The organism is Cytophagales bacterium, assembly GCA_033344775.1.
GTDB lineage: Bacteria > Bacteroidota > Bacteroidia > Cytophagales > Cyclobacteriaceae > JAWPMT01.
Window position 1 is genome coordinate 461,371 of sequence record JAWPMT010000005.1, and the last position, 115,343, is coordinate 576,713.

The window sequence follows — 115,343 nt, forward strand, 5'->3', positions numbered from 1 at the left end:
ACCGGTATCCCTACAATGAGGTCAATCTGACCGGAATATTTTGAGAGCAGTAGATTGTATAAAGTAAAGATCAATACATGAAGCGTACATCCATTCTCTTTAGCCAGACCTCTGAGTCTTTCGTTGGTCTCTTCATCAAAGCTGAATTGAATTTTTCCTCCTTCACCACTAAAGACCACCGGACGCGGAAAATCAGTGGGGAGTTCCAATACTGGTAATACTTGTCCCAAATGATTCAACCAATAATCTTCCTGAATGCTCAATTTGTGAGGATCCAGTTTTTCCTTCTCCCAACCACAATAGTCCTGGAACTGGATAGAAAGTGATGGCAATATATCGCCATTATAAAGTTGGAAAAGCTCATTTACAAAGTTGTAAACAGAGATTCCATCAGATATAATGTGGTGAAAATCTAAAAACAGCGAACTAAGTCCATTTTCCATTTCGATCAGCGCTATTCTAAACAATGGCGTCTTTTCCAGATCGAATGGTTGTACTAAACTTTTAAGCACTTCATTTAGAAGCGCTGAGCTACTTTTTTTACAATTAAGTGTGAAATCAACAGTAGCCATCGGATTAACTCTCAATCGTGGCTCACTGGTCATTTCAAAAGACATCCTTAACGTGTCATGTCTTTTGATCAATTGATTTAAACAAGCTTCCAGTTTGCCAATAGCAATTTCTCCCTTAATTGAGAGGGCAATTGGCACATTATAAGCAACTGAGGATTTGTCCGATTTCCAGGCGAAGTATAGCCTTTTTTGAGCGGACGATAGCGGATATGTTTCAGATTCCGCAACTTTAGTAATCGGTCGGTATGCTTCTTTGTCAAGGGTTATTACCTCACTGGCCAATTCACGGATCGTTGCGTTTTCAAATAAAACCTGGGTAGGTAGTTCAACCTGCAACTCTTTTAGGATCATCATGCCCACTTCCGCTGCTTTCAAAGAATTACCACCTACTTCCAAAAACTTGTCAGTAACGCTTATGGTGTCAATGCCAAGGGCTTTTTTCCATATACCCACCAATTTCTGTTCTGTATCATTTTCAGGACGGACCATGGGCCTCAAGTTATGCTCTGATCCCTGAATCAACGCTTGCAGCTGCTGCTCAATTTCCCTAAAATCACCATTCTTAAAACGATCGGTAATTTTAAATCTTTGAATTTTCCCACTGGTTGTTTTTGGTATTTCATTAACCGGTATAATATGATCCAGTTCAATACCTGTCTGTGCATTGATGTGTGATTTGAGAGATAAAGCAATGGGAATGAATTTTTCCAGGCGCTCTCTAAAAAACACAAAGGCAATAGTCTCTTCCTTTTGAGTATCGTTATTGAAAAGACCACTTACAATTATTTTATTTAATTCGATGCCATCCACTGCCTCGGCTACCCGTTCAATATCGTGTGGATAGAAATTCTGTCCATTAACAAAAAAGATGTCTTTGGCTCGTCCTGTAATGTAGAGCCTTCCCTCTCTTATAAATCCCAGGTCACCTGTATTCAACCATCCATCTTGATCAATGCAGTTGCGTGTTTCAATTGTATTATTATAATAGCCAGATGTGACATTGATACCTTTTATCTGGATAGAACCGATCGTGTCGGTATCTAAAGGTTCATTGGAAGCGTCGGCAATTCTTAGCGAGCAATCATTAACTGGTACTCCAACATTTACAAACCCAACCGAATCATTTGTAACGTCTGAAATAGATATGGTATCCCCAAAGTTCAATTTGTTTCTGTCCACATGACATGACGTAACTTCAGCTTCCAGATTTGAAATAGTCACGGCCAGGGTAGCTTCAGCTAAACCATAAACCGGGCACATCGCTGTTCTTTTTAAACCAAACTTTGACATGCTGTCCAGAAAAAGATGGCATAAATTTTCTGATATGGGCTCAGCTCCATTATACAGCACCCTTACAGCGGATAAATCCCAATTGGATCCAGATAGATTACAAAACTTTAAGACATAATTATAGCCAAAGTTGGGCGAGCACAAAATGGTCACTCCATATTGGCTCGCTTTGTCCAACCAAAGTGCCGGTCTTCGGATAAATGTATTAGTCGGAATCAAGTACTGTTGTATCCCGCTGAAAAGAGGGTTTAAATGGAAACCTATCAATCCCATATCATGGGTCAATGGCATCCAGCTAAGCATAGAATCTTCCGAACAATACTTCGCAGCCGTACTGATGGCATTCATATTGGAAAGAAGGTTCTCATGGGTTAGCATCACACCCTTTGGACCACCTGTTGAACCGGAGGAGAATTGAATGAAAGCAATGTCATCTTTTCTAGCCTGGAAAATGTTTCCCTTGTGCTGAGAAACGTTCATCTCTTCCAGTATGATCGTACGATCCCTCATCTTAAGATAAGGATCATCTAAATTTTCACGATGAGCAAATTGCCCAACGCCATCCATACCCTTGCTATCAATGATAAGATATGGATGATTCAAAACTTGCCAGATGTTAAAAAGCTTGCGCTTATGGTCATTATTCTTACCAACACTCAACGGCACGGGAATGATACCTCCAAGAATGCAGGCCCAAAACATGACAATGAATGTTCTATTGTCATTAACTTGGAAAACCAATTCGTCTTTAGGCTTTAAGCCGCTATCCTGAAGAAAAGATAACGCATTCAAAGCCGCCTCATATAATTCCTTATAAGAGAGAAACTTCTCGTCATCACTCTTTTCGATAAAAGTGATACCGACTTTACTTAAGTCTTTTCTCTCTTCCAGAATCTGGATTAAGGTGCCTTTTGTTGGGTTGGGTTGCAAAATTTCCCGTATTAAATCACAATAAGTTTATGGTGTACCCTGCTTAACAATGGGTAACGGCTACTAGTATGAGGTAAGATGTAGGTCTCAACAGGCATTGTCCGATGGACCATTCCACGCTACCAGATGATTCATTCAACTTTCAGAAAGCGCATTAGCATTTTGATCAAAGACCTGAGCTGTTTTTGCGGTACGATGGATAAGATCCGATAATGATTCTACGGTAGGATGTGTAAAGACACTCTTAAGATCTATCCTGGTATTAAATTCCTTATGTATGCGAGATGTTAACTGTGTAGCCTTTAAAGAATGACCTCCCAATTCAAAGAAATTATCTTTCGCGCCTACAATATCTCTACCTAATATTTCCTGCCACAAGTTTGCCAATTTCCTTGCAGTTTCATTTTGCGGGGCTGTATATTCCTGAACAATACCCGATTCTCTATTGCCAATTTCAACCAGTGCCTTTCTATCCGTTTTACCGTTTAGGGTTTGTGGAAAGCTTTCTACAAAAACATAGCCGGAGGGCATCATATAATCCGGAAGTTCCTCCTTCAGATGGCTATGTAACAATGGTACCAATCTGCGATTAAGCTTGCTCTTTATTGGATCACTGCTATAAGCCTCCAACAGGCTATCAGAAAATTCTCTTTCTATTGCCTTAAAGTATATACGGCTCAAATCCGGAGCGTCATGATGTTCCGCCTTTTTCCTGAACAATAGGTCATAACCACCTTCGTGATTATTGTTTTCGCAAAAAACTTTTGTCTCATAAGAGAGCGCAGCAGCCAGGTCCAGAAGATCATCCAACTTCATAGCATCCTCTGAAAGATGATTTGTCGCCTTCAATTCAGTCACGGTCAACTGCGTTTCTTCATTTTGCAACAAGGTATAGACTTGCCTTTCGCGGAGCAGTCGATGATTCGGAATGCTCTTCAAACCAATTATCTCGGTCTCTCTTTCCATTAGCAAGGTCTCTAAAAAAGGAAGTGGCTCATTTTCTTTTTGCCAGTTTATCCAATTGACCTCTTCAGGAACTTCTATAGATGGTCCTACATGAATGATCACCTGATAACGGAATTTGGACAGCTCATTGTCGTGCTTACTCGTTTTCGGTAGTATTTCTACATGACTGATCTTAGGGTAGCGTTGTTTTAAATGAATGAAGAACCCAGGATCCAATAATAATTCACTTTCCTTAATGATATTTTCTTGAATTTTCTGGCTCAACTCTTGCCTGGTAGTTGTATCCTCCGCCTGATAAAGCTGCACAGAAGTCTGAAATAACGGGTATAAGGAAAAACTTCTTACATCGCCGACAAATATGATTCCACCCGGTTGAATCAAATCGATGGCTCTTCCTAATACTGTTTCCAGGTAATCGATGCCAGGAAAGTATTGAATAACGGAGTTGAGGATAATTGTATCAATGTTTTTATCCTCCAAAAATTCATATTCATTAGCAGCTCCTTGAAACAGTTCTACTTGTTTCCACTTATCCGAGTCTTTTTCAATTTGTTGCTTGATATAATCTATGGCAGACATTGAAATGTCAGAGCCAATAAATTGTGTGCAATGTGGCGCTATTTCAAATAGCATCAACCCTGTACCACAACCTATTTCAAATACATTCTTCGGGTTGTAAGACCGTACTAAGTCAACAGCTTCATTGATAAAACCTCTCATTTCATCTTCCGGGATTGCCCGTCCCGTATAGCTGCTGTTCCAGCCGGAAGTGTTAAAAAGCAGGTCATGATTGGCATGCGACCCTTTATAAGCATCGTCCCATACTTTACCCCATCCAGAAACTTGCTCCTGATCAATTTCCTTATGTATTTCAGTAATGTTGTTGTCAACAAAATTTGTTTCCGGAACTATGTAGGCTGTGAGATTTGTCTCTCCAGTATGGTCCTGCTGCTGAATGAGGACTACTTTCTGAACTAACTCATACCTGGATATAACAGATTCTATTTCTCCTAATTCTACCCGATGCCCCCTGATTTTGACCTGTTCATCATTACGGCCGATAAAGGCAATACTTCCATCTTCCAACCATTTTCCCAAATCACCCGTCTTATACAATCGCTTTCCCTCTTCAAATGGGTTGGTGATGAATCTTTCCTTTGTTAACTCATCTCTATTCAGATAGCCTTTAGCTAGCCCGTCTCCACCGATGTATATTTCCCCAACAACTTCCTGTGGAACTAATTTCTGAGTATCATCTAATATATAAACACTTGTATTTGCAATCGGCTTACCTATACATGACAGATCTGATTCACTAGCTATATACTTAACGGTCGACCAGATGGTAGTTTCAGTTGGACCGTACATATTCCATAGCGAACCGGAGCGATCTAGCAATTTCTTTCCAAGTGCCATAGGTAATCGTTCCCCACCGCATAAAATCTTTAAATTTTTATTGCCCAACCACCCATTTTCGATCAGCATGCTCCAAAAACTCGGAGTAGCTTGCATGATTGTTGGTGATGCTGATGCTATAAGCTGCTCCAATAATACCGGTTCCCTGACCTGGTCCTGGCTTGCAATTACCACACTAGCTCCTGTTACTAATGGTAAAAACAACTCCAACACCGATATATCAAAATTACAAGTTGTGATGGCCAGCAATTTGTCGTTCTTATCCATGCCCGGTTCCCTTGCCATGCTTGTCATGAAGTTTACCACGGATTTATGAACAACTTGAATCCCCTTTGGGCGGCCTGTAGAGCCTGAAGTATAAATTACATAGATCAAATCATGAGTGGTGTTAATTTTTGCAGGATTAGCGTCAGAATATTGCCCTAATGATCCACTGATCTGATCTATGTAGATGGTAGAAGTTGACAGTCGATCTACTTGTTCTTTCTGAGCCTTCTCAGAAAGAATAAGTTTTAATCCACTGTCTTCAATAATATAATTTAATCGCTTGGTTGGATACTCTGGGTCAAGCGGTACATATGCGGCACCCGCCTTTAGGACTCCCAGCAGATTTATTAGGAGTGTTGCTGACCGACCTAGCATTACTCCTACTAATGTATTTTGATTTATCTCTTTTTGATTTCTCAGGAAATGAGCTATTCGATTACTTTTTTCATTTACCTCCCTATAGGTGAATTGATCGTCTTGATAGACTAATGCGATACTTTCTGGTGCATGTTCAACCTGTGCCTCAAATAAGTCAACTATCGTCTTGTCCGAAGGATAAGGTAAAGTATCACCATTAAATTCTTTCAGGATTTCTTTAGTGTTCATTTCAGGTCATTACTGTCCAGGAAAAATGCGAGGTTTAACGAAACGACTTGCATCGGTTACAAATTCATTCGAGTAAACAAAGGGAGATTTCTCTCTAAAAGGAGTATACAAAAGCCTAATTAACTAGTAGGTAATGTTTACTGTGAGTGACTGTTCTAAAGCAAAAATGTAAGAACGGGGTAAAGGAACTTCCAGGCATTTTTCACGATCACTCTGGGTCTAAGTTTTTATTTTAATGGAAGTAAGACTTCTTCCAAATTATTCTGTGTCGAAACTTTTTCTCTTACTTGGATATGGTGTAAATGGAGTTCTACCTTCTTGTAAAATTATTTATCAGGGTAATTAACCAACATTCCTATAGAAGTAAGAATACAGCTTCGCCACTTGGCTACCATGGTTTTGGGGCCATCTTATTTTCTCATGTTGCTCTAACAAAAGCTGGAAATTCTTTCGCCGGCAGAGACAATCGAATCACAAGTCTATAAAAAAAACAATTATACCACTAAATAATTTTAAAAAAACTTAATCCGTTATTAACATTGGTAATTTCCAATATTATTTTCAATCAACTTTATCCGTTATTAACGTATTAATTTCAATTTGCGAATTTATAGATAGGTTAAAATCAGCGACAACTAAGTTTCACTCTTATACTGACCTATCTACACATTAGTTTTCCATAAGAATACTGAGTTTAGGGGTAATTGCATGTTTACCAGCTAATACATAACTCGCCCAGCATATATTGTATTTCATCAATGGTGACGAATTAATCAAGAATTGAATTAAAACTGTGTTTAAATGGTCTTCATTGTCAGAAGCAGAATCACAAGTCCATATATATATCACCCGCCTTCAGAAGTCAATGCTCACTATCGTCGTATTTTTTTCGATGGGCCCTTAGCTTGTAGGAGAGCCAGCTGAAAATAAAATATCCAACTGAAATGTATAGAAACAAAAAACCCACCCTGGAAAACCAGGATGGGAAAAATAATGTAGTCCGTAGGGGAATCGAACCCCTCCTCATTTAATTCTCAAAAACTACTTAAAAACAGCTATTTGAGCTATTTTTTGCAATCAACTAAACATCAAAACACACTAATTCACAAGTATTCACTTCACAAATACTTCACATTTTATGTCTTCAGTAACTATAAGCCCCTTCGCAAGAGAAACAAAAGATGGTAAAGTAACAGTCTACATTCGAATAATAATCGCTGGAGAAAAGATCGACCGATCCACGGGTATTAAGATCGATAAATCAAAGTGGGATACTAAAAACACAAAAGTCAAAGGTTCTGGAAGGCTTGCTGTCGAATACAACAATAGCATTGAAACGAAAGTGAGCCATTATCATAAAATAGCTCAGGACATCACACGAGATGAGATGATCCCCACGAAGGAAGAAATAAAGAGAAGAGAACAGCTATTAAAAACTAAAGCTCAGTCCAACTCTGAATTAGAAGTCAAAAAACCTTTAACAGATGTTTTCAAACATCTCTATGGGCTTGATGACCTATCAGATATCAAAACAAACAATACCAAGAAGAAAAGGCAATCGGAAATGGTAAAATTAGAGAAGTACCTTTCTTCCGAGTCCGGTAAAGAATATAAAAATGCCTCCGTGGAGGATTGGCGAAATAATGTAAGAATCCTTGAAGAGTTCGCTCAATTTCTCCATACAGAAATCGGAAATGGTCAATCAACTATAGCCAAGAGTTGTCAAATCGTGAAATCCGTCATAAGACAGGCAATCGAAAGACATCAAGAGGGTTACTTATCAGCGAAGGTTCCGACACAAGAAAGAAAAGACAAAGAGAACATTTACTGGTTATTTGATCATGAACTGGAAACACTTTACATGCATGATTTCCAGCTCAAATCCAGGCAAAATGCAGTAAATATGTTTCTTATCATGAGCAGTACCGCCATGAGAATTGGTGACTACAGGGAATTTGCTAAAGAGCCTCAAAAGTATTTGAATGATACGGAGGTGCTATGGAATGCAGGCAAGACCAAAAACAACCACATGATACAGCGAAACATGCTATACTTCGAAAAAGTATATCAACGATTAAATGGCCAACTCCCCTCCATGGCTGGGGCAAATATGAACAGCTATCTGAAGTTGGCACTAGAAGAAGCCAGAGTAGACAGAAAGGTGATAAACAAAGAAGGTGAGGTAGTGCCAATTCATTCACTAGTTCATAGTCACATGGCGAAATCAACGACTATCATGTACATGCTAGTCAATTTAGAACTTGACCTTGAAACTGTTTCCATCCTAACTAGTACCGATGTTCAGACAATCAAGAATCATTATAGTGCCTATGGAAAAATCGAGGCAAATGAGAAGTTGAGAAGGGCAATTATTGAAAAGAATGAAATCGAAATGAAGGTTTCAAAAAAAATACACTCTGCCTAGAATGTGGTTTTCGTAGAGAGCTATGGAAAAATCTGAAACGAAATTCTCAAACTTCTGCATAAATTACTCTAATAATTCGACACCTAATGATCTTGATTCTTCTCACCCTCTAACAACCTCTGTAGTTGTTCCTGATCGAAGGAAACTGTCCCTCCATTTTGCCTAATAGTGTTTATTGCCTGAGCTATCCGCTCTAATGCTTCAGCCTTGCTAATGAGCAATTCGTCTTCTGCCATTTTTTGCTCAATTTCCAATTTCCTTCTCTCCGCCTCCACTTCCGCATGTTTCTGAGCCGTAAGAGCAAACTTTTCTGCCGCTGTTGAAAGTTGTAGCTCAGCCTCAGCAGTCATCCTAATCGCTTTGGCTTCTGCCAATTTAACACCTGCTTCCTTAAGCCTTAGAATATCATCCTCTGTATACTCCTCAACAAGTCCAAGAAACTCCAAAATTCTCCTAAATACCTTTTTCCCTGTTTTTGGAACTCTGGCAACCCGGGCATTATTCATTTTCTGAGCGAATTCCTGCTCTTCGGATTCTGTCGGCTCTGACCCTATTGGAATTTTTACTAATCTTACCATAACCCCGAATTCATATATTAAGATACAGTTTCTTCTTGAGAAGAGGCTTCAATTCTTTCATGAAACTTCTTCCAAACATCTTCAGTTGATTTATTTGCTTAACACTCAGATCCTCTTGAACAGTAAAATCTTTAGTACTGTCTACGCCAATAATTGCCTTTATTTTACTACTGGTACTAATCACCGGAATCGTCATTGTAAATGGAAATTGAGATAATACTACACTTTGATATGAAGTTAAATTCTCCTCGAAAGCACCATATCCATTTTCCTCAATATTTACCACTTCATTGCCAATATCATTTGACGGGTTTTTAATACCAATACCACACTCGGAATAAGCCAAACCAACCATTCCTTGTCCCTTTTCTTGTGGATTAACAACAAAACTCAGTTCATCATCAATCAATTTCACACATAAGTTCTTGATTTCATGGTACTTAAAAGTTACGAGTTCCTTGTTTGACGGCTCTTGCCTTTTTTTGTTATTTACAAATCTGGCATACCAATCAGCTATTAGAAACCTAAAATAACCCCAGTTCTTCTCTGGGAGATATATTCTAAAGCTGACTTCACCGAATGCTTTCAGGTCAAAAATATCAGCTAAATAATTGCAGTTTGTCTCGTAAAAGTCTCTCAATTGCTGCTCCAAAACAGCATCTTTTTCTCTTCCCCGTAATCTATATTTCAACACCTCATTTTCAATCGGAAGATAAATAGCAGTAACAAAGAACCCGATTATAAAAAAGAATGTCTTGTTATACTCAATATTCGAAACCTTGGGAAAATTTTGGTAGTATTCGTCAAAGAATGAAAGCCTTGAACTCAATATCAAAAACGAGGCAGTTGCAAACAAAAGAATTCTAAGACAAGAGCGCCAAATCATCAATAAAATCTCAATCTTCTAAAATATCGAAGATAAACGATAAGAATTACTCTTTCCAAATTGATCTACAACTGAATAACGCATATAGTAGGGATACCAATTATTGATTCAAATCAATAAAGTAAATGAAATCAAGGGAAATTTTTCCACCCAAAAGTTTTTTTCTCGGTACCCTTCACCCCTACCTTTGTGACCTGATCGGTATAAGTGTATAACTAAAGGCGCTTATCAAATCAGTAACAGATCGTTCTTCTAAACCCAATACAATAATGGTAAAGAGACTTTACTATAAGGGCGAAGCTGTGCACAAAACAACCAGGGCCCTATCTAATTTATTATCAATTACTCAAGTATGTGAAGCTACGGGACTTAGCCGTAAGACCATTCACAATTATGCAACAGAGGGAATTTTGCAAAAGCATTATTATCCTAACTCTACACGAGTTTACTTCTTATCAGAGGAGGTAGAAGAAGCCATTCCTGGCTGCAAAATCTATTCAATTGTTTCTAATAATGAAGAAGACAAAGCAGCTTGATGAGCTTCACTTTTTTACCCGCAAACCTGGACCTTCAAGAGATCGTCCGGGCCTGCCCTCCTTCATTCGATGGGTTTGATATTGACAAGCTCACTTACTTGTTAGGTCTGATTGAATCGATTCCTCTTAAACCAAAAAATGAAAAGAAGGACGGCTATACCCTATTGAACGCTCAGCTTATGAAGAATGTGGTGAACAATTACAAATCGTACCTGAATTACGCCTGTAACGATGCCGAGATAATAGAAATATACACTCCATACCGACCGAAATACTTTAGCAAAGGATATCGCTTCAGAGAACCCTATACTGCCCCTATTAGAAAAGTCAATTACCAATCAATAAGTGGCCCAAAGAAATTAAAAGAGATCACGGAACAAAAATTGAAGACAGTAGCAAAACACTGGTATCTTTATGAAAGCCTCCAAAGCGAAGGTCTGGATTTCAACTATGACTTAGCTGTTCAAACAAATGAAATAAGTCATCAACTTAAATCAATACACTCACCTGATATCGATTACATAAAAACAGTAACAGAAAAAGAAATCAAACATAAAAGTCCAAAAAACCAGTACAATCAAGGTGTAATTAGTCTCGAAAAAATTAAAAACAGGGAATGGGACCTATTTCTTGACTCGGAAGGCAGTGGAAGGTTTTACCATACGCTATGTAGTCTACCGTCCAAATTCAGGCATCTTCTTAGTTACAAAGACAGAACCCTGGTCTCACTGGATTTAAAGAACTCTCAGCCGTATCTCTTCAGCAGATTATTACAACCTGATTTCTATTATATCGAAAGCACTATAGGTAAGAGTAACAGGGTCATAAACCCCCATAAATTCCCCTATAAGCCACTTAAATCTAACCAGGTAAATCACTATTTATCAGACAGTAAGTCATTATTTGAATTAAATGATTCATTATATAATGAACCTATATTTTCTACTTCTCTTACCGATTCTTATACTGATAATAGGATTAAACATTCTTCTTATGTAATTACTCCAATAATTACCTCTCAACCTCTAGTATCCCTCCTGTATTCTCAGCTCATGCTCCTTCTTCCCTTATGTTGCTAGAATCTCTAATACACAATGATATACAGGAAGTTAAGGAGTATAGTAAGTCAGTTAGTGAAGGGGTGTTTTACAATCAATTAACAGAAGATCTGACCAACCAATTAAGTGTTGATGAACAAATTAGAGATGTTGTTACATCAAGAGACTTAGCAAAGAACCTGATCATGATTATCTTCTTCTCTCCCAATAACTCCACTAAACACAAGCACGAGAAACAGTTGTTCAAAGAAGAATATCCAACCATATATAAATTGATAAAGCAACTTAAGTCTTTCGATGAATACCCCATTAAAGAACGCCATAAATACTTCCCCTTCTTGTTGCAGAGATTGGAAGCTTATCTATTCCTGGAAGTCATTGCAAAGAAGTTTAAAACCATGAATCCACTTGCTCCCCTCTTTTCAATTCATGATAGCTTAATCACTACTGTAGATTATGAAAACGATTTGAGGAGTCTTATGGACAAGGAGCTGACTTACCACATAGGTATTCCTCCAACCATCAAACCAGAGTATTGGACCAGGGAACGTTTCTTTGAGATTGCCTGGAAAGAATTTGCGGACAGAAATGTCCACAATGGTCTTGCCGCTTGACTCTCAATCTTAAATATGCTTTTAGAGGCTAAATAAAAGCCTCTAAAGCATTTTATTGGAATTTAGGTAGATGACATCCATTTTAATCCTAAAAGCCCTTAGAGTCGAATTATGTAGCCCTCCAGTAGAATCATCTATTACTCTTCAATTCCTTCATCAACCACTTTATCTTCGGTTGTCTTTGCATCTAGTTGTTCCACTTGGTTTCTAAGGGCAAATTCATCCAGTTCGTCCAGGAACTCAAAGAAGAATTTCATGTCCTCGATGAACCAATTAAAGTCAGGCATCAGCTCTTCGTATTCTTTCTGCAAATAGAAGAACAGAATATGCCGGAGATTTTTTCTAAATCGGGGAATTTCGATGAGTTCGAGAAAGTGTTCTAACGATTCACTGGAGTTACGCATAAATATTCAATAAAATATCTGAAAGGTCATAAATATGCCTTAAAAGCATATCAAAGATATTCATAATAACGAATTGAATACACTAAAGCATAAAAAAATGTCTTAGAAGGTTGACTGATTGTCCTTAATTTAGTCTTCCAAGAAATGGAGAAACAAGCTTTCAACCGGATAAAGGCAGTTCTAGCCGAGAAAAACAAAACCAATAATTGGTTAGCTGACAACTTAGAAATGAATCGAACCACCATCTCAAAGTGGTGTAGAAACGAGATGCAACCTAGAGTAGAGACGCTGTTTAAAATTGCGGCAATATTAGAGGTGGATGTACGAGAGCTGCTGGTTTCGACCAAACGCACTTAGAGTCATAAGTCAGTCATATATTTCAGGTTTCTAGCATCACCGTAAGGATACAAGTCTCCGGGATTAACATTAACAATCCTTTTCGGATCAACTTTTTGAAGAACCTCATCAATGTGCTTGTCCTGATAAGAATATCCGATGATTAGCAGGTCTGAATCATCTATTAATTCATTCCTGTATCTCGTTAATAGGTCGCTGTACATATAGTCGTTCTCGAGAAATGTTTGCTTTAAAGACCCGGTCAAGAATTGTGGAACAACAGAATGGTTAAAGTTTTGGATTATATCACCTGTGGAGAGGTCAATCCTGGCAGACCGATGAAGGTCATAATAATCATCAATCCGAAAATAGATTCTTTCACCTGTTAAGTAATTCATGTGGTCCTCCTTCTCGGCGATTTGATAAGCAAATTGATCCTTGCCTCCGTGCAGCTTCATGATCTTATACGGCGCTGAGTAATCCGACTTGAATACTGCAAGAGGTTGCTTCTGATTGCCAATAATCTCTGAATTCTCTCTGGTAAAACCATCACTATAGCGGATTGCGCGCTTCCTTAAAACCTCTTCCAAGAGAAGGTCGTGATTCAATGAGAAGAAATTGACTTGATTATATACTGAAATATATGCCAGGAACTTGTCATATGACTCAATTTCATCAATGGGTTTGAACTTATCCGTACGCAATAGGTCGGCGATGAGATAATTGATGATATCAAGGACAAGAGGCAAATCAATGTCATCATACTTACTCCAGTATTTTGAATTGGGCATTCTCCTCTGTCTTGAGATTCGAAGAGAACGTTCGGCTTCTTTTGCTTGGACAACTTGAGAACTGAACCAGTCCTTTCCTTTATCAATCAGATAGGTCATGAAGATTTCATAGGAAGAGAAACTACCTTTCTCCCTTTTCATAGAGTGAACCAAATGATTGAAAACGAATTCCACTATTTCGACTTCAACTGATAGCCTTCCGTTGTGTTTGTTAGCGTCATTCTGGAATTCCTTCCACCTCCATTGGCTGTCGGAGAAGAAGCATAACTTATCGAGAAAATCACGATCGAAGTAAGGATTGATGTCTTGGACGAGAGGGATGCCTGCGTCATAGGAAAAACCTGCACCGAGTAGTACGTTTACTTTAGTTTGTTTCATCGTTTTGTTGTTTATGCAAAGATAAACCAATCTCCGCTCAACTTCCAGCCAAAACCTCCGCCACCATAGCCTTCATGAGCTTCTCGGCTGTTTCATCGCGAATGAGGATGTGCGACTCCAGCGTATCACAGAGGGACATAAGGTGGTCTACCTGTTGTACAATTATTTCTTGTTCCTTGAAAGGAGGAATCGTCACTACTGTATCTCTAATAGTACCCATGGAAAGACTGGGTTGAGCCGTGGCTTTACTATGTTTAAATATTTCCAATTGACCAACTGGTGACATAAGAAAGTATAATAAATATCTAGGATCGAGCCCTGTGAATGGTTCAAGCTTTGCCACATTCGGGGCAAGGTGCCACCTCTCTTTCTTATCAAAAATTGCTACATCTCCTATTCCGGCACCGATGAAGGTCATCAACAAACAAGGTTTTATCAATGCACATCTCGACAGAACCTTTGATGTTTCGAAATCAATATATTTCAACTTTGACTCATCTATCCAACCCTTCTTCACATTCTGAGCTCTTATTACAGGTATATCACCATTATCTTCCAGCGAGATGTATTTGGTATATTCAAATCCCGCTAGCTTCGTCACGAAGCATAAATCAACAACTTTAGCTACTTTCCACTTATTTGGGTATTGATGATGTATTAGTTCTTCTCCTTCAATTAAGCCACTTTCTCTTGGCTTTTGAAATGCCTTCTCCGCGATCAGCTTTTGTTTTTCTTCTTTGATTCGTTGCAAGAGTTCCGAGGCCGGTTCTACATCCGGGTTTGCTTCGCGCCACTTGCGGGTCAGTTTGCCTTGTACTGCCAGTTGCAAAATCGTCTCCCGGAGTTTCTTGACATTATTAAGTTCGTCAATGGTGTCAGAGAAATGGTTGTGAAGTAATTCCCAATGCCGAGTGTCGGCCGACTCGGTTAGGTGATGCAATGATGAAATCACAAACTGATGTTTCTTATCCAAGCGAACTTTAGACAAGCGTTTCAGTTCTTCGATTTCTTCCTTCAGGTGATCAACGATCCTGACTATTTCTTTTTGTTCTTCGAGGGGCGGAAGAGCAAAAATTATATTATTCAATAGTGGTTTTCGAACTCCCGACTGTCCGGCTGTTCTTTCAGAGTCATCAACGACAATCTTCTGAATCCTAGGCTCTTGAAGCAGTAAAAACAAAAAATCTCTACACAGATTTTTTTCATAAATAGGAACCGCCTTCATCAAGGCTACATTGTAAGTACCACTTAACCCTCTTAGTATTTGAAAAACGGGCGGGCCATACCTCCCAATCATTATATCATCTTTAGTAAATGGTCTATTTGCGTATTCATTAGGAACATAAACTTTATGAAGATCACTTTTGAAATCCCGGATCTGAACTAATCTTGTATATCCTTCCTGATATTGATAAATGAATTTTCCCTTTGGTGGTTGATTGCCGCCAATGATATTTACTATTTCACCAATTCTACCCCACGCCCAGTTTTTAGGCAATTCATAAGGGTATTCCTCTGTCTTAATGGGTTTAATCTCTTCATTTCGAATTTTCTTATCCTTGATAAGATCTAACCTTTTTACTTTGATCTTTTCTAATGACTTGGAGGCATGTTCGATATTTCTATTTTCTCGCCTCCATTTCTTTGTTAGTTTTCCTTCCAAAGCCAACTGTATCATTAAATCCTGGACCTTTGAAGCATTTAATGGGTATTGGGTAAGTTCCGGGAATTGCTCTAACAACAGCATCAATTCAAAGCCTCATTAAGTACTGACTTGATTTGCTCTTGTACATTCATTAGGTCCATCCGAGCCGTCTGATATTGCCTCAGCAGATCATTGGGATCGCCCAGGCTGACTTCTTCACTGTGTGGGTTCTTGATGTCGAGGTTATAATCTCGGTCTTTGATGTCTTTGAAAGGTACATTCCAGGCCAATTCATTCTCTATACGATGATCCCACCAGGCTTTTTCCTGGTCAAATTCATTGATGTGTATGGGTTTAGTCTTATTGTAGCTTTTCGCGCCAGGCGGATACGGGTGCTCGTAGTACCAGGTTTCAGTGGTGGCTTTCCCTTTGGTAAAAAATAGGAGATTTGTTTTGATACTAGTATATGGGTTGAACACACCATTCGGAAGTCTTACAATCGTATGAAGGTCACACTTGGTCATCAGTTCTTCCTTGATACGGGTCTTAACCCCTTCGCCAAACAGCGTACCATCAGGTAATACGATCGCCGCCCGCCCACTATCTTTCAACAGCCGGATAATCAATGCCAGGAATAGGTCAGCAGTCTCTTTTGTTCGGAACTTCTGAGGGAAGTTTGTTTCTGTTCCATCCTCTTCAGTTCCCCCAAACGGTGGATTGGAGAGTACCACGTCTACACGATCTTTACTGCCCCAATCGGTAAAAGGACGGGTTAGGTAATTGTCACGCTTCACGACTGGCACATCCAGTCCGTGCAACATCAAATTAGTGGTGGCTAGCATGTGGGGCATGGGTTTCTTCTCCACACCCACGAACATGTCACGCATTTGAACCAGTTCTGATGGGCTCTTCACCTGTTTGCGAACGTGCTCAATGGCACAGGTAAGGAATCCAGCTGTTCCGCAAGCTGGGTCCAATACCTTCTCCCCAATTTGAGGATTGACCATATCGGTCATGAATTGAGTAACTGCTCTAGGGGTATAATACTCACCGGATGATCCGGCACTCTGCAACTCCTTCAGGATGGTCTCATAAATGTCATTGAAGAGGTGGCGTTCATTCTGATTGTTGAAGTCGATTTCATTCACCTTGTTGATCACCTGTCGAATCAGGGTCCCGGACTTCATATAGTTGTAAGAGTCTTCAAACACCGACTTAATGATCCATCCTTGCGGTGACGTCTTAGGAGTAACTTTTAGTTCCTTCAGTGTGGGGAATAGCTCATTGTCGACAAAGTTCTTGAGGTCATCACCTGTGATCCCTTCTTCATCGTTCGCCCACGATCCCCATTTTAGCTTTTCAGGGATAGGTGAATCATAATTCTCAAGGGTGATATCCCACTCTTCCTCCATGTCGGAAAATATCTTCAAGAAGATCATCCAGACCATTTGAGAGATACGCTGAGCGTCTCCGTCAACACCAGCATCCTGACGCATGATATCACGGATGGATTTGATGGTAGTGGTTATGTTTGATGACATTTAATTATCTGAACCTTTCGATTTTAATATTACACCAGAATATCTAGAATTCGAGAAATTGTATTTGTCGAGAAGGAAGTTTAGGACTTCCATCGTTTGCCCTGAACCATAAACATCGTCGTATATAAAAATCTTTTTGTTTTTATCTATTTCCTGGATTTGATCTTCATTTTGCAAAACAAATTCAGATAATTCAGAAGGGGAATCTGATTTATGATCGTCATACTCTTGGTCTTTTAAAAAGCAATTAGAGATGTCTATTGTATTGGGAAATGTTCTTTGAATCGCCTCTCTAATGGGTTCAATGAAATAAGTAATATTACTTGGAGGGTGTATAGTTAAGAAGCATTCATCTGTCATATCTACATGTTTCATAACATTTTTGAGAAAGGCATCTATGACTGGGCCTGAGTATCTATCCCAAATTTTTTGCCGCTCATTCTCAGCTATCTGCGGATTTCCGAGACGCATCATTCTGCGGTAATAGTCCGGGGTGAACATTGGATCACCTCCCTGTAAATAATTTTTCTCGCTCAGTTCTGCAAGATAGAAGTCGACACTCATGAATATTATGCTGTTTTGTAAATTTCATTTTCCAACTCCCTCAAGGCCAATTCAAAATCAATCTTCCGTCCAAAGGCCCGGACGATTTCTACAGGTGTTCCTAATTCTGTCAATGGGTACACTTTTATTACTTCCCCCGATTCAATTGTTGTAATACCCTCTACCTCGTATTTATCTAGTAACTTTTGTAATACGGCCTGTGCTTGTTCTGAATACTTGCTGAAATAATTGCTCCCCCGCACTATACTAGCGCGTTGCTTACGGGTCAAAGGAGGTTGGTCATACGCCACATGACAGATTAAATCAAATGGATCAAGGTCTTGTCCAACTTCTTCAGATAAAGCTTCCCACAATACGCCAATCTCCGCCATCTCGTTCATGATGATGGTCTTTTTCTCCTCTTGGGTCCACTTATCTAGAAAACCATCCAAACTTCCATAGGCTTCTTGTACATTTTTCCTTGTGTAGTCTTTAAGTGATTCGGTAATCAGTTTGCCGTCTGCACCATAATACTGTACCCGCTCATTTACAACAGAGACAGGTACGTCCATCACATAGTATTTTGGTCTTGTTTCACCTCCTGTCGGATCAAGCCCTTTGCCGCGATTGATGACAGTTTCCCTTGCATCGGGCTCCTGAATATCATATTCCTCATCAAACTCTGGTGGAACTGGAGAATCCTCCTCTGAGGGCTCATAAATCTGTACTGGGTCGCCATCGAAATCAGGGTCGGCAAACATGTTAGTGACCTTGCGGAAATCCATGATATTAAAGTAAACTTTACCTTCATCCTCCCGGATTCTAGTTCCCCGTCCAATAATTTGTTTGAACTCCGTCATTGACCCAATATTTGTATCCAATGCGATCACCTTAACCATCTTTGTATCTACACCGGTCGTTAACATTTTACTGGTTGTAGCAATTACCGGAAATCTCTCCTCCACATCCATGAAGGGGTCCAGCTCTACCTTTCCTTCTTCGCTATCCCCGGTGATCCGTACTACATAGTTGGAGTAATCAGCATATAAATCGGAATTGAGTTCGACTAAAGCACGCCGCATCGCTTCAGCATGTTCAATGTCTACGCAGAAGACAATGGTCTTTGCAAATCGGTCCGTTGATCTTAAGAATTCAGTGATTTTGGCCGCTACTTTTTTCGTTCTATCGTCAATGACTATATTCCTATTGAAGTCTTTAAGATTGTAGATACGATCTTCAATAACATTACCCCTATTATCCACCTTGCCCTTTTCGGGACGGTAACCTTCATCTACATCCATTGATACGCGGATGACTTTGTATGGTGCCAGGAATCCGTCATCAATGCCCTGTCTTAATGTGTAGGTGTAAACTGGATCACCAAAGTATGAGATATTGGAAATGTCTTTTGTCTCTTTTGGTGTAGCCGTCAGACCAATATGAATCGCGTTACTGAAGTAGGTCAAAATCTCATGCCACGCAGAGGCTTCACGCGCGCTACCCCGATGACACTCATCAATGATAATTAGATCAAAAAAGTCCGGTGAAAATTTCTTAAATACGTTTTTTACCTCCTCTTCGCCGGTGAGGGATTGGTAGAGAGCAAAATAGATTTGATAGGACTTGTCGATTTTGCTTCTTTGAATCTTCGTCATGATTTCACTCCCCAAAGGTTTGAAATCATTGTTCTTGGTCTGATCAACCAAGGCATTTCGATCTGCTAAGAACAAGACACGACTTACCCGTTTGGCTTTCCACAGGCGCCAGATGATTTGAAAAGCCGTGTAGGTTTTACCGGTTCCCGTGGCCATCACCAAAAGATTTCTATAATTGCCCTTGGCTATGTTTTCAATGGTTCGGTTGATGGCGTTTTGTTGGTAGTAGCGAGGAGATTTACCCGAATCGTCCTGGTAGTAATCTTGTTCCAGGAGTTTTTCAACTTCAGGATCGCTGATGCCCACATGACGTAGGTACTTGTTCCAAAGTGATGATGGAGTGGGGAATTCCTCCAGTGTGATTTCTTCTTCGGTGAATCCTTCAAGTCCGGTTTTATCATGATAGATAAAAGCATCACCATTGGAGGAAAACACGAAGGGTATTTGCAATATGTCAGCGTAACCAAGACCTTGTTGCATTCCAGCGCCGACACTGTGTTTGTTGTCCTTGGCCTCTATGATTGCTATAGGTATGTTAGGCTTGTAATAAAGAATATAATCCGCCCGCTTTTGCTTGCCACGTGTATGTGTTTTCCCTCTGACAATAATTCGTCCGTCAGTAAATGAAACCTCTCTGGCAATCTGAGTCCGTAAATCCCAGCCAGCAGCTAGTACTGCGGGAGTTATGTACTTATCACAAATATCGATTTCAGAGAGACCGGACTTTGACATGTAGTTGCGTGAAATTTAAATAAATATAGTCATGTCCGTATTCTCGCCTAAACATCCGATTAATTTTTCTTATTAATGATAGATGAAAAAACGCGTCAATTTACTTCACTCATACTTCACACTTTAGTCGAAAGGCATAAAAAAACCCCTCTCAGCGAACCGAGAGGGGAAAAATAATGTAGTCCGTAGGGGAATCGAACCCCTGTTACCAGGATGAAAACCTGGCGTCCTAACCCCTAGACGAACGGACCAGTTTATTTGGGAGGGCAAAAATAGAATTGAAGGTTACAATTACAAACAATTCTTGAAAATATTTTTTGATTTACTTCAACTTAGTTCGGCAAGTATCTGACTATCATTCAGATGTAATGAAATTTGTTTTCAAACAATTAAAAATCAACACACCATCCCTCCGTCTGGATCGAGATAGCAGGAATCCGCAGAAATAGATCGGCTCCAATTTAATTCCTTCTCAAGCGTCAATAAGAAGTCATTCATGGCTTCTTTCCCTTTGATCACTTTTCCGCTTTCTAATAGATAAGGAAGCGTAGTAGCCACATTAGCCAGCACTTCATAGGCCGCCACCATATTTTTCAGTTGCTCTTCTATTTCATCGGCCAAACGGCTTTCGACAGGCCTTACAAGTGTTAACATTTTGTTTCTTAGATATTAAAACATGAAAACGCAAAGTGTCACATTATGGTTCGACTATGCTGTGCAAACGTTAACTATTTAGAGGATGAAAACCCTAATCAAAAGTGAATTTGTTTAAGCAGTTTCTAGTTATACATTTGCACCTCAATTGATTACAGTTTAAACCTTAGAACTTATGTCTAAAACTAAAGTTGCCATTAATGGATTCGGAAGAATTGGCCGAATTACCTACCGAGTATTGCTTGAAAAGGACAATGTAGAAGTAGTAGCCATTAATGACCTTACTGACACCAAGACTTTAGCCCATCTATTGAAATACGATTCGGCACAGGGAAGATTTCCCGGAACTGTGGAAGCCGATGACGCTGGACTGATCATCAATGGAAAACATATCAAAGTTTCTGCGGAACGTGATCCTGCGAACCTTCCATGGGGAGACCTGGGCGTAGATATCGTACTGGAATCAACTGGTATTTTTACCGACCCTGATAGCGCTGGCAAACACCTCACTGCTGGTGCGAAAAAAGTGATCATTTCGGCTCCCGCAAAAGGTGACATCCCTTTTGTTGTTTTGGGAGTGAATGACGACCAATTGACTGGTGATGAAACCATCCTGTCAAATGCTTCATGTACAACCAACTGCCTTGCTCCTATGGTGAAGGTATTGGAAGACAATTGGGGCATCGAAAGCGGATACATGACTACTGTTCACGCTTACACTGCTGACCAAAGATTGCAAGATGCTCCTCACAAAGACTTGAGAAGAGCAAGAGCTGCAGCAGCGTCTATTGTACCTACTTCAACGGGTGCTGCAGGTGCTGTTGGAAAAGTAATCCCTTCTGTGAAAGGAAAACTGGATGGATTCGCCATGCGTGTACCTACCATCACTGGTTCTATTACTGATTTTACTGTTACTCTTTCAAAACCTGCTACCGCAGAAGAAATCAATGCTGCAATGAAAGCGGCTTCTGAAGCTGGCTTGAAAGGCATCATGGAGTATCAGGAAGACCCTATCGTCTCTGTTGACATCATTGGCAGCCCTTACTCTTGTATCTTCGATGCTGCGTTGACGAAAGCAACTGGCACGTTGGTAAAAGTAGTTGGATGGTATGACAATGAAGCCGGTTATTCGAACCGCGCTGCTGATTTGATCTCAAAATTGGCATAAGCCAAAAGAAATATCTCACAATCAAAAGAAGCTGCTCAATTGGGCAGCTTCTTCTGTTTATAATGTCTCCACTTAACTTTCTTCGTAAAAGTCGTAATGGTATTCTATGGTATATTCGGGCTCACCGAATGTATTGAATATTTCTGTCTTCTCCTTTAGTCCCTGTTCGTTGTAGAAGTACAAACGGTGGTTTCTCATCTTTCCTCGAAGATGAAACTCACTTCTTATCAGCCGATCTCCTTCATAGAAATATTTGTATTCTTTATCTCCTATTCTATGGATTGATAATCGCTCACCTTCGTACTCGAAATACTCCTGCTTGACACTGCGTTGGGGGTGTTTGATTTTCACTTGAGCTTCTTCACCTTCAACCGATCGAAAGAACTCGGTATTATATAGCGTCGTTGTTTCGAACAGCGTTACCTTGACCCCTTCAAATTCAAACTTCTCCTCATACCCTTTAAAGAAATTTTGAATCCTTCCTTCAGCATCAAAGCTTGCTTCCGTATTGATGGTAAGCGGAAGTCCTTGATCCCGTAAAGGGACCGTACTCTTAAATCTACCATAATTGGAATCACTGAAATCCCCATAACGAGGATGCCTCTTCTCTTCTGTGACATCCGCATACTTCCTGGGCCAATCATTCCCATAGAGGAAGTTCCAGTTTCCTCCCATGAACAAGCCATCCATGACATGTACCAGGGCATCTCCATTTGGCTCAGTCCAAAATACTACCTTAAAAGGTTCCGAGTAATCGTAAGGATAACTCAGGTGATTGGTCACATCGATCAAAGTACCATCCGGGTTAAAGGCTGCTACGGATACAATCTGATCGCGTTTTTGCTGTGTATCATTTTGATGGCTGATAAAAGTCGTGGCGACACTTCTCACGTGTCCCATTCCGATAGATCTGACAGGTTCCTGTTCGATTTGACAGCCGAATAAAATCGTCGATAAAAAAAATGAAAAGTAAAACCTCATGGACTTTCGTGTTTTGTATAGCAGTAAGATGCGAGATTTTATACCGTTAATCCAACATCAGATCACTTTGGCAACGTTTTTGCGTGTCAGTACAGCATGCAAAAACTCGCCATAACGCTTATTATCGTGTCGCTGGTACTCAGTAGCTGTACCAGCTTTCAATACCTCAATATCGACAGCTCTATTGCCGAAACAGACAATGGATTCATTCATGAGAATGACTCCATTCGACTGGCCTATTACTTCACTGAAACGGGGGCCATGGAAATTGAAGTCCACAATTTATCAAAACAATTAATCTATGTTGACTGGAATAAATCCGCATTGATCAAGGATGGTCAAAGCTTTTCGCTGGCCAATGATCAATCCGTAATCGAGGCAAGGACTAGTTCAATTGATCTGTTTGACACTGGAATTGAAGTCGGTGATGTAAATGGCACGATCACCTCTACATCTTCCATGAACTTTATTCCGGAAGGTAGTTTTATCCGATATCAGACAAGAAACATCAATTTCGAACATTACGACCTCAAGCAATCACAGGGTGTAGAAGTCAGGACGATAAGCAGCTATCGAATCAAAAACCTCAAAGTTGATCCACTTGAAGTTGAAAAATTCCAAACACTGTTATTTGTCGCTGACGAGGCCAATGAAAATCGCTCGATTTACAAACACGAGTTTTGGGTATCTGAAGTAAATGAAACCCAATACAACGACCAGGATTTGAACGGCAATCAGGTAAAACTCTCCAGAACCACAGGTGCAGGAAAAGTACTGGGTGTAGTTGGAGGCGCTGCCTTGCTCACGGTTTTGGTTGCTGCGGAATTGGAGGAGGAATGATTTAGTCTACAATAGACCTCAAAGCAGAATTACTTCGGCCATAACTAACAATCCGAACATCCAGAGGAAGGTGTTTGAATAGATCAAGCACCTTTTTCAGCGATTGGATAATCCAATAGGGCTCATTGCCAAAGGCCCCTCCACCTACCAATGTAAGAAAGACCAGGTTGTTGTCCGTTTTCTGGTAGTTTTCTAAGGCTGCTAAGAGTGTTGCTTCATAGCTTGCTTCCAAGATCAATCTCGCAAACCGATCCCAATAAATTGACTCGATATGAGCATAGGCTACTGGTAGAGCCGAACAGTAGATTTGAGTAACGATTTTGCCCGAATCACGAAAGGTTACTTCCGTATCTTTTTGAATACCAACTTTCAACTTCCCTTTTAACTCCTCATACGCTGCTTCATTAAGTTTTGCCAATTCTTTGTTGATATGCAGTAATCCACTTTGATTGAGCATGGCATAACCATTCTGCATCTCCCAAAGATGAAATAATTCGTTATTCAAATGTTTTCCGATATCGTCAAGGCAATCAATTTGGTGTTGATGAGTTTGACCAGTCTGGCCATTAATCTTCACAAAATAGTTTCTGAAAATGGTTCCAGCTCCGCAGGCGATTGCGCAAGCAGGTCCTTGGGTAAGGTCTGACTCATAACCATCTATTCCACTTTCCGGTGTTACAGATGGACTCACCATTTCCAAAAGGTTGAACTGAGAAGCAGCTTGAAAAACAGCTCCATTACTAATAGACAAAGTATGTAATTGTTGGACATCACCAATCCCTTCGCTCACTTTTAATTGAGACTTTGGAAGATCGGAAACATCCTTACAATTTCGAAGATCCCGTAAAGAAGGAATTTCCAATGTGCCCATTTGAAAGGCCCTGCCATTCACTTTTGAAATCAGCTGATCTCCATTAATCAAAAGGTTTTGACGTACCTGATCAGGACTTTTTTCTTGAAATCCAACTAACTTTTCAAACCACACGATCTACTAAACTAATGTCCGAATTTAAATTCATTGCATTAAAGTTGGGGAGTTCTATTCCTTGTTTGCCATCACAATCGAAAGGTCTAATACTTACTAACACCCTTGTAAGAAAAAGGAAATCTATAACACAAATTAACTTGCTACTTTCTACAAAAAACAACACTCTTTAAGCATGCATCTTCTGGCTAATAGTTATGATAATTGATTTACATTTGGTTATCATAATCACAATACTTTTTGTGGCAAAGGATCAAGTCATAATTTTTGGTGCAGGGGGACATGCAAAAAGTATTATCAGTATCATTCAATCAAAGTCTGAACTAGAAATATTTGGAATTCTCATCGATTCTGAATTTCAGAAAGAACAAGAAAAAGTTCTAGACCATTCGGTTTTAGGAGGAAGAGAAATGTTCTCAACCCTGGTAAAGAGTGGAATTTCCAATGCGGTTGTAGGAATAGGGGACAACAAAGTACGGGCGGACATTTCAATCGAGCTCCAGCATCATGGATTTACGATGGTTAGTCCCACACATCAACAATCATTGCTGATGTCAGGCGTAAGGATAGGATTGGGAACCATTGTCCACGCATTTGCTGTAGTGGGTACAGAATCTCTTATTGGAAATAACACAATTATTAGCGCCAATGCTGTGATTGGACATAATTGTGTGATCGGAAATCATTGCCAGATAACACCTGGCGTACTAATTGGTGGAGGCGTGAACATCGGTGATTATTCCTTTCTTGGTCTTGGGTCTGTAGTCCTACCAGGGGTAAACATTGGTAAAAACACCATAATTGGGGCAAATGCTGTAGTAAATAAAGATTTAGAAGATAATGCCGTTTTGGTAGGGAATCCCGGAAAAGTCATCAAATACCAAGATCCAATCGCATAAAAAAAGCCGCAACTCACATCACGGCTTTTCAAGTATATACACCTGTAGTTCTTAGTCTACATTATCGTGAAGGAACTTGTTGTTCCCTAATATCTGATTGTCGTCAGTCAAGTTGAATTTCGAGATGTTGCGCTCCGAAGAGTGCGGCACCTCTTTCAATTTCACTTTCTTACGTTCATAAGCTGGCACATCCCACTTCTCTTTGAAACTCTCTGCATTCATGTATTCCTGCATTTGCCGTGCTTTCTTAGCTTCTTCGATCTTCTCTTCACGTTGGCGTCGCTCTTCCATCAACTCAACCTTTCGGGAAATCGGAATGGCAGGCCCATCCAATAGCTCATCGAGTACCGGGTCTTCATCCTGAGACTCTGGTTCGATCTGATAATCCTTGCTTAATTCTACCAGGAAATCATTGTCCTCAACCTCATCTTCCTCTTCTTCTTCCTCCTCCATGTAATCACGAGGTTCAGGCTTCTCGAACTCAAAGGTGAACGATGGTCGTTCCGCGGGACGTTCTTCAGGTTCGTCCTCTATGTCGTCTACCTCAAAATCAAAATCATCAAATCCCGACTCTCTCACTGGAGGTCTTTCGAATGGACTGGTTCTTGAAACTGTAAATTCTTCCTCAGATTCGTTCTCATCCTGCACAGGCTTTCGAACTTGTGGACGATCAAATAGCGTAAACTGATTGATCTCCCGTGAAGATTCAAGGTCATACACCTTCTTCTGAACCTCATCGCGATCCTCAAGCTCTACCTCTTGCTGTATTTCAGCTTTCAACAGCTCCATGCTATCGATCTTTGGTTGCTTTCGCATCTTGAGCTGCATGTCCTCATCACTGGCAAAGCCAGTCGCGATGACAGTCACACTGATGTTTTCACCTAAAGAGCTGTCCACACCATGGCCGAAGATCACCTCTGCATCATCACCCGCAAAATCCTGCATGTAATCCGTGATGTCCGCCAACTCGTCCATTTGCAACTCAGCGTCTTCGCCAGACATGATCGAAAGCAGGATCTTTTCAGCACCCATGATGTTCTGATTGTTCAACAGTGGTGAATTTAACGCCATCTCTGCCGCTCTACGAGCACGACTCTCTCCGGATGCTCTCGCAGACCCCATAACGGCTGCACCCGCATCCTTCATGACCGTCTTCACATCTTCAAAGTCCACATTGACATGTCCTGGAACCGTAATGATCTCAGCAATGCCTTTTGCTGCAGTTGTCAACACATTATCTGCTTTACCAAATGCTTCACTGATGGCCAGGTTACCGAACATCTCTTTGATCTTGTCATTGAGCACGACCAGGACCGTATCACAATGCTGCTTGAGCAACCGGATACCTTCATTGGCCTGGTTCATTTTTTTACGTCCTTCAAAACCAAATGGCGCAGTAACGATACCTACGGTCAAGATATCCATCTCTTTCGCAACCTGAGCAATGACCGGAGCCGCCCCAGTTCCGGTACCTCCACCCATTCCTGCAGTCACGAAAACCATTTTAGTCTCCTCCGAGAGCATCTCGCGGATATCTTCTTTGCTTTCAATCGCCGCGTTCCTTCCTTTCTCAGGATTAGCTCCTGCTCCCAGTCCTTTGGTCAGGTCGATCCCAATCTGAAGTTTATTGGCGACCGGGCTACTCTGAAGCGCCTGGCTATCCGTATTGCAAACCACGAACTCCACATCTTTGATGCCCGAGTTGAACATGTGGTTTACGGCGTTGCTACCTCCGCCACCTACTCCGATTACCTTGATAATGGACTTGTGGTGTGAGGGCAGGTCGAATGCATATGTATTTTCACCCATGATCTAATATTGTTTATGGCCTGGTCTAAGCTCCAAGCCTATTAATATTCCATTTTATCGTCTATGTCATCAATCAGCAGACCCTTGGTCTTCTCCAGGATATTCTGGAAGAAGTTACCATCAGGACGCTCTCTGGTTCGACGCTGCTTGACGCCTTCTTCGCGCTCTTTGCGCTCCATGTACTGCATTTCTCTGAAGTCCAATGCTTTGAATCCAGATAACACCAAACCAACAGATGTAGCGTACATCGGACTCTTGACCGACTCTACTTTGCTCTTACCCAAATGCTCATTTGGATATCCAACTCTGGCATCAAGACCAGTCATGTACTCGAACAGCTGCTTGATACTGGTCAACTGTGAACCACCTCCCGTGATTACAATTCCCGCAGCTAGTTTCTTATGGTAGCCAGAAGTGATGATCTCGGTATGAACCATCTCTATGATCTCTTCCATTCTCGCCTCGATGATGTGCGCCAGGTTCTTCACAGAAATCTCCTTTGCCGGACGATTTCTCAATCCGGGGATGGCCACAATTTCATTGGCATTTGCCTCTTCGCCGATGGCTCTACCAAACTTGGTTTTCAATTGCTCGGCCTGGTGTTCCATCACCATACAGCCTTGCTTGATGTCCGCAGTAATGATGTTACCGCCAAAAGGGATGACCGCTGTATGGCGAATGATATTATCGTAGAAGACGGCAATATCCGTCGTACCACCTCCAATATCTACCAGACAAACGCCTGCTTCTTTTTCTTCCTCACTCAGTACCGCCAAGCTTGAAGCTAATGGCTCCAAAATCAAGTTTTCTACTTCAAGTCCAGCTCGCTTGATGCACCGATTGATGTTGTTAATTGCGTTTGTTTGTGCCGTGATGATATGGAAGTCCGCCTCGAGTTTCACGCCTGACATTCCTACAGGATCTTTAATGCCATCTTCGTAATCGACGATGTAGTCCTGAGGCATCACATGAATGATCTCACTACCCGGAGGAATCACAATGCGATACATGTCGTTTGTTAGTCGATTCACATCTTCTACCGTGATCTCATCATTGCTCTCACGTGTGATAGAACCATGATAAACCGCACTTTTGATGTGTTGGCCAGCAATTCCAACATTAACGACGCGGATATCAATATTGGCCATTTCACTGGCCTGCGCAACTGCCTTTTCAATCGCGTGAACCGTCTTATCAATATTGGTCACAATGCCACGGATCACACCATCGGAAACGGCTTTCCCCATACCCAGGATCTCCAGTTTTCCGAATTCGTTTTTGCGCCCGACGATGCAGCAGATCTTGGTGGTACCAATATCAAGACCTACTATGATTTTATCCTCTTCCATTTTCTTTATTATTCAGTCAGGTCGTCCGCAAATAGCGTCCTATTCGCAGACAATTTGATCTTTAAATTTTAAGTTAACCAGCGAGTAAGTGTTCCATCCCTTGTTGGGAAGTATTTCCTTGTAAAAAACCTCTAATTTCTTAAATTTTTTCGCGAGATCAGAGGGCTTTCCAAAGAGAATTTTTTGCTTCGTGATTTGGGGCAACATCGTAATCTCTCCGCTACCTTCAAATACCAAATGTGCGATCTGTGCTTTCCAAAATTCATCCGCATCTATAAAGCGCAGTAACTCAAAGAGATCAGCCCCTTCTTCGGTGGATGTGATGCCATTTTTCAGGTCAATTTTCTTCTCAATTTCGATCAAAGGCACTCTTGCCGTGTGCTTCCCATTGATTGGCAAAACCAGTCCTCGATCGTCGATGTATTTATCGGCTCCATAAGGATCGTAAATCCGTGCAATAGGTCGGGCCTGCTCGACATTCACCACGATATTCCCTTTCAGATCGTAGAAAATCTGCGCATCTGCCACAAAAGCATGAGCTTCCACCCTACTTTCCAGCAATTTCAAATCAATATCTCCGATCCGTGACCCAAGCACATAATCCGTGTTTTGAGCATTCATCAATCCTAACACTTCAGGTTGATCAATGAAATAATTCCCTTTTTCCTGTTCAATGTTGATCAACACATCGTGGATCACTCTCCGTGAATGCTTCACACTACTGAAGCTGATCAAACCCAGCAACAGGGTGCATGAAATACTTATGGTCAATATGGTTTTTAAACTAACGCTCAACAGTTTCTTTGTTTTCTAAATACCTTTTGATTTTTGGCACCAGTTGGTCAATATCACCTGCACCTACCGTCACCAATACTTCTAACTCTTCATTGGCCAATGCTTCAGGAAAATCAGCCTTCTTCATCATTCGCTTTCCTGTGGTGATCTGATCAAATATGATCTGTGAAGTAATGCCAGGTATAGGCTCCTCCCTCGCTGGATAGATCGGCAGCATGATCACTTCATCTGCAATTGACAGACTGGAGCTGAATCCTTTCTGAAAATCCCGGGTTCTAGTGAACAGATGAGGCTGAAAAATCGCCGTTATCTTTTTGCCTGGATACAAGAAACGTACAGAATTTAACAACGCTTCAATTTCCGTTGGGTGATGGGCATAGTCATCGATGTACACACCCGCTTCTCCACGGTAGATGTACTCAAACCTTCTCTTCACACCACGATAAGAAGACATCCTTTCTTTGACGGCTTCCGGTGACATGCCCAGGTCCAGTGCTACGGTAATCGCGGCAATCGCATTCGAAATATTATGGTAGCCCGGAAGTTGTAAGTGAATGTCCGTTATTTCCTGCTTGCCCCGGTAGTCAAATAAGTTATAGCCATCCTGGACTGAGAGGTTGGCAGCGGTAATGTCCGCTCCCTCCAGACCAAATGATTGATAATCAAGATCATCAAGTTCGCCATCCAACTGGCGAACCGTATCAATATGGAGTAAAATCTTTGCTTCATGGTTTAATGAGAGAAATTCTTTGTATGTCTGTAGCATGGTGGATTCGTCACCATAGATATCCAGGTGATCGGGATCCAATGAAGTCAGTATGGTATGGTTGGGATACAACCGCAGGAAGGAACGATCAAATTCGTCAGCCTCCGCCACTACCGGGGAATCAGGTCCACCCATGATCAAATTAGAGGCATAGTTGGTCATGATTCCGCCTACAAAGGCAGAAGTACCTTTCTCAGATCCTGCAAGCAGATGTGCCACCATAGAAGAAGTAGTCGTCTTCCCGTGGGTACCTCCTACCGCAACTGTGTAGTGATCCCTGGTAATGATGCCCAGTACCTCCGAACGCTTTTTCACCTGAAATTCGTTCGTGAGAAAATAAGATAGCTCTGAATGTCCTTCAGGTATAGCCGGTGTATACACGACCAGCGTGTTGCTATTATCTTGAAAGTCTTCGGTAATGAATTGGGTATTGTCCTCATAATGAACAGCTATCCCTTCTTCCACCAGCTTTCTAGTCAATGGCGTTTCTGCCCGGTCATAGCCAGCTACTTGAGCCCCACGTTCTTTGAACCACCTGGCTATAGCACTCATACCAATCCCTCCGATCCCTACAAAATAGACGCTATGGATATTCGCCAAATTCATACAGCCATTTTGATTACTTCGTTAGCGATATCATAAGCAGCCTTGGGTTTCGCCAGGGCACCTATTTGTGTTTTCAATGACGCCAATTTCGCCTCGTCCTGCAATGTTTTCAAGGCAGTCGGAATCAATTCATTTTCAGCTTCTGCATCTTTCACCATCACTGCAGCTTCCTTTTTCACCAATGCTTTTGCATTTAAAGTCTGGTGGTCTTCCGCCACATTGGGTGAAGGCACCAATATGGTCGCTTTTCCCATGATCATTAACTCCGCAATAGAAAGTGCCCCCGCTCTGGAGATGACCAGATCCGCCACATTGTACGCATATTGCATTTCACGAATGAAGTCATGAATTCTGATCCCTGGATAATCATCACGATCTAATTGTTCCACAATGTTCTGGTGATAAAATCCGCCTGTCTGCCAAACCACTTGCACATCGTTGGACTTAAGTGCATCCAGGTGTTTCAGGATGCTCTGATTGATGGTCCGAGCTCCTAAACTTCCTCCTAGTGCTAAAATGGTTTTCTTATTAGGATCTAAGTTGAAGTATCCAAACGCCGCATCTCTATTCTCTTGCTGGATATCTAGCCGGACCGGATTTCCAGTCAACACCAGTTTATCCTTTGGAAAGTATTTTTCAAGGCCATCGTAAGCCACACATATCTTATCGACTCGCTTGGAAAGCCATTTATTGGTCAAGCCTGCATATGAATTCTGCTCCTGGATCAAAGTGGGGATCTTTCTACGAGTCGCCGCATACAACAGGGGCCCACTGGCATAGCCTCCCACCCCAATCACTACATCCGGATTGAATTCCCGGATCAATCGGAAGGATTTTCTGATGCTCGCAATCACTTTGAAAGGAAGCGATAGATTGTCCACAGTGATCTTTCTTTGAATCCCACTGATCCAAAGGCCTTCTATCTTAAATCCAGCTTCCGGAACTTTCTTCATCTCCATTCTTCCTTCTGCGCCAACAAAAAGAATCTCGACATTGGCCAAGGTTGCCTTTAACGCCTGGGCAATGGAAATAGCAGGATAGATGTGCCCGCCGGTGCCGCCGCCACTGATCATAAAACGATATGTTCGCTTTTCTTCACTCATGACTTAGGCCGCTTCGGGCACCTCCTCTCTTATTGCGTTTTCCAGTTTATCATCTTCTGTATCGATTTTACCCCTGCTTACACTGATCACAATACCCAGTGCGAGTCCCATGAACAGCTGAGAGGTACCCCCCATACTGAGTAAGGGCAAAGGCAAACCTGTTACTGGTCCTAATCCCACGGCTACACCCATATTCACCATGGCTTGAAGCACCAGGGCAAACGTGAGTGCCGAAGACAGCAGCCCTCCGAAGGGTCGTTCACTATTAAAAGTGGCTTTCATCCCACGATACAGTAATGTGAGATAAAGCAACAGGACGAACAGTCCTCCCAACAAACCATACTCTTCCAAAATGATCGCATACACGAAATCTGAATATGGATGTGGCAGGTAATTTCTTTGGTCACTTTGTCCAGGACCTTTGCCGAAGATACCTCCGGTGGCAATTGCTACATAGGCTTGCTGTGACTGGAACGATTGCTCCTGATTCATGAATTTCTCTACCCGACTGATCACCGTCGGTCCACGCTGCCCGATGAAGATGGCAGCAGTTCCCGCCAATGCACCAATCATGACCAACAAGACCAAATATCTGATGGGTACCCTTCCCAGAAAGAGCAATAGCATACAGGTGAAAAACAGCAAAATTGCTGTTGAAAAATTGGTCATGGCAATCAAACCACAGATCAAACCAATCCAGACTAACATTGGAATGATGGCCTTTTTAAAATCATCAATGTCCGCCTGCTTTTTGGTCAACATACTGGCCAGCGTGATCAGTAAAGCCAGTTTGGCCAGATCGGAGGGCTGAAATGCCTGATTGATGATCGGGATCGTGATCCATCGGGAAGCTTCATTGATGTTCGTTCCAAACAACCAGGTGAAAAGCAATAGCGGAACCGAGATCCACAGCAAGAATCGCGAGATCTTTGCATAGTATCGATAGTCGACTTTATGCGCGAGCCATACGGCAAACAAACTGATTAGCACCAACGCAGAATGTTTGATTAAGTAATATTCTGTGTTGCCATCCATCATCTTGTACGCCAAACTTCCCGTAGCACTGTACACCACCACGATACTGAATAACGACAACAGGAAAACGACCAACCAAATGACCGGATCTCCTTTTAAGTTTCGATATGCCCAATCTTTTACCACGTTCATGCCTTCGTGTTTTCTTTTATTGCTAATGCGTTGACTGCTTTTTTGAAGCAATCTCCTCTGTGTTCATAATTCTTAAAGCGATCGAAACTTGCACAAGCTGGTGAAAGCAACACCACATCTCCTTCTTCGGCCAATTCGGACGCTAAGGCAATTGCTTTTTTCATGGAAGTGGTTTCTTCAATTTCCAGCTTCCTTTCAAAAGCATTAATCAATGGTGTATTATCCTCTCCGATACAAATCAGTTTTTTTGCTTTCTCAGAAGCAATGGAAACGATCGGATCATAATCGTTGCCTTTGTCGGTCCCACCTGCAATCCAAATGATCGGTTGATTAATCCCGTCCAAGGCATAGGAAACTGCATCGACATTGGTGGCTTTAGAATCATTGATATATCGGACTCCATTGACCTCCCGCACCACTTCCAGCCGATGGGGAGCATTCTTAAATGTCTTCAGCGCTTTCAGGATTTTATCAATGCTCACATCGAAGTGAAGACCCGAGAGTACTGCTGCCATCGTATTGATCATGTTATGACGTCCGATCAACGCTATTTCCGCCTGTGGAATGGCATGGTACTCGCCTGAATTGGCAAAATTCAAATCAAATCTTAAATGTTCCCGATCAATGTAAGCAGCCGAATTTTCCTGCTTAGAGGCAGAAACCGCAAACAAACACGCTTCTACTTTTCGTTTGGCCAGTTCTTCATTAACTGGCTCGCAATCTGAGCAATAGATCAGGCACTCGTCCTTGGTCAGGTTCTCCGTGATCCGGAATTTCGAATTGACGTACTTGTTAAAGTCGTGATCATATCGATCCAGGTGGTCTGGGGTTATGTTGAGCAATACCGCCACATCCGGCTTGAATGAAATGATCCCATCTAATTGGAAGCTACTCACCTCTACCACATAGTAATCATACCCTCCTTCCGCGACCAATTTGGCAAAGCTTACGCCTATATTACCCCCTAATGCCACTTTCAGACCTGCAGTCTTTAGCAAATGATAAGCCAACAAAGTCGTAGTGGTCTTTCCATTGGTCCCTGTGATGGCAATCACTTTTTCCTGCTCCAGAAATCGATAGGCAAACTCAATCTCTGAGATCACAGGCGTCCCTTCTTCAAGGAATTTTCTTACTACTGGCACTTTTTCGGGGATACCAGGGCTTTTTACCACCAATTCCGCATCCTCAATAGCTGAAGTATGTCCACCTTCTTCGAAAGCAATGGACTCCTCGTTGAAAAATGCTTTGATTTCCTCACTGATCATACCAAAATCAGAAACGAAAACATCGTACCCCTTCTGTTTGCCCAGAATGGCAGCTCCGATTCCGCTTTCTCCTGCTCCTAATATGACCAGCTTCATTGTCATCCTTTTACGTTTTGGCTCTTGATGAATTGATTCACCACCTGATCACTGCTAATCGAATACATGGATAGTAAATCATATCCCGATTTGATGAAAGTATCCACTGCACGAATCTTCATCACATTGTTCAGATCATGCAATCGGTCCAATTCGAAAACCAGATCATTCATTACCTCTTCCAAACTCTCCAAGGCTGACCAGAAGGTGCGCTCATTTTTAGCGTTGAGGAGTCGGACAAACAAGCGATGAATCTGCCCGGCACTCCTTTTGAGTAACGTCGCAAATTCCATCACATCAGCCTTGGGAATCAGCTCTGTGAGTCCCAATGCACGATCCTGAAATCGCTGGTTTTGTTTTTCAATTTGATCTAAAGTCATAATCCAGGCGTTTAAGTCTCTTTAAGCATTTATCTCAGTTTCAAAGTAGCCAGCGTGAAAATGGCCAGCAGGATCCCTACGATCCAAAACCTCGTCACAATCTTGGCTTCTGCTAATTTTTTCTTTTGATAATGGTGATGTAATGGCGACATCAAAAACACGCGCCTTCCTTCACCGTATTTCTTTTTGGTGTATTTGAACCACGACACCTGTACGATCACAGATACCAGTTCTACCAGGAAAATCCCGCATAGAATAGGGATTAACAATTCTTTTCGGATTACTAAAGCCAGTACAGCAATTATTCCACCCAATGACAAGCTCCCTGTATCTCCCATGAATACCTGCGCCGGATAAGCATTGTACCAGAGGAAACCGACACAAGCACCTACAAACGCGGTACAAAAGATTACCAGCTCACCCGAATTAGGGATGTACATGATATTGAGATAATCTGCGAAAATGGCGTTTCCAGAGAGGTAAGCGAAAATGGCTAGAGTTAAGCCAATGATGGCTGAAGTACCAGCCGCAAGGCCGTCTATTCCATCTGTAATATTGGCACCATTCGATACTGCTGTAACAATAAAAATGATCAGTCCGATGTACAATACCCAGGTATAATCCGCCAGAAATCCAGGCAGTAACCAATTGTATTGAAACTCATTATCCTTGAAAAAAGGAATGGTTGTCAACAATGCTTTTTTATCCTCGAAAGAACCATCAGCAATAAACTCACGTACCACAACATCGTCATGAAAGACCATGACCAGCCCTACTAATAATCCAAGGCCTACCTGGCCGACCACTTTGAATTTACCTCGCAGGCCTTCTTTGTTTTTGCGCTTGATCTTCAGATAATCATCCAGGAATCCAATGACCCCCATCCAAAGTGCCGCAATGATCAAAAGAATGATGTACACGTTTCCAATCCGGGCAAAAAGGATCGTGGGTAATACAATCGCAAGGATGATGATGATCCCGCCCATGGTAGGTGTCCCTTGCTTCTCCATCTGCCCCTCCAACCCCAGGTCACGAATGGACTCCCCAACCTGATAATTCTGAAGTTTCTTGATCAGGGTTTTCCCGAAGAAAATGGTAATCAGCAAAGAGACAATTGCCGCCATACCCGCACGGAAAGAGATATACTGAAACACCCCTGCCCCAATCAGATCAAATTTTTGCTCCAAAAAATCAAACAGGTAATAGAGCATTATTGGTCATTTAGTATTTGGTTCAAAATCTCTTTATCGTCAAAGGGCATTCGCTCCCCATTGATCTCCTGATAATTTTCATGGCCTTTGCCCGCCACCAGAATGATGTCCTGCTCTGTGGCCAGGTTACATGCCACCCGAATTGCTTCTTTGCGATCGGTCACTTTCATCGTCTTACGCTCCTCTGATTTGGGCACTCCCTGCATCATGTCCACAAGAATCAATTCCGGATCTTCCGTTCGTGGATTATCCGACGTAAGGATCACTTTATCACTAAACTTTGTAGCAATCCTTGCCATTTCAGGCCGCTTCTCTTTGTCTCTGTCTCCCCCACAGCCTACCACCGTGATCAACGTCTCATTTCGGGTTCGAACCCCTGTAATCGTGTTCAATACATTTTCCAGGGCATCTGGTGTATGTGCATAATCCACGATAGCTGTTACGCCTTGTCCGTTAGGCACTTGTTCGAATCGACCTCTGGCACTATCCAAACTAGAAAGCGCTGCCAAAATCGCATCCGCGTCCTCACCTAATTCTACAGCTACTGCATAAGCAACCAACAGGTTGTAGGCATTGAATTTCCCGATCAATCGACACCATACTTCTCTATCGTCAAGGTTGAGTTGCAGCCCTTGCAGCGAATCCGAAAGGATCTTCCCTTTATAATCGGCTACTGATTTAATGCCATAGGTATATTTGGAGGCCCTGGTATTCTGTAGCATGACCATGCCCCGCTTATCGTCCACATTGGTGAGTGCAAAAGCTCGCTTACTCAACCCATCAAACAACAGTTTTTTTGCAGCGATATAGTTATCGAAAGTCTTGTGGTAATCCAGGTGGTCGTGAGAGATGTTGGTAAATACACCTCCGGCAAAATCGATCGCTTCTACCCTTCCTTGAATCAAGGCATGCGAGCTTACTTCCATGAAGCAATGTGTTACCCCCTTTTCCACCATGTCATGCAGCAACTCATTGAGTTGTAGGGCGTCGGGGGTTGTGAAGCTTGAAGGCAAAACCAGTCCATCAATCTTGTTTTCCACGGTAGACAAAAGCCCTGCTTTATAGCCTAAATGCTGAAATAAATCATATAACAAAGTCGCTGTAGTGGTCTTCCCATTCGTCCCAGTGACACCTATCAGTTTCAACTTTGTAGAAGGATGATCGTAATAATTATCAGCTATTACCCCTAGGGCTTTACTACTATCATTGGACTGAACGTAGGTCACACCTTCCTTCATCTCTTGAGGTAGCTCCTCACAGACGATGGCAATGGCACCTGCAGCGATAGACTGATCAATGAAGTTGTGTCCATCAACAGTCAACCCTCTGATCGCAACGAATAGGAAGCCTTCTTTCACCTGACGTGAATCAAAAGCCAGACCTGAGATAACCATATCCCGGTTCCCTTCAATGGCCACGAGGCCCACACTGTACAATATGTCTTTCAGGTTAGCCAAGAGTCAATTTGATTTTGGTGCTTTCATTCACTTTGGTACCGGGAAGCAAGGATTGGGTACTCACGCGGCCACGGCCTTTGCTCTGTACCTGAATGCCCAGATTCTCTAACACAAACAACGCGTCTCGTAAGGTCATGCCGCGAACGTCTGGTACTTTTTGTCCTTGCACTTCATTGGGTGTCCAATAGACTGCCTGCCCAGAAACTTTGGTCTGAACCCAGTTTTCCACTGCAGCCTGCGAATGATTGGAGATTCCCAATTCATTGCACAGGTATTTAAGGTCATCGTGATTTCCTGATCGGATCACTGGAAAAACACCAGCAAATTCTTGTTGTGAAGGTGTCATGAAATCGTGCAGATCCACTTCCAGCGCTGCGATTTTATCAACAATGTCCTTGAACACGGGAGCAGCCACGTCACCTCCGTAAATGTTGTACCCCTTAGGATTGTCAATGACCACAATACAGCTGTAGCGTGGCTCCGCCGCCGGGAAATAACCGGCAAAAGATGTGTAGTACTGATTCACGTACTTTCCGTGCTTTACTTTCTTCGCCGTACCTGTCTTACCTGCGATCTGGTATTGGCTATCGAAAATATTCTTGGCTGTCCCTCGTGAAACAACACCTTCTAACATGGCACGCACCTTGGCTAGCGTACTTTTGGAACATATCTTATCATTCAGCACTTTGGTATCGAACTGCTCGATGATCTTGTCCGCCTTTCGTACTGATTTTACGATTATTGGCTGCACCATTTTTCCATCATTGGCTACCGCATTGAACAATGTGAGGGTTTGTAATGGCGTCATCTTCAATTCATAACCATGCGCCATCCACGGCAAGGTGGTCCCACTCCATGTAGAATCACTTGGCGTTTTAATGTAAGGCTTTCCTTCTCCAACCATTTGGAAACCAAGTGGTTGAGACAAACCCATTTGATTCAGATAGCTGATAAATTTCTGTGGATTACTATTAAAGTGGTGACTGATCAATTTGGCTGTCCCGATGTTGGAAGACTTCTCGAAAACTTCCTGCACTGTCAGCACGCCATAACCTCCAGGCTTATGATCCTTCATCACTTCATCGAAAAAGTGGTAGACACCATTTCCAGTATGCACGGTATCACTAAGCGCAATGTTCTTCTCCTCAAACAGCGCAATCATGCTGGCGAGCTTGAAGGTTGAACCTGGTTCCCTTGAACCATTACCTCCTACGGCATAGTTGTAGGTTTCAAAATAATTTCCACTGTTATTTCTTGACAGGTTGGACATGGCTTTGATCTCGCCAGTCGACACTTCCATCAGTACGGCCACACCATAATCCGCCTTATGCCTGGTCAATGCATTCAAAAGCGCGTCTTCTGTGATGTCCTGCAGGTTGACATTCAGTGTGGTTTCAATGTCCAGGCCATCTACGGGCGCTACTTCCGAACCATCAAATACGGGTCTTTGGCCACCACCGACCATCTTTTGATAAAGTGCTTTTCCGTCCCTTCCCGCTAGCTGTCGATTGAAACTGTACTCCAATCCTACGGTACCTCGATTATCGTCATTGACACGTCCTACTGTACGGTAGCCTAAACGCGAAAAAGGTAGCTTTCTCTTTTCTACCTTTTCAAAAATGATTCCTCCACGAAGCTGGCCTTTCCTGAAGATCGGCCAATCTTCCATCATCTTCTTTTCCTGGTAGCCGATCTCTCGCCGGTTTAGCACCAGATACTGCCGTTTCTGTTTCCTGGCATCCAGAATTTTCTTTTTGTACTGATACCTGGATTGGTCCTTGTAAAAGCGGGATAGTAAGATGGAAAGTGAATCAACTTTCTGATTCATCAATTCGTCTGTGGCCACCATCGGGTCCATGGCCACTTTATAATAAGGCAAGGAGGTGGCTAGCAAGCTCCCATTGTCGGAATAGATATTTCCTCGGGTTGCCGGGATTTTTTCCACACTCAGGCTCAATTGATCACCGAGTTTTCTCCATTTATCACCCTGCACAAATTGAACAGTTGCCAATCGATAGACAATCGCTAATGAAAATAGAAAAACCACCAAAAAGGAGATTCTTACGCGAATCAATATGGACTTCTTGATGCTCATTCTTCGATCTGTCTCACTTTAGTAGGTGCTTCTTTAGGAGCGACCAATCCAATTCTCTGGGCTTGTTTCGCTACTTCAGATTGTTTGCTGGCTAGCATAAACTCTGCCTTCAGCGAAATAAAATCCGCCTGAAGATCATTGACCTGTGTTTCCAGCTGTGTAATGTTTCTGATTTTCTTTTCAGAAAGGTGTCGGTTACCTATGTAGACCACACTGAGCAGTGTGATGAATAGGATTTGAGGCATGAACCGAACGTGGATCACCTCCGCCATCGTGGTATCGATGCGTAAAAACTTCTCCAACCATGAAAAAATCCCGGCAGGTTCGTTATTGGGTAATTTATAAGTGTTCGTTGCCATTTCTTTTTTCTGCTATTCTCAACTTCGCACTGCGCGATCGGTTATTTACATTTATCTCCTCCTCTGTCGGCACAATCGGCTTTCGGTTGACCGGATCGAGCGGCCTAAGCAGGTTCCCATAAAAATCTTTTTCCTGTTTCCCTTTGAAGTTGCCCGTGTTCACAAAATTTTTCACCAGCCTGTCTTCCAGGGAATGGTAACTGATCACCACTAAACGTCCTCCTGGCTTTAGCACTTCCTCGGATTGCTCCAACAATTCCTTCACCACTCCCATCTCATCATTCACCTCAATTCGGATGGCCTGATAGAGTTGTGCCAGGTATTTTACTTCCTTTCCTTTTGGTGCCACTTGTAAGGCCGCCTCTTTCAATTGCTCCGTGCGCTCCAGTTTGTTTTCCGTTCTTGCCTGGATGATCCTGGAGGCTAGTGTCCGGGCGTTTTTAATTTCACCGTAGGCACTCAATAAATGGATCAGATCAGCCTCACTACTTTCATTGATCACTTCAATGGCCGTTTTGCGTTGACGTTGATCCATCCGCATGTCTAGCATACTTTCGAAACGGGTAGAAAAACCACGCTCCGCCTGGTCAAACTGATGAAAAGAGACACCCAGGTCAGCCAAAATGCCGTCGACTTGCGTAACTCCGTGAAACCTCAGGTACTTTTTCAGGTGCCTGAAATTGGATTCGATAAATGTGAAAGAACGATCCCGCTTGTCCTCCAGCAGAGGCTTTGCGTTGGCCTTTGCATCAGCATCCTGATCAAAGACGAGTAATTTTCCGGTTGTGAGTTGGTCAAAAATGGCCTTAGAGTGGCCTCCTCCTCCGAAGGTCACATCTACATAAGTACCTTCCGGATCAATGTTTAGCCCGGTCATGCACTCTTCCAATAGCGCTGGAACATGATACTCCATTGCTTATTATTCGTCGAGGTATTTCTGAGCCAACTCGGACATATCTGCATCCGGAATGGACTCACTCTCAAGTACCTCCGGATTCCATATTTCAATATAGTTGCCCACGCCAATCAGTAACGCTTCTTTTTCGATGCTGGCATGAGCAAGCATAGCTTTCGGGATCAAAATCCTACCCGCACTGTCCAGCTCTACCTGGGCTATGCTCTTGAAAAACATTCTCTTCAGTCTTCTTTGCTCGGGGTTAAAATCACTAAGAGCAGATATCCGATTATGAAGCTTCTTATACTCCAACATTGGATATAACGTGAGATTAGACTCAAAGCCCTTTCTCAGGACGAGCTCGTTGGAAGAAACCTCGGGGAGATTAGCCTTAATCTTTGCAGGTAAGACTAACCTCCCCTTAGTATCCAACTTACACTCAAACTCGCTTGTAAAAAACGCCATATGAGCCTAAAAAATATAAACCACCGATGCTAAGATAGACAAAATCAAACATTTTACACCACTTTCCCCCACTTCATCACACTAATTTTCCATTATAACTCAAAAACAGCAAAATATTGTGTTAAATCAGTGATAAAAGCACACTTAGCTAAATGGGCATATATGAGGCAGTTAGCTCAAAAGCAGCCTAAAAGTGATGATTTTAAATAATTTTCACCACATTTCTAAAAGTGGTGGGGAAAAGTGGGGATTTTGGGGAGTTTTAGGAAAAGGTGGGGAATGTGGTGCAGAAAGAACTGAGATTATCATACCTGTAAAGCTATAATCACCTCCAATTGCCCATCAGCAGATCAGATTTAAATCAATAAAATTTTTAAGAGACGGTTTCGTTTCGTAAATTTTGAATGAAATGCATTGAATAACTGCCTCCATAAGAAGGCTTCTTTTAAACAACCTTCTCATATGACCACCAAAACCACCTTGATTTTCGTGCTATTAAGCATGCATTTCATTGCGCATTCTCAATCTGATTTTTTCCCACTAATCAGGGATGTAGATCCGAAAAAAGGAGAACCAGGCGAAGAAATTTCTCTTGAATCACGTCAATATTATGACGGTTCAAGCACTTCAACCTTAGAGGTCCAAATGGCTTACTACCTATCAAATGACCTCATATGGGATAACGGAGATAAATATTTGGGGAAAAGTACATCAACACTATCTGTAAACGATCAGTATGACGATGAAAATTATGAATTTACAGTCCCTGATGATCTTCGTGCAGGAAATTGGTACATTCTTTTTGTGGCGGATTATAATGATCGTTATTCGGAATCAAGAGAAGACAATAATATCTCGGCCGCCAGTTTCGAAATAGAGGGAATAAATGATGTCAGAACGTCTGACGAAGAAATATCGCCCACAACTACTTACCCTGGAAGTACTGTCAAGGCCACTTGTGAACACAAATACGAAGGCAACCTGAATAGATCTGATTTACCGGACATTTCTTTAGGCTTTTATCTTTCGACAGATGATGATTACGATGAAAACGATCTACTCTTAGGGGAATTGGATTCAGGTCTCGGACTCGATGATAAAAAGGATAATGAAGAATTGAACCTGACTATTCCTTCCGATACACCTCCGGGGAAATACTACATTATCTTTTACTCTGACTACAAAAAACAAGTAGAAGAGACGAGCGAGACCAACAATATTGATGATGTCGAAATCAACATTTTACCCATTCCTGAACTCAACGTTTCTCCAACCTTTATTCAAGCAGCCAGTTCAGGTGAAACAAGAGCCATCTCACTCAATTCTAATGTGTCCTGGACAGCAGCTAGTAATGTTTCCTGGATTTCAATCGATCCTTCTTCAGGCACTTCAGGCAGTCAAAATATCTTACTTAATATTGCGGAAAACTCTGAAACTACGGATCGTAGCGCAGAACTTACTTTCATCGGTGGAGGACTCACTCGGAAAGTCATTTTACAGCAATCAGCACCGGAGTTAGATATATCTCCCTCAAACATTCAAGTCTCTAGCTCCAGTGGAATACAAACTCTTTCCCTTACTTCAAACATAGCATGGACTGCTTCTACCAATATTTCGTGGCTTTCTATTGATCCTTCTTCAGGCTCTTCAGGCTATCAAAATATCTCTCTGAATATTTCAGAAAACATTGAAACTACGGATCGCAGTGCAGAACTAACTTTTATTGGAGGGGGGCTTTCTCGGAAAGTTACTGTACAGCAATCAGCCTTTGAGCCGGAACTGGAAGTTTCCCCGGCAACCATTGAAGCGTCCAGTTCAGGTGGGACTGAAACAATCGTTGTTTCCTCCAACCTATCATGGACTGCTTCAACTAGTGTTTCCTGGATTTCAATTGATCCTTCCTCGGGCTCTTCAGGCGATCAAAATATCTCTCTGAATATTTCAGAAAACTCTGAAACTACGGATCGCAGTGCAGAACTTACTATCACTGGTGGAGACCTGACTCAGATTGTGACCATACAGCAATCGGCCTTTGAGCCAGAACTGAAAGTTTCCCCGACAACCCTTGAAGTATCCAGTTCAGGTGGAACAGAAACAATCGTTGTTACCTCCAACTTATCATGGGCTGCTTCGGCCAATGTTTCCTGGATTTCAATTAATCCTTCCTCGGGCTCTTCAGGCGATCAAAATATCTCTCTGAATATTTCAGAAAACTCTGAAACTACGGATCGCAGTGCAGAACTTACTATCACTGGTGGAGACCTGACTCAGATTGTGACCATACAGCAATCGGCCTTTGAGCCAGAACTGAAAGTTTCCCCGACAACCCTTGAAGTATCCAGTTCAGGTGGAACAGAAACAATCGTTGTTACCTCCAACTTATCATGGGCTGCTTCGGCCAATGTTTCCTGGATTTCAATTAATCCTTCCTCGGGCTCTTCAGGCGATCAAAATATCTCTCTGAATATTTCAGAAAACTCTGAAACTACGGATCGCAGTGCAGAACTTACTTTCACCGGTGGAGACCTGACTCAGATTGTGACCATACAGCAATCGGCTTTTGCACCAGAACTTTCTATATCACCTTCTAGCCTAACTTTTAGCCAATCGGGCGGAACGGAATCTTTTGACATCACATCTAATGTATCATGGACACTGAATCATGATAATGAGTGGCTTACGATCAGTGAGACCTCAGGAACCGGCAACCAGTCAATTGAGGTCACTGCTGAATCAAATCCAGATGAAAACGAAAGACAAGGAACAATAACGATATCTGGTGATGGGCTGAGTTCATCACTCTCAATTGATCAAGCGGGTATGACAACAATCCCTGAAATTTCCGTAGATCCGGAGACGTTAAATTTTGAAGCCACCTCGTCAAGTCAAACCTTCGAAATTACATCAAACGTGAATTGGGAAATTAGCAGCTCCGATTCATGGGCTACTTTCACGCCTGACTCTGGAATGGGAAATGAGACCATTTCTGTTACTGTATCAGATAATTCAACAAATTCTTCAAGACAAGCTACTTTGAGCATTACAGGCTCCGGCATTTCTACAACTGTGCAGGTTGAACAAGAACCTACGCCAGAATCTGGCTTTATCACGATAGATCCATCTTCGATTGAAGTAACCTATGAAGAAGGATCGGAATCTGTAGATCTATCGAGTAATATTTCCTGGAGTATCGAGGCAGATTCTAATTGGCTCACCGTATCTCCAACTGAAGGCACTGAAAATGAAGTGATTACCATTTCATTCACAGAAAATGAACTATCCGAAAATCGTACTGCTGTTATCCAAATCAATGGATCTGATTCGGGATCGGATATAAACGAAACTTTGACCTTCACGCAATTACCTAACCCAACACTAACGGTAAATCCTACACATTTGAACTTTGACAGCAAGGGAGGTACTGGTCAATTTGATATCAATACGAATATCTCCTGGAATATTGATGTAAACTTCACGTGGATTTCAATAAGTCCATCAACGGGCACTGGAGATCAAACCGTAACTGCGACCATAGATCAGAACGATAATGAAGACAGTAGATCTGGAGTTGTTACCGTCTATGGAGGTATTGAGCCCATTGAAATCACTGTATCACAAGAAGCAAAGCCTTATCTCGAGATCGATAAAGAGCAGCTGGCATTCGATGCAGAAGCGCAATCGGGCACTTTTACCATCAATTCCAATCTGAACTGGATGATTGAAAATGATATTGACTGGGTCTCTTTTTCAGCACACGAAGGTTCAGGTACTCAAACCATCAACATAGACATAGAAGAGAACAAAGGGTTCAAGGAACGTTCTGAAATGATTGAAGTAACAGGAGATGGTCTGGAAGATCCAGTAGAACTATTGATCACACAAGAAAGACCCGAACAGATAGAGATTGGGTCACTCACGATTTCGGCTGAGACGGTCAAGGAAGATGGAGATATTCTCATGCTTTCCGGAGATGTTAAGGTAAATGACTTTTTGAACCTTGATGGAGAAGTTAGCATTGACACGAAAAATTTATCTATTTCAGGAAATGGAGAGATCTTTCTTGAGAATATCCCCAGAGTAGGACATTATGGTGGGGAAATCAAACTTTACGAGGGGGCTTATCAATTTTCAGTTCAGGAAAACATATTGGATTCGGAGAAATTTCTCAATAAGATCAACGACGGTCTTTACATGGCAGGAATACCATTGCAGATCGGATCTATCACGCTCCAAGCATCTGCTGTTAGCATTGATGGAATTGTTGACTTACCTGATAACATCTTTGGAGAGGACTCTGAAATATTCTTTGAAGAAATCAACATTTCGAAATCTAAAGGTCTTCAGGTTACAGGTGCGTTGAGCATCAATCCAGCATTGCGCCTCTACAAAACCCTTACTTTAGAAAGCGCATTTTTCAACTTTAATACGTCAGAAAATTGCTTTGAAGGTGGTGGAGTTCTGGGATTTAACATGCTGAAAAATGGCATCACACTTGATGCTGCGGTTACCATAAAACAAGGCAAACTAAATTCTGTCTTTGTCGAAATAGAAGCCACACCGGGTATTCCTCTCGGAACCACGGGATTTAGTTTAGCTGGTGGAAATGCCTCACTTGAGAATTTACAAAGTACTCCAATTCGCCTTTCATTGGGTGTGGACATTATTCCTACAGCACAAGGAAATTTCGACATTGTTCGATTAGATAATATGACGGTGACCTATACCTTCAAAACCGAACTTATTGGCTATGGAACAATTCAACTGTTTGGTAAAGATGTAGCAAGTGGTAGCATAACGGTACAACCAGGCCTGATCAATGCAGAAGGCATGATCAACCTGCTGGATATTTTAATAGGACAAAGTGACTTCTCTATTCAACGAATTAATGAAAAATATCATGTTTCAGGTCAATCACGATTGATCATTCAAATTCCAAAATCCAAAGACTTTCCATTGAACCTGGTCTACAAGAAAGCACCATATGAGCTTGGCAGATTTGACACCTACCTTGATAATACTTGTTTTTGTGCCAGAGTGAGGATTGTGAAAATCCCGGTAAATGCATGTATTACCTACGAGAATGGCAAAATTAAATCAGATTTCACCAAAGGCTTTGAATCTAAAAACGGGTCCATTTTCAGCACCAAATCCAGAATTGCCGGAAGCCATCAATTGGAAAACGACCTTGATGCACAAAGAAAGAATCGTCTCGAAGGAAGAAGTATCATTTTCACTCCTCCACCTGGCAGAACTAACGATTTTGTAGAATACTCCTTCACCCTTGATGAAGATGTTCAAAATCTATTTATCCGCGTCGAGGACCTGGAAGATATTCCGAATTTTCAACTGGAATTGCCAAATGGGCAGATAATCGATCAGGATAATGCGGAAGACTTTGACATCACCTATACTGTGTATGAAGAGGGGAATCAAGCCTATTATATCATTTCCAATCCTATTACCGGTGACTTCAAGCTTTATCTGGAACGAATCACCCATGAAATTGATGTCATTGTACAAAGGTTTGGAGCTTCGCTGGAGATTGAAGAGATAGAAAAAAATCCCGAAAGAAAGGAAATCAAAATTAAATGGCGCGACGAAGACCCTGATAGCAATGCCGAAGTGTCCTGGTACTACGATATGGACGCTGAAGGAGCCGATGGATTGTTGATAGAAGGTCCGATCTTTGAAGACGATGAGGCAGACTCAATCAGTTGGAACACTGAATCAGTTCCTCCTGGAGCTTACTACATCTATGGAGTCATAAAGGATTCTGACAATACGCCCATCGCAAAATACGCTGAAGAACCAATCCTTATTGAAAATAACAGTAGCCTGGAAGCTCCCCAAATTTCTGCAACACTCACAGAAGAGGAAAATTTAATGTTAGAATGGGATACAGTTGAAAATGCTCTCGGATATTATGTTTACGTAGGTCAACCAACGCTGGATAATATCCTGATTGATTACAATGTCGGAGACACCACAAGCGTATTATTGCAAGATCTCACACCGGGCAGGTCATATGAAATGGCAGTAACCGCATACGATCTCAATTTAGAAGAATCCAGTTATTCAAATATTCATGAATTGGCATTAATCAGTTCGATTGTAAACAATCCCCCATCAATTTCACTGATATTTTCACCCGAAAACATAAGGTTGGGTCAGGCTTACAGAGCTATTATTCAAACATACGATCCAGATGCAGATTCACTTACTTATCGATTGAAGCATGCCCCTCCCGGAATGGAAGTTACGAGCGATTCCATACATTGGACACCATCAGCACCCGGTGGTTATTCCTTCCAGTTATTCGTTGAGGACGGAAATGATGGAGTCGATTCAATTTCATTGTTCTTCAGTGTTTACGATAGCGAATTATCCGAAGCCAGTTTATCTTTTAATAAGAACATCTATCTACAATCCGAATTAAGCGGATCAATATTCTTAAGTGATCCTGACCTTAATACAGACACTAACCTCCCTGACAGTTATTCATTGAAACTATATTCCAACAGCGATCCTGAAGGAATTAATATTTTGATGACTGAAGATGCACCAAATTCAGCATTTTTCAATGGAGAATTCCATCTGGCCGTTGGTTCAAATGAATCAAATACACAACTGGCCGTCAGTTATTACGACAGCCTGTTTGCTGAATACTTTGATACCTACCCTGAAGAACGGGTCTTAGCTAAAGCAATTTTTGACAACCAACCAGCGTACAACCACTTTCCTACAGGAATTGAATTAATCAAACAACTGGAAATTCTTGTTGACGACCAACTGGAAGTAGGTTGGATCTTGGTGAATGACCCGGATGTCGCAGATGAGCATTCCATTGAACTGGTGCCTGGGGAAGGTGATGACCATAACAGTCGATTTGAAATTAGGGGTGACACGCTTTTGACCATTGGCAATTATCAGGATCTTATTGACCAAGAACTATCAATCAGAATCAACGTCAATGACCAACGAGGGGGCACCTATGAAAATACATTGTCCTTTCAACTTAACTCGATCTCCTTGGTTCTAAGCAGCCCCTACTTGAATAGTAGTTTCAAAATTTATCCAAATCCTGTGACGGAATCCTTAAAGTTGAATATTCCCATCACCATGAAAAAGAGCTTTAATATCAGGCTGTATGACCCAGAGGTTCAACTTATTTTCGATAAAGAATACCGACAAAAAGAAAGGATATCCATAGATGTGCACCATTTAGCTAAGGGCATTTATTATATCCAGGTAAGTTCCGGAGACCGGCAAATAATTAGACGATTTATCAAAGACCATTGAACCCTCGAATTCAACGTCAATCATCAAAAACATCAACCAATTGATCATTGATCGGATCGATAATCCCAATTTATCCGTCGATGATGTCCCTCATAAATTCAATGTTCGTCGAAGTAAGACCTACAGGCTGATCAAGGAACTAACAAAAAAAACACCAAAAGCCTACATCAAAGAAATTAAATTGGAATTCGTTCACGTATTGATCAAGAAAAGGAAAATAAAAAACACCTTGGAAGGGGCTCGGGCTGAAGGCATGATGAAATCCACGGAAATTCAAGCACTAATATGAATCCAAATTTGGTCCGCTCATTTGGCATAACTCAAAACTCCCTCCAACAGAATAGTCACCAATTTTTTATTGGAGCCGATAGCCAGACCGTGATATCTTTAACCCCAGTCCGTTAAAAAATTCATTTGACCTCCAACATTTTTAAGCAAGTTTGTCAACTGAAATCAACGCATTTTAACCCCATGAAATCAAGCAACCTACTCTTTCTATGCTTACTTTTTGCTCCTTTTTTGGTAGGTGCCCAGGATCAGATCTCTGTGGCTCAATATCAACATGCAGAAAGCCAATTATCCTTCAACACTTCCCAATACGCCGATCGGACCTATGTCCGACCCACCTGGGAGTCTGACAACCTGCTTTGGTACAAAAACCTCATCAAGGATGGCAAAGAGTTTGTTCTCTATGACATTAAGGGGAAGAAGAAAACTGTCTTTGACTCCAAAGACCAATTGAATAAAAAGCTTACTGCTAAGGAGGAAACACCAACATACAATTGGAGAAAAGAAGTTATTTCCCCGGACGAAAGTAAAGTAGTTTTTATCCGGGATTGGAACCTGTGGGTACGTTATCTGGATAGTGGTGAAGAAAAGCAACTCACTACAGATGGCATTGAAAACTATGGCTATGCCACTGATAATGCAGGCTGGCGTCAGGGAGAACGGCCTGTTGTATTATGGTCACCGGATTCCAGAAAGATTGCCACCTTTCAGCAAGATCAGCGGCATGTATCTGATATGCATCTGGTGACGACCAATGTAGGAGAACCCACCTTGAAAAGCTGGAAATATCCATTGCCTACGGATGAGAAAGTCATTCAAATCGAACGTGTCATCATCGATGTAGACAATGCGAAAATGATCCGCCTGGATATGCCTGCGGATGATCGTCGTGGCACCTTGTGTGATGAAATCATTTGCTCAGGGGCTTTTGACGACAATCAATGGATCAATGATGGTGAGCAATTGGTTTTTGTCTCCTCCACCAGGGATCACAAAATAGCGCAACTCAGAATTGCAGATGCCACCACCGGTAAAGTCAGAGATATCCTTAAAGAAGAAGTGGAAACACAATATGAATCAGGACAGGGGGCGATCAATTGGCACTATCTGGAGGATAGCGACGAAGTGATCTGGTATTCTGAGCGTGATAACTGGGGGCATTTGTACCTGTACGATGCGAAAAATGGTCAGCTTAAGCATCAAATTACCAAGGGCGATTTTGTCGTGACCCAAGTCAAACATATCGACAAAAAGCGTGGCGTCATCTTTTTTGAAGCGAATGGACGGGAAGCAGGACGCAATCCTTATTTCAGTCATTTATATCGGGTTGATTTATCCGGCAAGCGATTGAAGTTACTCACACCAGAAGACGGAAATCATCGCCTCAGTTTTTCTCCAAACTTCCAATACTTCGTAGATAATTACTCTCAACCAAACGTCCCTCCTGTTTCGGTCATTCGCGATATGAATGGAAAATTGATTGAGACGCTGGAGAAGTCTGATATTTCACGGCTTACTGCCACAGGATGGAAAGCTCCTACCCCAATTTCCGTCAAGTCCGCTGATGGTAATTTCGACCTTTATGGCCTGATCTTTACCCCTGGTAATTTAGATCCCAATCAAAAATACCCTGTGGTCAATTATGTCTATCCTGGTCCACAAGGAGGTAGTGTACGGGGCTGGAACTTTACCACTTCTAGAGGCGATCATCAGGCACTGGCAGAATTGGGTTTTGTGGTAGTGGTGATCGAAGGCAGTTGCAACCCGGGCCGTTCAAAAGCTTTTCATGATGCCTGCTACGGCGAAATGTCCATCAACACCTTACCTGATCAGATCTCCGGCATGCAGCAACTTGCCACCAAATTCCCTTACATGGACCTGGACAAGGTCGGTATTTGGGGACACTCGGGAGGTGGATTTGCAACCGCCGCTGCCATGTTCAATTATCCAGATTTCTATGATGTCGGTATTTCCGAGTCCGGTAACCATGATAACCGCAACTACGAAGACGACTGGGGAGAGCGCTACATTGGAAAACTCGAAGGCGACAATTATGAGAGACAGGCCAATCAACTCAATGCCGAGAACCTGAAAGGAAAACTAATGTTGGCCCACGGTGGCATGGATGACAATGTTCCTCCTTACAATACGTATCTGGTGGTGGATGCCCTCATCAAAGCAAACAAAGATTTTGATCTACTCATCTTCCCCAATGCACGTCATGGCTATGGTGCAGATCGCAATTACATGGCACGTAGAAGATGGGATTATTTTGTTAAGCACCTTAAGGGTGCCGTTCCACCAAAGGAATACAAAATTGAACCTACAGAGGATCCGAGGGATCAATAAATCTTGCCCGTCAGCTAGCAATAGTTTCCCATATCAAATCATTTATAAGCCAGTCCAATCAGGGGCTGGCTTTCTTTTTGCCGTTTGCATTGCGCACTCTTCGCTAGGATTTTGAACAAGAAGCATTACAAATGCGAATTAAGAAAAAGTCGCATTACAATTGGGACAGAACTAAGGTTTTTTGTGATGAACAATAAAAAAGGACCGCTATTTGCCGTCCTTTTACTTGAATGTGATATCGAATGTAAAACTACTTACGCAGCTCCATTTACCGCAGCTACCATGGCATCCACTTTCGCTTTCATGGCTGAGTCCGCTTTAAGTGCTTTTTTGATAGCGGAGTATTTCTTGGCTCCAAGGCTTCCTTTGGCAAGTGTGCTTACAACAGACTTGGCCGCGTCTTGTTTCTTCTTGATCTGACCATTTACAACATTCAGAAAGCTGGTTTCCCATTCTTGTGCTGGCTCACCTTCACCTTTTCTCAACTCCTGAAATCTTTTACCAGTCATACCGTCCTGCTTAGCAATCAAGTCATTCACCATCGGGCTGATTTTATCGGTAATTGATTTCTGGGCCATTAAGATGATGGCATAGTCTTTCAGATCTGCATCTGTGATGTCATCCTGTGCCAATGCGCTATTGGCAAATGAAACCATCAGTAGACAAGTCATGAAGGCAGTAGTGATTCTTCTCATTCTAATTTTGTTTTTGTTCGAAAGGATAGCGTTTGATTCCCTCTCTTTTGCTTCAGTTTATACTAGAGCGAAAAAAAACGGCTTATTCAAAAGAAACAACTGAAAATTGGTTGAACCCGAAAGTAATCGATTACAGTGGTGGTATAGGTCAACTGGCGGTCATAAAGACTTGAATCAGTGTACTATTCGTATTGCGATAAATTAGACGCAATCGCAATGTGTAAAGAAGCCCCGAAAACGCTACTCCTGCCCTAACAACTCAATCGTTTGTGTCATCCAATCGCGATCGTATTCTAATAAGTAATCCGGTGCGACTCCTTCTGCTTCGTATTTTCTTTGTTTTTCGTAGCGCGTCATCGTGCAAGTCAAACTGAAGTCGTAGCAAGGGGTGTTAAGCCCTCCGTTTTCACCATAACCGACGTAACCACCTGAATTTTCGCCAACCAGTATGGTTCGGCTGCTCTCTTTTGCCCAAAAGAGCAGGGTTTCGCAAGAACTCGCGCAGTACTGATTCTGAATGATGGCTACTGATTTGGGATGCTTAGCCACATCTTTGGTTTTTGTACTCCCTCCTTTGCTTCTGATAATCCAGGTTCCTGGTTTGGCCCTTTCCATTCGAGCTACTTCATGGCTGATCCATTCGACTTGCTCCGGACCATAATTAAGATCATCTGCTTGCCACTCTGCTTGCCAGGATTTCCACAGATTCAAGTTGTCTTCCGTCACCAATAGCTCTACACGATCTCCTTTAATTGGATTGGTATAAATGTATGGCAACAATGGACTCACATTGTTATCACTCCCGCCCCCATTGTCTCGAACGTCGACAATCAGATAGGGTGTTTGTCTTATGGTTTCATCTGCAACTTGATATAGCGAATCAATTCTCGCTCCATATCCTCCTGAAAAGCTTGGAATCCGCAAATAGGCAATACTATCATTGAGCATTTTGAAATGGAAACTCCGATCCTCATTGGTGGCGTAGTTATGCTCATCTGTTTTAGTGCTTTTCACCCAGGAATCGCCCAAAATACCATTCTTCAACTTGTATCTCCCCGAAAAGCGTAGCGAGTGATTTCTCAAATATGAAAATGCCTGATAGTGATTATCGCCCAGTTGTTTGATTTCCAATTTAATTTGTCCTCTTTTCCAGAGCTTGCTGGAAGACGACAAAATCACTCCGATGTAATCCCTGAAAGGAGTTTTATTAGGAATAATCGCAATTTCATAAACATCACCAATACGATATATTCCGCGGATATTTTCTATAGGGTATTGTTCTAAATCCGCTTCTGTGAGTTCATAAACTTCTCTTCTTTGATACAAGTCAGAAGCCAGAAACGCGCTGACCGCAGCTTCGTCACTTTCATCAATTGCTTCACTTCTCATTCGAATACTCGCGTGGTTGTCTTTGAAGAATTCTACGTAATAAGTCAACACCCTGAAGCAATCTGCTTTATAAGTGACTGTTCTGGCTTCCTTTCGCAAATCCTCCTTAAATAGTTCATAATCAGTCCTATTCTCATCGTTGACATTATCACTAAAACTCGCCAGGTTTTTCTCATAATAGCTTATAACAAAGTCAAGTTCTTGCTCACAACCACACTCAGATTGGGCAGAGGCAACCAGCGAAAAAAATAAAGTAATGTTAAAAAGGACAGGTCTCATTGATTTGAAGAAGTTTTAAAAAATATGGTTACAAGACAATTGACATTCATAAGGGTTGCACGAAGTACCCCTTGAAATGGAAATTAGGCTAATCCTCGGAAAGCGTGATCATTCTCCATAGCCAGATTCAACCACGACTTAAAGTGATTGAGTTGTTGAATTAAATCAAAAAGAATGGATTAATTTACTTGCTATTATCCATTACAAGAACTAATTACTTTTATTCCAGCTTTACTCATGAGAACCATCTTATTGTCATTCACTGTCCTATTCATTTCAGGATGTGTTGTCAAAGAATCAACCCCAAGTTACGAAAACGAAATTCTGTGGGACAGCTGGGGTATCCCCCACATCTATGCCAATCAGGAGTCCGATCTCTACCAAATGATGGGCTGGGCACAGATGAAAAATCATGGGGATCTGATTTTAAAACTCTATGGCGAAGGGAGAGCTAAATCCTCAGAATATTGGGGAGATGATCCTCAAAATGACATCCTGCTGCATCTAACAGATGTATTGACCGCTGCAGAAAAAACGTGGAACAACATGCCTGCTTCCGACAAAGCAGTTGTGGAAGCCTATGTCAAAGGCTTGAATAGTTACGCGAGCAAGTACCCTGATCAAATTAGCGAAAAGTATCAAAAAGTATTACCTGTTACGGCGATGGATGTCATGAATCATTCTTCACGGGCCATGAACATGGAGTTCCTTATCCGCCGAAACGTAGGCAGCGCCTACAGATGGACTCCTGGTTCTAATGCCTGGGCTGTGGACGGGACAAAAACCGCCTCTAAAAAGGCCATGCTATTGACCAACCCCCATTTACCATGGGAAGATCTTTATTTGTTTTTCGAAGCTCATCTGATCACCCCTGATAATAGTCTGTATGGCACCACGCTGGTAGGATTACCCACTTTAGGCATAGCCTTCAATGAAAACCTGGGATGGACCCATACGGTGAATACCCTGGACAATGTAGACATCTATGAAATCACCATTTCCGGCAATCAGTACCTACTCGATGGAGAGTACAAAGATTTTGAGATCGATAGTGTGAAAGTGGTAACCAAAAAGGACGGTTCTAGTAGTGAACAATGGGTGGTGAAAAAGAAATCAGCTTTTGGAATGGTCTTGAAAGAAAGTGGAGACAAAGCCGTGGCAATGAAATGGGCTAATATGGAGGGAGAATTCAATCCATTAGGTCAATGGAAAGCCATGGGAGAGGCGCAGGATATCAATGCATTCAAAAATGTATTGAAGCAAAATGGCTTACCACTTTTTAATGTGGTTTACGCAGATAAAGCCGGAAACATCTTGTATCATTTTGGGGGGAACATTCCCAAAAAGAACGGAGATTGGGACAAATGGCAACAGATCGTTGCTACCTCCTCCAGCGACGAACTTTGGGATGGATTTTACGGTGCTGATGAAGTACCCAGTTTCACCAACCCGGAAACTGGTTGGATACAAAACGCCAATGACCCACCCTACACCAGCACCGTCCCTGCCACGGTTGACCCTGCTGATTTTGCTTCACACATCGCACCAAATTCGATGAGTTTCCGACCACAACGATCTGCCAGATTGATCATGGATGCCCAAAACCTGACCCTGGAGGATTTCATTACCTTAAAACACGACACCAGGTCTGAGTTGGCCATGCGGCTTCAAGATGATTTTGAAGAACTAAAAAGCATGACCAAAGACAGCCTGACGCTTGCTGCTCTGGAGGTACTTACAAGATGGGATGCTTCTTATGATGCGTCCAGCACCGGAGCTATACTGTTCATGAACATCATTCGACGTGGTGGACTCCCTTTTGGAGACCAGTGGTCCTTTGATGATCCCATCAATACGCCATCCACCATTGGTGACCCAGGAAAGTTCTTGTCTTCAGTGAAGCAAATTGCGCAAGCTCAGATTGACCAGCTGGGTGCACTGGAAGTACCTTATGGTGACCTTTTCCGATTGAAAGTCGGCGAATACGAATATCCTGGCAATGGTGGTTTGGGTCAACTGGGAATATTCAGAACCATGGTCTATCTACCAGGAGATGATGGCAAGCTGTATTCTTACCACGGCGATAGCTATGTGTGTGCTACGGAATTCGGAGATAAGGTAAAAGCAAAAGCACTCATGTCTTATGGCAACGCGACCCAGCCTGGCAACGTACACGTAGGTGATCAATTGAAGCTATTTACGCAAAAGCAGCTTAGAGATGTCTGGTATAGCAGAGCCGATCAGGAAGCCAATCTGGAATTGGTGGAGAAGATGGAAGAGATGTAGCACCGCGAGAAGTCTCTAATGAAATTCTAATTAATGTAACCCATTTCGATGTAATAGATACACTCTGGTGTCATCAGAAGCACAGGATGAACCGGAATTGTTACTGGATCCCGGCCCGTTGTAAAAGTCACGATTCTGGATGATACCTGTGGCAATAACATCCAGTTGGTAGAATATCTCTAAAGGGATCAAGACTATACAAAACACCTAGAGGCCCAGCAAAACTATCCTCCTCGATCAATAAGTGATGGTAAATGTCCCAAACAGATCATCTTGTTCAGAAATTATTGTGTCAAATATGCTCAGTCAATATCTTTGATAAACCGCTACAATAGCTCACAACTGACAATATTTTTATCACATAATGAACCAACTCTCCAAAGAATTATTAGAGATCACAGCTCCCTTTATCAATGACGAAACTGATGAAAAATTCCTTGCTGAGGCATCTCTGAAATATCGAAATCTGCTATTGGTGCAAACAGAAATCGATCGTGGAAACCCTATCAATGAAGAACATATCCAGGGGAGAAATGGAAAAGCTGTCTCATTGAACACGGCCGTAGATTGTCTGGATGATCATAACCGGACCAAAACGTTTATACTAGGAACTTATAAGGCCATACAATCGCTCCTAAAGAAAGGGAAAAAAGAAATCCACATACTTTATGCCGGGACCGGGCCTTTCGCCGCCATCTTACTTCCCTCGATGCTACGCCTTCAAGGAGAGCGCATAAATTATACACTACTGGACATCAACTCCACTACTTTGACGGGGTTACGATTACTCTTAGATAAGTTGGACCTTAAGATGAATCTGATAGAGATTGTACGTGCTGATGCAACTACCTATGAGATTGATGCCAATAAAGGCTACGATATAATCATCAGCGAGACCATGCAAGCAGCCCTGGCAAGGGAACAACAAGTCTCGGTTTTTCTCAACCTGATGAAGCAATCACATGAAGATGTTGTTTTTATTCCTGAGAAAATTGAAGTATTGCTGGGAATCAGGTCCATGGGGTTGAGCAATTATGAACTGACCAAAGAGAATTGCACTGAACTGGACCCTGTCTTTGAAGTCAGCAAAGAAGCCATGCGCAATAAACTCAGGAAAAATGAACTTCCAACAGCATTCCCCAAAACATCAAGTTCGATTGAGAAGAATGCGTTGATTGATAAAGATTTACTCCTATTGATCACGAAGATCAAAGTGTTTGATGATCAAGTATTAGATATCCAGGAAAGCGGTCTAACCATGCCCCTGATCATTGACAATATCTCCATGAAAGGTGAGCAAGACCTATCTGTAGATGTACAATATGTGATCAGTGAGGAGCCCAAATTTGAATTTGAGATCAAATAACGATATGCTCATGATGGATTACATCTACTTAATCAATCCGCCCAAATTGATGGGTAATTCGGGGAGGGAAGATACTAACGAAGAATTGCCCCCAGATAAGCAGGATAAGGCGGGTCAAATAATTTTCGGTCCAATGCTATGGTCAAACTAAAGACGGTTCAATCTCAAAAAACGGAAGGTTCAATTTGGGTTAAACCATTGTAAAAAGAAGGCCAGAAAAATGGACGTGGATTGAAGAAACAGGCGATGGGTAAAAGATTCATCTTGTTTTCGTAGGTTCCCTATTCCCTTTCTAAACATATCCAGCTTTCTTACATCAATATAATTTTGACAGAAATCCGATGCCATCGTTTTATCAACCCATAGGCTTAAATCCTTAAAGTCCGAATGATAAACCATGGCAATATCGGACATCTGCATCGCTCTCTTCTTATTTAACAACACTGTATCAGGTATGTACCCTTTGAAAGACTTCCGAATCAAATGTTTATCAGAACCATGCTTATAAAACATATGGTTTGGCAGAGACACCAGAAACTCCAGCAATTGCACATCTCTGGTTGTATCCATGAAAACAATATCATACTTCGTTCCTAATTGATTCCACAAACCTAATCTGCAATGGACCCCTGGCTCTATTTTGTTGATTTGAAATCTTTTTCCAGGAGTAAATTTTTGGTTTCTATCGAATAATTGATTTTCTATGATTTCACGTCCATTCACTGCATGATAAAAGTCCGGACTTGCCAATGTTTGAGATTCGAAATAGGAATCCAACCGAATTTGTCTGGCCTTCGTGGTATTACGTAATTGGCTCCTGGCACTTGAGGCAATACTTCTTAACAGGTACCCAACGAATCTTTCTATGGGGAGCTTAAGGCCATTTCTAGTGTCTTCCATTAATTGGCCAAAACTTCTGTAGGATGGTAAGCCTGCAAAAGAAACAGATGCATTGCCTCCTTCTGCAATAAAAATTGCATTGATATTTTTTGTCTTGGCCACCTTACATATTTCCTCTATCCACCAATTATTAGTTGTATTTGGAGGGTGTCCAAAAGTGGCAAAGTCACTGGTGAGAAAATTCACGAAGCCTTTAGGATCCTTTTTAATGAGGTTAAGGTTTACATTCTCAAAATGATTTACAGCATCGTAAATATGACTCTGCTCATTGCCTAATCTGATTTGTGAATTGAATTGGTCGAAGTAATCAAAATAGGGCACATAAGAAAAAGCCTCAACGGTTTCATTTCTATCTTTCGCATGGCGAGCAAATAATGCCGTAGTAGAACCAGAATCCAAACCGCCACTTAAAGTTGTCCCCCATCTCATTGGTATACTCAATCGACTTTTTATAGCGTGATTATAGTGTTCTAAAAACTCCTCTACACATTCCCCTTCGTCTTTTACATTTCGTATACCTATATCTTCAAGCACCCAATAACGATTGATTGAGAGTCCTTTCCTGGAAAAGGCTATGGAATGGCCAGGTTTTAAAAATTTTACATCACGATATATCGTTCTATCTTCAAATTCACAAAACCTGCAAAATTCTGAAAACAACTTTTCTTCATCCAATTCATTCCCGATTTGATCAACTTGTAAAACTCCACAGAGTAGTGTCGAAAAATAGAATTTCACACCTCTTCGATAATAGAAGATTGAAGCTCCTGAATGTTGACTTTTAGATAGAAATACCTTTTGTTCCCTATTGTCCCAGATGACCAATGACCAGGTACCATAGACCTCAGTTACAAATTGCTCCCCAAATTCAAGATATAACCTCAACAATAATTCATCATTAGACATCTGAGAGGCTCCCGAAGTAAAGCCGAGTTTCTTCAATAGCTGTTCGTAATTACTGAGTAAGGCGAAAGACTTAATCAGATATTTATCCGAGATTTCGGACATGAATGCACTTTCCTTAGGTTTTGGAAAATTCTGCGAATAAAGTGTAGCTACAGAAAAAAAATCGTTTCGATCACTATCAATTTGATACAGATTATTCAAATTCATCGATAGTGCCATTTTATCCACAATACTGGTATTCGAAACCCCACTAAAGTCCACCGATCCACAAAAATTCCGAGCCATGATTTAATCGTGTAAAAAGCATTTCAAAGCTACATACACATTTACACTACGAAAAGGATTGATGGAATACTTGATTCATGTAATAAGTCCATCTAATCAGCTAGTCGCCTACAATGTTCCCTTGGAACGAACTAAAAGTATTCACACGAATTGCCTTCCCGTACCATAGATAGAAGAAAGCCCATTAAATAAATTGTCCTTTCACCTCATCATTGATGTCAGTGTCTCTTTTTTAATTCAAAAAAAGTTTAGCTTCTTGTCCAATTCTTAGAAGTTCATCCATTAAGACTATAAACGCATATTTTTTAAACTATTTAAAACAAAAGACATGAAAGATTTTATGATGCTCTTCCACAGTGAACCAGATCCTAACATGGAACCTACTCCTGAAGAAATCCAGGCAGAAATCAAGCTATGGATGGATTGGATTGGCGGGATCGGTGCTCAGGGTAAGCTGAAAAATTCAGGAGAAGCATTAGGCTTTGAAGGGAAGACCCTCCACGCCGATGGATCAATCACAGATGGGCCATATGCAGAGTTGAAAGAGATCGTTGGAGGGTTCATCATCGTATCTACAGAAACCCTTGAAGAAGCTGCTGAACTCGCCAAAGGCTGCCCTGCATTGCAGGTAGGTGGCAAAGTTGAGGTCCGGGATATCATGGACACGGGTGGAGAGATCTCGTAATATTCACTCGTGAACGACGAACAATTATCCGAAATTTTTAAGTCTGAGTACAGTAACTTAATTGCTGTACTCAGCAACTATTATGGCGTGTCTGATCTTCAGCTTGCCGAGGACATTGTGTCTGACACATTTGTGAAGGCATTGAAAACCTGGTCGCATAAAGGCATTCCGGAATATCCGAAAGCCTGGCTTAGAAAGGTGGCGCAAAACCAGTTGGTCGAATATCATCGAAGAAAGCAGGTCTTTGACGAAAAGATCACACCGGAATTGGGCGCTGATAGTGACGAAGGTGCTCCGATTGAGATCACGGACAAAATCATAGAGGATAGTCAACTTCATATGATCTTTGTACTTTGCGACCCGGAACTCAATAATGAATCTCAACTTTGTATTGCCCTGCGAATCCTGTGTGGTTTTAACATTGAGGAGATTGCGAAGGCTTTGTTGTCCAACAAAGAGGCCATCAACAAAAAGCTTTATCGCGCCAAGAAGGTAATCAAAGAACGCGGGCAAATCAATACCAGCCTAACTCCGCAAGAATACACCCAAAGGCTGGACAATGTACTTCGCGTGATCTATCTGCTCTTCAATGAAGGGTATTACAGCAGTGCCCAGGAAGTAAATATTAGACACGATATCTGCTGGGAAGCCATGCGATTAGCCATTTTTTTATCCCGGCAAACCCTCTTTCCCAGGCAGAAAGTATTTGCTCTCATTGCATTGATGAGTTTTCATGCCTCACGGCTGGAGGCAAGGTCTTCAGGTGAAAATGGTGACTTGCTCTACGATGAACAAGATCGAAATAAGTGGAATCAAGACCTGATTACAAAAGGTCAACAATACCTGCAAAGTGCATCCAACGGGGATATTATTTCCAAATACCATCTAGAGGCCACCATCGCCTATTGGCATACCCATGAGTCAGAAGGAAAATGGGAACGGATCTTGCAACTGTACAACAAACTGCTGACCATTGAATATTCACCTGTCATTGCCATGAACCGGACTTATGCCCTGGCAATGGCGAATTCTGTCGATGAAGCCATTACAGAAGCGCTAAAGCTGGACCTTAAAACAGACCACCATTATCTGTGTTTACTCGCCGAACTTTATCGGATCAATGAGGATGCTGATCAAGAAATAGCCTATCTGAATAAAGCATTAAAACTCGCTGGGAAGGAAAATGAAAAACAATTGATCCAGCGAAAATTGGCTCGGGCTTTTGGAAAGTTTGAATCTGATTTAACAGACTTTAAGAAAACAAACTAAAGAAGAGAGCAACATCAATCGTTCTTACCGCAAACCTTGCTCTCAAAACATGCCAAATATTCGAAAAGTCCTGCGTTACGGACTACTCATCATCGTTATAGGTTTTGCCGTATTTCTAGCCCCCATCTTCTATCAAACCCATCAATTTTACTACACCCATCAGTATTCCTTCCCGGAAGAAATTCATGCTAAAACAGAAACGGAGGTCTACCTCATTGGTACCAGACACACTCCTAAGGACCACTACAATCAGGATACCGTGTATCGTTATCTTGAGAAACTCCAGCCTGACCTGATCTTGTTGGAATTGGACAGTGGTTTCTTCCGTGGAGATCGATTAAAACGGAAATACACCTTTGTCATGCGCATCTATCCATTTCTGAGAAAATATTGGAATCTGGAAATGTTGGCAGCGACCAAATATGCAAAATACTACCCTAAAACTGCTTTAGCCCCTTACGACTGGGAGGGAAGAAAGGAAATTTACATGGAAGTTAGAGGCAAGAAGCGTTCTGAAATGTTCGTTGCCTTATTCAATATGAAAACGGACACAGTGAAACGTATCTTTCTTGAGCGAGCAATACTTTACAAGCATTACCGAGAATCAACAACCATTCATCAATTTAATTCCATTGATAATGATAAGATAGATATTCGTTCAGCCCATCTTGACTATTCATTGATACCTCAAATGGTATTGGCCACAGATTCACTAAAAGAACATCATGAAGTTGCCAGGAAATTTCGATATTACTGGCCCGCGAGAAATGAAGAAATGGCTGAAAATATCCTAAGAGCCATCAAGTTAAACCCAAACAAGAGAATTGCCATATTGACCGGATCCAGGCACCGATACCTTTTACAAGACTTATTAAAGCCCAAGGAAGAAACCGCAAAATTCAAGCTGTTAGATTATCAAGGAAAGCCCTTATAAGTTTAAGAATTACGTTTTATCAAAGCTATCCTGTAATTTTGCTGCTACTTCGGGCAGTCAATATACAAATCTGAGAATGTAACCATAAATGAGCTTGTTCGACGCGCTAGAGCATGCCCCAATTGGGGACCTTCGAATGCATCGGTGAGTATCATAATCCTTCTAATAAGAGGTTTGATATTAGGTTGTCCGAAGTTTTTTCACTCTTACCATTCCCTCCACATCTAAACAAAGCTGCCTTCCTTGTGTTACTTCCATTGTAAGTTTCGACTAAACAATGGCTAAAGTATTCCGCAAAGCACGACAAGGATCATTGAAAAATCCAAGGTTAGAAAATACCTGCTTTATGCTTTAGGAGAGATCATTCTGGTCGTCATTGGTATTTTGATTGCTGTACAGATCAATTCGATCAGTCAAAATAAGAAACGGACGAAGCTTGAAAAGGTGTTACTTGCCCAGATCAAATTTGAGATCCTGGAAACCTTTGCAGACGTCTGGCGCGATGCAGGAATTTTAGAACAGGGAGCCAAAAGTCATCAGGACATCCTGCATTTCATTGAAGAAGACAGCCCCTACACAGACAGCTTATGTTTTGACTTTCACTGGATACAAATCGATGAGTACGTCTACCCTACCACGGCGGCATATGATCGATTGAAAGAAATGGGACTGGAACTGATCAGCAATGATGAGATCCGTATTTTGCTGCAGTCCCTTTATGAAGGACACTTCCCCCGATTAAGAAAATTCAATTCCTTTACACCGGACATCACAACCACTTTTCACGATTACTACCTCAACTCCTTTAAGCCCAATAGCGATCCGGATTTGTCATTTGATTTTTACTTCGAGGACGTTAAAGTAGGTAACCTAACTTACTCGGATGTGTATTATCAGTTTACTATGAATAATGGCCAGACCATCGGCTATAAACCCCTTGATTTTGAAGCCTTGAAAGATGATCCCAAATTCATGATGTTACTGGACAAAACGAATCGCTACCGCATCAACCGGATCCGGCATTATACTTCAGTACGGTCCATCATCAAAGACGTGATCCATTTGATTGATCAGGAATTGGAATAGTCGCGCAGTGAACACTCACCGGGAACTTTTGGAGCTGATAGCCCATTTAGTTTCCATATATCTACCATCAATTTTTCCGGTGGGTATTTCCTCCATTATCATATACTTGCAATAGCAACATCATGGTGACCAAAATTTCAGAAACAGTAGTGCAAAAATTTATCGAGAACGTACTGAAAAACCTCCCCACGGATTGGTTACGACTTACCACCCATCGGTTGGATATTTACCATGAAGAACTGGCCAAAACCGAGTTTTTGGAACATTTTGAGGCTTTGTATCAAAACAACGATACCAGCCAGGAATCATTGGCTTCACTTCCTACCGCGTTCGATTACATTCGACTTGGTCATCCCTTGTCTTGTGTCCTGGAATGGACCATTGCCAAATCCCACGACCTTAAGGCCGACCAGGTCATTAGCTTCTCCTCACAGGTGATGCCCTTGATGGCCATTCTGCGAAAGAACTTATTTGATCACAAGCCTACAAGAGTTTATGTCAAAGGGCAGTTACCACACGCATTTGATCTGGCGCTTGTCAAAGAAATTTATGGCTACAAGCTGGATGTACAGCAAGTATCCTCAATCCATGAAGTCGCCGCATTTGATGGTAGTTCGGTTTACATTTCCAACGACAATCTCACGAATGTCGAACTCACTCCGAACGTCGATTTTTTCCTACATATCGATGATCAGGTTGGAAGCGTGGTATTGATCAACGGTGAAGCCAATGAAAACCACATAGGTGAAATCCAGCACGTGCGACGAAGAGAAAGCATCGCGATGACACCCGCAGACTGTCATACCACGCTGCAAGAGTTTGTCGGGCAAACACCTGATCAGGAAACGATCAATGTACAAACTAGTAAGGCCAGTGTTGTTAACACCATCCAGTCAATCACAGGTACATCCACCCATGCGCTGGTTGCTTCAAGCGGGCTATCCACACAATACGCTATCATGATGGGGCTTGTACATCATGCCAAAGAAAATTATCCTGGTAAACCCATACGGATAATCACCCCCCCTAATGCGTACGGTGGCACCAATGACCAGGCAAGACGCGTTGCGGCGTGTGTACCGAACACCGAAGTGGTGGACCTGCATGTAGATGGCGGCAATGACATGAGTCGCAGTGTTAATTCGATACTCGATGAGGTAGCCAGGGAAGATGCGGTGCCTTTCATCATTGCTGAAATTCCGACCAATCCACGGGTAGAGGTTCCTGATTTGGAAAATTTAAGAGCAGCACTCAGTAAACAGCGCTCCAACGCAGTTGGACAGGTCGCTACCGCACCGGTTTTTATTTTGGATCAAACCTTCTGCCCCAATGTGCATTTCCTGCGCGATCAGGACATCCTGGCGGAAGTAAGTACATTAGCCTACATCAGTGGCTCCAAGTTTCCTAGCGGTGGATTATGCACCGCAGGGTACGTAGCGGCCAACAGCAAAGCGGAACGACTTTTAGCAACTATCGATACACATTTACAACTCTGCGATAATGAGGCCACACATCTTCAATACGAAATTCTGGCGAAGCAAATGCCTTCTATGCTCGAGCGAATTGAAGGTGCTTACCAAAACACCCGTGAGTTCGTGAATTTCATTCAGGAAACCTTACCTGAAGCAAAGATCAATTTCGTGTCAGAGGAATTGGCTCAAGAAGGATTTACCCCTTCAGTCTTTTCACTTGACCTTCCAACCAAAGGAGATTCCGATGAAGTCAGAGAAGCTTATAAGAGAGACCTGAACCTTCAGCTCATCAATCTGATGATCGGAAACATCCCTCAGGAAAGTAAGTATTGCGTGAGTTATGGCCAGCTGAAAGGATGCTACTGGACGATTCCGGCGACCTCCACACAGGGAACGACCAAAGAAGGGGACAAAGACTATATCGTCCGAGTAGCCTTGTCCGCAAACATGGATCTGGGGCGACACAAAGAAGTTTTTACTGAGTTTGTGAAGTCGATCTGACTGGTATAGCGCTATTGTCCTTGTAAATACCCGGCGAGTTCCATTGCCCAGGCAATACCCACGTGTATCATGACGCCTCCCCAAATATTTTTGGTTTTTAAGGCAATAACTCCCAGGATAAATCCCCCAAAGACAGAGCTAATGGTCTCCCCTATTGGCTTTCCAAAATGCAGGAATGCATAACTTGCTACCATTGCTAATACCACCTTCGGCCCTACTATGCGGTAAAAAGCGAGTATCAAAAACCCACGAAAAAACAGTTCTACTCCCAGGAAATTCATGGCATAAGACAGCTCATATCCCGCCACGGTCTTCCATGGTGACCAGCCAAAATGTTCTACAAGCTTATTGCCATAACTATACTTATATCTCGGATAGTACTCCTGGATTTCCGAGAGAAAAGAACCCGCAATAATCACCAGAATGGCTATGGCTAGTAATAGAAGATAAGTCCTTACAGCCACCTTATTCATCCTTAGGCCGTAATAATCGGCAGGTCGCTTCTCAATCCGTTGGTGAAATATCAGTAGAGGTAAAACGATGGTAAGTGGCGCCACACCCCAGAACAAAAGCTTGCTGTAATAGGACCTTTCATAGTAAGGAAAATCGGATAACCATGCATCAGGTGTGTAATACGATCGGTCCAATCCAAGTATCAAAAAACCAAAGACCAGCTTTATCCAAAATTCCCTACTGTTTATCCACCCTGGTGCTCCTTGATTACGATGAATCAGCCAACACACAACTAAAAATGGGAAGCTTTGATAAATAGCCATAATCGGGAGCTGCCACCAACTTCTATAAAACTGGTCGATATACTGATCTTCAAAATCCAGCCAATAATTGATTGCAATTGCTACCGACAGAAACACCCCAATGTTAACAAACAGCCTCTGTTGATATTCCTCTATCCAATAAGTCTTCAAATAACCATATATGACCTTCATGAAAAATGACTTAGCGCCTGTTTTAGTTGTTTTTTCATATTGAGGGATTGAGTCGTTTTACGATCCACCTCCTGGATCATATGCACATTTTAGTTATTCAAGTCAACGAATCTTCTCCACCCTAATTGTAGTGGGCAGGTCAACATTGATCGTCTTGTTGTAAAGACATCCTGATCATCAATACCCTTAGTTCTCGTATCGATTCCATCGTAAAATGTACCCCTGTATGCACATGCTTGGGGAGTGATTTCAACAATTAACGCTTCCTTCATGTCGTAAACATCTACGCTTTCATCTAGTTTTGCGCAAACAGAAGCACACTTAGGCTTTCGTTCAAAACAACTAATATCAAAATTTTTATCGCACACTCATTTTCAGTATGAAACAACTTCTACTTATTATTCTCTTTGTAATGAATCAATCACTTTTCGCACAGCAACCCAAAAAATCAGCAACCCTATCCATCAATGGGAAAACAATTTATTATGAAGTGTATGGCCAAGGTGAACCTTTGATCCTATTGCATGGCTACAGCCTCTCTTCGGCTTCCTGGCATGACTACATTGCTGATTTTAGTGACAGTTATGAACTCTATCTTATTGACCTTACCGGGCATGGAAAGTCAGCCCCCTTCAGTGAACAGTTGTCCATCCGAAACGTCGCTAAAGATCTCAGCAAGCTACTCGAGTCCCTTAAACTAGATCAGATCAATGCCATAGGGTTCAGCTTTGGTGGAGATGTACTTTATCAACTGGCGTTACTAAAACCAGATTTGATCACTTCGATGATCACGATTGGCGCCGTAGGTACATGGGACATCAATGATTTCCCTCAATACCTTGAAGTTTATACTTACGATCAGAAGGAAAAATTTCCCTGGCTTCAAAATGCTCATGCTTCGGATAAGCATGTCAGAGGAATTCTGGATCAGTTTCAATATTATACGGTCCGATTATCCAATGAAGAAATCAGTCAGATTCAGGCCGAAGTAATGATCATTATCGGTGATGATGACGAAGGAATGGATCTCAAAGAAGTCGCCAGGATGAAGGAATTCCTTCCGAGTTCAGACATCTGGATTCTTCCTGATGTTGCTCATGGAGCACATGAAGGCGAAAACAAGGCTGAGTTTTTGAAGAAAGCGAAAAAGTTCTTGTCTAAGCAATAAGGCCCTAAAGGTATTTTGGGCCGCAAAATCTTACGGCCCAGGTAAAAGCATACAACATCATGGGAGCTGTTGCCAAGCTTGACCATCTTCTAATGATACTTAAGCTATTGCGCTTTGTTTAGCTAAAACCTCCAGGATGGTTTCCGGATCCAGTCTCTCTGTATAATCTTCCGGAATAAAACTGTAAATGATCTCTCTCTGCTTATTGATCACATATGTGGCAGGCATCGGGAGTTCATAATCCTGATTTCCATTGTGTTGATCTACCTTCAGATTGAAGCTATGGTACACTTCCTGTAGGTCTGCTGGCATTTGAAATACCAGGCCTAATGATTTGGCATACGTATTATCAATATCACTCAGTACGGTGAATGACAATTCATTTTTCTCCGATGTACTTAATGAATTGTCAGGTGTTTCAGGTGAAATGGCCACTAATTCAGTATTCAAGCCTTCCAATTGAGGTAAAACACTTTGCAAGGCTCGTAATTCAAAATTGCAATATGGGCACCATCCCCCTCGATAAAAGGAGACCACCAAAAAGTCTGAAGTAAATCCTTCCAGAGAGATGTTTTTACCATTCACATTGGGAAGGTTAAATGCCGGAAATAAATCTCCTTGCTTCACTGCTTTTTTACTCAAGCCTTGTTCTTTTAATGCATTGGTACTTCCGATCATAACTGCCCACTTTTCTGCCGGAATTTTTTGAGCACTGGCTGCTTTTTTTGCTGCTAAAGTTGCGGTCAAACTCATGATGATATTTTTTAGGGTTAATTCAATTTTACGAGGACAAAAGTCGCATGGACACATCTGCGAGAAAATGGAAGAAATTTCTAAATGATGGAAAAAATTCCCACCGGAATTACACCGTCAGCATGGACTCCCGGTATTGCGTGGGGGTCATGTCCGTGTTCTTTTTAAAATATTTAATGAAGTAGTACGGATCATCGAATCCCAATTGGTAGGCAATCATCTGACTGGTATCATCCGTATGCGTGAGTTTGTGCTTGGCCCTATCGATAACTTTTTTAGTAATGAAACTACAAGGGGTTTTATTCTCTTCTTTCCGCACTTCACGGATCAGTTTCTTCAGAGGAATTCCCATCATTTCTGCATAAGTACCTGCACAGTAGTTTTGTTCGATGTGCTGATCGATCAAATCAGAGAATTGCGCAACGGTAGATAATTCATCTTGGGCATGCTCGTGATCCTTGAGAAGCTCACTCCAGCAGATATGCGTATAGCTTGCCGCTAATCGATCTTTGTCATTTGCTTCCAGTAGCGAGGTGATGAAATTTCTCTTGGCCTCAGGGGCTCTTAAGGTAATGGGGTTGAAAAAAGCCTTTATATCTGAAAGTTGATCCTTTATTTCAGGAAAGTCGTTCAAAAACTCACTGCTTAACGTCAACACAAATCCTTCCAGAAATGGTGATGCTGCAATGATTTCAAAAGGTTGATCAAAAAAGAAAAAGCTCCTGGCAGGAATAGCAAAGCTGGATGCGCCTTGCTCAATGGTAATGCTACCATTCAATAATACACAGACATTGAATGCCGAGGTATTGACCTGGCTGTTGTTCGTAATAGGAAAGATCATTTGTGGGCAATAGATCGTGGAACCAAAACCTTAACAAAATTCAAGCTCAACAAATTCCCTTCGCAAATACTACCTATTCTACTTTCAATAAATCAAATGAGATCAATTGGTGGATATATCATATCTTGTCCTCCAGTACAACTAATTTCTAAATGAGCAGAAGGAATCTTTTTACCGACAAATTTCAAAATAAAAGCAACGAGGAACTTAGAGACATTGTCAACAATGAAAGCAACTTCCAGAAGGATGCTGTGCTTGCGGCCATTTGGCTGTTGGAAGAACGAGGAGACTTTTCCGAAGCGGATGAAGTAACGAAGCATTCACTGGAAGCTGAAAGTGAGCAAAAGCAAGCCGAAGAACTGAAAGAACAGAAATATGCTACCTTTTGGGAAAGATCCATTGCTGCTGGCATTGATGGCGTTGTTTTGACACCCATAGGATATCTACTCAACTACTTAACAGGGTCAGAAATAGGAACGATTGTCGTGATCGGCAATCTCCTCAACAATTTCTTCCCTTACCTCTATTCTATCTTCTTCCATGCACGCTATGGACAAACAGTTGGAAAAATGGTGATGGATTTGAAAGTCGTGGATCATAAAACTGAAGAAGCAATCGGACTCACACAAGCCTTCAAAAGAGATAGCGTACCTGTCGCATTGATCTTACTATTATCCTTATATCTCTCAATTGCAGTTGGCAGCCTCGATTCATTCGAAATCATTGCGAACCCTTCAGCTATCGCAACACTGGTTTTTGTCGGTATTCTTTCTATTATTTGGGCGTTGCTGGAAGTAATTTCCATGTTATTTAACGAAAAGTTCAGGGCCATACATGATTTGATCGCCGGAACAGTTGTTGTGCATTCAGATTAATCGAAACCCAATAGTTGCTTCAACCTATCCTGCGGAACGACCTCTTCAAGATTCAGCAGCCTGATGTCATTCCTCTTTTTCAACGCTCTAAGGAACCATCCTTTGTGCCCGGCGCCATAGGTAATGACTACTCTTTTTCCCTGATTCGTGTATGCATCAAGGGCTTGGGCAATGTAGGAATAATGCGCCTCATTAATGTTGTCCCAACCACCATCACCCAACTCTTCGTTGAACAATTCATTGTAGACACTTAACCTGATCTCTGCAAGACTATCATACACTGTCGAGTTGATCCAGTAAGGATCATACCTCATTCCTGTTAATTCCATTAAGGAATCAGATAATTGTCCCGCTTTCCGATATCGCGCCCAATCCTCCGCCCTTTCCGGGTCCTGACTGATTTCCCTCAACTTTTTACTTCTGGCATCTGCCATTGGTCGGGTCCACCCTGCAGTGGGGATAATCTCAAAATCCATCTCTTTCGATAAAGGAAAAACAACGTCGATGTATTCTGGGAAACGGATCACTCTTGGTTCCTGAATGCTATCGGTCTCTTTGAATTCCTTCATGGCGATCGGAAAGCGATCTGGTGGAATTTCGGTGAGAATGATGTCAGGATCAATCTCTTTGATAAAAGCGGTCAGCACATCAATGCCAAATTCGGGTTGGGTCAAATGACCACTATGGATCATCCCAAATACCAACACTTCATTTCTTAGGTCTTTTTCTTCTGGTGGTTTGGAAGGAGTCGAACAAGCAATAAGGAATAGAAGGAAAACGGAAAGATATTTCATTTGTAGCCGTAAAAAATATGTGGACTTGAAGTTAGTGTTTCGACTGTGTTCCTTCGCATTTAACACGTCCTCAATAGGACATGTAGGCTCCTTTTTGTGCATGTACCAACCAACGTCACTCTAAAACACTAAATGGGCTTTCTCCTGGGCGATACCGAAAGTTACCGTGCTCCCCGCATTGAAAGCCATGAAATCGGACTCAATGCCATCACTGAAGATAACACCATTCGAAGGCATCTGGGAGGTGACTTTCAGTGGGTTGCCCTGGTAAATATTCCCATAACCAATATTGGTTCCTGTTGTCTTGCTTAGAAAGGGTTCTCTTACCACAAAGACCAACTTTTCATCTTCCCAACCCAATTGCGTTTGTGGAATCTTTCCATTTTGATCTCCACGGATATTTCTGGCCATGTTGAACACAGAACTTAACCAGCCCGTGGAACCCACACCCGTAGAAATAAGGATACCACTCGAAGATTGAAGCTCTGTTTTACCCTTATAGCTAATTTCATATCTGGAAGAAACATGAGATGCGGCTCCCAAATAGAAATCATTGAAAGCTAATAATCGTTGACCGTCACTCAGCAAGGCCTCTGCCAAGGTCACGCGCTTAATATGATGCTGATCCTGTACCAAATCCTGTAGCGCTTTCTGAACCGTGTCCACTTGATAAGGAAGCAGGATCCCATCATACTGGTCGGGATTTGGATTGATGGCAACAACAGGTAATGATTTGACATATTTCGCCGTATTGGCTACCAACCCATCCTGACCAATTACCATGATCAGATCTTGTTCAGAAAACAGGTAAGTAGGTAGAAAAGAACGATCAATGACCTTAGTTTTCCATCGTAGACTGACGGTTTCCTGTGTTTGCTTCAGCACTTCATAAAAGCGAATGTGCTCATCTTCATAAAACTGAAAATCTCCGCCAGACTGTTCCAAATAAAACCGAGCCTGAGCTTTAGAATTGAATCGTTCGATCAATTGCTCAAGCCTGGTTTTATCCCGGATAATGATGACTTTTTCAAAATCCATGTCCCTTACTTTTTGGTATTCATGATTGACTCCAGCAACTCAGGAGAGATGTTGATGCTACCAATTTTCTCGGCATTTTCAGCCAATTCTCTAAAGGCCAGGGCAATGTTATCCTTGGCCTGGATTCCTTTTGAATTGATGGCCATCAATGTCTTCCAATCGAGTGATTGATAAGGTCTTAGAGAAGCAGAGAGTACGTACTCATTCGCATCAGCCTGTTTCTTCTCATTCTTGACCTTCAAGTCAATGAGCATTTGCTTTTGTTCCTCCAAAGAAATATTGGATTTCATCTTCATCTCCTGCAATTGCTGATCGTTCTCCTGCTTGACCACCTTGGTTTCCATTTGTTTTTCAGCAATTTGCTTTTGTTTCTCTTCGACAGCAATCTCCGTGCTCAGTTCACTTTCTTTGATGACCCGTTCCTGCTCTACGGCAAAGTTCCGGCGCTCGTATATCGCCTGGTCTGCTTCTTTCTGCAGGGATTCTCGGGTTTGCGCCTCCAGCGCACGCGCCATATCAGGATTCGGAGTTACTCCCAATACATTGACACTCATTACCTCCAGACCCAGCATATTCACCGTTTTGGATTGCTGCACACTCTTGAAGATATGCTCCTCAATGCCTTGCAACCGACGCAGTGCTTCCTTTACATTAAGGCCCTGGATCACACTGGCACTCGCTGTTTGTGCTTCATTGATGATCCGTTGCTGTATTTTCTCATAATCATCTTTCAAATATTGACCTTTGCTATTCACCGTAAAATCAAGGCTCTCGGCTAGTTGTTTGGGAGCAATCACTTTGTAAGTAATCTGGCCTTGTATTGTGACTTCCTGATAGTCTTTGGTGGACTCCTTGAAGACAAATTGAAAATCATTACTTTCCATGGGTATGGAAACAATGGAAGAATTGGCGGCGAAGTAGAAAAACGCCAGGCCCCTGCCCTCTTTGATGACCTGGCCATTCTTGTAGAGAATGACATGGTTCATTGCGTCAAATTTGATGTAGTTAAAACCAAACATGTTGAATCTTTCTTTTAGTTAAACATCTATTTGTGTATAATACACGCAAATAGAATAAACAAGATTCATTTTGACGCATCTTTTTTGCGTAAATTTTACACTAAATATTTAAGTATCTGATTTACAATCAATTAAATTTCGAAAATAATTCCTTCTTCCTTTAGCTGAAAGTATCGTTGTTCATTGAATTGAAACAAATTCGCAGGTCGACCGGCACCTTTCTTGACTTTTTCATCCAACTCATCGAGCATATCGAAGCTGAGAATCTTCTTCCGGAAATTCCGACGATCAATGCTCCTACCAAGTAAGGTAGTGTACAGGTTTTCCAAATCCGAAAAAGGAAACTTCTTCTCCAGCAATTCGAAACCGATGGGTTCATAGGTGATCTTGGCCCTTAATCGCGCAATAGCAACCTCCAGCACCTTCGCATGATCAAACGCTATTTGTGGCAAATGCTGTATATCAAACCACTGGACTTCCTTGGCATCGGAGGATGCTTCAACGATAAACGAATCGGGCCGAACCAATCCGAAATAAGCCACGGATACTACCCTTCCTCGTGGATCACGGCCTGGCGTTCCGAAGGTATAGAGTTGTTCGAGGTAATTGATTTTAACACCGGTCTCCTCTTCTAATTCTCGGTACACCGCTTCCTCGAGTGATTCGTCTTGCTTTACAAAGCCCCCGGGGATCGCCCATTGGTCTTTGTACGGGTCATATTTTCGTTTTACCAGCAATACAGAAACTCTCGGAGTTGGATCATATCCAAAAATCACTCCGTCTACCGTGAGGCTTATCTTGGGTCTTGCCATATTGCGTACAATTTACGCATAAATTCCTTCAAGGTTGAGCAATCCTGGCGATCATTCCCCTCCCATCACTCATATCGCAACGTTTCCACCGGATTGATTCTGGCAACCTTGAGTACATGCCAGGTAATGACCAACAAAGCCAGTCCGGCTACTGTCACTCCGATTCCCAGAAATACCCACCAGTCCAGCGAAATTCTATTGGCAAAATTGGTTAGCCATTGGTTCATAAAATAGGCCACTATCGGGCATGAGATGAGAAAGGCAATGCCTATGGTTGTTAAAAAGGAACTGGTAAGCATTTGAAAAATATTCGGGATCGTGGCACCATTGACCTTTCGAATACCAATTTCCTTGGTCCTTCTCTTCGTTTCGTGAAAAGTGAACGTGAACATGGACAGGCATGACAAAAACAAGGTAACAATCCCAAAGGACAGGTAGATCTTGTTGGTCTTTTTTTCCTTGAGGTATTGCTGCGAAACCTGATCTTCAAATCTGGTGGCCTGAAAGAATCCTGCCGTATTTACTTGGTGGTAAAGTTGTTCCAGCAGTTCCATCGTTTCTTTTTCCTTCCCAGGCGCATGCCGGACCTGAATATCAGTATCCTCATAATAAAAGTAGGGCATAACTAAAGGTTGGATCGCCTGAGATAAGTGCTCATAATGAAAGTCTTTGACCACCCCAATGACTCTGAACTTTCGTTCCTCCGAACGGCCCCGCGGTTCCGCTTCAATGCTCATTCCTTCCAAATCTTCAACACCCCAAGACTTCAACGCCGCTTCATTAATGACCACTTTCAAGTCGTCATTATGATCCAGTGAATCACTAAAGAACCTACCCTTCAGGACTTCAAGATCAAATACTTGTTGATATCCGGGATCTACTCTGATGGTTTTCAACGGAAGGTAATCATCGGAAGAACCGACCAACTTCCAGGAATTGGCATAGGCAAAATCAAGCGGTGCCTGTCCATGAGTCACAGCGAGGATATCCGCACGTTGATGCAATTGATCCATCGCAAAGTTGTATTTATTAAGTAACCGAGCGCGCTCCACACTGTCTTGTCTGGCAGATGGCATGATTTCCAGAAACCGGGTTTGCAGGATGTTCTCCTGATTCAATCCAATCTCTTTATTGAGCATGAATTTGATCTGCAGATAAATAATCGCCGTGGCGATCAGTAAGGAAATGGATACAGCATATTGCAAGGCGGTTGCGATTCGCTGACGGTAAGCGACTTTAAAGAAATTGACCTTTCCTGTAAGCGCTTGCAAGGCATTGATCCCCTGTATTCTAAAAACTTGAATGAGAACAGTTGCAAAAACTGCACCCCCAACTACCATACTGATTACCATAAGGTCCAATAGGGGATCAGGATCAATGTGCAATTCCATGAATAGGGTATACTTTTCAAATAATAGCCGGATCGTAAAAAAGGCAACCCCAACAGCGATCAGAAAATACAACAACATATTGACCATCACTTCAAAAATCAGCGCACCTCGCTGTGCACCGATGACGCGCTTGACACCTAGTTTTCTGGTCATGGTCAGCAACGCTGTGCTTTGAATGTTGACAAAGCCGAAAACCATGATCAGCAACAGCGACACAGCCACCACATTCATCACCTTTTGATTGGTTGCATCACCATACTTTGAAAAGAAGCTAACGTTGAAAGGTGCTGATTGATAAACTTCAGCCAATGGAAAAAAATCAACAGTAGCTTCCTTGAAGCGACTTTCAGGAGTCAACGCCGTTAGTTTTTCATTGAGTGGTTCTACTTGAGCGTCTTTAGCCAGCAGAAGCAGGTTTTGCGGCATCCTCCGCCAGAGCGCTTGTGAATACTTTGGAACAAGGTAATCAAATGCTATTGAACTACTGGAAGGTATGTTCTTCAGGACACCAGCTACCTGATAAACACCATTTCGGTCACACTTGATTTCTACACGTTTACCTATAGGATCTCGTTCTCCCCACACCTTTTTTGCAAATCGTTCTGTAACGATGATTTGATCTGGTCGAGAGAGTGCTTGCTGATCTCCGTAAAGGATGGGAAAACTAAATAAGTCAAAAAAGGTGCTGTCTGTTATTAATGCGGTCCCATCGAAACTGCTGCCTTCTGCGATAAATTGGATCTCTCCTGGTCGGTATTGATGCACGGAAATGTGCTGCTCTATTTCGGGATATTGCGAATAATCCAGATTAAAGAATATGCTCACAGGGCCAACGAGGATATCTGCATTCGGTGATAATCTGGTGGTACCAATATAAATCCGATCTACATTTTCATGGAACCGATTCATCTGGGCTTCATTGTGTATCCAGGAGTAGACCAATTGAAAACTGACCGCTCCTAAAACGAGTGTCAGGAGGCTCATCACCGACACCACCCTTTGTTTCAAGAGATTTCGGGCACTTATTTTGAAAAGGAAATTGAACATATTGAAAGGATTACCGGGAGTTTTGGAAGAAAGTACGGACCACATCCGTCGAAACCTGAGAAAAGCCAGTGACCGATAGGCATAGTTGAAATTGGCCCGGGCCCTACTTTTACCCTGGCTCATGTCCTTCGTGAACAGTTCATGCATGTCTCCTTCCACACTTTCCCAGATGTAGGAATCGCAAAGTCGGGACATCAACCATTGGATGAATCTTGGTGGCTTTACTTCAGTCATGAATTACTCAATTTGAATGTCGGAATGTTATTCCACAATTTGTCACGCAGGCTCCGGGCATCTTCCATGGCCTTTTTACCTGCTGCAGTCAGGGTAAAGATCAGTTTACGCTTCCCTCCTCGCTCAGGAGTTGGGTCACTGTAAGCCGCTTTTAAGAAGCCCTTTTCTTCCAGGCGATGTAGGACATTGTGAACCGAGCTGATCGATATTTTGCGATCACATTGCTTCTCTACTTCCTCCTGGATCAATATCCCGTAGGCCTGATCTTCGAGACTGGCAACGATCAATAATATAATTTCTTCCAGCTCGCCAAGGTTCGTTCTCTTCATGAGTTTATTTTTTCGACAATTGTGAAATTAATATATTTCTCATAATTGTCGAAATTATACGGAGACTTAAAGTTTGCTGTTGTGACACGAAGTATTAATCAGCTAGTAATTCCTAGTGAATCAAACCTATTGTGGTCAGGACAAGAGTTCGTTAATTTAGTGGCTACCTAAAATGAAAGAGGTTGGTTTTCCAAATGTCAGGTTGACCAAGCGTCCCCGAACCTGTCGAAACCTTGAAATAAGCAGTATAAGTCTATTTCGACAGGGTCAATATGACAGTTAGCTTGGGACCAAGGATAAGTTCACCTCTCCTTTTTATCGATTGAACTCTATGAAACAATTCATCGCCCTGATTTTAGTATGCTTCCTTGCATTCTCGGTAAATGCCCAAAACGCACGTTTACTCACCCTGGATCTCATTTACGATCCTTCTGAATTTCAGCAATCTTATCAACCTCCGGCAAAATGGATTGAACAGGGTGAGTCCTACATCATCATTGAGGGGAATGAAAGCGGTGAAAATGAAATGATCCGTTACCGTTCATCGAATGCGGATCGGTCTGTCTTTCTATCCAGCGCACAACTCACTCCTGCTGGTCAGGATACACCGCTCTGGATTGAGGAGTTTTCGCTCTCCAATGATGAGAGCAAAGTATTGATCTTCACCAACTCCAAAAGGGTTTGGCGTTCCAATACCAAAGGTGACTATTGGGTATATGATTTCAAGACCAATCAACTCTCTCAATTGGGAGCAGATTTCCCCACTTCCTCACTCATGTTTGCCAAATTCTCCAATGACAACAGCTACGCGGCTTATGTGGTGGACTTCAACCTTTATAAAGAAGATTTCACCTCCGGAGCCGTTGCTCAGTTGACGACTGATGGCACCACAGACATCATCAATGGCACTTTTGATTGGGTCTATGAAGAGGAATTTGGTTGCAGAGATGGCTTCAGATGGAGTCCTGATGCTTCCAGGATCGCCTATTGGCAGTTGGATGCTTCCTCTATCGGTGTTTTCAACATGATCAATAATACTGATTCGGTGTATTCTCAAATTGTTCCTGTCCAATATCCCAAAGTAGGACAAGACCCTTCTTCTGCAAAGATCGGGCTGGTAGATACGAAAACGGGCAGTACCAATTGGATAGCGCTGGAAGGAAGTACTATACAAAATTACCTACCGGCCATGCAGTGGATCGATGAGGACCGATTGCTGATCCAACAACTGAACCGGAAACAAAATCATCTTAAAATCTGGATCCATCGACCATCATCGCAAGAAACGACCTTGCTATATGAAGAAACAGAGGAAAGCTGGGTCGACATTCAGTATCCCGACATTTCTAGTTCGCATTGGGGCGATAATGATTTGAAATTAGTTGACGGAGGTAAATCTGTCCTGAGAATGACCGAAGACAATTGGAGGAATGCTTATAAAGTAAACCTGGCTTCCGGAACTAAAACATTGGTTTCTCCAGGAAGCTACGATGTTGCCTCTGTGGCAGGAAACAATAATAAGTCACTTTATTATCTCGCTTCGCCGGACAACACCACCCAACGATACCTTTATTCAGTTGACCTGAAAGGAAAAAAACGCGACAATCGCCTTACTCCTGCTACCTACGAGGGCATCAATAACTACGACATTTCTCCTAATGGTAAATACGCTTTCCATACCCATACCAGCGCCATGCATCCCGGAAGTGTGAGGCTGATTTCTTTGCCTGATCACAAGACGATCCGTACGATTTTAGATAATAATTCGTATGTCGAAGAGCTCAAGGGCCTGGCATTGCCTGAAGTTGAGTTCTTTCAGGTCGAAACAGAAGATGGCATCTTAGTCGACGGAAGAATGATCAAACCCCTCAATTTCGATGCATCGTCTAAATACCCGGTAATCTTCCACTTGTACGGAGAACCATGGGGACAGCAAGCGACCGATGCTTATGTTGGTCTATGGAACATCATGCTGGCACAACAAGGGTATGTAGTGATCGCGATCGATCCGCGGGGTACTCCCCTCTTGAAAGGTTCTGACTGGAGAAAATCAATCTATCGTCAGATCGGAAGGGTGAATATCAAAGACATGGCACAAGCGGCGATTGAGATTGCAAAATTCCCTTATATCGATGAAGATCGTGTTGGCGTATGGGGATGGAGCGGTGGAGGATCTTCCACCCTCAATTTGATGTTCCAATATCCTGACATCTTCCATACGGGGGTTTCTGTTGCGCCAGTGGCTTACCAGTTGACCTATGACAACATCTATCAGGAAAGGTACATGGGACTGCCTCAAGAAAACAGAGAAGACTTTATTGCTGGCTCACCCATCACGCACGCGAAAAACCTGAAAGGCAAATTGTTACTCGTACACGGTACGGGAGACGATAACGTTCATTATCAAAATATGGAAATGCTTGTCGATGAGCTGATCAGTCACAACAAGCAATTTCAAATGATGGCTTATCCGAATCGTTCTCATGGCATTTATGAAGGCAGGAACACCAGACGCCATCTCTACACGATGATCTATCAATTCTTCCGGGATAATTTACCTGTGGAATAAGCTCACTTAATACTGGCCTTCTTGCATGATGAGATGGGGCCAGTCGCTTTTTATCATTTGAAAATTCCAATGTGAGCATCGAAACATAGGTTGATTCAGTGAATGGCGTTACTATTGGACTTCATTCATGGAGTTAACGCTACTTTTTCATCTATTGATTGCCTTCGGTGCGCTGCAGGCCTTGTTCCTTGCTCTGATTCTGGGCACAAGAAAGCAAGAAAAGGCAACCAGGCTCTTTGCCCTCTTTCTGTTCATTGAAGGATTCACGCTGATTGAAAGGCTGGTAGCTGAAACGGGATTGATGGCCAACCTTCCTCATCTGCTGGGCATCAGCTATCCGTTGAATTTCATCAAATCTCCCATGCTCTTGCTGCTGGCCCTGTTGATCACTCAATCCCACTTTAAAATTCGTCGTGTACATCTGTGGCATACCTTTCCTTTTTGGTTGATGCTGCTGATGAATGTTCCATTTTACTTGATGACCGGGGAAGAAAAAGTCGAGCAAGTCACCGCGTTCATTGATTATGTCCCCGCTTATAATAGTTTCAATTTCTGGTACTTCCTTTCGTTCTTCTTGTACCTGGGAGTATACCTTTATTTCAGCATTAAGACACTCAGTTATTATTGCGCGCGCATCAAAACTAATCCGCTCGCTAATGGCTACCTGAGGGTGCTCTATCTGCATTCCACTCTTCTATTGATTCAACTGCTCCATTTTTTGTTACGACCTTCCGGCTGGGTTGAGTTTCCGTTCATCAATGAAGCGAGCATGTTGCTGATGACTTTCCTCATTCAGTCCATTGCTTATACTTTCCTGACGCGATCAAAATTCATGGAAGCACAGGGAAAGAAATTTGACCCGGATCTCGATCAGCTGACCGTAGACGGTCAAAAGATCAGGACACAATTTGAAACGGAAAAGTCATTCTTAAAAGATGACTTGAGTCTCGAGTCATTTGCAGAAGAATTGGATCTTTCCAAAAACAGGGTATCGGAAGTGATCAATCAAAGTTTTGGAACCAGTTTCAAAGAGCTATTGGGAAAATATCGGGTAGAAGAAGCCAAACGACTGATGGCAGAGCAAAATGGTCAGGAAACTTCCATTATTCAGATTGGGTTGAGAGCGGGATTTAACAACAAAGTAAGCTTTTACCGTACCTTCAAAAAACAAACGGGGAAGTCACCTACTGAGTATTTTAAGGATTATTCAATAAATTCTTGAAAATATCAGGGTACAAAACCCTTTGGTAACCTGCTTTTCAGGCGATCTGCCTAGGATTGCTCCGAACTAAAATGAAGCACCATGAAATTTGAAGGACACATCGATATCCAGCAATCCATTGACATAGTGACCAGACTGTTTGCGGATCCACAATACCTGGGTGAGTATCAGGAAGGTTTTGTTAAGAAAGAATTAGTGAGTGGTACCGCAGGACAAAAAGGGGCCATTTCCAACATGTACTACCAACATGGTAAGCATGAAATGGAACTCAAAGAAACGATCCTCAATAATGAACTTCCCAACGCATTTGAGGCTTTCTATCACCACAAACACATGGACAATACCATGCGTTGTACATTTGAATCACTTGGTGAGAAAGCAACACGTTACTCCTGGCACGTGGATTATACGCGCATCAATTGGGTGATGCCACGCCTGATCGCCATACTATTCCCTGGAGCTTACACCAAGCCCGCCAAAAAATGGATGGAGAACTTCAAACAATTTGCGGAGGCCTACACGGATTAGCTTGTAGGATCATACCCAGATGCCTTTACATTTATATGAATCCCTATTTGAAAACCAGTTTGAAAGATCGTAAACCCACTTTGCTAGTTCACCAGTCCATCTCCGACTTGTATCAGGCGCTCAACTTGCCTATCGAACAAGAACTGGAATTTACGATTCATTTCTTACCGGAGATACATACGCATATCCCATTCCAATCGCCAGTATTCAGGGCCGAGTACTTCTCATTTGTATTCATCAAGTCTGGGAAAGGTCAATACACCATCGATGATCAGCAGTTCAGTTTTGAGGATCGAACGGTCTATTTCACCAATCCTGGCCACATCAAATCATTTGATATTGAAAGGTCCGATGATGCCTACATCATCACCCTGACAGAGACGTTTCTTCGGGAAAACGTGAACCCGCAGATCTTCGATGAGTTCCCATTTCTACTCGCGGAGATCGTGCCGCCAATGATCCTGGGCGAAAAAGAGTACGATGAATTAGAAAATCTGTATCAACAGATCAATCTTGAATTCCGGAAAGACTCTCCCTACAAAAACAAAATCCTTGGGAACCTCTTCGTGGTTTTACTCTTGAAAATAAAAGAACAATTTTGGCATGCTTATGACCCCATTGAAGAGGGTGATAGAATTTCACAGATTGTTAAATCATTCAAGCAAAAGCTGGAGCAACAATTCAAAGACCAGTTGAGCAATAATTCCCACACCCTATTCCAGGTGCAGAATTATGCGCGGGAGTTGAATTTGCATCCCAACTATCTGAGTACAGTCATCAAAAGCAAAACGGGCAAGTCTGTCAACCAATGGATCAACGACAAGCAAGTTTCAACCGCCCGGACCCTGCTAAAAACCACTTCCCTGACCGTCAAGGAAATCAGTTATCAATTGGGGTTTAGTGAGCCCACACACTTCAATCGTTTCTTCAAAAAACATACGGGAATGACCCCTGGAGATTTCAAATCCTCCTAACATCAAGGCTTCTTTAAAATTGGTCATAGTTTGTAGATTTCGGGTCATCCTTACCTTATCCCACTCCCACAATTTTGAACAAAAGTTAAAATTATGGCGAAGAAAATATTGATCACAGGAGCTGCCGGAGGATTTGGAAAACTGACTGTACAGCAACTATTGAAAGACGGTCATCAGGTAGTTGGCACCGTAAGGAATCTTGAAAAAGAAGCCAATAACGACTTGAGGTCTGCTGGTGCTCAGCTCATAAAAATGGACGTCACCAATGATGAACGTGTGATTGAGGGCGTCAACCAGGCCATCTCTCTACTTGGAGGACTGGATGTGGTCATCAATAATGCCGGTGTTGGCGTAGTAGGCATGCAAGAACATTTCACACCAGAAGACCTGATGCAGCTATTTGATGTGAATGTGATCGGTGTACAGCGAGTGAACCGGGCCGCATTGCCTTATTTAAGAAAACAGGGTTCGGGAATACTGGTTCATATCTCAAGTTTATTGGGTCGCATGACTTTACCCTTTTATGGTCCCTACAATGCTTCGAAATGGGCGCTGGAAGCTTTGGCAGAAAACTATCGGTCAGAACTTTCTGTTTTTGGAATTGCCTCATGCATCGTGGAGCCTGGTGGCTATCCTACCACCTTTATGACCAATCTGATGCAGCCCAGTGATACAACCCGCAATGAAAGCTACGGTGACTTTTTTCATGCACCCAAGGCAATGTTCGACGGGTTTGAGCAGGCACTAGCCAACAACCCGGAGCAAAACCCTCAAAAAGTAGCGGATGCCATTGCCCAGGTCGTTGGCCAAACTGATAGTGATCGTCCATTCAGAACTGTGGTAGACAGCATGGGCATGGGAGATCACATCAAAGGATACAATGATCAGCTGGACCAGATCACAAATGGCATCTACAGTGTGTTTGGTATGGAGGGAATGCTCGAAGTAAAAGCTTGAATGGTTATGAATTTACGAAGAGCAGCATTGAAGCAAATCGGACTGGGTACCGGAATGGGCATCGTAGCTCCTGGAGCCACCTTTGCACTATCAGAGGATACGTCTGACCAAGAACTGAAAGGTAAGACTGCCATTGTAACCGGAGCAAGGAATAATCTGGGTCGGGGGTTTGCAATAGCCCTGGCCCGGATGGGTGCCAACGTGGTGGTCCATCATCACACCGCGGATACCCGCGACCAGGCGGAAGAAACGGCCCGATTGGTGGAAGCTCAAGGGGCCAAAGCCACCATCGTTTTAGGAGATCTGGGTAAACTTGAGAACATCGAGAAAATGTTCGATGCTGCGGAAAGCACATTCGGATCAGCGGATATTCTGGTAAATAATGCCGGACAGATTGTAAAAAAGCCACTAGCAGAAGTAACTGAAGAGGAATACGACCGACTGGCCAACATCAATTCGAAGGGTACTTTTTTCTGCATGAGAGAAGCTTCAAGGCGCCTCAAAGATCATGGTCGGGTAATCAATATTGGGACTTCTTTATTCACATCAATCACTCCCAATTACGCAGTTTATGCAGGAACCAAGGCCGGCATGGAAGAATATACCCGGGCGTTGACCAAAGAAATTGGCTCACGTGGGATCACCGTAAATGTGGTCTGCCCCGGCCCGGTGGACACACCCTTTTTTCACGAGCAGGAAACACCGCAATCATTGGCCTACGTTTCCAGGTTTTCGATAGCTGGAAGACTAGGTGAAGTGAATGACATTGTACCGATGGTTACCTTTCTGGCCTCTCCCAGTTCACAATGGATTACGGGCCAGACTTTCTGGGTGAATGGTGGTTATGCGACAAGGTGAAAGTCTAGCTAAAAGCGCGGTTAGAGCTACCCTAGCCGGGCACGCAGCATGACGCGCTTTCATTAAATTTTTATCAATTATTCAGCTCCTCCTTCTTCTCCTTTTGTAGTGGCGGTAGCTCCTTGCTTTTGAACAACTCGTTGAATGACTCCACATCACCATCCATGATCTGCTGATAAAGGGCTTTATGAGATTGCCACTGTTCATCAAGGTCATTGAATCGGGTTTTGTAGCCTTCGGGAATGCTAGGCTCATAGGTGTCCAGGTTATTGCGGATCAGGAAGAATTCTGAGTTCATGCCTGATGGCCAATTGAGTGCATCCTGAAACCCTTTTTGACGAAGTTCGATGACTTTTGATCGCCACTCTTCGATCTTCTCGGACAGGTTCTCCCCAGCTTCCTTCAAGTCGTCCATGCCCTGCAAATCTTCCAATTGCTCAGAAATGGACTCTAAGCGTTCACTCATGTCCATGGAGTTGTTGATCCTATCATGGATCTCATTGATCCTGCCTTCAATTTCTGACATCAATTGTTGCTGACTCTTCCATTGTGCTGTGGTGATATCCAATTCCGGCGGATTTAATATCGTGATGGAAACCTCTGAAGTTTCGTCGCCATAGGTGAGCTTGGCACTATATTCTCCGGGTGCTACGCGATGACCTCTGTAATCTGCACCAAAGATGAAAGCATCCGGCACTTTAGTCAAACCATTGGTTCGAAAATCCCATGTGAACCGATTTTGTCCCATTTTCATGGGCAGTTTTGCGGTATTTGGTAGGGGCACATTGCCTCGTCCACCCGCCATTACCACAGGGATCTCTTCTTTTGTTCCTTCTATTTTTCGGACCGCTTCTCCATCCGCATCGAAGATTTCCAAAGTCAATGTTCGATCATCAATCTCCGGGAGATAATAATCTAGCGTGACTCCTTCCGCCGGATTCTTTCCGTAAGCATATTCTGTTACAAGGTAGAATGGCGCATTGCCAAACAGGCGATAGTGGGTCTTAGGTTCGAATAGTCTGGAAGTTCCAGCGAATTCTCCTTTCGACTGTTGTAAGGCGGAAATATCATCTAAGATCCAGAACCCTCTTCCAGCCGTAGAAATGGCAATGTCATTGTCACGAATGGTCATATCCGTGATCGGAACAGCTGGTAGGTTTTGTTGGAAAAGGTGAAAATTCTGGCCGCCATTCAAGGAAATGTAAAAGCCTCTTTCTGCACCCGCATACAACAGCCCCGGGACTTTGGGATCTTCCCGAATCACCTTGAAAAAATCATCTGCTCGGATCTCGTCACCAATTTTGGTCCAGGTCGTGCCGAAATCCGTGGACTTGTAACTGTAATTCTTATAGTCATTGAATTTGTAGCGCGTGGAAGCAAAATAGACGGTCCCTGGATCATGCGGCGATACTTCAATCGCGTGGATCATGGTCTCTGGAAGTCCGGCAGGAGTGACATCATTCCAGGTCTTTCCACCATCTTTGGTCAATTGGATCATGCCACCATCAGTACCCGTGTAGATCACCCCTTTGTCATGCGGAGATTCTGCGATGTAGTAAATGGTATTATAGTTTTCACCACCGGCTCCTTCATTGGTGAAAGGACCTCCGCCCTGTCCTTGTTTGTCTTGATCATTTTTGGTCAGGTCTCCACTGATCACTTCCCATTTCAAACCACCATTGGTTGTCCTGAACAGCACATTCCCACCATAATACATGGTCTTCACATCATGTGGCGAATTGATCAACGGGGCATTCCAGTTGAACCGGTATTTCATGTCTTTCGCTTCATACCCTAAAGTGGTTTCCGGATAGGGCATGATGTCCTTGGCTTCTTTCGTGACCACATCCAATAAGCTGATCCGGCCATTGAAGCACCCTCCGTAAAGTATTCTCGGGTTTTCGAGGTTATCAAAGGTCACCATTGCGCTTTCGCATCCAGGGCCATTGTACCAGTCAGTGCTCAAGATTCCGTAGTTTTTACTTCTGGAAGGCATGGCCACTGACAGGTTATCTTGCTGACCACTGTACACCCAAAATGGAACACGCTTGTCTGCCGTGATGCGATAAAATTGCGCGGTAGGTTGATTATTCAAAGTAGACCATGTCCTTCCTGCGGAATAACTAATAGTCGCACCCCCATCTTCCGCCATGGCGAAGTTGCTGCTGTTGGAAGGGTTGATCCAAAAGTCATGACAATCGCCGTGGACCACCCGCATGCTTTCAAAGGTCTTGCCCCCGTCAATGGATTTCATCAGAGGAGCATTCAGTGCATACACCACGTTTTCATTATTCGGATCAGCGAATACCTCCATGTAATACCAGGAACGCGCCGTAATGATCTGATTGTTGGACATCAATTGCCAGGTCATTCCACCATCATCGGATCGATACATCCCAGATTCAGACTTTTCTGCTTCTACCAATGCAAATACTCGGCTCGGATTGGCACGTGAGACGGAGAGACCAATTTTCCCCATCATTTCCGGTAAGCCCTTCACAATCTTTGTCCAGGTTTCTCCCCCATCTGTAGACTTGTATACCCCAGAACCGGGACCACCACTTTCTACCTTCCACGGATATCGTCGGTGTTGCCAGGTAGCTGCGTACATCACGCGTGGATTGGTCATGTCCATTTGCAGGCTGGAAATTCCGGTATTCTCATCGATGTATAGGGTCTTTTTCCAGGTCTGGCCTCCATCAGTTGATTTATATACCCCACGATCTGAGGAAGGCCCATGAACCGCTCCTTGCGCTCCGACATAAAGCGTATTGAAGTCAGTAGGATGAATGATCACATCTGAAATGTGGCGGGTTTTCTCCAGGCCTATCTTAGACCAGGTTTTACCGGCATCCAATGACTTGTAAACGCCATCACCATAGGAAGTCATGACGCCTCTTACAGCGTGTTCGCCAGACCCCACGACCACTACATTGGGGTCTGATTCGCTTACCGCAATATCTCCAATGGAACCTACGGTAAACTGGCCGTCTGACAGGTTTTCCCAATTTGCGCCACCATCAAACGTTTTCCAAACACCTCCACCGGTATATCCTGCATAATAGATCTCATCACTCCCGATCACTCCTGCAATGGCATTGGCCCGGCCTCCACGATAAGGCCCGATATTTCGCCATTGTAAGCCGTGGAATTGTTCGGCCTGGAAGTTTGGTGCAGAAGGAGTTGCAGACTTTCGCTTTCTGCGTTGTGCATCGGCATCAAAACAGAAAAAGGAAAGAATCATTAGTAGCAGGAGTGATCTTCTCATGGGTTTAGGTTTTCAGGAACCTTAGTTACTGAAAATCGCCATGAAATACAACTACTTATATTCCTAAGGATAATGAAGTTCTCCATGCAACTTTATAAAGCGATTATAAAACAAAAGGTTATCAATATATCTAAAGCTATCTTATTACAAATTGCACCCTCTTACCTTTTCTAAAAAACAGAATAGAGCAATGAATGATGAAATCAAATATGAAAGTAAGTTTTCAGTTTTGACGTTAGCGATTACATCTCTAGGAATGCTATTTTTTGCAATAACAGGATCAACATTGTTAAGAACTCTTCTTTTAACAAGAGAAATTTCTTTTCTGCTTTTGCTTCCGATCTGCTTAATAAGTCTAGGCGTTTTATCCGGATACTTATTACTCAATTTGAAAAAGGTGGTCATTACCAAGGAACATCTGATCCTCGAATACCTATTTATTAATAAGACGATTGAGATAAAATGGGAGGCAATACATTATGCACGGAGAAAGCATGCAATTATGAATATTAATGTCGAAAGTGGAGATTCCATTAAAGGAAGTGCCATAAAGGTTTTTAGTAAAGCCGGCAATTACAATATTTCATCATTTACATACGTCAATTTTAGTACGATTTTGAATCAATTTGAATCAAGAATTGACCCAAAGATTAGAAGACAGTTGAGAAAAGAATTTAAGGAACAGTTGAACCTATTTAAGGATAGTGAAGAGCGCTATAAAACAATAAGATATAAGTACGTTATACCAATCTGTCTTATAATACTAATTCTCATCTGGATTTGGAAAAACCTTCAGAATATCTAAATGGTTTTTGTTTTGCTGTTTAACTGCAGTCAAATACAGCTTATTTAGGCATCCAAAAAATTTATCAATGCCTACCCCGCCTTCTCATATGCCTCCTTCAGCCAACCGATCAGTTCCTCGTCCACCTGATCCACTGATTCCAAACGAACGCGGTGCGTACACATGGCGCCAAATGGTCCCGAACCTTCTAATCGATCGCCAACCGGCACATCTTTCAACTTCAGCCCCAGGTCGATTCGGGTTTTAGTGGCAGGCTTGATCAAAGCAAATTGCTTCTTTCGGATCATGCTCACACTGTCCTTTTTAGGTGTTTTTGTGATGTCCTCACCAAACTTACTGATTTCAGTAACTAGCTGTTCATAGATCGGCTTTAGAACTTCTTTTCCCTTATACTGATTGGTCAGCAGATCCCCATCATCATGAGAACCCGCATCCGCTTTTCGTGCTTTCAAAGCGACGAAATTGGCAAAGCCATGGGTGAAACCGTGTTCCTTTTTCAGGAAGTCCATGATCGCCTTGTGTTTATCAAGACCTGATTGTTCGACTATCTTGATCCAGTCCTCCAGTGATTTACCAGTTTTTTCTAAAAGTCCTTTTTCCATAAAAATTTATTGTCTTCGATGATCATATGTTTCCATTACTTTATTCCACGTCACCAGGCCCCTAAAATCACCCCCATAAACGTGAGGGAAATGACGCAATAGCCTCCATTGATGAGGAACGCTTTCAGCGATCTCATTTCAAAAAGGTACAATATCCCTAAAAAGGTAGCCACCCATCCTATTCCTGCCAACAAACCCGCCATCATCCCAAACATTAGGTCGGCTTCGGCCCCAATGAACATTTCGAGTATCAGTGCCGCAAAAAAAGCCAGCAACAAGGATAGTCCAAAAGTTCGGGGAACGCTGCGTTGTTTCAGGTCTTCTTCGGTATAATCAAACTCTCGCATCCATGCTTGCCCAAATATGGGTCCATACCAGATACCGCCAACTAAAAAAGTAGAGATGGCTGCCACTAAGACGGCCCACCAATTGATGTTTGCAAATGCTGTTGCTAAGTCCATAAAAAATGTTTTTTGGCAACATTACAGCGGTCGATTTAGGGATGATAGTAAAAAATTAACCTGCTTGGAAATAAGCGCATCCTGAGAATGAAATTAATTCAAGGTTCGTCACTGCGAAGAATTGAATCGGACCGTCGAGCGGCAGTCCATTCCGGATTTCTACTTCAAAAGGATGTTTGAGATTGCCGCTTCGGTCCAATCGCACGCCTGCAATGACAATACACTTTCTTAACTTAATAGCATTCAAAACCCTTAGGGAATCCTTGAAAATTGGAACGATGATCATCATTTGAGCAAAGATCCCTATCGGAGTGACCTTAATTTCAAAGCAATCTGTTAGCTCTCTCGATCCAACGGAAAAAAGTTATCCGGATGATCTTTATTCAACTCTTGAATGATGAACTCCTGTGGGTTGAAACCAGAGAAGTGCCTGAATTCTTTGATAAAGTAAGACTGATCCGTAAACCCACATTCATAAGCAATCTGCGCCCAGGCAATCTTCTCCTTTTGCTGCATCCTTTTCAGGATTTCATTGAATCGCATGGTTCGGTGTGCATATTTTGGAGTGATTCCCACGTACTTCTTGAACTGATCAATCAGGTGCTTCTGTGAATGCGGATAATTCGTCACTGCCTGCCCATTCAATGTAGGCTGTGCCTGTAGATCATGATGATAACTGACCAATTCTTCCGGGGGAACGCGATTAGGATCGAATCGGGCATCCAACCACTTTTCGGCTTCCTGAAATTTATCCTGAGAACTCTCTGCCTGATGAAGGGCCTCTCGCAATGCGATCAATTCATTTCCAAAAAGCGCTTCCGTATGTACCACCTGGTCATTCAACTGCTCGATAGGGAAATGAAAAAACGGATAAGCTCCGTAAGGTTTGAACTGGATCACAAACATCTCCGACTGCTCATGAGCCGAAATAGAAATGTAATTGCGATGCACCCCGGAGATCCAAACTTTATGGTAGGTATTGTTTGGCTTCAGCGTATCATTATCGAACGTATTTCTTTCATACCCATCCAATTCAAACAGGATGAACAAATGTCCCGTGGGAACCACTCGCTCGATGGAGTGATCAGGCACAAAGTCTTTGAAATGAAAAATGGATTCGATGTAGGGACTATAAGGTTTATCTAGTGAATGGGGTACAAAAATCATATGTCAGAATTGCCACGCGTTTCAAAGCTAAATCTAGTTGATCTTTCATTTTTCCAATTGAAAATTTATGTCCAGGAAATTGATGTAAAAAAGAGAGTCTAAAAGATTTATCCTATTTTCATCTGTTCTTTAAGAGTGACAACATTTGATCGAAATGGAATTTAAAACAACAACTTTTAGGAGAGCCTAAGAACAATCCAGCTCAAATGACGGTACGATTATGTTTTTAGTAGCTTTAATCTTTTTCTTGATCTCCTACATTCTCCACGACTATGGATTTAATGATGGACTTGTGTTTGTCCTATGTGTGTTTGGGATGATACTTTCGTACGCTTCAAGGTTTTATAATACCGGAAAGAAAAGTATTACCGATGGGTATCTGGATAAAACACTCCTTATAACACCCAATTCTATTGAAATCGATGGAAAGACTTTCAACATCTCGGATATCGACAAACTTCAGTTTGAGCTTCAGGAATACGATAATCAAACTGATTACGGTTCCCGCATGAAGAGTGATGGAAATTCCAATCGCATCATCATTTCTACTAACAATCGGAAGTACGGTGAATACTTTAGGGTGGGAACCCGGTCACACATGGCTGAGCTTCATCGAGTCATCGCGGCTATTCGTGAGTCTGGAACTCAAGTTGAAGTAACCGATAAATACGCGTAATCAAGTTCTTTGTGATAAGATCCATTCCATGCAAAATAGGCCCTCATTTGCTTTAATCAAGGAATGGCGGGTAAATGACGGGGATAAAACTACCTTTGTTTTCGCTGCGAATTCCGAGAGGTCGTACAATTGTTCCAAAATCAAATCGTGATATGAAACAGCCCGAATTAGGACAGAAGTTAATAGAACTCAGAAAAGATAAAGACCTCACACAGGAAGAATTGGTAGAGGCTTGTAATGTCAGTATACGTACGATCCAGCGGATAGAAGCCGGTGAAGTAACCCCTCGCACCTCCACGATCAAGATCATTCTTGCGGCACTCGGAGAAGACTTATCGGTATTCAAAGAAGCCACGGATCGCATGCAAAACAATGCCCAATTGGCCAGGTCCGCACACTGGCTGCAATTAGCATGGATCTTTGGTATTGTATACTTCATCGTAGGGTTCATAGAAATTGGCATGGACGCTGCGCGTTACGATGCCATCATCGGCTCTTTCTACGATTACACCAACAATTCATACTCAAACAATACCGTTTACATCTTCATCAAACTCATCTCCTTCGGATCTTACGCTATATTCTTATGGGGTTTCTGGCATTTAGCCGTCCTGTTCAAAGTCGACCTGCTCAAAGTATCCGTATATCTGATGATCATCATTTCACTCATCATAAGCCTGCTCGATATTTTCGTTGCATTCATTGAGATCGACGAAGACTGGATGATCCCGCTGATGATCGTTGAAACCATTTCATTGGGCGCCGTTGCGATCGTTTTAGGTCTTGGCCTTATGAAACTTCAAGACGGTATGGGAAGACTGGCCTTTGGCGTGGGTATTCTGGAAGTCATTATTGGTTTTTTCCTGGTCACCGTGGTATTGTTCCTCATCAGTGCGGTATTGATGATCCCAACCATAATTATGGAAATCGTCCTGTTGTACCGGGGTTATGAGTATGCTAAAAATAACGCAGTTGGAGGGTCGTTCTAACGGTCATTTTCTGGTGAAGGCTAGTCGAATACCTAGCAAAACCATCACCAGGCCAGAAATATGATTGATCCATTTGGCGATGGAAGCCCTGGTTTTCAGGTAATGTCCTACGGCTCCTGAGAAATACCCTAAGGTCGCAAGGAACAGGAAAGTAAAACCAGCAAAAATGCAGCCAAGCATCACAAACGGAAGCGGAGACACAGCCGCTTCCTGTGTTCGTATGAATTGAGGGAGAAAGGCCATGAAAAACAAGGCTACTTTAGGATTCAGCGTGTTAGAAATCAGGCCTTGTAAAAAGATTTTCTTCGTAGAAACATCGCTTCCTCCCTCCAGTTCAAAGGACTGATTTTTGCTCCGCAACATTTTCACACCAAGATAGATCAGATAACCTGCTCCTAACATCTTGACCAGTGTAAATGCCAGGGCTGAAGTCTGCAAAATGAGCGACAAACCCAGCGCGGCAAATAGTGTATGCACCAATATGCCTAGCGTTACTCCAAACGCAGAGATGAGACCTGCTTTTCTACCCGAGGCAATGCCTTTAGTCAACACGTAAATTAAGTCAGGGCCCGGAGTAACGATCAATATCCAGGACAAGCCCAGGAACAACATGAAGTCTTGAATTTCGGCCATTTGATATAAATATGAATTCAAGTTTCAATTTAGGCAACCTCCACAACTTTCTTTGCAATCATAAGTCATCAATTTTCAACCGGGGAAAGCTTTAAAAGTCGTCCTCTGTCCAACGCCGACGGACTGCCTGCGTCAACCAGAATGATCAGATTTCCAGAGGGAAGCTGAGCAACATCTCTTACCCTTCCTATTTGAGCTAGTACCAATTCGGTTACATCGGTCTCAGGATCATATCTCAGTAAATTTTGAGGGTACAGCGACCCCATGAGAAATGAGCCATTCCAATTTACAAACTGACTTCCTTCCAGCAGCAGCAATCCTGAGGGTGAAACTCGAGCGAAATGGTCCCAGTATTTTATGGGCAATACGGAAATTTCTGCCGCATCAGCTTCTCTCATGGTAGAAACAGATGATCCATCATAATTCAATCCATGCGAAAACAAGGGCCAGCCATAATTTTCACCTTTCGCCACTTGATTTAATTCATCACCTCCAAAAGGACCGTGTTCATTCGCATATAGAGTTTGTGAAGCTCCATCAAAGTACATCCCTTGTGGATTCCGGTGACCGTAGGACCAGATGCTCGTCGGAGCTAATTGATTCTCAAATACTGGATTGTCTTCGGGTATTTGTCCATCTGAAGTCAACCGATGGATCTTACCGCGATCATCACCCAAATTTTGAGGTCCGAGGATCGGAAAAGGGTCACCCCCTACACCTACGGACAGGAAAAAATGATCCGTATCCTGCCAGCAAATGCGAGAACCTACGGAAATGCCATTGGCCTTGAAGATGGTTTGTGCATCTGTTGCTTGGCCATCCGCTATCGTGAATCGGGAAACGGTCAGCCGATTGTCAAGTGTCACATGAGCGATGTAAACCAAGCCATTATTTTCATACTCAGGATGTAAGCTCACATCCATCAAACCAGCCATCAACAAACCTACAGATGTCGTGAAGGTACTGGAAGCTGGTACGTCTTCAATTTGACTTGTTGTGCCCTCAAGATAATGATACAAGAAACCTACACGGTCCGTAAACAGGAATTCCTCCTCTCCGATTACTTCGATACCCCAGGGAATATTGAAACCCGAAGCCAAGGTCTCTACCGTGATATCTCCTATCACTGTCACAGGATTTGTTGATGTGGGCGGCTCATTAACAGGTGGAGGATCGGTACTTGTTTCCTCTTTGCAAGCAATCAAAAAAATGCCCCACAGAACAAATATTCGAATCGTGAATTTTCGAAAGAATAGCTTTTGTAATATCGCTATCATTTAACTACTCCTTTCACATTAGGATACCAATAGCTTCGACCACTGTTCCTCGAAAGCCGCGATGTAGTTCTGTTGTTCAGTTCATAAGCCATGATTTGACCATTTCCCCCATTGGCAGAAGAGATCAGAGAATAAATAATGTGTGTCTCTTCTTCATTCCAGCATGGGTACCACACCACATCGCTGGGGTTGTGAAACGTAAAAACCTGTTCATTGGAAATGCTCAATCCTTCCGGATCAAAATCGGCATAGGCCAATACCGCATCCCCATAGATGTTGGGACCATCTACCACTTTCATGTAGGTAACCCGGTCTTCATTAGGCGAAATGCTCATTTTATGAAGAAAGACATCCGGATAGTCTAGCATTTGGTAAGCAGGCGTTTCGGCTTCAGGAGTTAATAGCCAATAGCTATTGGCACGTGTGTGCTGAATCCTTCGAACCAGAATCCGGCCATCTTTCAAGCCACTATAAGCAAATTCACTGTACTGATCATCTGACACTAATTCCTCCTCTGTTTCACCGGATGGATCGACTACATAAACTCGGGTTGTGTAGGGAGCTCTCTGGAAAAACCGAGAGAAAATCACCTGGTTGGTACCATCTCGGGTCCACATGGGATTCCAATCGGTATACTCCCCACTGGTCAGTGTTTTAATACCCGTACCATCTACATTAATAACACAAATCTGCGTATCCCAATCTTCTGGTTGATTGCTCCGGCTTTCTACAATTCGAAAGAACGCGACCTGTGTCCCATCTGGCGAAAAGACCGGTTTATAATCCCGTTCACCACTGGTCAGAGAAGTGATTTCATTAGAAGTGGAAGAACTGACCGCTATGCTTAAATCCAAAGAGGACACCCATTCTATTTCTGGTGTGGAAGCGTCGTTGACCGGAGTGTCTGTAGTATCATCCGGAACTAAGGGAGCTACTTGATCCTGATCTGTACAAGCCAGAAAGGTTGACATATAAAATATCAGGAATAGCCATCTAATCGTCCTCATCTTTTTTAGTCAAGAATAGTCTCCGTTCTATCACAAATCCTCCGTTTGTGAGCAATTGAACAAATTGCTACCCACTCATACTTCCACTTCTTGTAGCCGCTTGATGTATTGATTAGGTGTTTGTCCCGTTTCTGCTTTGAATGCCTTATAAAACGTCGCATTGGATCGAAAACCGGATTCCATGGCAAGTGCAAGAATGGTACGATCCTCATGCGCATTCTCATGGATCTTTTCCAGAAAAAACCTGATCCGATATTGATTCAGGAATTCGTAGAAGCTTTTGCCATAGGTATTGTTCAACAACCAGGACAAGTCGTTCGGAGAGGTTGCTATGCGCTTCGAAAAGTCGGCTAAAGTCAATTGATCATTCAGGAATATCTGCTCTTCCTCCACAAGTGCGGCTACTTTTTGTTGCAAAATAGATATGCTGAATTCATCCAACCTTTGATAGGATCGTGGAGGTTCCACTTGGAAATCCATAGCCTCCCATCGAAAAATCAGACAATAGCTCAGGTAACCAATGCCAATCATTACCAGGAATCGACTAGACTCATAAATCCAGGAAAATCCCTCTGCGGTGAAATTCCTTACGGACCAGGCCACTCCTCCTAGTAAAAATGCAGCCAACAACACCACGATGTACTTTTGAAAAATGGCTAAGAAAACACGTTGGGATGAATCAGGCCCTTTTTTAGATTGAAGAACGAGAAACATCGTTCGAATCAGAAAATAACCATTGAACATTAGCGTGCTGAATTCAAATAGACTGTAGTACAATTTCAACGACCGTTGATCATAAATGAATACATAATATTCTTTTCCGATCGCCAGCAAACAAAGCGCCACAATGACATGAATGGAAGATGGAAGCAAGTGGTAAAACTTAATGGTAAAATTACCGGGCTTAAGACGACATGCTACATAAGCATACAGCAGCATACCAGGAAGAAAAAGCAAGGCATCAAAAGCGCTGATCACCCGCATCAAATCCACCTGCGAGGGTAATACATAAATCCAACGGAATTCCATGATGAAGAACAACAACCAGACACCAACATGAAACATTAGCAACTGATGCTTCCTCTTCTCATCTTCCAAACGAGACTTTTTGATCAACAAGATCAGAACGGATGCGATGATCACGATTACCAGATGAACACTTACCTTATAAATCATCAGGTGTGAAAGGCTGTAGTTCTATGTTGAAGTTTTTTGTAATTATCCTACGCAAGTTGGTTTGAAAGCACGAATTCTTTGCAAAAGCTTGTACCAATTGAAAAGGGGGTTCATTCCATCAACCTACACATTATCTAACCATCCAATCTACCAAAAACCTCATTGTTGTCATCTCCGGGCATGTCATCCAGAAAATAGGCTTCCAGCTGGCGGATCATCTCGTAACGTGATACCCGATTGTCGTTGTTAAGGTCGAAATTAGAAAACGCATTTTGAAAGGAAGCTTTATCGATATCAAAAATCTCATAGAAAAATTCGTACTCATCTTCAGAGATATAACCATCATGATCTTCATCGAAGAGATCAAACATGAAGTTGATCATCAGGCTTACATACTCTTCGAGTGTATCATCTTCTTGCATTTGCGTTTCGAAAAACTCGATCCAGCGACTCAACTCGATCTGTTGCTCCCCATCATTGGGAATCTCTCGCAGCAATCGATGAAAAAACTTCACCGCCTTCACGACCACTTTCTCGTAATTCCAACGCTCACGAGCTTCCATAGAAGTCATGCGCGACTCTACCTTTTCGATCACGCTAGCAATGTCGTCCACATCAAGACATCCATTGCGGTCATAATCGTAAAGCCGGAAGAGGTAAGTCAGGCGATATCTCTGTTTTCTCGTCATCTTTCCAAGATCGTAAAGGATCGAACTATTTTCAAGAAAAAGTCAAGATTCCTTAACCTCGTTTGTTTACTCAAATCGTGATATGAGTAGATTTTGGCAATTGAAGGGGATTCATTTGTAGAAAAAACAATGCAAAGCGCTACCTATAAGAAGCTTCTTTTAATGATTCTGATTTTATCAGGGTTCTTGTTAAGGGCTCAAAACAAACTTGAAATCCTTACCCCATCTGAGCTAAAAGAAGACTTCAGGATTTTTCGTACCTCTTTGGAAGAAGCTCATCCTGGTCTCTATTGGTTTACCACTAAAGCAGAAATGGATCATCTTTTCGATTCCACCTACGCCGAACTGGATCACGAGATGAGTGGGCTGGATTTCTGGGTAACTCTCTCGAAATTGACAACCCATATAGGCTGCCTTCACACACATGTGTATGGATTTAAATTTTCAGAAGATCAATTCTTACTTCCTTTTACGGTCCATATTGAAGGCCAAAAAACTTATATCCATCAAGATCTGGTTAAAGATCGAAATCTCGTAGGTGCAGAAATTCTGGCTATTAACGGCCGACCTGCATCCGAAATCCTCCATACATTTTTAAAACTGGTACCCCACGATGGATATGTCACCGGATTTTCCCGATGGCTGCTGAACTATCAGTATACATTTTATCATGCGGATGTATTTCGCAACGAATCATCGATTAATCTTGAAATCAAACTTCCGAATCAGGCTCCCGAAACAATCACCATTGAAGGTTACAAATTCGATCATTGGCAAAAAAAATGGCGTCAGCAATTTGGTAATAACCATGAAGATGTCATCCAATTAAAGTTCGTCCCCGAATCAAGTACGGCCATTTTAAAAGTTGCACGACTGGGTAACTGGAAAGTGGACGGGAAAAAGTACAGGTTCAAGAAAGTAATCAAAGAAAAGATGGGGCAGATCATTGCATCCGGATCAAAAAACCTAATCCTTGATATCGGTGATCAGGGTGGTGGAAATGAAAAATACGGCATGCAGTTACTTTCATACTTCATTGACGAACCATATACGCCGTATCGAGCCATAGAATTCAAAACAAATCGCTACAAAACTTCAAAAAAATACAGCAACACCAGCTGGTATGAATATCATGCTCTCAAAACGCTACTCAGGATTAAAAAAACTGACAGCACTTACCTGCTTCAGAATTTCAAAGGACTGAAACCTACTAAACCATCTCCGCTTCAATTTAAGGGAGACATGTACCTGTTAACTAGTGGTAGTACGGCATCAGCCACTTCAGATTTTGCAGCATGGGTTCATCACCTTAAGCTCGCAACGACCATCGGTGAAGAAACGGGTGGTGGATATCAGGGAAATACAAGTAATTGGGAATTCACCATCACTTTACCCCACTCAAAAGCACGATTGCTCCTTCCTCTGGCCAGGTATTTCAACAACGTGGATGACGGAATCTTTTTTGGCAGAGGTATGATTCCCGAACATATCGTAAAACATACGTTTGAAGACCGACTAAAAGGACATGACCCACAGTTGGAATTTGCCTTAGAGCTGATTCAAAATAAGGCAAAAGAAAATAGGAATGACTAAGTATTCACCAGCTGCTTCTTCAGGGCCGTGGGGCTCATTCCTTCTATATGCTTAAATACACGCTGAAACGTAGCAATAGATTTAAAGCCAGAATCATGGGCGATAGCTGCCATAGTGAGGTGATCACACTTTGGATCACTGAGCTTTCGTTTCACCTCTTCGACGCGGTAGCCATTCACGAAATCGGTGAAAGTCTGGGAAAAATGCTGGTTAATACATTCAGACAAAGTACGCTGAGGCACTCCCAATTGTTGTGAAGCGGATTTTACGTTTAAGTCAGTATCGAGAAATAATCCTTTCTCCATCGCTTGCTGCAAGGCGGTCGCGACCGACTTATACCCACCCGCAGGTTTTTTGACGGCCGATGCAGATTTATACAGGTGGAAAAACCATTGGAATCCCAGCCAGTATATCAACACTGTTAGTGGAATAAAGATTGGATAATAGCCCAACTTACTGAGTATTTCCTGATAAGGCGAAACATAGATCACCAGAAAAGGAAACCATGTGGCCAGTATCAATTTAAAAGCACGAAGTACCTGAAAGAGTCGGGTAAAATCTCCCGAATTTTGTAGCCGTAAATAGTTTTGAGTCAACCATACATAGGTCAGGGTATATGACCAAAATACTGCATCACCATAGGTAAAAAAAGCCGTCAGAAAAGCATTCAATTGATCTGTTGAGAGATAAGGAAGGCCAAACTTCTGGAACACCCAGGCCATTGCACCGATGATGGTTGGGATCAAATTGAACAGTACCGACCAATAATGGTTTAGTTTCGATCTATCCAATACGAAACCCTTCTCTATTCGACTTTGAACAAAAAAAAGCAGACTTGGGCCAAGAAGCATAACCGGATAAATCGCCAGGTATTTTGTGACCCAAAGATGAAACCGGTTTATTTCGGCTGGAGGATGTTCACTGAGGAAATTGATCAATGCACTGTAGGCCAATGCAAAAAAGATGACGGCCAAAAACCTGGAAGAAACATGAACACCTTTTCGGAACCACAGCACCATGGCCATGACGAATCCCTGAGCAATGCCCACAAGCATACATAAGTCCCAGATATTCAATAAAGGCATAAGGCGAAGTTATTCTTCCTGTTGAACAATTCCGCCATGCACGTCTGGATTCTACTGGTTACTTCTCAGGTGGTCCGAATAGCTCTACGAACACCCCGTCAGGGTCTTTGATGAAGAACAGTCGGTAGCGGTCTCTGCTGACCCAGCCCATCTTTTCAATACCTGCCGCTTCAATTCGTTTCACTACCGCTTCAAAATCATCCGCCCCATAAGAGAAAGTGAGGTAATTGACTCCTGCATTGACATCCACACCAGACATATCCGGCTTTTTGTCCATCTGATCGAAATACGCCAGCTTCAGGATGGTCGCAGAAGGCAAGTTTTTCTGTTTGAGCATTTTCACTGAGAAGGGTTTCCCATTCGAAGCTCCGGCATCATCGGCCCATTTTTCATCCAAACTGAACTGCCGGACTTCCTCCATCCCGATGATCTCTTTGTAGAATCGCTCAGAAGCTTCCAGGTCACTGACCACCAAACCAATGGAAAGGACTCCAAGCTCCGCGTCAGTCTGGGCCTGGGACATATGAACACAAAACAAAAACGCGCAAAAAAGAAGGGTTAGCTTTTTCATGTCATCAATTTATGATCAATCCATGTTTCAGATAAATGACTAAACGGTGTTTAAGAGGGGGTATTTAGTTCAGTTGCATTGGCAGATCATGACCATATTCCTCATCCGCAACGATGGTTACTGGCAATTTCAAAGCAGTATTATCCACGTTTTCCCAGACCTTTGACAACCAGTCACCAATTACATCTGATAAGACATCATTCACTTCGAATTCGACATCAAATGGATCCATTAGGGGCACTTCTGGTACTAGTCCTCCTGATGTATGACGCACTGAAATCAGATCAGCATAATCACTGATCGCTTTATTGAGCACAAAAGAATCCGGCCCCTCTAATACGACACGCAGACTGAATGTCCCTTCCCCATCCTGATCTGGAAATATCATCAACTCGATCCCTCGTGTCTTTTCGGGTAAACGTTGAATGGCTAGTTTCAATTGATCTATAACTTGCTGTTCTAACCCTATCAACACTTCTAACAGCGCTTTTCGATATTCTTCTTCGTTCACAATTGTTCTGATTATGGACCTATTTATCAATATAAAACTAATGCAAATACCTTCTCTTATGGAGCACCGTTCGATTGAACAGAGATTATTGACTAAATTGATACAAACAGAGCCCCTTCTATCATGCTGGATGCCAAAGAATTACTCACCGAATTAAGGTCTGAACTTGAAGAAGCAGAACAAAAACGACAACATCATTACAAACGCGTCCGGCCTTTCAGGATTATTTTCAATCTGACAGGTATCGCACTCCTTGGTGCAATTGCCTACGCCATCTATGACAGTGAAAATGGGGGTGAAATTTTAGGCATAGGATGGGCTCCTTTTATGATCATGCTCGTGGTTTATGGAATTAAATACGACTTTGAAAAAGGCAAATTCAAGTATCACTTCCAACAGCGTGTGGTCTCAAAGATCATCCCCAAACTCGGACCCAGTTTTTCTTACCAGTCCAGAGGTGGATTTGGGGGAAACCGGCTAATCGAGAGTCGGTTTTTCGATACATTCAAGACCTACCTTTCTGAAGATTTTGTGCATGGAAAAGTAAATAACCGGACCATCAGCTTCGCGGAAACCAAACTTGAATACCGTGGCAGCGGATCAGATGATAAAACCCGAACCATCTTCAACGGGATCTATGCCGAAATAAAACTCAGCTCCCGATTTGCTTCTTCCTGCTGGCTGATGCCTAAAAAGAAGAAGCTGAGTAAGAACAAAGGAGTGACACGGGTGACATTTGGTGAAAAAGAAGCTCGGTTACTGAATAAATACCGACTCTATGCCGAGGAAGAAACATTTGCCAAACAACTTTTCACTGCAGATGTCCTGGGTAAGCTGATGACAATCAATCAGGACCTTCGCTCAAAAAAGGTCACTTCAGCCGACATGCGTTTTGCCTTCATGGGAGATACCATCCGACTGGCTTTCAACCTGCGACATAAATTCATGGAACCTGATCTGTTGAAACCGGTCAATACGGAAGCTTATTTACAAAAAGAATTGGCTTTATTAAAGGAATTAGCTCGGCTGGCTGAGTTGGTCTGACATAGATACTTGCTAGTCCGATCTCATGGATGCTTTGATTCCCCTGTTTAATAAAACATCCTATGATGCTGAATCCCCGGCAATCAACTCCCTGCAAACGGTGTTCCGAAAATTCCAACAGCGAGCTCGGCCCAAATCAGCAGGAACAGAACGATACCCAGGGTGACCAATGCAACTCGAACAATCTTTCTTTTAGCTATTCTCATGATCCATTCGCCGATCAAACCAGCAGTTAATAATAAACAAGCCGCTACTACAAAATCCATGAGTGTCCAATTCACTTCGTTCGTCAATTGCATAGCAATAAGGGGCACCAATAGCAAAACACCAGAAATTAAAAAAATGGCAATTTGTCGATGATTAAGTGCTGTCATATCAAGCAATTTAAAAGTACTTTGCATCTCAAAGTTAGTGAAAGAAAACCAGGATTAAAAATATTCCCATCGTGTGGTTGACGTTCTGTCGCTATATTTCATGCAGATTGATCAACCCAATTGATTGCTATGCGCTCATTCGTTCAGGGATACGTGTTAGATCACGCCCTTTTCATCCTGATAGATTATGCCTTCATTGCTTTTGTGCTATGGTGGCTCGCCAAACTTCGGCTTCGTTCCAAAGCGGAGGATATCAGAGATGAATTGATCTCCTTTAAATGGGATTCATCCACTTTCATAGCTCACTTTATTGTTCCAGGAATTGTGATGGCCCTAAGCCTTACCTTCTTCGGTGCAGATTTTGGCTGGCTGATCGATCTGTTTTGCTGGATTGGAGCGATTTTCAGCGCCATCCTGTGGTTCTCCTTTTTCCTACAGAATGAGGTTTTTTTCATGAAACATGAATTCGTCCTGGTACCACCCTTCCGAAAACGCAGAGACTATTATTACGAAAGCATTCAACATATAGATGTGGTGAAAAATAATCAGCTGGACAAAGCCTCAGGCAAAGTAAAAGCCGATTATTCCATTAAGATTCAGGTAGACGAAGAAGAAGAAAGTCTCTCTGGCGAACATGAAAAAATCAAAAGTCTATTGGTCCTCCTCAAGGAACATGTCGATCATAAAAAGTTCAGTATCGTGGAAGAAGGTGATCTCGAACAGGTTAACGAAGAATAAACTGCCGGTTCTGATTCGATCATTGGGCCACTAAAAACAGCATGTAATACAATGCAGCTTTTTTGCGCCACTTGCGTATGATTGGAGGTAATGAATCCAAGCATCACTCTTGCTGTACTTCCCTTTCAGCTTCGTCAGGAACACCGAAGTATGATCACACAAAACTTTGAAGAGGACCTGGTCTATCACTTGTCAAAGTTTCAGGGGTTGTCTATTCTTTCCTTTTTTTCCACAAGCCAGTGGTCCATTCATGATGAATCGAATTTCCTCAAATACCGGGTCAGTCATATCATTACAGGATCATTCCGTCTGATAAAAGACCAGATGATCATCAATGTTCAATTGATTGAGTTCCCACAAAACCGAGTGATCTATGATCAAAGGATTGGCTATGACGAAACAGAAGTCTTTGAACTCCTGGATCAATCGGTGCTTCAGGTAACCAACTTACTACAAGACCAACTTCGGCAATCCATCCTTTCCAAATCCTATCATAAACCGGAAGTGGATCTGGCCGCTTATGAATTGTTCATCATGGGAAACGCTGCCCTCAAAAAAGGCTCCCCTGAAGAAGATTTGAAGGCCCGCTCGATGTTCGAGGCAGCGTTGAAAAAACAACCGGATTATGCTCGTGCCTATGCAGGAATATCTTCCAGTTATTTCAACCAGTGGAGTTGCCAGCTATGGGACCGTTGGGAAATCAGTCAAAGTGGCGCCAAGAAATATGCTTTGAAGGCCATCGATCTGGATGAGAATGATTATCTCTCATTGTGCATTCTTGGACGGGTATTGTTGTTTGAGAGGGACTTTACCCAAGCGGAATTTTACTTGCGCAAATCCATGGAGATGAATAACAATGACTCAGCAACATTGTTGGAAATTGCCTTCTCATTCATGTTTTTAGGACACGTGGAAGAGGCATGGCAACTCTACCTACGGGCTTGTCAACTCAATCCAATGAAGGAGGACAAATACCTCTCCGTTGGTGCGACTATGGCATTTGAAAAAGGAGATTTCACCCGGACACTTGAACTTGGCAAGCAACTCGAAATTTCCAATACGTATATTGATTTTCCTGTTTATATGTCCGCAGCGGCCTATTACCTGGGAAACAAATCAGAGGCGATCCGATATTGGGATTTTTTTCTAGAGAAATTTAAACAGCACATCTATTACCATGATAAGGACAAGCAGGAGGATCCACTTTCATGGCACATTAAAATCAATCCGTATGCGGGCACGACACAGCTAAGCCGTTTTCACGAATTCATTGGCCAGCAAAGTAGTATTCCAAAGACCAAACCCAATATCAAACAAACTCATAGAAATGCTGGTCGAATGAGCATCTCAGGCAACCAGATCACTTTGTTCTTCGCTGAAGATGTTTGTGTACTCAACAAATCGAAAGGACTTATGGATATTGCCGCCCTGTTGGAAAATCCTGGATCACAGATGCATTGCATGGAATTGATGCAGGCGAAAATCGATCATTCATCGGAGATATCTGTTATTGATGATCAGTCGAAAAAAGCCTATCATCAGCGCCTTCAAGATCTCCAGTTAGCCATATCAGAAGCGGACCGACTCAACGATACGGAACAACTCCAGCATTTACACGAAGAATATGATCAGCTAGTAACCCATCTCTCCCATGCACTGGGCTTGAAAGGAAAAAGTCGAAAAGCAGGCTCAACTCCTGAGAAGGCTCGCGCAGCAGTAACGTTACGAATTAGGGACAGCATCAAAAAAATAGGACACCAACACCAACTCCTTGGATCGCATTTAAATAACTCTATCAAGACCGGGTTACTCTGCACTTACCAGCCAGAATCCACAATATCATGGGAAATCACCTATGACTAAGTAAAACATACCAGCATCTTACAATGTAAGATCGTTCCTTACGCCTTACAGGTAAATCAAACATTTAACGAATACTATGCAAGATTTACCATCGCCTATGGATCTGCTGTTGGATCCTGTTTCACTGATTGTCTTATCAATCTACGCCGGCTTAATGATGTGGGAGGCGCTATGGCCAGCCCGAACACTTCCCAAGGTCAGAAACTGGCGACTAAAAGGAATGATTTCTTTCCTCCTTTTTTTCTTTCTGTCATCTTACCTCCCGCTATGGATAGATCCCTGGATGTCAGTACATCTACTTTTTGATCTATCCGGTGTGGGCATGTTAGGAGGAGCTGTAGTTGGCATTCTAGGCTACCAGCTCATCTTTTATGTTTATCATCGGTGTGTCCATCATTTTAATGGACTTTGGAGGGTATTGCACCAGATGCATCACAGTGCAGAACGCATCGATACTTTCGGCGCTTTCTATTTCAGCCCTGTGGAAATGATCTCTTTTACTTTCATCGGAAGTTTTGTATTTGCCTTCTTAATCGGATTGTCTCCTCAAGCCATTACAGTAGTCATTCTTGGATTGAACTTCTTCTCGATTTTTCAACATGCCAACATCAATACACCGGTATGGCTAGGGTATTTCATTCAACGTCCTGAAAGTCATTCGGTGCATCATGGAAGAGGATTACATAAGTTCAACTACTCGGATGTACCAATCTGGGACATTTTATTTGGCACCTTCTACAATCCCAGAACTTATGAAAATGAAAACGGATTTTTCGAAGGAAGCTCCACTCGCGTGAAAGACATGTTGCTTTTCAAAGACATCAATCGAACACAAGTATGAACCTACAGACACTAACAAATACAAGCCTTAGTACCAGATTCATTCAGCGACTGGAACAGGTGGAGGGTAGTTATTGGATGCAGTATTATCGTGGAAGCATCACTTACCCCGTGTATTCTTCGATCATTGCTGGTGGTATGGCATGTGCTATACCACATCTTGATATACTGTTCATGAATCGAGTGATTGGATTAGGATTGTCAACTCCAATCAATGAGACTAGTCTGGAACAAGTCATTCGCTTTTATGAAAAAGCCGGAAGTAAGCGTTTCTTTATACAGTTGCCTCCTCAAGTAATCACCGAAGAAATAATAGCGTTAATGTCACAATTCGGTTTTTCGCATCGCAATAACTGGACAAAACTATTCAGAACTGTGGCTCCGTTAGAACACGGTACGAATGGGCAATTATCCGTACGTCAGATTGAGGAGAGAGAATCGGATAATTATGGACAATTGATCTTTATGAGTTTTAACTGGGAAGATTCCCGATTAGCAACGTGGCTGGCCTCTACTGTTGGGAAAAGAGGATATCGCCACTACATCGTCAGTTGGGAAGGTAGAGATATTGCTGCCGGAGCACTATATGTCGATGGAGATATGGCTTCCATGGCCTTTGCGGGTACATTGAAAGCATTTCGGGGGCATGGAGCACAACAACTTCTACTCAAACGCCGGTTACAGGACGCCTATGACATGGGCGCCAAATTCATTACTGGAGAAACGGCTGAACACCTGGAAGAAAAGCCTGTTGTAAGCTACCTGAACATGAAAAAAAGCGGCTTTCAAACAGCCTATCAACGGCAAAACTGGTTATTAAAATTTTGATTCTTGTAGTATGAGAAAGTACTCATTGATGTTCTTAGTAGGGCTATTATGGAGTTGTAATGACGAGCCACTTCTGCCTGTTGATGATCCCCCTCAAGACGATGATCCAACGACCTATGTAATACCAGTGGTCGTACATGTGCTTCACAATGGAGAGGCCATCGGAGAAGGCGCTAACTTATCTGTAGATAGAATTGAGCGCCAAATAGGAATTCTAAATGAAGATTTTCGTCGGAAAACAGGTACCCGAGGCGAAAACAATCATCCGGATAGCGACGATGCCCGAATAGAATTCGTTTTGGCAAAGCAAGATCCAGATGGTAATCCTTCAAATGGAATTACCCGTACTCTGGCTGACCTTAATGCTATTCCGGAAGAGGTCCCGAAAAGAGAAGTAGACCTGATGGGATACTTCCGCTTCTGGAATTCGGCATCATATATCAACATCTGGACTGCCCCCTACGACGAGGACCTGGCCAATGTTCACTTGGGATCAGCCACAGGACCAGACACGGACCTTCCGGGAAATCATCTATTTGCAAAACCCATTGAAGGTGGAGTCGAGGGGATTGTGATCAATCACTGGCATTTTGGTGAAACTACTTTGGTGGACCGTCACAATCTAGGGCGCACGTTAACCCATGAAATGGGACACTATCTAGGGTTATTGCACCTGTGGGGAGGCCGGTCCTGTGAACACAATGATTTCTGTGAGGACACACCAGCAGTTGAAGATCCGGTAACTAGCAATACTTCTTATGCGGGCTGTCAGGGAGAAGAGGTCATGATTGCCAACTATATGAATTGGACGCCAGATGTAGTGATGAATATTTTCACCAAAAATCAAATTAGCAGAATGCGCTATGTGCTGGAAAATAGTGAACAACGAACATCCTTATTAACTTCCAAGGGTCTTCAGACTCCTTAGTAAAACACGAAATATCAATTATATAAGTAGATAGGTTGAAGACCGGAATTCACAAAAGCAATCATTGTTTCGAGCAATGAGTATTTGATGAATCTCTGGTTTTCTTTCTTTCTAATAAAGAAATCTGGTTAGGTCTACTTAACACCTCCGCAGCAATTCTTTCGTGTCAATCACTTCAGCAAACTCGTCATTCAAACTCGCCAGGGCGGTCTGATGAATGGTTTCCGCGTCAAACTTTTCTCCATTGAGTCCTATTCGGTCAAAAGTGGCCGTAGCATCTGAGATCAGACGGACGTCATAGCCGAAATTACCCGCCATTCGCGTGGTGGTGGATACACAATGATTGGTCGTCAGCCCTACGATCACCAGTTCTTTGATGCCTTGTTGGTCCAGTTGCTCTTGCAGATCAGTGCCAATGAACGCGCTGTTCACTTGCTTCACGATCAAAGGTTCTCCTTCACCAGGCTGGATCTCGTCCTTCATTACATATCCCGGATGAGAGGCATGCAGCTTGGAGTTTGGGTCTTTGGAACTGTGAACAATGTGAAACACCGGATAGCCAAGTGCGCGCCATTTCTCGAGTATCGCAACAATTTTCGATTCGGCATCCCGATTGTTTCTGTTACCACCCCAATGTTCTTCAATGTCAAATCCTTTTTGGAAGTCGATGATCAGCAGGGCGGGTTTAGGCTCATTTTGTGTCATAGGTCTATCATTAATGGATCGTGCTTTGACTTGGGTTTCGTTCAAAGGTAAAGCCACAAACAAGCAGAGCAGCCTTCTGTTTCGAACTTATTGTACGGATTTCCTTTACACGACAAACAAGCCGAAGTAATTCTTAAGAAAATTCCATTTTAGGCCTCGTGGGATTCGCGCAATTCAGTTCAGGATACTGGTCTCGCCGCATGAGGTTTGTCCTGAAAACTAATTGCAATGGAATTGAAATTCACGAATCAGGAAGACCGGGATTTTGTCCGGAAACTGAATAAGCGAGTCTCTGGCTACTTTGCTTCCAATGACCTAAAAAAGCAAGCCAACGCGTGGGGATGGACCAAAGCAGCTTTGCTCTTGTCGGCCTACTTACTGAGCTATGTAGGCCTTTATTATCAAAACGCTTTTCCGGGGCTCTTGTTTTGCTTCGGCATATTGGGTGCCTTAAAAATTTTCCTGGCCCTTAACGTGGCGCACGATGCAGCACATCAATCCTTCGCCTCTAATAAAAACGTGAATCACCTGCTCTTGAAGGTATTTGATTTTCTGGGTGCTAGCAGTCATATCTGGCAAATGAGACACATTGCCCATCATGCCTTTACCAATATCGCGGATCATGATGTAGACATCAAACAATCCTGGCTCGTAAGGATCTTTCCTTCATCACCGTTGAGAAAAATACACCAGTTTCAACATGTGTACATGTTTTTCCTCTATGGCATTTACACCATCAACTGGCTGATCCTGAGAGATATTAGAGACACCTGGAACTTCAATGGAAGCAATGATCACGAACGCTTAAGTCTTAGAGTGAGCGCACTCTTCACGAAAGCCATGTACCTGATCATGATGGTCCTTTTGCCGGCTTCTGTGCTTGATTTCAGTTTGGGACAAGTTATTACGGGATTTCTAGTGATGCACCTTACTGCCAGCTACACAGTAGCCAGTGTACTGGCCTCCACGCATGTGGGACTTGCTGCAGCTTTTCCAATACCCAATGAAAAAGGTGTCATGCCCCATTCATATGAGCGACATCAGTTACTTACTACGGTGGACTTTGCCACGAACAACCCTATCATCACTCAGCTCTATGGTGGTTTCAATCATCATGTCGTTCACCATCTATTCCCGAATGTTTGTCACGTACACTATCCGAAGCTTACGGCTATACTGATAGACACCTGCCAGGAATATCACATGCCTTACAAATCGAATCGCACCATGTGGCAGGCTATCCAATCGCATTGGCACTTGCTCAAACAACGTGGACAGCAGGGCCTCAACCTATCTCTTCCCGAATTTTAAAAACGACTCGTCATGACTTTAGCAATCATTGAAGTAACCAACAGTGAAGACATTGAAAAATTTCACCAAATTCAACGTCAGGTTTATCATGGTGATCATCACTGGATCAGCCCCTTTTACAACGATGTAGAAGCCACCTTTGACCCCTCCAAAAATGATTTTCACCAACATGGGATCATACGCAGATGGATCGCGATTGAGGAGGGAAAATGTGTAGGAAGAGTTGCTGCTTTTGTCAACCTGAAACGTGCCCTCTCCTACTCACAACCCACCGGTGGGATGGGCTTTTTTGAAAGCATTAATGACCAGGAAGTGGCCTTTGCGCTTTTCGATGTTTGCAAAGACTGGCTAGCCTCCTTTGGCATTCAGGCGATGGACGGCCCTATCAATTTTGGAGAAAACAACGCATGGTGGGGATTGGTCGTGAATGGATTTACCCAGCCTATCTATAAACACAACTACAACCCACCCTATTATCAGGAATTTTTTGAATCGTATGGTTTTAAAAAGTACTTTGATCAGTATTACTACACTTTCGACCTGACGAAGGGCTTCCCGAAGCGATACCAGGATTTTGCCAAGAAATGGAAAGCACACGGCGCGTATACCTGTCGCATGATTGATTTGTCGCAGTTGGATCGTTTTGCCAGGGACTTTATGGAAGTCTACAACCAGGGCTGGGTCACGCACGACAATTTCAAAGGCATGAGTCAGGAAAGAGCCATCTTCCTTTTCAAAAAAATGAAACCGATCATCGATCCTCAACTGATCTGGTTCCTGTACCATGAAGAGCAACCCATTGGATTTACCATCATGATCCCGGAGATCAACAGCCTGCTCGCTCCCGTGAAAAGCGCAACATCTGAGTGGCTCAGAAAATTGCTAATCAAAGCGCAACTCGTTTTCAACCAGTGTAAAGTGGCCTATGGTTTTGTGCTGGGATTTGTGCCCGAATATCAGTGCAAAGGATTAGAAGGTTTGCTCTTCTCGAGCATGTATCAGCAAATCTCGAAAACCAAAAAATACAAAACCCTAAAAATCGGATGGGCCGGCGATTTCAATCCAAAAGTCGTCAATATGTATCGCAAAATGGGTTTTGAGCAAACGCAAACTTCCCGAACTTATCGGTACTTGTTTGATAGCAATTTGGTTTTTGAGCGATCACCAATTGTGGCTTAAGTAAAGGAAATTTAATCCTTCGCAAACTGCTCCCATTGCTCTATGCGCCCAAGCCATGCTTTGATAAAGTTCTTATTGAAGTAAGGATTGGAAAAATCATCGAAACCCTGATACTGGACAACCAGATAAAAGGTCCAGAACATGGTACCTAAGACTGGAATAGCAGATAATTCCAAATCTGAAATACCACGCCGTTCCCGGTAAGCTGAAACGAAGGTCTTAAAATCTTTAGTAGCCTCTTCTTTGGAGATGAAGCCGTGCAACTGGTGTAAAAAGTAGTGCACCTGGAACGACATGAGGTCATTTACCAACAGGCCTTTCCCAAAAAAGTCCCAATCGAAGAAAGTGATCTCGTCTTTATCTGAGTAGTGAAAGTTTTTGGGCATGTAATCATAGTGGCAATAACCCATTGCAAACGAACGGGTATCAATTGCTTCAAAAGTATCCAGCGCCTTTTTCGCGATTCCCTGTAACCGTTCTAGACCCTCCGGATAGTTGAACCGCTCGAACATCTCCGGAAGCACTTCGAGCGGTTGATGTATCGTTGTTGCTATGCTGTATTCCGGTCGGTCAAACGTCAAATCCTCTTTTGATAACAATTGGTGATTGAAGGCCATCTCCCGACCTAAAACTTGTAACTGATTGCCGGTAAGATCTTTAGACACACTTCCAGGAGCAAACAGAAATAATACTCCATATCGTATCCCCTCACTCGCTTCGAACTGCTGCAGGTAGTTTCCGCTGACATCCGGAATGGGGTAAGCAACTTTGGCACCGTTTTCCTTCAGGTAATTGAGCACATCTACTTCAGCCTGGATCTGAGCACGAGACCGATGGCTGTCTCGATAGATCTTAAGAATGTATTTTGGTTCTTCATCTCGGATCACATAAGTATCGCTGACATTACGTACCAGAAATGAAGTCGTTATCCCTTTCAGTCCATAAGCAGCTTGGAGGTATTCATTGAGCGCCGTAGCTGATAAAGTAGAATAATGGGCAGGAAACAAACTCATGACTAGTAGGAAATTTTGCCGGGCAAAAGTATGAAAATCACTTTTGCTCAGAACCACCAATTGAACTTATATTTGATACTGATCGCGACGTTGATAATATGACGAAACAACATTACCCTTCCATCAAACAAGGATTTGCTCTTATTCTTTGGTACATCCTGTTCTCAATTGTAGCAGTCATTGCATTAATGCCTTTAGGGATAGATGCAGCAAGTGGCTCCAGTCTGGGAAATTTTGGTTATTACGTGATATCAATGGGCCTACTTGCCGCTCTTGGACTAAAAAATTCCAGTAGAGAGGTACCAATTGTTGGCGACTTCACGAAAATGACCTGGTGGGCTGTCCTTTTATTGATCCCGCTGGTCGTCCTCAACATCATCGTGATTGACCCACTGGTTTCACTGATCCCTATGCCGGATGCCTTTAAGGAACTCTTTGAGGACTTATTGAAAAGAGACTTATTTACGTTTTTAACGATCGTGATCGCCGCGCCCATTCTGGAAGAATTTGTATTCAGAGGTATCGTCCTTGAAGGGTTCCTGAAAAACTACGATGCTAAAAAATCGATCATATGGTCTGCGGTACTTTTTGGTGCCGTTCACTTGAATCCATGGCAGTTCATCGGGGCAGGTATCCTCGGAGCTTATATTGGATGGGTTTATTACCGTACCCGGTCGCTCATTCCTTGCATTATCATCCACATGGTCAATAATCTGATCGCATTCCTGGGATTTTATTATTTCCCGGATATCGATTCGTTTCAGGAACTGTCACCAAGTTTGACGGCCACACTAGTGGCCCTATTAGGAGCTGTAGTCTCGCTGATTGTGGTGGTAAAAGCCCTGGACAAGGGTATGCCAGAAGCTCCCATTTACATGGAAGAAAAGGAAGTCATGGAGGAAGAAGTAGCTGACCTGAAAGAATAGTACACCGTCTATATCACTCCTTATTCGATGGATCTGGTCGCTATCTTCACAAGCGATAAGACAGATTGAGCATGAACCGACTGTTCAGGAAATATTCCTTTTCCTGATAGGCCAGGCCAAGACACACCGGTATGCCTACATTCACTTTATGCAATTGTACATTAGGAAAAAGACACACCCCTCCAGTGTAAGCCCAAGAAGCATTTTTGCTCTCCCCCTGAACGGGAAAATGAGTGACCTCTCCAAACCAGTTGGTATTCAATTGAACGGCATCTCCGATAGTGGTGGATTTCAAAGTACTTCCCAAAAAGGAGTAATATTCATAGCTATCTCCTTCAAAAATGAAGGTCCCCAATTCCAGAAAATGTGCGTTGTGGGTGAGGCCTAGCCCGACTGAAAGTCCCTGGCTGTAATTTGCCTCAGCCTGTGATATTCGAACATTGACTATTTGAGGTGTTCTCGCAAATGCGTAAGCTCCGAATTGCTGGGCATCGGCAAAATGAACGGAAAACAGGATAAGGACTGAAATGGTGAGTTTGTTCATCAGCATCGTTTTTGCACAAAAGAATCTGACGAAAAACCTGGACGCAACCGAAAATTTGACGACCATTTTATTTCATCAGACAGACATGATCCCACCATCGATGTAGGTAGGAATTAACACCATCACTAGATGAGCTAACTTAAGATTAAGTAGATTAACTTATAAATAAGTTGTATAACTTAGTTTTAAGTAGCATATTTGTTTCGCTGATTACTAAACACACGAAGCAATGGTCAACTTAACCAAGGCAGAAGAGAAGATCATGAAGATTCTCTGGGATATTGGAAAAGGTTTTATCAAGGATATACGAGATCAATATCCCGACCCTAAACCTCCGTACAATTCAGTTTCGACCATTGTACGTGTATTAGCACAGAAGGAGATCATTGGATATAAGGTTTATGGGATTTCCTACGAATATTATCCATTAGTCTCCAAAGAAGAGTATCGAAAGGGTCAACTATCACGGTTGATTTCCGACTATTATAATAACTCTCTTACTCAGATTGTTAGTTTTTTCTCTGAAAGCAGCAATCTGGACAAAGCAGAATTAGATGAAGCACTTAAAATGTTGGAAGAACTGAAAAATAAGGAACATGATTGAAGTACTCATTTATCTTTTGGAAAGTAGTCTGATACTTATGTTGATGTATCTGATCTATGCGACATTATTGAAAGGAGAAACGTTTTTCAATTTCAATCGCTTCTTTCTTCTGACTATTCCGATATGCTCATTGGCCTTACCCTTATTCCATTTCAATTCGTTTTTCATACAGGTGCCAGTAATAAAGGACATCCATCAATTCCGGAGGTCCTACTATCAAATGATGGAGGGCTGGGAAGAACAAATCGCAGCAGGCACCATTCAAAATGAAGCTACTTCGATTTCTGGAATTAATGGCTGGATGCTGTTCTTGGGGCTCATCTTATTGATTTATGTGATTGGCATGATTTTTCAGTTGACCAAAACCTGGTTGATTTATCGTCAAATGAATCACATGACTTCATTACGTGCTCCTATCGCCATGAGTGGATTACAAGTGATCCTGCTGCCTGAGTTAAAATCGCCATTTTCATTCATGAAGACGGTCTTTATCCCAGAAGAGCTGGAGAAATCACAAGCGCTTGATCAAATTCTGACACACGAAAAAACACATGTCCGGCAAGGACACACCTACGATTTAATATTTGTTCAATTAATGGCGGCCATTTTCTGGTTCAATCCTTTTATATGGCGGCTTATAAACGCTCTAAAAACCATACATGAATACATAGCAGATAAGAATGTGATCAAAAGGGGTTATTCCTTGGTTGCGTACCAGACCATGCTTCTGAGACAAGTGATCAGCGACAACTCTCATGAGTTGGTACACAATTTCAATTTTTCATTTATAAAAAGAAGAATAGCCATGATGAATCATAAAAAATCCGGATGGACTGGTAAAACGAAAGTAATGCTTTCCCTTTCCATCACACTCATTTTAGCACTTGTAGTGACACAGGGCAATGCATGGATGAATGCCGAACAAGTCGTTGAATCAACGATTCAACCTTATTTGGATGATCAACACCTTGATCAGGAAACGGGTGTCAAAATTTCTACAATAGAACAGCGCGATTTTAAAGGAGTGTTTTCTGTAAAAGTTGATAACATCGATGCTGCAGACATCTCCTATGAAGCAACACAAGTTCGGGAGGGTATTGGACTGAACCAGGTAAAAGGTGAAGGTCCTATTGACCTGCTGGACTTTTTCAGAAACATCAAGGTAGGCGAATGGGTCGTAATAGAGGTTACCACACCGGACAAAACGACATTTATCAAATTCCCTATTGTTGAATGATCAGTTGTCTTCATTGTTCCCATACACTGGAGACAACCTCTGTTTTAGTTGTCATCAAGATGACATGATCCCACCATCAATGTTGATGGTCGTACCGGTGATCCAACTCGCATCATCGGAAACGAGAAACAACGCCAGCTTAGCGATATCATCAGGGGTGCCAAGACGGTTCAGTAATGTCTTTTCACCCGCCTGGGCTACTGCTTGCTCCGGATTGTCAAATGCTTTGGCAGAATCCCAGATCAGGGGTGTATCAACCGGACCAGGGCATAGGCAATTGGCCCGTACATCGGGACCATAATCCAGGGCCATCTGTTTGACCAATGCGACCATGGCAGCCTTGGACGCACAATACGCCGGATGATTTGGGAAATTCTTGAATGCCGCAATGGAGGCGTTCCCAATAAATGTTCCACGACTATTTCGGAGATGTGGCAAGCTGTACTTGGCTAAATAGTACACGGAATGCAAGTTGGTATCAAAAGTCGCATGCCAGTCCTCTACCTGAACTTCCGTCACTTTGCCCAACCCTAAGATACCGGCATTGGTAATCACAAAGTCAAGTTGACCAAACTGATCGATTGCCGCTTTGACCAACAATTCATTGGTTGCTACCTGTCTGACATCACCAATCATGATCGCCACACTATCCAGTCGTTTTGCCTCCAGTGTATTTTTCAATTCTTCGGCACGTGCTGCATTCCTCCCATTGAGCACTAAACTGGCACCTTCTTCATGCATTCGCATGGCCATGGCTTTTCCCATTCCGCTCGTGGCACCGGTGATGATCCCTACTTTGTTTTTGAGTTTCATGAACTACACTTTTTTATCTGTCAAGAT

97 protein-coding genes and 1 tRNA gene (1 of these 98 running past the window's edge) are annotated in these 115,343 nt (G+C 42.5%); 41 read left to right on the plus strand and 57 right to left on the minus strand.

Going from position 1 to position 115,343, the window contains the following annotated elements:
• Together R8G66_19575 and R8G66_19580 are read right to left on the minus strand one after the other, a co-directional pair.
• Window positions 1-2,792: the beginning of an amino acid adenylation domain-containing protein gene (locus R8G66_19575; GenBank protein MDW3194588.1), read on the minus strand. Its footprint begins 3,694 nt before the window's first position; only the first 2,792 of its 6,486 coding nucleotides appear in the window; the start codon lies at window positions 2,790-2,792; its stop codon lies beyond the left edge, outside the window.
• Window positions 2,793-2,927: 135 nt separating this feature from the next.
• Window positions 2,928-6,047, minus strand: coding sequence for an amino acid adenylation domain-containing protein (locus R8G66_19580; protein MDW3194589.1), 3,120 nt, complete (start codon window positions 6,045-6,047; stop codon window positions 2,928-2,930).
• A 1,138-nt stretch (window positions 6,048-7,185) separates the two neighbouring features.
• Here R8G66_19580 and R8G66_19585 point away from each other — a divergent pair.
• On the plus strand, window positions 7,186-8,472 hold the full coding sequence (locus R8G66_19585) for an Arm DNA-binding domain-containing protein (GenBank protein MDW3194590.1): 1,287 nt from the start codon (window positions 7,186-7,188) through the stop codon (window positions 8,470-8,472).
• 83 nt (window positions 8,473-8,555) lie between these two features.
• On the opposite strand, the gene R8G66_19590 is transcribed toward R8G66_19585, so the two are convergent.
• Together R8G66_19590 and R8G66_19595 are read right to left on the minus strand one after the other, a co-directional pair.
• Window positions 8,556-9,050 carry a hypothetical protein gene (locus tag R8G66_19590; GenBank protein MDW3194591.1) on the minus strand — a complete coding sequence of 165 codons (495 nt, stop codon included), beginning with the start codon at window positions 9,048-9,050 and terminating at the stop codon, window positions 8,556-8,558.
• 10 nt (window positions 9,051-9,060) lie between these two features.
• On the minus strand, window positions 9,061-9,906 hold the full coding sequence (locus R8G66_19595; GenBank protein ID MDW3194592.1) for a hypothetical protein: 846 nt from the start codon (window positions 9,904-9,906) through the stop codon (window positions 9,061-9,063).
• A 299-nt stretch (window positions 9,907-10,205) separates the two neighbouring features.
• Here R8G66_19595 and R8G66_19600 point away from each other — a divergent pair, with 299 nt between their 5' ends.
• Genes R8G66_19600 through R8G66_19610 form a run of 3 tightly spaced genes read left to right on the plus strand, consistent with a single transcriptional unit; the run spans window position 10,206 to window position 12,144 of the window.
• A complete protein-coding gene (locus tag R8G66_19600) occupies window positions 10,206-10,472 on the plus strand; it encodes a helix-turn-helix domain-containing protein (GenBank protein ID MDW3194593.1) in 267 nt (88 codons plus the stop codon).
• On the plus strand, window positions 10,472-11,551 hold the full coding sequence (locus R8G66_19605) for a hypothetical protein (protein ID MDW3194594.1): 1,080 nt from the start codon (window positions 10,472-10,474) through the stop codon (window positions 11,549-11,551). The genes R8G66_19600 and R8G66_19605 overlap by 1 nt, the downstream gene beginning before the upstream one ends.
• Window positions 11,542-12,144: a hypothetical protein gene (locus R8G66_19610; GenBank protein MDW3194595.1), complete on the plus strand. Its 603-nt coding sequence runs from the start codon at window positions 11,542-11,544 to the stop codon at window positions 12,142-12,144. Before R8G66_19605 ends, R8G66_19610 begins: the two co-directional genes overlap by 10 nt.
• 137 nt (window positions 12,145-12,281) lie before the next feature.
• Here the strand turns inward: R8G66_19610 and R8G66_19615 are convergent, their stop codons facing one another.
• Entirely contained in the window at window positions 12,282-12,548 is a 267-nt protein-coding gene (locus R8G66_19615) for a hypothetical protein (GenBank protein MDW3194596.1), read from the minus strand.
• Window positions 12,549-12,692: 144 nt separating this feature from the next.
• Between R8G66_19615 and R8G66_19620 the strand changes: the two genes are divergently transcribed.
• The gene (locus R8G66_19620) at window positions 12,693-12,905 is read left to right on the plus strand and encodes a helix-turn-helix transcriptional regulator (protein MDW3194597.1); all 213 of its coding nucleotides are present in this window, start codon (window positions 12,693-12,695) and stop codon (window positions 12,903-12,905) included.
• 2 nt (window positions 12,906-12,907) lie between these two features.
• Here the strand turns inward: R8G66_19620 and R8G66_19625 are convergent, their stop codons facing one another.
• The 7 genes from R8G66_19625 to R8G66_19655 all read right to left on the minus strand — a co-directional run bounded on the left by R8G66_19625 (window position 12,908) and on the right by R8G66_19655 (window position 20,823).
• Complete coding sequence (locus R8G66_19625; protein MDW3194598.1) at window positions 12,908-14,053, minus strand: SIR2 family protein; 1,146 nt, start codon at window positions 14,051-14,053, stop codon at window positions 12,908-12,910.
• Between the two features lie 37 nt (window positions 14,054-14,090).
• A complete protein-coding gene (locus R8G66_19630; protein ID MDW3194599.1) occupies window positions 14,091-15,794 on the minus strand; it encodes a restriction endonuclease subunit S in 1,704 nt (567 codons plus the stop codon).
• Between the two features lie 5 nt (window positions 15,795-15,799).
• Complete coding sequence (locus tag R8G66_19635) at window positions 15,800-17,239, minus strand: class I SAM-dependent DNA methyltransferase (GenBank protein MDW3194600.1); 1,440 nt, start codon at window positions 17,237-17,239, stop codon at window positions 15,800-15,802.
• Window positions 17,240-17,803: a hypothetical protein gene (locus R8G66_19640; GenBank protein MDW3194601.1), complete on the minus strand. Its 564-nt coding sequence runs from the start codon at window positions 17,801-17,803 to the stop codon at window positions 17,240-17,242. It lies immediately after the preceding gene.
• A 5-nt stretch (window positions 17,804-17,808) separates the two neighbouring features.
• On the minus strand, window positions 17,809-20,169 hold the full coding sequence (locus R8G66_19645) for a DEAD/DEAH box helicase family protein (protein ID MDW3194602.1): 2,361 nt from the start codon (window positions 20,167-20,169) through the stop codon (window positions 17,809-17,811).
• Between the two features lie 179 nt (window positions 20,170-20,348).
• Window positions 20,349-20,420: transfer RNA gene (locus R8G66_19650), tRNA-Glu, on the minus strand.
• A 145-nt stretch (window positions 20,421-20,565) separates the two neighbouring features.
• Window positions 20,566-20,823, minus strand: a complete 258-nt coding sequence (locus R8G66_19655; protein MDW3194603.1) for a hypothetical protein — start codon at window positions 20,821-20,823, stop codon at window positions 20,566-20,568.
• Window positions 20,824-20,998: 175 nt separating this feature from the next.
• Between R8G66_19655 and gap the strand changes: the two genes are divergently transcribed.
• Window positions 20,999-21,991, plus strand: coding sequence for a type I glyceraldehyde-3-phosphate dehydrogenase (gap, locus tag R8G66_19660; GenBank protein ID MDW3194604.1), 993 nt, complete (start codon window positions 20,999-21,001; stop codon window positions 21,989-21,991).
• Between the two features lie 72 nt (window positions 21,992-22,063).
• On the opposite strand, the gene R8G66_19665 is transcribed toward gap, so the two are convergent.
• Window positions 22,064-22,972, minus strand: coding sequence for a hypothetical protein (locus R8G66_19665; protein MDW3194605.1), 909 nt, complete (start codon window positions 22,970-22,972; stop codon window positions 22,064-22,066).
• A 96-nt stretch (window positions 22,973-23,068) separates the two neighbouring features.
• Between R8G66_19665 and R8G66_19670 the strand changes: the two genes are divergently transcribed.
• Entirely contained in the window at window positions 23,069-23,812 is a 744-nt protein-coding gene (locus R8G66_19670) for a hypothetical protein (protein MDW3194606.1), read from the plus strand.
• A 1-nt stretch (window position 23,813) separates the two neighbouring features.
• Here R8G66_19670 and R8G66_19675 read toward each other — a convergent pair whose 3' ends face one another.
• Window positions 23,814-24,797 carry a hypothetical protein gene (locus tag R8G66_19675; protein ID MDW3194607.1) on the minus strand — a complete coding sequence of 328 codons (984 nt, stop codon included), beginning with the start codon at window positions 24,795-24,797 and terminating at the stop codon, window positions 23,814-23,816.
• Window positions 24,798-24,994: 197 nt separating this feature from the next.
• Between R8G66_19675 and R8G66_19680 the strand changes: the two genes are divergently transcribed.
• Window positions 24,995-25,696 (plus strand): NeuD/PglB/VioB family sugar acetyltransferase, encoded by a 702-nt coding sequence (locus R8G66_19680; protein MDW3194608.1) that lies wholly within the window; start codon window positions 24,995-24,997, stop codon window positions 25,694-25,696.
• Window positions 25,697-25,747: 51 nt separating this feature from the next.
• On the opposite strand, the gene ftsZ is transcribed toward R8G66_19680, so the two are convergent.
• From ftsZ to mraZ, 14 genes are read right to left on the minus strand one after another with little or no spacing between them, the layout of a single operon-like run.
• Window positions 25,748-27,505 carry a cell division protein FtsZ gene (gene ftsZ / locus R8G66_19685; GenBank protein ID MDW3194609.1) on the minus strand — a complete coding sequence of 586 codons (1,758 nt, stop codon included), beginning with the start codon at window positions 27,503-27,505 and terminating at the stop codon, window positions 25,748-25,750.
• Between the two features lie 41 nt (window positions 27,506-27,546).
• Entirely contained in the window at window positions 27,547-28,854 is a 1,308-nt protein-coding gene (gene ftsA, locus R8G66_19690; GenBank protein MDW3194610.1) for a cell division protein FtsA, read from the minus strand.
• A gap of 39 nt (window positions 28,855-28,893) precedes the next feature.
• Window positions 28,894-29,649 (minus strand): cell division protein FtsQ, encoded by a 756-nt coding sequence (locus R8G66_19695; protein ID MDW3194611.1) that lies wholly within the window; start codon window positions 29,647-29,649, stop codon window positions 28,894-28,896.
• Complete coding sequence (murC, locus tag R8G66_19700) at window positions 29,639-31,021, minus strand: UDP-N-acetylmuramate--L-alanine ligase (protein MDW3194612.1); 1,383 nt, start codon at window positions 31,019-31,021, stop codon at window positions 29,639-29,641. Before murC ends, R8G66_19695 begins: the two co-directional genes overlap by 11 nt.
• Complete coding sequence (gene murG / locus R8G66_19705; GenBank protein MDW3194613.1) at window positions 31,018-32,124, minus strand: undecaprenyldiphospho-muramoylpentapeptide beta-N-acetylglucosaminyltransferase; 1,107 nt, start codon at window positions 32,122-32,124, stop codon at window positions 31,018-31,020. The genes murC and murG overlap by 4 nt, the downstream gene beginning before the upstream one ends.
• A gap of 3 nt (window positions 32,125-32,127) precedes the next feature.
• Entirely contained in the window at window positions 32,128-33,291 is a 1,164-nt protein-coding gene (locus R8G66_19710; GenBank protein ID MDW3194614.1) for an FtsW/RodA/SpoVE family cell cycle protein, read from the minus strand.
• Window positions 33,288-34,652, minus strand: a complete 1,365-nt coding sequence (murD, locus tag R8G66_19715) for a UDP-N-acetylmuramoyl-L-alanine--D-glutamate ligase (GenBank protein MDW3194615.1) — start codon at window positions 34,650-34,652, stop codon at window positions 33,288-33,290. Before murD ends, R8G66_19710 begins: the two co-directional genes overlap by 4 nt.
• 2 nt (window positions 34,653-34,654) lie before the next feature.
• The gene (locus R8G66_19720; GenBank protein ID MDW3194616.1) at window positions 34,655-35,032 is read right to left on the minus strand and encodes a hypothetical protein; all 378 of its coding nucleotides are present in this window, start codon (window positions 35,030-35,032) and stop codon (window positions 34,655-34,657) included.
• Between the two features lie 29 nt (window positions 35,033-35,061).
• On the minus strand, window positions 35,062-36,243 hold the full coding sequence (mraY, locus tag R8G66_19725) for a phospho-N-acetylmuramoyl-pentapeptide-transferase (protein MDW3194617.1): 1,182 nt from the start codon (window positions 36,241-36,243) through the stop codon (window positions 35,062-35,064).
• Window positions 36,243-37,700, minus strand: a complete 1,458-nt coding sequence (locus R8G66_19730) for a UDP-N-acetylmuramoyl-L-alanyl-D-glutamate--2,6-diaminopimelate ligase (protein MDW3194618.1) — start codon at window positions 37,698-37,700, stop codon at window positions 36,243-36,245. Before R8G66_19730 ends, mraY begins: the two co-directional genes overlap by 1 nt.
• Window positions 37,693-39,795, minus strand: a complete 2,103-nt coding sequence (locus R8G66_19735) for a penicillin-binding protein (protein MDW3194619.1) — start codon at window positions 39,793-39,795, stop codon at window positions 37,693-37,695. The genes R8G66_19730 and R8G66_19735 overlap by 8 nt, the downstream gene beginning before the upstream one ends.
• Entirely contained in the window at window positions 39,792-40,154 is a 363-nt protein-coding gene (locus tag R8G66_19740) for an FtsL-like putative cell division protein (protein MDW3194620.1), read from the minus strand. The genes R8G66_19735 and R8G66_19740 overlap by 4 nt, the downstream gene beginning before the upstream one ends.
• Window positions 40,135-41,067 (minus strand): 16S rRNA (cytosine(1402)-N(4))-methyltransferase RsmH, encoded by a 933-nt coding sequence (gene rsmH, locus R8G66_19745; protein MDW3194621.1) that lies wholly within the window; start codon window positions 41,065-41,067, stop codon window positions 40,135-40,137. The genes R8G66_19740 and rsmH overlap by 20 nt, the downstream gene beginning before the upstream one ends.
• A 6-nt stretch (window positions 41,068-41,073) precedes the next feature.
• Entirely contained in the window at window positions 41,074-41,514 is a 441-nt protein-coding gene (gene mraZ / locus R8G66_19750) for a division/cell wall cluster transcriptional repressor MraZ (protein MDW3194622.1), read from the minus strand.
• Window positions 41,515-41,976: 462 nt separating this feature from the next.
• Here mraZ and R8G66_19755 point away from each other — a divergent pair, with 462 nt between their 5' ends.
• The 3 genes from R8G66_19755 to R8G66_19765 all read left to right on the plus strand — a co-directional run bounded on the left by R8G66_19755 (window position 41,977) and on the right by R8G66_19765 (window position 51,450).
• Window positions 41,977-48,813 carry a BACON domain-containing carbohydrate-binding protein gene (locus R8G66_19755; GenBank protein ID MDW3194623.1) on the plus strand — a complete coding sequence of 2,279 codons (6,837 nt, stop codon included), beginning with the start codon at window positions 41,977-41,979 and terminating at the stop codon, window positions 48,811-48,813.
• Window positions 48,814-48,853: 40 nt separating this feature from the next.
• The gene (locus tag R8G66_19760) at window positions 48,854-49,102 is read left to right on the plus strand and encodes a hypothetical protein (protein ID MDW3194624.1); all 249 of its coding nucleotides are present in this window, start codon (window positions 48,854-48,856) and stop codon (window positions 49,100-49,102) included.
• A 182-nt stretch (window positions 49,103-49,284) separates the two neighbouring features.
• Window positions 49,285-51,450 carry a DPP IV N-terminal domain-containing protein gene (locus tag R8G66_19765; GenBank protein ID MDW3194625.1) on the plus strand — a complete coding sequence of 722 codons (2,166 nt, stop codon included), beginning with the start codon at window positions 49,285-49,287 and terminating at the stop codon, window positions 51,448-51,450.
• A 254-nt stretch (window positions 51,451-51,704) separates the two neighbouring features.
• Here R8G66_19765 and R8G66_19770 read toward each other — a convergent pair whose 3' ends face one another.
• Window positions 51,705-52,145 (minus strand): hypothetical protein, encoded by a 441-nt coding sequence (locus R8G66_19770; GenBank protein ID MDW3194626.1) that lies wholly within the window; start codon window positions 52,143-52,145, stop codon window positions 51,705-51,707.
• 240 nt (window positions 52,146-52,385) lie between these two features.
• On the minus strand, window positions 52,386-53,813 hold the full coding sequence (locus tag R8G66_19775) for a S41 family peptidase (GenBank protein MDW3194627.1): 1,428 nt from the start codon (window positions 53,811-53,813) through the stop codon (window positions 52,386-52,388).
• Window positions 53,814-54,050: 237 nt separating this feature from the next.
• Between R8G66_19775 and R8G66_19780 the strand changes: the two genes are divergently transcribed.
• Both R8G66_19780 and R8G66_19785 read left to right on the plus strand, forming a co-directional pair.
• On the plus strand, window positions 54,051-56,099 hold the full coding sequence (locus R8G66_19780) for a penicillin acylase family protein (protein ID MDW3194628.1): 2,049 nt from the start codon (window positions 54,051-54,053) through the stop codon (window positions 56,097-56,099).
• A 364-nt stretch (window positions 56,100-56,463) separates the two neighbouring features.
• On the plus strand, window positions 56,464-57,465 hold the full coding sequence (locus tag R8G66_19785) for a hypothetical protein (protein ID MDW3194629.1): 1,002 nt from the start codon (window positions 56,464-56,466) through the stop codon (window positions 57,463-57,465).
• Between the two features lie 180 nt (window positions 57,466-57,645).
• On the opposite strand, the gene R8G66_19790 is transcribed toward R8G66_19785, so the two are convergent.
• Window positions 57,646-59,556 (minus strand): asparagine synthase-related protein, encoded by a 1,911-nt coding sequence (locus R8G66_19790; protein ID MDW3194630.1) that lies wholly within the window; start codon window positions 59,554-59,556, stop codon window positions 57,646-57,648.
• A gap of 328 nt (window positions 59,557-59,884) precedes the next feature.
• Here R8G66_19790 and R8G66_19795 point away from each other — a divergent pair, with 328 nt between their 5' ends.
• From R8G66_19795 to R8G66_19815, 5 genes are all read left to right on the plus strand, one after another.
• Window positions 59,885-60,241, plus strand: coding sequence for a YciI family protein (locus R8G66_19795; protein ID MDW3194631.1), 357 nt, complete (start codon window positions 59,885-59,887; stop codon window positions 60,239-60,241).
• Between the two features lie 9 nt (window positions 60,242-60,250).
• Window positions 60,251-61,510, plus strand: coding sequence for a sigma-70 family RNA polymerase sigma factor (locus R8G66_19800; GenBank protein MDW3194632.1), 1,260 nt, complete (start codon window positions 60,251-60,253; stop codon window positions 61,508-61,510).
• A gap of 49 nt (window positions 61,511-61,559) precedes the next feature.
• The gene (locus R8G66_19805; GenBank protein ID MDW3194633.1) at window positions 61,560-62,444 is read left to right on the plus strand and encodes a DUF5694 domain-containing protein; all 885 of its coding nucleotides are present in this window, start codon (window positions 61,560-61,562) and stop codon (window positions 62,442-62,444) included.
• Between the two features lie 384 nt (window positions 62,445-62,828).
• Window positions 62,829-63,530 carry a hypothetical protein gene (locus R8G66_19810; protein MDW3194634.1) on the plus strand — a complete coding sequence of 234 codons (702 nt, stop codon included), beginning with the start codon at window positions 62,829-62,831 and terminating at the stop codon, window positions 63,528-63,530.
• Between the two features lie 122 nt (window positions 63,531-63,652).
• Complete coding sequence (locus R8G66_19815; GenBank protein ID MDW3194635.1) at window positions 63,653-65,503, plus strand: cystathionine beta-synthase; 1,851 nt, start codon at window positions 63,653-63,655, stop codon at window positions 65,501-65,503.
• An 11-nt stretch (window positions 65,504-65,514) separates the two neighbouring features.
• Here R8G66_19815 and R8G66_19820 read toward each other — a convergent pair whose 3' ends face one another.
• On the minus strand, window positions 65,515-66,450 hold the full coding sequence (locus R8G66_19820; protein ID MDW3194636.1) for a CPBP family intramembrane glutamic endopeptidase: 936 nt from the start codon (window positions 66,448-66,450) through the stop codon (window positions 65,515-65,517).
• Window positions 66,451-66,862: 412 nt separating this feature from the next.
• Here R8G66_19820 and R8G66_19825 point away from each other — a divergent pair, with 412 nt between their 5' ends.
• A complete protein-coding gene (locus tag R8G66_19825) occupies window positions 66,863-67,618 on the plus strand; it encodes an alpha/beta hydrolase (GenBank protein ID MDW3194637.1) in 756 nt (251 codons plus the stop codon).
• Between the two features lie 99 nt (window positions 67,619-67,717).
• Here R8G66_19825 and R8G66_19830 read toward each other — a convergent pair whose 3' ends face one another.
• Together R8G66_19830 and R8G66_19835 are read right to left on the minus strand one after the other, a co-directional pair.
• The gene (locus R8G66_19830; GenBank protein MDW3194638.1) at window positions 67,718-68,371 is read right to left on the minus strand and encodes a peroxiredoxin-like family protein; all 654 of its coding nucleotides are present in this window, start codon (window positions 68,369-68,371) and stop codon (window positions 67,718-67,720) included.
• Between the two features lie 109 nt (window positions 68,372-68,480).
• Window positions 68,481-69,212, minus strand: a complete 732-nt coding sequence (locus R8G66_19835) for an AraC family transcriptional regulator (protein ID MDW3194639.1) — start codon at window positions 69,210-69,212, stop codon at window positions 68,481-68,483.
• A 152-nt stretch (window positions 69,213-69,364) separates the two neighbouring features.
• Between R8G66_19835 and R8G66_19840 the strand changes: the two genes are divergently transcribed.
• Complete coding sequence (locus R8G66_19840; GenBank protein ID MDW3194640.1) at window positions 69,365-70,087, plus strand: RDD family protein; 723 nt, start codon at window positions 69,365-69,367, stop codon at window positions 70,085-70,087.
• Here the strand turns inward: R8G66_19840 and R8G66_19845 are convergent.
• The 6 genes from R8G66_19845 to R8G66_19870 all read right to left on the minus strand — a co-directional run bounded on the left by R8G66_19845 (window position 70,084) and on the right by R8G66_19870 (window position 76,751).
• Window positions 70,084-70,881 carry a hypothetical protein gene (locus R8G66_19845; GenBank protein ID MDW3194641.1) on the minus strand — a complete coding sequence of 266 codons (798 nt, stop codon included), beginning with the start codon at window positions 70,879-70,881 and terminating at the stop codon, window positions 70,084-70,086. The genes R8G66_19840 and R8G66_19845 overlap by 4 nt on opposite strands.
• A 120-nt stretch (window positions 70,882-71,001) precedes the next feature.
• On the minus strand, window positions 71,002-71,919 hold the full coding sequence (locus R8G66_19850; GenBank protein MDW3194642.1) for a sugar kinase: 918 nt from the start codon (window positions 71,917-71,919) through the stop codon (window positions 71,002-71,004).
• A gap of 5 nt (window positions 71,920-71,924) precedes the next feature.
• On the minus strand, window positions 71,925-72,905 hold the full coding sequence (locus tag R8G66_19855) for an SPFH domain-containing protein (GenBank protein ID MDW3194643.1): 981 nt from the start codon (window positions 72,903-72,905) through the stop codon (window positions 71,925-71,927).
• Between the two features lie 164 nt (window positions 72,906-73,069).
• Window positions 73,070-73,750: an NUDIX domain-containing protein gene (locus R8G66_19860; protein MDW3194644.1), complete on the minus strand. Its 681-nt coding sequence runs from the start codon at window positions 73,748-73,750 to the stop codon at window positions 73,070-73,072.
• Window positions 73,751-73,815: 65 nt separating this feature from the next.
• Window positions 73,816-76,422, minus strand: coding sequence for an ABC transporter permease (locus R8G66_19865; protein MDW3194645.1), 2,607 nt, complete (start codon window positions 76,420-76,422; stop codon window positions 73,816-73,818).
• Window positions 76,419-76,751, minus strand: coding sequence for a PadR family transcriptional regulator (locus R8G66_19870; protein ID MDW3194646.1), 333 nt, complete (start codon window positions 76,749-76,751; stop codon window positions 76,419-76,421). Before R8G66_19870 ends, R8G66_19865 begins: the two co-directional genes overlap by 4 nt.
• Window positions 76,752-77,082: 331 nt before the next feature.
• Between R8G66_19870 and R8G66_19875 the strand changes: the two genes are divergently transcribed.
• The 6 genes from R8G66_19875 to R8G66_19900 all read left to right on the plus strand — a co-directional run bounded on the left by R8G66_19875 (window position 77,083) and on the right by R8G66_19900 (window position 83,859).
• Window positions 77,083-79,320, plus strand: a complete 2,238-nt coding sequence (locus R8G66_19875) for a DPP IV N-terminal domain-containing protein (GenBank protein ID MDW3194647.1) — start codon at window positions 77,083-77,085, stop codon at window positions 79,318-79,320.
• Window positions 79,321-79,447: 127 nt separating this feature from the next.
• Entirely contained in the window at window positions 79,448-80,542 is a 1,095-nt protein-coding gene (locus R8G66_19880) for a helix-turn-helix domain-containing protein (protein ID MDW3194648.1), read from the plus strand.
• An 81-nt stretch (window positions 80,543-80,623) separates the two neighbouring features.
• A complete protein-coding gene (locus R8G66_19885; GenBank protein MDW3194649.1) occupies window positions 80,624-81,070 on the plus strand; it encodes an SRPBCC family protein in 447 nt (148 codons plus the stop codon).
• A 35-nt stretch (window positions 81,071-81,105) separates the two neighbouring features.
• The gene (locus R8G66_19890; protein MDW3194650.1) at window positions 81,106-82,044 is read left to right on the plus strand and encodes an AraC family transcriptional regulator; all 939 of its coding nucleotides are present in this window, start codon (window positions 81,106-81,108) and stop codon (window positions 82,042-82,044) included.
• A 93-nt stretch (window positions 82,045-82,137) separates the two neighbouring features.
• A complete protein-coding gene (locus R8G66_19895; GenBank protein MDW3194651.1) occupies window positions 82,138-83,001 on the plus strand; it encodes an SDR family oxidoreductase in 864 nt (287 codons plus the stop codon).
• Between the two features lie 6 nt (window positions 83,002-83,007).
• Complete coding sequence (locus R8G66_19900; GenBank protein MDW3194652.1) at window positions 83,008-83,859, plus strand: SDR family oxidoreductase; 852 nt, start codon at window positions 83,008-83,010, stop codon at window positions 83,857-83,859.
• A 73-nt stretch (window positions 83,860-83,932) separates the two neighbouring features.
• Here R8G66_19900 and R8G66_19905 read toward each other — a convergent pair whose 3' ends face one another.
• Window positions 83,933-87,127: a glycosyl hydrolase gene (locus R8G66_19905; protein ID MDW3194653.1), complete on the minus strand. Its 3,195-nt coding sequence runs from the start codon at window positions 87,125-87,127 to the stop codon at window positions 83,933-83,935.
• A gap of 190 nt (window positions 87,128-87,317) precedes the next feature.
• Here R8G66_19905 and R8G66_19910 point away from each other — a divergent pair, with 190 nt between their 5' ends.
• On the plus strand, window positions 87,318-87,932 hold the full coding sequence (locus R8G66_19910) for a hypothetical protein (GenBank protein ID MDW3194654.1): 615 nt from the start codon (window positions 87,318-87,320) through the stop codon (window positions 87,930-87,932).
• 71 nt (window positions 87,933-88,003) lie between these two features.
• Here the strand turns inward: R8G66_19910 and R8G66_19915 are convergent, their stop codons facing one another.
• The 3 genes from R8G66_19915 to R8G66_19925 all read right to left on the minus strand — a co-directional run bounded on the left by R8G66_19915 (window position 88,004) and on the right by R8G66_19925 (window position 90,162).
• Window positions 88,004-88,534 (minus strand): DUF5655 domain-containing protein, encoded by a 531-nt coding sequence (locus R8G66_19915; protein MDW3194655.1) that lies wholly within the window; start codon window positions 88,532-88,534, stop codon window positions 88,004-88,006.
• Window positions 88,535-88,584: 50 nt separating this feature from the next.
• Window positions 88,585-88,995, minus strand: coding sequence for a DUF1761 domain-containing protein (locus R8G66_19920; protein MDW3194656.1), 411 nt, complete (start codon window positions 88,993-88,995; stop codon window positions 88,585-88,587).
• 336 nt (window positions 88,996-89,331) lie between these two features.
• Complete coding sequence (locus tag R8G66_19925) at window positions 89,332-90,162, minus strand: helix-turn-helix domain-containing protein (protein ID MDW3194657.1); 831 nt, start codon at window positions 90,160-90,162, stop codon at window positions 89,332-89,334.
• Window positions 90,163-90,382: 220 nt separating this feature from the next.
• On the opposite strand from R8G66_19925, the gene R8G66_19930 reads away from it, so the two are divergent.
• Both R8G66_19930 and R8G66_19935 read left to right on the plus strand, forming a co-directional pair.
• Window positions 90,383-90,838, plus strand: coding sequence for a hypothetical protein (locus R8G66_19930; GenBank protein ID MDW3194658.1), 456 nt, complete (start codon window positions 90,383-90,385; stop codon window positions 90,836-90,838).
• Between the two features lie 152 nt (window positions 90,839-90,990).
• On the plus strand, window positions 90,991-91,827 hold the full coding sequence (locus R8G66_19935; protein MDW3194659.1) for a helix-turn-helix transcriptional regulator: 837 nt from the start codon (window positions 90,991-90,993) through the stop codon (window positions 91,825-91,827).
• Window positions 91,828-91,830: 3 nt separating this feature from the next.
• Here R8G66_19935 and R8G66_19940 read toward each other — a convergent pair whose 3' ends face one another.
• From R8G66_19940 to R8G66_19960, 5 genes are all read right to left on the minus strand, one after another.
• The gene (locus R8G66_19940) at window positions 91,831-92,460 is read right to left on the minus strand and encodes a LysE family translocator (GenBank protein ID MDW3194660.1); all 630 of its coding nucleotides are present in this window, start codon (window positions 92,458-92,460) and stop codon (window positions 91,831-91,833) included.
• A gap of 68 nt (window positions 92,461-92,528) precedes the next feature.
• The gene (locus R8G66_19945) at window positions 92,529-93,737 is read right to left on the minus strand and encodes a PQQ-dependent sugar dehydrogenase (GenBank protein MDW3194661.1); all 1,209 of its coding nucleotides are present in this window, start codon (window positions 93,735-93,737) and stop codon (window positions 92,529-92,531) included.
• Window positions 93,734-94,744, minus strand: coding sequence for a hypothetical protein (locus R8G66_19950; GenBank protein MDW3194662.1), 1,011 nt, complete (start codon window positions 94,742-94,744; stop codon window positions 93,734-93,736). Before R8G66_19950 ends, R8G66_19945 begins: the two co-directional genes overlap by 4 nt.
• A gap of 75 nt (window positions 94,745-94,819) precedes the next feature.
• Window positions 94,820-95,920 carry an AraC family transcriptional regulator gene (locus R8G66_19955; protein MDW3194663.1) on the minus strand — a complete coding sequence of 367 codons (1,101 nt, stop codon included), beginning with the start codon at window positions 95,918-95,920 and terminating at the stop codon, window positions 94,820-94,822.
• A 134-nt stretch (window positions 95,921-96,054) separates the two neighbouring features.
• Window positions 96,055-96,609, minus strand: coding sequence for an EF-hand domain-containing protein (locus R8G66_19960; GenBank protein MDW3194664.1), 555 nt, complete (start codon window positions 96,607-96,609; stop codon window positions 96,055-96,057).
• Window positions 96,610-96,771: 162 nt separating this feature from the next.
• On the opposite strand from R8G66_19960, the gene R8G66_19965 reads away from it, so the two are divergent.
• Window positions 96,772-98,202 (plus strand): S41 family peptidase, encoded by a 1,431-nt coding sequence (locus R8G66_19965; protein ID MDW3194665.1) that lies wholly within the window; start codon window positions 96,772-96,774, stop codon window positions 98,200-98,202.
• Here the strand turns inward: R8G66_19965 and R8G66_19970 are convergent.
• From R8G66_19970 to R8G66_19980, 3 genes are all read right to left on the minus strand, one after another.
• Window positions 98,199-99,287 carry a helix-turn-helix domain-containing protein gene (locus R8G66_19970; GenBank protein MDW3194666.1) on the minus strand — a complete coding sequence of 363 codons (1,089 nt, stop codon included), beginning with the start codon at window positions 99,285-99,287 and terminating at the stop codon, window positions 98,199-98,201. The two genes, R8G66_19965 and R8G66_19970, sit on opposite strands and share 4 nt — an antisense overlap.
• A gap of 58 nt (window positions 99,288-99,345) precedes the next feature.
• Window positions 99,346-99,858 carry a VOC family protein gene (locus R8G66_19975; GenBank protein ID MDW3194667.1) on the minus strand — a complete coding sequence of 171 codons (513 nt, stop codon included), beginning with the start codon at window positions 99,856-99,858 and terminating at the stop codon, window positions 99,346-99,348.
• A 64-nt stretch (window positions 99,859-99,922) separates the two neighbouring features.
• Window positions 99,923-100,369, minus strand: a complete 447-nt coding sequence (locus R8G66_19980; protein ID MDW3194668.1) for a DUF6389 family protein — start codon at window positions 100,367-100,369, stop codon at window positions 99,923-99,925.
• Window positions 100,370-100,492: 123 nt separating this feature from the next.
• Here R8G66_19980 and R8G66_19985 point away from each other — a divergent pair, with 123 nt between their 5' ends.
• Window positions 100,493-101,413, plus strand: coding sequence for a DUF3137 domain-containing protein (locus R8G66_19985; protein MDW3194669.1), 921 nt, complete (start codon window positions 100,493-100,495; stop codon window positions 101,411-101,413).
• An 83-nt stretch (window positions 101,414-101,496) separates the two neighbouring features.
• Here R8G66_19985 and R8G66_19990 read toward each other — a convergent pair whose 3' ends face one another.
• On the minus strand, window positions 101,497-101,787 hold the full coding sequence (locus R8G66_19990; protein MDW3194670.1) for a hypothetical protein: 291 nt from the start codon (window positions 101,785-101,787) through the stop codon (window positions 101,497-101,499).
• A gap of 129 nt (window positions 101,788-101,916) precedes the next feature.
• On the opposite strand from R8G66_19990, the gene R8G66_19995 reads away from it, so the two are divergent.
• From R8G66_19995 to R8G66_20015, 5 genes are all read left to right on the plus strand, one after another.
• Window positions 101,917-102,525, plus strand: coding sequence for a hypothetical protein (locus R8G66_19995; protein MDW3194671.1), 609 nt, complete (start codon window positions 101,917-101,919; stop codon window positions 102,523-102,525).
• Between the two features lie 90 nt (window positions 102,526-102,615).
• Window positions 102,616-104,388 (plus strand): hypothetical protein, encoded by a 1,773-nt coding sequence (locus tag R8G66_20000; GenBank protein ID MDW3194672.1) that lies wholly within the window; start codon window positions 102,616-102,618, stop codon window positions 104,386-104,388.
• Between the two features lie 76 nt (window positions 104,389-104,464).
• On the plus strand, window positions 104,465-105,229 hold the full coding sequence (locus R8G66_20005) for a sterol desaturase family protein (GenBank protein ID MDW3194673.1): 765 nt from the start codon (window positions 104,465-104,467) through the stop codon (window positions 105,227-105,229).
• Entirely contained in the window at window positions 105,226-106,056 is an 831-nt protein-coding gene (locus R8G66_20010; GenBank protein MDW3194674.1) for a hypothetical protein, read from the plus strand. The genes R8G66_20005 and R8G66_20010 overlap by 4 nt, the downstream gene beginning before the upstream one ends.
• 10 nt (window positions 106,057-106,066) lie before the next feature.
• Window positions 106,067-106,984, plus strand: a complete 918-nt coding sequence (locus tag R8G66_20015; GenBank protein ID MDW3194675.1) for a M43 family zinc metalloprotease — start codon at window positions 106,067-106,069, stop codon at window positions 106,982-106,984.
• A 138-nt stretch (window positions 106,985-107,122) separates the two neighbouring features.
• Here the strand turns inward: R8G66_20015 and R8G66_20020 are convergent, their stop codons facing one another.
• Window positions 107,123-107,689 (minus strand): cysteine hydrolase family protein, encoded by a 567-nt coding sequence (locus R8G66_20020; protein ID MDW3194676.1) that lies wholly within the window; start codon window positions 107,687-107,689, stop codon window positions 107,123-107,125.
• Between the two features lie 228 nt (window positions 107,690-107,917).
• Between R8G66_20020 and R8G66_20025 the strand changes: the two genes are divergently transcribed.
• Together R8G66_20025 and R8G66_20030 are read left to right on the plus strand one after the other, a co-directional pair.
• Window positions 107,918-109,000, plus strand: a complete 1,083-nt coding sequence (locus tag R8G66_20025) for an acyl-CoA desaturase (protein MDW3194677.1) — start codon at window positions 107,918-107,920, stop codon at window positions 108,998-109,000.
• A gap of 12 nt (window positions 109,001-109,012) precedes the next feature.
• The gene (locus tag R8G66_20030; GenBank protein MDW3194678.1) at window positions 109,013-110,179 is read left to right on the plus strand and encodes a hypothetical protein; all 1,167 of its coding nucleotides are present in this window, start codon (window positions 109,013-109,015) and stop codon (window positions 110,177-110,179) included.
• Between the two features lie 11 nt (window positions 110,180-110,190).
• Here the strand turns inward: R8G66_20030 and R8G66_20035 are convergent, their stop codons facing one another.
• The gene (locus tag R8G66_20035) at window positions 110,191-111,192 is read right to left on the minus strand and encodes a phosphotransferase (GenBank protein MDW3194679.1); all 1,002 of its coding nucleotides are present in this window, start codon (window positions 111,190-111,192) and stop codon (window positions 110,191-110,193) included.
• A gap of 98 nt (window positions 111,193-111,290) precedes the next feature.
• Here R8G66_20035 and R8G66_20040 point away from each other — a divergent pair, with 98 nt between their 5' ends.
• Window positions 111,291-112,118, plus strand: coding sequence for a type II CAAX endopeptidase family protein (locus R8G66_20040; GenBank protein MDW3194680.1), 828 nt, complete (start codon window positions 111,291-111,293; stop codon window positions 112,116-112,118).
• A gap of 46 nt (window positions 112,119-112,164) precedes the next feature.
• On the opposite strand, the gene R8G66_20045 is transcribed toward R8G66_20040, so the two are convergent.
• Window positions 112,165-112,662 carry a hypothetical protein gene (locus R8G66_20045; protein ID MDW3194681.1) on the minus strand — a complete coding sequence of 166 codons (498 nt, stop codon included), beginning with the start codon at window positions 112,660-112,662 and terminating at the stop codon, window positions 112,165-112,167.
• A gap of 229 nt (window positions 112,663-112,891) precedes the next feature.
• Here R8G66_20045 and R8G66_20050 point away from each other — a divergent pair, with 229 nt between their 5' ends.
• A complete protein-coding gene (locus tag R8G66_20050; protein MDW3194682.1) occupies window positions 112,892-113,266 on the plus strand; it encodes a BlaI/MecI/CopY family transcriptional regulator in 375 nt (124 codons plus the stop codon).
• Window positions 113,259-114,503, plus strand: a complete 1,245-nt coding sequence (locus R8G66_20055; GenBank protein MDW3194683.1) for a M56 family metallopeptidase — start codon at window positions 113,259-113,261, stop codon at window positions 114,501-114,503. Before R8G66_20050 ends, R8G66_20055 begins: the two co-directional genes overlap by 8 nt.
• A 54-nt stretch (window positions 114,504-114,557) precedes the next feature.
• Here R8G66_20055 and R8G66_20060 read toward each other — a convergent pair whose 3' ends face one another.
• On the minus strand, window positions 114,558-115,316 hold the full coding sequence (locus tag R8G66_20060) for an SDR family oxidoreductase (protein ID MDW3194684.1): 759 nt from the start codon (window positions 115,314-115,316) through the stop codon (window positions 114,558-114,560).
• Window positions 115,317-115,343: the final 27 nt, after the last annotated feature.

What these genes read in the sequence shown, in the direction of transcription:
- R8G66_19890 (MDW3194650.1), top strand. Translation starts at nt 81,106, where the DNA reads ATGAATCCCTATTTGAAAACCAGTTTGAAAGATCGTAAACCCACTTTG.
- R8G66_19970 (MDW3194666.1), bottom strand. Translation starts at nt 99,287, where the DNA reads ATGCCTTTATTGAATATCTGGGACTTATGTATGCTTGTGGGCATTGCT.
- R8G66_19680 (MDW3194608.1), top strand. Translation starts at nt 24,995, where the DNA reads ATGATAATTGATTTACATTTGGTTATCATAATCACAATACTTTTTGTG.
- R8G66_19740 (MDW3194620.1), bottom strand. Translation starts at nt 40,154, where the DNA reads ATGGCAACGAACACTTATAAATTACCCAATAACGAACCTGCCGGGATT.
- R8G66_20020 (MDW3194676.1), bottom strand. Translation starts at nt 107,689, where the DNA reads ATGACACAAAATGAGCCTAAACCCGCCCTGCTGATCATCGACTTCCAA.
- R8G66_19850 (MDW3194642.1), bottom strand. Translation starts at nt 71,919, where the DNA reads ATGGATTTTGAAAAAGTCATCATTATCCGGGATAAAACCAGGCTTGAG.
- R8G66_19925 (MDW3194657.1), bottom strand. Translation starts at nt 90,162, where the DNA reads ATGATTTTTGTACCCCATTCACTAGATAAACCTTATAGTCCCTACATC.
- R8G66_20045 (MDW3194681.1), bottom strand. Translation starts at nt 112,662, where the DNA reads ATGAACAAACTCACCATTTCAGTCCTTATCCTGTTTTCCGTTCATTTT.
- R8G66_19995 (MDW3194671.1), top strand. Translation starts at nt 101,917, where the DNA reads ATGCGCTCATTCGTTCAGGGATACGTGTTAGATCACGCCCTTTTCATC.
- R8G66_19790 (MDW3194630.1), bottom strand. Translation starts at nt 59,556, where the DNA reads ATGGCTCGGAATTTTTGTGGATCGGTGGACTTTAGTGGGGTTTCGAAT.
- R8G66_19900 (MDW3194652.1), top strand. Translation starts at nt 83,008, where the DNA reads ATGAATTTACGAAGAGCAGCATTGAAGCAAATCGGACTGGGTACCGGA.
- murD (MDW3194615.1), bottom strand. Translation starts at nt 34,652, where the DNA reads ATGAAGCTGGTCATATTAGGAGCAGGAGAAAGCGGAATCGGAGCTGCC.
- murC (MDW3194612.1), bottom strand. Translation starts at nt 31,021, where the DNA reads ATGAATTTGGCGAATATCCATAGCGTCTATTTTGTAGGGATCGGAGGG.
- R8G66_19720 (MDW3194616.1), bottom strand. Translation starts at nt 35,032, where the DNA reads ATGACTTTAGATCAAATTGAAAAACAAAACCAGCGATTTCAGGATCGT.
- R8G66_19940 (MDW3194660.1), bottom strand. Translation starts at nt 92,460, where the DNA reads ATGGCCGAAATTCAAGACTTCATGTTGTTCCTGGGCTTGTCCTGGATA.
- R8G66_19905 (MDW3194653.1), bottom strand. Translation starts at nt 87,127, where the DNA reads ATGAGAAGATCACTCCTGCTACTAATGATTCTTTCCTTTTTCTGTTTT.
- R8G66_19825 (MDW3194637.1), top strand. Translation starts at nt 66,863, where the DNA reads ATGAATCAATCACTTTTCGCACAGCAACCCAAAAAATCAGCAACCCTA.
- R8G66_19845 (MDW3194641.1), bottom strand. Translation starts at nt 70,881, where the DNA reads ATGAAATATCTTTCCGTTTTCCTTCTATTCCTTATTGCTTGTTCGACT.
- R8G66_19985 (MDW3194669.1), top strand. Translation starts at nt 100,493, where the DNA reads ATGCTGGATGCCAAAGAATTACTCACCGAATTAAGGTCTGAACTTGAA.
- R8G66_19815 (MDW3194635.1), top strand. Translation starts at nt 63,653, where the DNA reads ATGGTGACCAAAATTTCAGAAACAGTAGTGCAAAAATTTATCGAGAAC.
- R8G66_20015 (MDW3194675.1), top strand. Translation starts at nt 106,067, where the DNA reads ATGAGAAAGTACTCATTGATGTTCTTAGTAGGGCTATTATGGAGTTGT.
- R8G66_19960 (MDW3194664.1), bottom strand. Translation starts at nt 96,609, where the DNA reads ATGACGAGAAAACAGAGATATCGCCTGACTTACCTCTTCCGGCTTTAC.
- R8G66_20025 (MDW3194677.1), top strand. Translation starts at nt 107,918, where the DNA reads ATGGAATTGAAATTCACGAATCAGGAAGACCGGGATTTTGTCCGGAAA.
- R8G66_19875 (MDW3194647.1), top strand. Translation starts at nt 77,083, where the DNA reads ATGAAACAATTCATCGCCCTGATTTTAGTATGCTTCCTTGCATTCTCG.
- R8G66_20030 (MDW3194678.1), top strand. Translation starts at nt 109,013, where the DNA reads ATGACTTTAGCAATCATTGAAGTAACCAACAGTGAAGACATTGAAAAA.
- R8G66_19755 (MDW3194623.1), top strand. Translation starts at nt 41,977, where the DNA reads ATGACCACCAAAACCACCTTGATTTTCGTGCTATTAAGCATGCATTTC.
- R8G66_20050 (MDW3194682.1), top strand. Translation starts at nt 112,892, where the DNA reads ATGGTCAACTTAACCAAGGCAGAAGAGAAGATCATGAAGATTCTCTGG.
- R8G66_19885 (MDW3194649.1), top strand. Translation starts at nt 80,624, where the DNA reads ATGAAATTTGAAGGACACATCGATATCCAGCAATCCATTGACATAGTG.
- gap (MDW3194604.1), top strand. Translation starts at nt 20,999, where the DNA reads ATGTCTAAAACTAAAGTTGCCATTAATGGATTCGGAAGAATTGGCCGA.
- R8G66_20040 (MDW3194680.1), top strand. Translation starts at nt 111,291, where the DNA reads ATGACGAAACAACATTACCCTTCCATCAAACAAGGATTTGCTCTTATT.
- R8G66_19645 (MDW3194602.1), bottom strand. Translation starts at nt 20,169, where the DNA reads ATGTCAAAGTCCGGTCTCTCTGAAATCGATATTTGTGATAAGTACATA.
- rsmH (MDW3194621.1), bottom strand. Translation starts at nt 41,067, where the DNA reads ATGGAGTATCATGTTCCAGCGCTATTGGAAGAGTGCATGACCGGGCTA.
- R8G66_19870 (MDW3194646.1), bottom strand. Translation starts at nt 76,751, where the DNA reads ATGAAGAGAACGAACCTTGGCGAGCTGGAAGAAATTATATTATTGATC.
- R8G66_19895 (MDW3194651.1), top strand. Translation starts at nt 82,138, where the DNA reads ATGGCGAAGAAAATATTGATCACAGGAGCTGCCGGAGGATTTGGAAAA.
- R8G66_19975 (MDW3194667.1), bottom strand. Translation starts at nt 99,858, where the DNA reads ATGAAAAAGCTAACCCTTCTTTTTTGCGCGTTTTTGTTTTGTGTTCAT.
- R8G66_19640 (MDW3194601.1), bottom strand. Translation starts at nt 17,803, where the DNA reads ATGAGTGTCGACTTCTATCTTGCAGAACTGAGCGAGAAAAATTATTTA.
- R8G66_19765 (MDW3194625.1), top strand. Translation starts at nt 49,285, where the DNA reads ATGAAATCAAGCAACCTACTCTTTCTATGCTTACTTTTTGCTCCTTTT.
- R8G66_20000 (MDW3194672.1), top strand. Translation starts at nt 102,616, where the DNA reads ATGAATCCAAGCATCACTCTTGCTGTACTTCCCTTTCAGCTTCGTCAG.
- R8G66_19830 (MDW3194638.1), bottom strand. Translation starts at nt 68,371, where the DNA reads ATGAGTTTGACCGCAACTTTAGCAGCAAAAAAAGCAGCCAGTGCTCAA.
- R8G66_19950 (MDW3194662.1), bottom strand. Translation starts at nt 94,744, where the DNA reads ATGAGGACGATTAGATGGCTATTCCTGATATTTTATATGTCAACCTTT.
- R8G66_20060 (MDW3194684.1), bottom strand. Translation starts at nt 115,316, where the DNA reads ATGAAACTCAAAAACAAAGTAGGGATCATCACCGGTGCCACGAGCGGA.
- R8G66_19600 (MDW3194593.1), top strand. Translation starts at nt 10,206, where the DNA reads ATGGTAAAGAGACTTTACTATAAGGGCGAAGCTGTGCACAAAACAACC.
- R8G66_20010 (MDW3194674.1), top strand. Translation starts at nt 105,226, where the DNA reads ATGAACCTACAGACACTAACAAATACAAGCCTTAGTACCAGATTCATT.
- R8G66_19805 (MDW3194633.1), top strand. Translation starts at nt 61,560, where the DNA reads ATGCCAAATATTCGAAAAGTCCTGCGTTACGGACTACTCATCATCGTT.
- R8G66_19840 (MDW3194640.1), top strand. Translation starts at nt 69,365, where the DNA reads ATGAGCAGAAGGAATCTTTTTACCGACAAATTTCAAAATAAAAGCAAC.
- mraZ (MDW3194622.1), bottom strand. Translation starts at nt 41,514, where the DNA reads ATGGCGTTTTTTACAAGCGAGTTTGAGTGTAAGTTGGATACTAAGGGG.
- R8G66_20035 (MDW3194679.1), bottom strand. Translation starts at nt 111,192, where the DNA reads ATGAGTTTGTTTCCTGCCCATTATTCTACTTTATCAGCTACGGCGCTC.
- R8G66_19670 (MDW3194606.1), top strand. Translation starts at nt 23,069, where the DNA reads ATGCAAAAACTCGCCATAACGCTTATTATCGTGTCGCTGGTACTCAGT.
- R8G66_19655 (MDW3194603.1), bottom strand. Translation starts at nt 20,823, where the DNA reads ATGTTAACACTTGTAAGGCCTGTCGAAAGCCGTTTGGCCGATGAAATA.
- R8G66_19935 (MDW3194659.1), top strand. Translation starts at nt 90,991, where the DNA reads ATGAAACAGCCCGAATTAGGACAGAAGTTAATAGAACTCAGAAAAGAT.
- R8G66_19820 (MDW3194636.1), bottom strand. Translation starts at nt 66,450, where the DNA reads ATGAAGGTCATATATGGTTATTTGAAGACTTATTGGATAGAGGAATAT.
- murG (MDW3194613.1), bottom strand. Translation starts at nt 32,124, where the DNA reads ATGAGTGAAGAAAAGCGAACATATCGTTTTATGATCAGTGGCGGCGGC.
- R8G66_19620 (MDW3194597.1), top strand. Translation starts at nt 12,693, where the DNA reads ATGGAGAAACAAGCTTTCAACCGGATAAAGGCAGTTCTAGCCGAGAAA.
- R8G66_19580 (MDW3194589.1), bottom strand. Translation starts at nt 6,047, where the DNA reads ATGAACACTAAAGAAATCCTGAAAGAATTTAATGGTGATACTTTACCT.
- R8G66_19610 (MDW3194595.1), top strand. Translation starts at nt 11,542, where the DNA reads ATGTTGCTAGAATCTCTAATACACAATGATATACAGGAAGTTAAGGAG.
- R8G66_19835 (MDW3194639.1), bottom strand. Translation starts at nt 69,212, where the DNA reads ATGATCTTTCCTATTACGAACAACAGCCAGGTCAATACCTCGGCATTC.
- R8G66_19880 (MDW3194648.1), top strand. Translation starts at nt 79,448, where the DNA reads ATGGAGTTAACGCTACTTTTTCATCTATTGATTGCCTTCGGTGCGCTG.
- R8G66_19860 (MDW3194644.1), bottom strand. Translation starts at nt 73,750, where the DNA reads ATGGCAAGACCCAAGATAAGCCTCACGGTAGACGGAGTGATTTTTGGA.
- R8G66_19665 (MDW3194605.1), bottom strand. Translation starts at nt 22,972, where the DNA reads ATGAGGTTTTACTTTTCATTTTTTTTATCGACGATTTTATTCGGCTGT.
- ftsA (MDW3194610.1), bottom strand. Translation starts at nt 28,854, where the DNA reads ATGGAAGAGGATAAAATCATAGTAGGTCTTGATATTGGTACCACCAAG.
- R8G66_19775 (MDW3194627.1), bottom strand. Translation starts at nt 53,813, where the DNA reads ATGAGACCTGTCCTTTTTAACATTACTTTATTTTTTTCGCTGGTTGCC.
- R8G66_19770 (MDW3194626.1), bottom strand. Translation starts at nt 52,145, where the DNA reads ATGAGAAGAATCACTACTGCCTTCATGACTTGTCTACTGATGGTTTCA.
- R8G66_19855 (MDW3194643.1), bottom strand. Translation starts at nt 72,905, where the DNA reads ATGAACCATGTCATTCTCTACAAGAATGGCCAGGTCATCAAAGAGGGC.
- ftsZ (MDW3194609.1), bottom strand. Translation starts at nt 27,505, where the DNA reads ATGGGTGAAAATACATATGCATTCGACCTGCCCTCACACCACAAGTCC.
- R8G66_19955 (MDW3194663.1), bottom strand. Translation starts at nt 95,920, where the DNA reads ATGATTTATAAGGTAAGTGTTCATCTGGTAATCGTGATCATCGCATCC.
- R8G66_19795 (MDW3194631.1), top strand. Translation starts at nt 59,885, where the DNA reads ATGAAAGATTTTATGATGCTCTTCCACAGTGAACCAGATCCTAACATG.
- R8G66_19930 (MDW3194658.1), top strand. Translation starts at nt 90,383, where the DNA reads ATGTTTTTAGTAGCTTTAATCTTTTTCTTGATCTCCTACATTCTCCAC.
- R8G66_19615 (MDW3194596.1), bottom strand. Translation starts at nt 12,548, where the DNA reads ATGCGTAACTCCAGTGAATCGTTAGAACACTTTCTCGAACTCATCGAA.
- R8G66_19865 (MDW3194645.1), bottom strand. Translation starts at nt 76,422, where the DNA reads ATGACTGAAGTAAAGCCACCAAGATTCATCCAATGGTTGATGTCCCGA.
- R8G66_19965 (MDW3194665.1), top strand. Translation starts at nt 96,772, where the DNA reads ATGATTCTGATTTTATCAGGGTTCTTGTTAAGGGCTCAAAACAAACTT.
- R8G66_19625 (MDW3194598.1), bottom strand. Translation starts at nt 14,053, where the DNA reads ATGAAACAAACTAAAGTAAACGTACTACTCGGTGCAGGTTTTTCCTAT.
- mraY (MDW3194617.1), bottom strand. Translation starts at nt 36,243, where the DNA reads ATGCTCTATTACCTGTTTGATTTTTTGGAGCAAAAATTTGATCTGATT.
- R8G66_19710 (MDW3194614.1), bottom strand. Translation starts at nt 33,291, where the DNA reads ATGAACGTGGTAAAAGATTGGGCATATCGAAACTTAAAAGGAGATCCG.
- R8G66_19945 (MDW3194661.1), bottom strand. Translation starts at nt 93,737, where the DNA reads ATGATAGCGATATTACAAAAGCTATTCTTTCGAAAATTCACGATTCGA.
- R8G66_19920 (MDW3194656.1), bottom strand. Translation starts at nt 88,995, where the DNA reads ATGGACTTAGCAACAGCATTTGCAAACATCAATTGGTGGGCCGTCTTA.
- R8G66_19910 (MDW3194654.1), top strand. Translation starts at nt 87,318, where the DNA reads ATGAATGATGAAATCAAATATGAAAGTAAGTTTTCAGTTTTGACGTTA.
- R8G66_19585 (MDW3194590.1), top strand. Translation starts at nt 7,186, where the DNA reads ATGTCTTCAGTAACTATAAGCCCCTTCGCAAGAGAAACAAAAGATGGT.
- R8G66_19990 (MDW3194670.1), bottom strand. Translation starts at nt 101,787, where the DNA reads ATGACAGCACTTAATCATCGACAAATTGCCATTTTTTTAATTTCTGGT.
- R8G66_19590 (MDW3194591.1), bottom strand. Translation starts at nt 9,050, where the DNA reads ATGGTAAGATTAGTAAAAATTCCAATAGGGTCAGAGCCGACAGAATCC.
- R8G66_19785 (MDW3194629.1), top strand. Translation starts at nt 56,464, where the DNA reads ATGAACCAACTCTCCAAAGAATTATTAGAGATCACAGCTCCCTTTATC.
- R8G66_20055 (MDW3194683.1), top strand. Translation starts at nt 113,259, where the DNA reads ATGATTGAAGTACTCATTTATCTTTTGGAAAGTAGTCTGATACTTATG.
- R8G66_19780 (MDW3194628.1), top strand. Translation starts at nt 54,051, where the DNA reads ATGAGAACCATCTTATTGTCATTCACTGTCCTATTCATTTCAGGATGT.
- R8G66_20005 (MDW3194673.1), top strand. Translation starts at nt 104,465, where the DNA reads ATGCAAGATTTACCATCGCCTATGGATCTGCTGTTGGATCCTGTTTCA.
- R8G66_19915 (MDW3194655.1), bottom strand. Translation starts at nt 88,534, where the DNA reads ATGGAAAAAGGACTTTTAGAAAAAACTGGTAAATCACTGGAGGACTGG.
- R8G66_19635 (MDW3194600.1), bottom strand. Translation starts at nt 17,239, where the DNA reads ATGTCATCAAACATAACCACTACCATCAAATCCATCCGTGATATCATG.
- R8G66_19735 (MDW3194619.1), bottom strand. Translation starts at nt 39,795, where the DNA reads ATGAGCATCAAGAAGTCCATATTGATTCGCGTAAGAATCTCCTTTTTG.
- R8G66_19605 (MDW3194594.1), top strand. Translation starts at nt 10,472, where the DNA reads ATGAGCTTCACTTTTTTACCCGCAAACCTGGACCTTCAAGAGATCGTC.